Below are 115,343 nucleotides of genomic sequence, written 5' to 3'. Positions count from 1 at the left end.
ATGAATGCGATCCGGCGTAGCCACCTCCAACGCGGTCAATACGTGCGGCACGGTATCCAATGCCTTGAATCCCTTGTGAACGGCAACCTCAAGGATGGCGGTCGAGGGATCGATGGCGCAGTAAACGGCGCGACGTCCCTTGGAATTCCATCGGCCGCCAACGCGGAAAGCGCCCTCGCCTGACGCCCATGTCGAAGCAAAGATTTCCTGATCCAGTCGCCATGCCACAACTTTCTTGCCAGTTAAGGTATGAGGCAAAGGCGTCATGCGTACACTCCGAATTGCATGCGAGTCAGCAATTCTTCAACCAGTTCAACCCCTGCCGGCGTGCTCAGTAGTTCGATGGGGCAACGTTGCTCAAGTCCCATGGCCGGCGACGTCAGCCAGCGTTCGGCTTCATCCTGCGAGCCCAGCACTTCGGTTGCGGTGGCAAGAATCTCGGCAAACTTCCAGACTCGGCCACTTTGGGTCTCGTTCAGATCCTTTGAAGGTTCAACCTTGCGCTGCGTGGTGCGCAAGCTGATACCGATCGCCTTTTGCAGCATATTGGGGTCGCGCAACACCTTCACGTTGTTCTGGAGATTCTTGACGGTCACGCCAGGCAAACCCTGATTGATCAGGTGATGTGCATCAAGACCGGTATTGATCTCATGCTGAAGCACTGAATTTCCGCCCAGAAAATTGATAATTTTTGCGAACCCGCGTTCTTGCGGTGGGCTCGATGCTTGTAACGCAGAGTTTTTCATGGTGGCCTCTAATGACAACTGACGCTTATAATGGTGACAGCTGACGCCTACATTGTCAATCTGACTTTGTTTTTCGTCGCCACAATCCCAAATGCAGTGTGTGTTGGCCTACTACTGCGCCTGCCATGCGGCGGAATTGGCGATCTGCGGTTACCAGCGCTGCAATGACTTCTTGATGCCTCACCAGCCTGTGTAACGCTCTACATGGGTTCTGGGGCAATGGAAAGAGCTTTTCAGTTCGACGGGTCAACGGCCAAACAGCATGTACGCCCTGTCTATGCATTGTCTCCCTCCCATTTATTGGCGATCAAAGAAAAAGTGTTGTACACCACGACACCCGGCACTAAAGTTAACAACAAATCAACACGCGGGGTCGTATGCAGGATTGCAAGGTAATCTCCGCTCAAATGTCCAAAGAAGAGTTGCTTTCCGAGATTGAAAGCATGCAGCAACAACTTGCTGACTATGAAGAGCGCGCCGAAACATGGCAAGCCAAATGTGAAGAAGTTCGCCGTCGGCATGTCCATGCGGAAATGCAGGCCGAGAAGGCAAATAGTGCCTATCACCGTCTTGAGAAAGAAGTGGGTAGGCTTGAACAGCTTGTGCAAGCCGGCAAAAACAACCTTGAGGCGGAAAAGAGCAAGCACCAAGCGGAAATCAGGGAAATGTATAACAGACTCTGGATACAGACTGTGCATACCGTGGAATGGTACGCGAACTATACCTGCGCAATGGCCGGGATAAAACGCGCCCTGGAAACCGGGATACAGGAACGCGTCTCAGGACAGCCGGACCCAAATAAGGGTAAAGAAGTCAAAAGAATTTGCGATGAATTGAGAGAGAAAAAACAATGGGATTTCTTTGTCGAGCGCTTCACAAGTCCATGCGCCTTGATTACACAAATGCTCAATGCTACGCGAGTGAAGAGCGAAACAAATCAAAGCTCTCCCCAATCTCTTGTTAAGACATAAATTGGTTCCGGCATCAGCCAATTCAACACTATTTTGCTTGGAGCCATGCACTCCATTCCCTAAAACATGCAGTGCTTTTATTGAGGTTACTCATTATGATGGGCATAGATGACGGCGGTGCTGGACAGATGATGTTGGCCGGTTTGAATGCCGGTATTGATTTGGTCAATCATTGGCAGCTACAGGCGGAATTCAACCGGCTAAATGCTCTGATCCAACAGTACCACGATGAAGCGTGGCACTGGAAAGGGGAAGCAGACAAGACTCAAGAAGCATTGGACAGCGCAAATAACTATATTCGGCGATTAAAAAGTGATGAGCAGTATTGGAGGAATAACTCCGAGCAGTGGGAAAGCAACGCCAAATACTGGAAGAATTTTGCACAGGAATTGTCCGCAACAATCATGAGCTTGAACGGCCAAATAGATTATCGAGATGCGACGATCAATCATTTGGAAGCCATTGAAAAAACGAACAACACCTCACTGAAGGAAATCAGGGAACAAAGGGAAGAAGTCTTAAAGAAAATCGATGACTTGCAAGAAGTGCTGGAAGAGACTGAGAGTGAATTAGAAAGGGCCGATGAGAGGTTCCAGTTCCTCTACGAAAAACACATGATGCTGGAAAAACGCCTGAAGCGGCAGTGCCGGCGCACCATCAAGGTCAAAATCGCCTACGATGCATTGGTCCGTGATATAGCCCACCTTCATGAATCTACCGCTACAGAAGCAGCAACAGCGGAAGAGTTGCAGGAGGAATTCAAAGAGCATGTGAAACTGTTTGAAGCGTCCGGACTGCCAGAATACGGCGTAGGAACACTGCCCTACCCGGCAAAAGCGCTTGCCAGGATTCGAGACGGAATTCGCAAGCAGAGCCTTTGCACGGTAAACCTTGCGGCCCGCTACAGCATGCTTGTGGAAGAAATCAATGCGGCGGTCAATCCTCACGCCAGCGGCGAGGTGACACCTTCCATGCGCCGGCAATACGTGCGATCTGCGCTGGATAAGTTCATGGAAAGTGACGCGTTGCTGTATAAGCCTTCGGTGCCCTCCTATCCGGAAGATAATGCCTTGTTAAAAAGGCCAGCAAAGCGGATAAATCAACTGGAGATGGCATCCATGGCACTATTGCCGTCGCCAGATCCGATGCGCAAACAATTATTGTTGTCCTGAGTGATCTGGGAGGGGATTGTACCCCTCCTCTGCCCTTATTTCGTCGTATCAGTCGGTTTCGAGGCTGCGCCCTCATCATCCCCCTTGACGCCATCCTTGAAGCCTTTGATGGCCTTTCCGAGATCGCTACCGACAGTGGCAATTTTCTTTGTGCCGAAGATCATGATTACCACAAATAATACGATGACCCAGTGACCGATACTAACTGTCTATTTCGATAGGCGCTAGATAAAGGAAAAAATGGCGCCCAAACTGTCGAAGCAGAGGGTGTTTCGATCCAGGAGTGCAGCCATGAAGCAAGGCAAGCGAGATGATGGCATTCGCATGAGCGATGTCCTGTGGCAGCAAATCGAACCCTTGCTGCCAGCGCCAAAACCACATCCGTTAGGATGTCACCGGCCACGCGTGCCCAACCGTGCAGCGATGGATGCCATTCTGCTGGTGCTGCGCACCGGCATGCAATGGAATGCCCTCGACGACACTGGAGTCTGTACATGTTCATCGGCGTATCGAAGGTTTCGGGAATGGGCCGATGCAGGTGTGTTCGCAACGTTCTGGCGGCTGGGGCTGCTACAATACGATGAACTCAAGGGTATTGACTGGAGCTGGCTGGCGCTGGACGGTGCGATGACAAAAGCGCCTCTGGGAGGGGAAAAAAACAGGTCCGAACCCGTGCGACCGCGGCAAAGGCGGCGTCAGGCGCAGCCTGCTCACTGAGGCTCACGGTGTGCCGTTGGCCATTGAAGTGGCTGCGGCTAACCGGCATGACATGAAGCTGGTTACTGCCACGCTGGCGCATATGATGTGTGCGCAGCCAGATGGTCGACGCAAAAGCAAGTTATGCCTGGACTTGGGTTATGACTACGAGGAGGTAAGGCAAATCGTTCATATCGCTGGATTTGAGCCGGTCATAGTCGGCAGGCGTGAGGAAAAGAGAATAAGAAACAGCGCGGCGCACGTGCCAGACGCTGGGTCGTTGAGCGCACACATAGCTGGCTCAACCGCTTCCGTCGGCTACTGGTAAGGTGGGAAAAGCGTGAAGACACCTATCTCGCCATGCTGCAGCTTGCCTGCGGAATCATCGTGTGGCGTTCAGCCCTAACGAAATAGGCAGTTAGTGGCCTGGTCACGATCCCGTTCGTTGGCAAGCGTCACGTAAATGGAGCCCCCTTTGCACGGGCATTTTTTACTTGACACGATTGCGCCGAATTCTACGTCGAGCTGCTCACTATCTCTATACGTGCGCTGCGAGCCACGCCCGAATTAGAGTCGCCTCCGCCTCGACGGTCGGCATTTTCGGCTGAGGTAGATCGGACAACATCTGGGCCATGAATTCAATTTTTGCGAAGGTGATGTGCGGCTTTTGAAGGACCACCACGCCGGCGCCGGCAATACCCAACCTCCGAACAGTATCGGAGGCCTGTGCCAAGCGCATCTTCAAGTCCGCCGGCACCGTGAATTGCTCTGCCAGCTTTTCGCCAGCGTCCGCCCACCGACGCAGAATACTGCCAATTTCATCAGGAATCTCTGGCATTACATGCATGACGAACCTCGTAGTAGAAAAGGTGATGCTTTAAGTCTACCGCCGGAAATCCTCATTCGGTGCTCGATCACAAGCTTTTTACGCCGATTAATTTAGCCGAACCGTATCCAAAATGCCGCGAGCAAGCTTACTGAAGTCCTGACTATTGCTCTAATTAGCAATGCGATTTGATGCGAACAAGTCGGACGTTTCTCCCGTACCCCATCAAACGCCCGCCCTTTCCTCCTCGCCTCGGAAAGGCTCACCATTGATAATGCCCCAGCTATCCCGACGCTGGCCTTGGCATCCAATTCTTTCAACCGACCTCGGTACTGAAAGGTTTGATTGGGTCACTGTGTCTCAGCGTCAATACCCAATCAGCCTGCGCGGACCGCTGCACTACTGCGCTACATCAAGCGTTTTGGTTAGCCATGTTCGACACTGTTTGTAGATGGCGATACCTGACTGTCCGTTTACTGGGCCCTGTCGATAACGATTTGTACGGAGGCAATCATGGCGATGACCGAGACCGATTATCTGGTCGTGGGTGCCGGCGCTACTGCCATGGCCTTTGTTGACACGTTACTGTCCGAGTCGGATGCCAGCGTGGTGATGGTCGATCGGCGCGCGCAGCCAGGAGGCCACTGGAACGATGCGTATCCGTTCGTGCGGCTTCATCAGCCGTCCGCATTCTACGGCGTCAATTCGATCGCTCTGGGCGACGGAACGACCGATGCAGTCGGCCTGAACCGCGGCTTGCGCGAACTGGCGTCCGGCGCACAGGTGCTGCACCATTTCGACCAGGTGATGCGTCAACGCTTCCTGCCGTCTGGCCGGGTACGGTTCGTGCCCATGACCGACTGCCATCGTGACGCGTCTGGTCGCCCTATCCTCACCTGCCGCCTGAGCGCAGCGGTAACCGAGGTCAGGGTGCGGCGCAAGATGGTGAATGCAACGCATGCCCAGACCGCCATCCCGGCGACGCATCCGCCACGCTACGAAGTCCATGACGAGGTGCGTTGCATTGCGCCGAATGCCCTGCCCGGCGTCGACCATGCATACCGGCGTTATGTCGTGGTCGGCGGCGGTAAAACGGGCATGGATACCTGCACCTGGCTGCTGCAACATGGCGTGCTGCCAGCAAACATCACCTGGATCAGGCCGCGAGACGCCTGGCTGGTTGACCGCGCCACGGTGCAACCGGACCCGTCGTTTTTCAACGGCCTGAAATGCCAGCTCGACGCGATCGCACAGGCAAAGACGATCCCCGACTTATTCCAGCGCCTAGAAACGAGCGGCCAACTGCTGCGTCTGGACCGCAGTGTCACGCCGGCCATGTATCACTGCGCAACGGTATCGCAGGCGGAGCTGGCGTTACTACAGCAAATCGAGCATGTGGTGCGTCTCGGGCACGTCAAGGCGCTTCAACCGGGGCGCATCGAGCTAGACCACGGTGAGGTGGCAATCGAAACCGATGCGCTATTTATTAATTGCAGCGCCTACGGGATCCGCCCACTGCCGCCGGTGCCCGTATTCGATGGTGACACGATCAATCTTCTGCTGGTGCGCACCTGTGGCCCGAGTTTTAGTGCGGCGCTGATCGCGTACGTCGAGAGCCATATCGATGACGTGACGGAAAAAAACGCGCTCTGCGGACCCGTTCCCACGCCAATGGTGCCCGGCGACTGGCTGCGGATGTGGGCGGCTATGCTGGGTAACCGTCTGCGCTGGAGTCAGCATCCCGCATTGACCGACTGGGTTGCACGGTCGCGCTTGGATGGGGTTGGACTACTGGCTGCAAGTGTCAGCCCACACGAGACCGAGAAGGTCTTGCTGCTACAGCAGTACCGCGCAAGCGTGCGTCCTGCTGCGGCCAATCTGCCGGCGCTTCTGGCACAGCTTGATTAGCGATGGTTAGCGATCCGCCGTATCGGCTTCTGAGACGAATAGTCGGATCTGTGGCATAAGTTGCCTCCTATATCGGTAGGAGGCTTACCGGTTTTTTTTCCGAAACTGATCCCGAGCTTGACCAAATGGCCAGCGTAGCCGTCCCCTGTCCGGCAAGCAAACAAACCTGTGAGGCCGGTATTGACCGGCTGGCGTGTTAGCGCAGTATCCATCAGGCCCTGACATGCCGGATGTCGAAGGCGTTGCTTATTCCGGTCAGGATGGTTGAATCCGGTTCGCCGCTGGCGCTGCCGAACCATAACGATAGCAGGATGTACATGGAGTCCGTCATTGATACCGCGCGGCTGTAGTTGCAACGCGAGCCTCCAAACGAAGTAGTTGCTGTCTTCGCTTTCCCACTATCATAAGAAAGCCGACTCGTCTGTCGCATTAGGAAGGTAATCGCTTGAAAGTTAAGTCGCGGATCAACTCGGTTTCACCTATCGCTGAACAGATCTAGCTGTTCCGGTGCTGTCGGCGACGCGAACGACTTTTGTACCAACCCCGATACGCGCACGCCCAACAGTCGGATGCGCCGATCAAGCGGGACGCGTTTCAGGCACTCACCAGCAGCACGGCGGATAGCCGCCCCATCATCGGTATAGGCGTCCAATGTAAAATCACGTGTCAGCGTGACGAAGCCCGTATAGCGAACCTTGATGCCGACCGTCTTGCCGACGTAGCCCTTGCGTTGGAGATCAGCTGCCATTCGTTGGCACAATTCGGTAAAGGCTGGCGTCAACTCGTCTCGGTCTACGCGCGGATGCAAATCACGCTCGAACGTTGTTTCACGGCTCATCTGCTTGGGCTCCCAATGCGTTACCACCGGCCGATCATCAATGCCATTGGCGACATCCAATAACCAGGCTGCAGTCGTTGTGCCGAAGTGCTCCTGCAACGATGCCGGATCGGCTTTTACAAGATCGCCAACAGTAAAAATATCAAGCGCATTGAGTTTGCTTACTGCCTTCGGACCGATGCCATTGATTTCCTGAATGGCTAGCGGCCATATCTTTGCCGGAATGTCCTCCTTCGTAATGACGGTCAACCCGTTTGGTTTGAGTAAATTGGATCCTATCTTCGCGAATCTTTTACAATATGACAATCCAATAGAACAGGTAAGGCCGGTGGCCGCATGCACCGCATGCTTAATTTGCATTGCGATCTCGCGTGCATCGTTCGCTATGTGAGTCAGGTCGATATATATTTCATCAATACCGACATCCTCAATATGGGGCGCGATCTGAGCAACGGTCTGCTTGAACAGACGCGAGTAGTGACGATATAAGGCGAAATCGTTCGGTAGCAAAATTGCATCAGGCGCTAGTTTGGCCGCCTTCATCATGGGCATGGCACTATGCACTCCCAAGTCCCGTGCTGGGTAGGTCGCTGTCGTGACTACACTCCGCCCTGCGTAGTCGCGCATACGGGCATAGGTCCGCGTGCCATCTTCATTCTGTACCGGATGGTGCTCCTTCCCCCCGCCGATCACAACTGGCAAGTCGACAAGATCGGGATAACGCGCGATCTCGCAGGCTGCGAAAAAATAATGCATGTCCAGATGCGCAATCTGTCTGGGAGGCGAAGAAGTCATTGAGAAAACGATGTTTCTGGATGCCCTATTTTAAACGCGGATGCCAAAGCGGATGTTATGCGAGCCCAAGCTGAAAGAGTTGTGCAAGCTGGCACCTCAGTGTTGGACTGTGTATAAATCAAATTGCCTCACGATGGTATCCCGCAAGGTGAAGCGCCCCGGAAATTGAGGAGGCTCCACCATTTGAGATAATGGAGCCTATGAAGAAGCAAGCAATCAAGTATTCCCCGGAAGTCATCGAGCGCGCAGTGCGGATGGTTTTCGAGAGCAAAGAAGAACATTCATCACAATAGGCAGCCATCCAGTCCATTGCCGGCAAGATCGGCTGTACTGCCGAGACGCTGCGGCGCTGGGTTCGTCAGCATGAGCGTGATCACGACCAGCGTCCGGGCACCACGACGACCGAACAGGATCGGATCAAGGAGCTGGAGCGGGAAGTACGCGAGCTGCGCAAGGCCAATGAGATCCTGAAGTTGGCCAGCGCGTTTTTCGCCCAGGCGGAGCTCGACCGCCGCTTCAAGTCGTGAAGGCCTTTATTGACGAGAACCGGGAGGCATTCGGGGTCGAGTCGATCTGCCAGCTACTGCAGGTTGCCCCGTCGGCCTATTGGCGCCATGCAGCGCGGGCTCGCAATCCGGCGTTGCGCAGCGAGCGTGAGCGACGTGACGAGATGCTGATTCCCCATATTGAGCGAGTCTGGCATGCCAACCTGCAGGTCTATGGAGCCGACAAGGTCTGGCGACAGCTCAAGCGTGAAGGCATCACGATAGCCCGTTGTACAGTCGAGCGGCTCATGCGCCGGTTGGGCTTGCGCGGTGCCATACGCGGCAAGCCGGTTCGTACAATAGTCAGTGAGAGGACGGTGCCTTGTCCACTGGATCGAGTCCACCGGCAAGTTCCGGGCAGATCGGCCGCGACCCAGATGTCCTGCAGTGCGGCTTTGGCCTTGGGTTATTGACTCTGATAGTGATGACTCCACCCACGCATAAAGCGTACTAACCGCGATGGACGTTCATCTTGCTTGTTCTGCGTGCACGGGGATGGCAAACGTAACACCGTCCCGTTAGTTCGGTTTCTCTGGCTGACAAGCGCACTCTGCATCATGTTGGACATGACGAACGCGACAATCGGGCGCCGCAACATGGAATTGCATCAAAAATACTGGGTTGCCATCGGGTCAGTGTGCGGTAAGGTTGCGAACTCGGCTCGCAGGATCCGCAACCTCCTCGAGAGAAAAGTCACGCAGAACAAGCGTCTGATATGCTAGAGCACGAGTGCGGCGCGCAAGGCGTTAGCCGCGACATGAAGCGCCAGGAAGACACTAAGGCGTGCGTACGAGAATTTCTGGTAGCGCACTCTCCCGGCGAAAGGCGGGGCACCGATAATTAGCTCGTCTTTCCTACCCTGATACCACTTTAGTTGTCCAAAGACCCACTAGTCACCACGGTTCCGACTTATCTGAAGCCACAGTTCGTCCATTTCTTCGTCGCGCACGGAGTGGTGGCACAGACAATGTCGGGCCGGGCCGTATTCCTAAGACGTCGGGCGGTTCAGTCGTCCATCCAACCAGGTCTCCAGGAATCCAGCGGTGACAAGCACCCCGCCCGCGAGCCCCGTGAGCCAAGCAGTAGACGAGTTGAGCACACACACGCCGGCGGTTACTAGCAGCAGGACAATGCCAGGGATGACCACGTTCCTCTTTTGGTGAAGTCCTCGTCCAAGATGGCCGTGTCCATGCTGGTCCATAGTCTCAAAGGCATCTGCACCAGGCTGATACGCAAGAAAAACCAGGCGTCAGTGCGACAGAAGCTGTGGGCGGGTTCATTGTGGTCGCCGTGATATTTCGCCGGTAGCTGCGCGCGCGCCGTATCCGTGATCCGGGAGTACAGCCAGACTCAGCGCCATCCTGAATAGAGCCATGCATGGCTTCGCCATCCGCGCTACTTATCCCCCCCTGGAACGGGAAGGATTTTCCCGCACGTCGTTAAAAGAAAGCGCGATGATCTCCCATCAGTGTGCGCAGCGTACGAATGCTCATGCCAGACACCTCATGCATTCTGATCAGGATCTCGGCTGACACCCCTATCTTTTTATAGCGGATTCTTGAAATCACACTTGGCGCGATGCCTAATGCCTTCGCCAAGGTGGCATCCCGCTCGCTTGACATCGCCAAGCTTAACGCTTCAAGCAGCGGTTGGGGATCATAGGATGGTAAGGTCAACAACGGGCTGGGGTTGCGCATGGGGAAAAAATAGGGTTGGTGGAAAATGATAGTATTTCTCAAATGCAAGTGCCTTGCCTTAAACGCTGGGCATTCCTGTCTACTGCGGTCACGCTTTCTGCGGTGCTTGGAAGTTGCGTGCTCCTTTCGCTTTCTTCACCTGTCTGTCCAGCTCTAACCACCCTCGGAATCGCCTGTATTAATGCCGTGCGGAAACGTTTGATGGATGTTAATGACTGCCTTGCGGCATTCCTGCATCTTTTTCACCGGAAACCTCAGAATATCGCCCGCATGTCGTTACAGAACGTAACGCCGACTATATAATTATTTCGGAAATGCATCTTTCGTTGCACATGATCAACTTGCTCCCCAAAGAAACTGCTAGAGGGACTTTTCAACAAGCGTAGGCGCCGTCGATGACAGAACGAGATCTGGAAAATTATTATCGCAGTCAGCAGGTATCTTTCCAATGGCTGCCGTTCGTGCGCGCTCTTGCCGCAGAATTTTCGGAAGCTGCCACCCCGGAAGAGGCATTCGACTTCTTTTTCCGGGTGGGGGTCAAGTTTGCCCAGGCGTCCGAAGCCTGTTTCCGGGATGCGCAAAGCCTCGAACAATTGCAGCAAAACCTTAATACCTTCTGGTCGCGTATCAACTGGGGCTGGGTGGAATTTGCCGAACTCAAGGGCTACGTGGAAATCACGCATCATGCGTCCCCGTTGGCCGAAGCCTTTGGTGACGAGACGTTGAACTGGAGTAGCGGCTTGCTCGAGGGCTTTTACCAGACGGTGTTCTCGGTACTGGGCGCCGGTGAAAGGATGCGGGTGCTGCGTCACGATGCGTCCAACGGCATGAGCATCAAACTGCGCTTTTCACAGACCTAACCACCAGCTTTAGGGATTACGTGATGCAAAAATTTGAAGGTAGCATGTCCCGCCTGTTCAGCTCCTTGGGCGCCGATGATTCCTCCTTTCGGAAGGCAACCGCGGCGGCGCCGCATGATGCTGAGCAGCGCTGGCCCCTGCTGAAGGAACTCAACCCGACGCATCCGCAACCGGCGCCAGTGCTCAGCACGCTCGATAAGCAGATGCGTTCCAATGCCCAGGCACCGGCCGACATCGAACGCAAACCGCGCCTGACGGTACCAGGACTAGGCCACAAGCTCGCCGAAGGGCTGCGCGTGATGTCGCCCCCCGGCGCGTACCAAGCCGCCGGGTTGCTGCCGCCGCAGGAAGCCGGGCGCGACGCGCTGCGCGTGCCGCCGCAGGAAAGCGAACCTAAGTCGCGAACCCATGGCAAGCTATTTTCAAATACGCAACATGTCACGGTGGCCAACCCGGCCGCCGAGGCTTCCTCAGGGACGCCGCCTGCTGGCGTGCCGCGTCAGGAAACGGCCGCTTCAGCGGTGACCGAAGCCCGTCCGCTGGCGTCGCTGTTTGCGCGTCTGGAAGGGCGACCGCCTCAAGAGCCGGCCGCTGCCAGCGCGCGGCCATCGTTTCTGGGAAGACAAGGTAGAAGATGAGTATCGTCGGCGTTATTTCGATGAAGGGCGGGGTCGGAAAGACGTCAACCACCGCAAATCTGGCGTCCGCCCTGACTGCTCGACTGGGCCCGGACCGGGTGTCCGTCATTGACCTCGATCCTCAGAATGCCCTGCATTGGCATTTCGGGCTCAAGGATGCAGCCCGCCCCGGTTTGTGCCAACACGCTGGCCATGGTAATAGCCTGCGGGAGGTGGCAAGCCAGACGCCGTTTGACGTGACCTGCGTTCCCTACGGCGCAGGGACAGAGGCAGACCGTAAAGCGTTTGAAACCCTGCTGGCGAAAACACCTGGGTGGCTACAGGAGCAGATCGCGCGCAACGGCTTGGACGACAATGCCGTCGTGCTCATTGACACGCCGCCGGGACCGTCGGTCTACCTGGAACAGGTATTCGCCTGTGCGGATCTGCTGTTGATTGTCTTGCTTGCGGATGCTGCCTCGTACGCGACCATTCCCGCGATGGAGACGTGGCTGGCCGACATGCACCGCACGCGCCCTGAGGTCAAGACGGCCTACGTACTCAATCAGGTCAACGTGCTCGAGCCGCTCAACCGGGATATTGCCGCTTTGCTGCAGCAACGGCTTGGGCCACGGGTGGCGCCGTTGGGCATCCAGTATGACGAAGCCGTCTGCGAGGCCATGGCGTTCCAGCAACCTGTCCTTGTCTATGACCCGCACGGTCAAGCCAGTCACGATCTGTCGCGCCTGACCACTTGGCTGATCCATACCCTCAACCAATGATGCCGCAATTGCTGCTTTCGCTGTGGCGCAGCCGCTGGCACCTGCCAGACGACGCAGGCCGTGCGCTGCCTTATCTCGAAGGCAGCGCCGTGGGCTGGGCACAGAGCGCTGGCGACGCTGCTGTGTTCAGATCGTGGCCTTCTCGGCTACTCATCAGCGCTGGATGCCTGGGTCTGCTCGCGCTGTGCGCGACAATCCAGTATGCGTTGCACGATCAGCTGCTCGTGGCCGGGCTGCTGATCGTCGTGGCGCTGGTGCTGCGCCGCTATCAGGGACCCGCCGTCACCTGGGTGCTGGTGGCACTGTGGCTGCTGGCGTCCGTGCGGTATTTGACGTGGCGTCTGATGGACTCGCTTCCCTGGCCACATGACCCGGGTTACTGGCTGGCTTTTGCCCTCTGGGCAGCGGAAGCCTACTTCGTTTTATTGTGGGCGCTGGACGCCTTCGGAGCCAGCCTACCGCTGCGCCGCGCCGCCGTCCCGCTTCCCGCGGACAAAGCACACTGGCCGTCTGTCGATGTATTGATTCTCGCCCACGGGCATGAGGCTGATGAAGTCGGGCAGGCGCTGCACCGTGCCCGCACCCTGTCCTGGCCTCAAGAGCGGCTCCACCTGCACGTACTGGACACGCGCTGGCGGGCCGAGTTGGCGGCCCTGTGCACAGACGCGACCAGCTACCATGCGCCCGCCACCGGCGACAGCAGCCTGATGGCAAGCCTGACCGCCGTCCTCAAGCAGCCCGGCGCAGAGCTGGTCATTGTGGTCGACAGTGCTACCTCGATGGACAAGGATTGGCTGCCGTCGCTCGCCGGTTGGTTTGCCGCGGATCCGAGGCTGGGCCTCATCACCACGCCGCAACATCCGCTCGCGCCGGCGCTCTCACGGGCCGCCAGGCGTCTGTTTGCCGGATCCGCGATGCCGGTTCAGGTGGCCTGCCTGCGGCGCTTGGCGCTGGCAGGCAACGACTTGTCCGGCGCGCACCTACTGGCAGAGCCTGCCGGCTTGGCCGCCGAGCTACAGGCCCGCCAGTACAAGGTCGCCTATGTGGAGAGTGACGCCGTGCCCGAGGATGACCAGACCACCGGCGACACCGCCGATGCGGCCACGCCATCGAGCGCCACATTGTGGCTGGTGGAGCCCGCGCGCTCGGCAACGATGCGCTGGGGTAGGCACTTCCTCCAGTCGCTGGACGGGCTGTTGCGTCGATGTGCGGTGCTGCCGCGGTTGGTCTTCTTCGCTGCGCCGTCGGTTTATCTGGTGCTCAATATCGAGCTCTGCGCGACCACTGTGGATGTCCTGGCCGCGTTTGCCCTGCCCCATCTGCTCCATGCGTATATCGTGCGCGCACGCCTGGCCCAGCCGCTGCGCCAGCCGCTGGCAACAGAAGTCAGGGAACTGCTGTTGGCGTGCTATTTGCTCATCCCCACCGCGATCAACGTTGCCCGAACCTGCAGCGCCAACCTCTGGCGCCGTCTGCATCCGGCCATGCGATCCGGGCCAACGGTGAGTGAGGCGTTCAACCTGGGACCGTTCGCCGTCCTCGTCCTGGCCAACCTGGCTGGCCTGCTTGCTGGCGGTTTCGACTTGCTGAGCGCGCCTGCGCCCGTGCGCGATATCACCGGGTTAGGCGTGGTCTGGTGTGCGGTCAATCTGTTGCTGTTGGCGTCAACGCTGGCGATTGCGGCCGAAGCGGCGCACATCCGCGATTACTTGCGCCGGCGTGCCGTTCTGCCGGCCATGCTACGGCTGCCCTACGGACGTACGGTCAGCTGCGCCACTGAAAACTTTCCGGCCGTCGACCTTGGTCTGCGCCTGCCGGCCGCGACCAGCTTGGCACCCGGAACGCCCCTGACCGTGACACTGTTTTTCGAGCAACGGGCCTATCCGTTTGCGGCCCGTGTCCTGTCTGGCACAGGCAGTCAGCTATCCTTGCGGCTGGCCGACAAAGCCCTTGCCGATTATGCAACGCTGCGCAACGTGGTACTGTCCCGGGGCCAAGATTGGCCAGCCTGGTTGCCTGGACGCGATGCCCATCGGCTGCTGCCGGCGTCGCTCGCGCAGCCGATCGTCAAGACATCATCTGCAGTCCTGCACTTCTTCACTCACCTCAGTCGGCACGCCAGCCGTTTATCACCATATGGACGGCGCCGCTCGCGCACACGAACCAATGACTAGCAAGAGCCCTTATTCACGTTACGGTGGCCGACTGACGGCCATTAGCCTTGTTCTCGCGGCCCTGGGAGGACTCGTCGCGCCGCCTGCCGCAGTTGCCAAGACAGCCCCCCTCAAGGCCGTGCCGGATGACGTGCCGGCGCCGGAGTCGGCCGCCGCAGGGACCGATGCCTCGCTTCGCCCGCGTGTCGTCTCCCTGACGCTCAAACAGCTGGGCACCTGGTCCTCGCTGAAGCTGCGCGGTGTGGACGGCTCACAAGCCGTCGCGTTTTCGCTTCGTGCAGACGAAGTGGTGGTGGGCGCCAAGCTGCGCCTGAGCTACGATTATTCGCCAGCGCTTTTGCCAGAGCTCAGCCATCTGCGTGTGCTGCTCAACGAACGGGTGGTAGCCGTGGAAGGCCTCCCGCAAGGCAAGAATGTAGGCAATACACGCGAGATCGTCCTCGACCCACGCCTATTCAACGACCTCAACGAACTGCGGTTCAATCTGGTCGGCCACTATACCCGCCAGTGCGAAGATCCGTTCCATTCTTCGCTGTGGCTGACGGTAAGCGACTTGAGTCGCGTGGAATTAACGCTGGCTCCGCTGCCGGGCAGAAGTAATCTGCAGGCGCTGCCAGCCCCGTTCCTCGATCCCCGGGACAGCTCGGCACTGCAGTTGCCGTTCGTGTTTGCCAATGCGGCGTCGCACGCGACGTTTCAGGCTGCCGGGATCGTGGCGTCCTACTTTGGCATCCAGGCCGGCGCGCGGGGTGCGCAGTTCCCGGTTTCGCTGGCGACCCTCCCCCCGGGCAACGCCATCGTCTTCCTGAAGGGCAACGAGACCATCGGCGGCCTGCGCGCCACCGCGGATGCAACGGTCTCCGTCGTTACCCATCCGGGCAATCCGGACGCCCGGCTCTTGCTCGTGTCCGGCGGTGACGACACTGCCTTATTGCGCGCCTCGCGGGCTCTGGCATTGATTGCGCCGACACTGGTCGGACAGTCGGTGACGGTCACCAAGGAAGTACCGGCCCCCAAGCGGCGCCCCTACGATGCGCCGGCCTGGGTGCCCGTGGACCGTCCGGTCCGACTCGGGGAGCTGGCCCGCGCCAATGAACTGCGTACCCAGGGTTATTACCCAGGTGTGATCCGCGTCAATCTGCGCGTGCCACCGGATGTTTTTGCCTGGCGCACGTCCGGGGCACCGTTACAGCTGAAGTACCGGACCAGCCGTTTGCCAGAGCAGAAAAACGCCAGTCTCGCGGTCAGCGTCAATGCCAGCTTCATTGACAACTTGACCCTCTACGACTCGCCCGCAGTGTCCGCGCCGCGTCCCGCGCCCGAGCGCGCCAACCCGTCAGTGTTTCAGACCGCGTTGTATGTCCCGCCGTATGAAATTGGTGGACGTGACCAGTTGCAATTTGGCTATGCGTTCGATGTGTTGAAGGAAGGCGAGTGCAAGCACATCCCGCCAGATAACTTGCAAGGCGCAGTCGATGCCGACTCGACCATCGACTTCAGTGCCTTTCCGAAATATGCAGTGCTGCCTAACCTGGGGTACTTTGCCGATATTGGTTATCCGTTCACGCGGCTGGCCGATTTGTCCGAGACGGCGGTGGTACTGCCGCAACAACCCAATACCGACGAACTGGCGTTGTATCTGACTCTGATGGGGCGCATGGGCGAAGCCACTGGCTACCCCAGCATCGGCCATGCCGTCGTTGCCGCCGGCGACGTCGAGAAATGGCCCGATCATGACTACATTGTGATTGGTTCCGGTAGCAGTCAGGCACTGATGACCCGCTGGGCTGAACGACTTCCGCTGACCCAGGTCAATGGCGAGCGCCGGGTACAGACGCCCCAGAAAAGCTGGTGGCCCAGCTACCGCTGGGCCAAGGCAGAGGAAATTCGTCCGGTCGCAGGCGGTAGCCTGGCCCTGGTGGGCAATGGCAACCTGGCCGTGATGATGGGATTGGAATCGCCGCTGCAAGGCGAGCGCAGCGCCGTGTTCCTGTATGCAGACCGCGCTCAGGATCTGCGCAAGCTGGCTGACCTGATGACCGATACCGTACGCCTGGCGCAGGTGCAAGGCGACCTGGCCATCGTCGATGATAAGCAGGTCACCCATGCCCGCGTCGGCGCGACCTACACGCTTGGCAGCCTGCCGTGGCAGAGCAAGATACGCTGGTTCTTGTCGGACCACCCGCTGGTGTCGGTCTTCAGTATCCTGACGGCGGTCGGCTTGCTCGCCCTCGTGCTCTACCGGACACTGGGCCGGCGCACGACGCAACCCTCAAAGAAAGTACTGCTGCCCTAAGATGCAGAACATGAAGACACTGGCTTGGTTCATCGCAGCGACGCTGCCCTTGACGCCGGCGGCATGGTCAGCCGATGACCTGATCTCGCACCAGATGGCTGATGAGGCGCGGATGTGGCAGCAAAAGGACCGCGACGACCTGGCCGCGACAATCTGGCGCAAGCTGCTCAGCACGCAGCCGCTGCACCCGCAGGCACTCGTGCAGCTAGGCCTGATCGAAGCGCAGAGCGGTGACTTGAAGCAGGCTGAAGCGTTGCATGCAAGGGCAAGCCGCCTGTCGCCCCCGCCCCCGGGCTTGGCGGGGCTCGCCAAAGCAATTGAAGCCCGAAAGATGCCGGCGAGCGCGCGTGAACGCGCAATCGCCGCCGCGACCGCCCCGCGCGCTGCCGCGCTGCCATCCCCCGCACCGGTGGCACCGGCAGCAGCAACTCCCGTACCGGCACCGGCGCCTGCTGCCGCCCCTGCGGCATCCGCGGCGCCTGCAAGCCGGCCCAGTACCCCTGTCGATAAAGCCGCCGCGCCTGCCGCTACCAGCAGCGCCAAGCCCGGCCCCGCGCCTGTTGCGCCGCCTGCCCGTGCGGACGAAGCGAAGCCGCCCGCGACGCAGGTGCCGGCGCGGGCGGCGATCAAGCCGGCCGACGGTGCCTCAGCCGCAGCAATGGCGGCTGGGAATGCCGGTACCCATCTCCCTTTGCCGACACAACCCAGCAGCGCTGATGCAGCCAATGACAAATGGAGCCAGACCCGGCAGACGCTGGAAGAACTCGTGCGCCGCCAGGGCGAGCCACGGCACCTGTTCGCGCTCGCCCGTCACCTGACCTATCGCGACGCCACGCGCCGCGAAGGGATTCGCCAGCTCGCCGCCTTGCCTGACGACATGCACAAAAACACGGACACGCGCGCGGCTTGGCGCGATGCGTTGCTTGCCTTGACCCCGCGCCAGGGTGACGCCGCGTTGTACAGCGATTACCTCAAGCGCTATCCCGATGACGACATCGTGGATAACCGGGGACGCGGCTTGCCCATGCAGCCCGCCACGGGCGGCCCTGGGCAAGCATCGGGGCCGCGCGTGGCGGCGCCCGCCGTGCGCGACGACAGCCCGCAGCGCGCAGAAGCCGCACGGCTCATGCGCGAAGCCATGGTCGATGAACGCTCGGGCAGCGTCGGCGCGGCAGCGCGACGGCTGGAACAGGCGCTGCTGCTCGACCCGGCCAATCCATCCATTCGCATCCATCTGGCGCGTCACTACGACACCATGGGGGCGCTCGACACGGCGGCCGACCTGCTCGATGGCGTGCTGGCCGACAACCCGACGCAGTCCGACGCGCTGCAGGTGCGGGCCCAGCTGTTTGTCAAGAAGGAACATTGGTACGAGGGCCTGCAGCTGCTCGAACGCGTGCCGGTGGAGATGCGCACGCCAGAACTGGTTCGCCTCCAGCGCCAGCTGTGGGCCGGTGCACAAGTTGCACGCGCCAGCCAAGCCTGGGCGCGCGGCGAAACACGTCAGGCAACACAATGGCTTGAGCAAGTCGAAGCCCGCGTGCAGGGCGACCAGGCCATCCTGCCGATGGTTGCCCGCGCATGGACCGTTTGCGGCCAACCCGGCAGAGGGGTGCGCATCATGCGCGACATGGTGAGTCGCAGCACATCGTCGCCCGTTCATCTGCGCGTGCAGTATGCGGAATTGCTCTTGCTCGACCGCCAGGATGCCGAACTGTCGGCGGTACTGCGTGGGCTCGCTGGGGGAGGAACCCTCACCGGGACGCTACAGGAACGGGTCAACGAAGTCATCCTGGCCTACACGCTGCGTCTTGCCGAGACACTGCGCGAAACCGCACGCGTGAACGAGGCCGCGGCCATGCTGCTGCCGGTCTTGCAGCGCACCGACGACCAGCGCGTGCTGTTGGCAATGGCCCGTGTCCATAAGGCCGCCGGTGAGCCGGCCCGCGCGCTGGCGCTGGTGGAAAAGGCCATCAGCGTGGCCACCGAAGACCTCGGCCTGCGGCTGTTCGCTTCCGAACTGGCTGTGGCTGCCAAGCAGGTCGACGCTGCAGTGCGGCACGCTGATGCGGCGCAACGACTCGCTCCACAGCATCCGCGCGTGCTGTCGGCCCTGGGACGCGCAGAACGTGCCAGAGGCGATACCGCCAAGGCAGCCAACTATTTTGGTCAATCCTACGCGCTGGAATACGACCCGCCGCTGCTGCCCAACCAAACCTCACCCTTCCTGCTGCGCCTGCTGGCGCATGAAGCAAGACCAGGGTCGCTGCTGCCTCTGCCGGCTGGCGCTAGCGGGCTGCTGCCAATCCCCGATGCGCTACCATCGGTACCACCTGCTGCGCCGACCGGGGCCCGCCGCCCGGGGTCTGCACAAGGCGTACCGGTGTCGCCCTCCGTATCCGTACCCGCAGGAACCGGTAGCGACCCGGCGCGGTCGGCCTCCTACGCGCTGGCCGCGCACCCTGGTCCGCTAGCCGGGCCCCACCGCGTCGTACCGGGGTCACTGCCCGCCGCCGGCAAGACGTCCAGAGCGGTCGCAGCAGTAGCGGTCCGTCTGGCGACGACGTCGTCGATGCGCCGCCCGACGCAGAGCCTCCCGGTAGGCGGCGCTTCGCACACCAATGTCGACATGCGCCACGACAAGTGGCCGACGATGTCCTTTGCCTGGCTTGGCCGGGTGCAACCAGAGTGAAGAGAAGAACCACATGAAGCACACAGCCGTGCTAATTCTGGGCGTGGTGGCCACCCTCGCTGCGTACGCCGCGCCCCCGGATCCGATGCAGATGCCAAGGTCGTTTTTTGCCGAGGGCGATTACGCCAATGCGGTCAAGGGCTTCGAAGACGTGTTGCGCACGTTTCCGGCCGACGCGGTAGTAATGAATAACCTGGCGGTGGCCAAGGCCGCCAATGGCGATTACCAGGGCGCACTGGCCTTGCTCTCGCAAGCCGTACAATTGGCGCCGCATGTTCCTGGCATCGAAGCCAATCGGCGACAACTGCAAGACTATCTGCAGCCTGCGAGCGCCCGGCGTGCCGACTTGGGTGCCGACAGCAGCGCGCTGCCCGACCCTCCGGCGCTCTGGGCGTCATCGGCATCGTCCCCGGTGGCACGCCGCGTACCAACTGACCGACCTGATTGTGCGAGGAAAAAACCATGCAAGTAATTGCTCTCATTTCTGGCAAAGGCGGCGTCGGCAAAACCACGCTCACCGCCAACCTCGCCGTCGCGCTGGCGCAGCGCCAGGCGCGTGTCCTGGTGATTGACCTCGATCCGCAAAACGCCCAGCGCCTGCACCTGGGCATGGATCCGGACGACATCTCGGGCCTGGTGCGCGAAGGCATCCACCCCGACTCAATCTTCGATAGCCCGTTCGGCGTGCATTTCATTCCGTTCGGTCAGGTCTTGCCGCAAGACTTGGCCGAGTTCGAAGACGAGCTCGACCAGCAGCCGCATTGGCTTGCCGACCGTATTGCGTTGCTTGAAGCGGCGGCCTTCGACTTTGTCTTGCTCGACACCCCGCCCGGGTCCAGCGTGTTTCTACAGCAGGCGATGCAAGCGGCCCATCGTGCCTTGATCGTGCTAATGCCCGATGCCGCCTCGTACGCGACCCTTGCCAAATTCCTCGACTTGGTGCAGGAATACACCGCACAACGTGAAGACTTTTACGGCGCCGACCTGTTGATCAATCAGATGCCCGCGCAGAACCGGCTCGGGCACCAGGTGCGCGAAGCCCTGTACGAAAGCCACGGCAAGCAGCTGGTGCCGGTCGCCATCCACAAGGACGCGCGCGTTGCCGAGGCCCTCGCCTTCGAGCGCCCGGTGCTCGAGTACGAACCTGGATGCAAGACCAGCCTGGATGTCCAGTATCTGGCAGACTGGGTATTAGACAGTCACCAGCAATGATCGGTCGGCTCCTCCGCGCCTGCCTGATCCAGATCCTGCTGCTGGCTTCGTCGTTGGCCTGCGCCGACACGCCCCGGGCATGGGCATACCAGGCATGGTGGATGCCGGACAGCTGGCGCACTGCGCCCATTGACCGGCTCGAGCGATTACTCTTTTTTGAACTGAAGGTGTCGCCTTCCGGCGCCATCGGCCAACGCCATGGATGGCCCGAGCAGTGGCAGGAACTGCGGGCCACGCTGCGGCAAAAAAACGTGCCGCTCGACTTGACGCTGACCCTGTTCGGGGTCAAGGCCTTCGAAGCGCTGTTTTCCTCACCGCGCGCGACCCAGCGCCTGCTGGAAGAGGCCTATGACTTGGCGACCCATGTTGACGTTGCTGGTTTGCAACTCGATGTCGAAGTCTACGACCCGGTGCGTCCGGCGACACTGGCCGCCTACCGACGCTTCTTGCAGGCGCTTGCGCACAAGTTGCACCACCTGCAGCCACAACGGCAGCTGTCGGTTTTTTTCCCGCTCGGTGGGGCGTCAACGCTCTATGACGCACCCAGTCTGGCAGTTACCGACCGCGTAGTCATGCAAGCGTATGATGCGCACTGGACCGGCAGCGGCCAGGCCGGACCCGTTGCCCCGCTCACGGGCCAAGAGGCGGTCACCTGGGAAAAGGGCCTCGCTGCCGCGCGGGCACTGGGAGTACCGCCGCACCGCGTGGCAATGAGTTTTCCGCTGTATGGCTACGAGTGGCGTGTCGAGGGGCCGACGCTGCGTGCGGCGACGAAACGGCAAGGGACCACGACCACCTTTGCCCCGGTCCCGGCTGCGCACCTGCCTGATATCCGCGTCAATATCCAGGATCGGGTACTGCAGCATGGTGCTCAGCATGACAAAGACAGCGGCAGCTCCTACTATCAGTTCCGCAACGCAGAAGGCCATTACGTCGAAGGCTGGTTTGAAGACTGGTGGTCACTCAAGCGCAAGGCCGAGTTCATCCGGCGCGAAGGCCTGGCAGGCATGGCCTTCTTTATTCTAGGCTATGACAGCAATGCATTGGTCGACTACTACCTCAACGGCACGCCGTAACGCGGCCGCATCCCGAGGAGCAGCGTCGAACGGGCTGCAATTGCAGCAGGAACACGACATCAGATCCCCGGTCACGCAACATTAATGCTCCACGGCCGGGGGTACATACCCTGCCGTTGCGGCAAGGCGATGGCTTGCCTGGCACCGGGGTATAGGAAAGCCGCGATGACCACTTTCTTTGTCGCAATTGCGGTACACTCTAACTTGATTAAATGCAATTATAGATGTAATGCCTAGTGCGTTAATGTAAGATAATATGACTAGCGGTAACAATTGATTACTGTAAACGTATAAACATATCGGCGTGCGGCATCGGCGCCGGGCCGCAAGGATAGTCGCTATGGATGATATTCTCGACCCCGCCTCATCGGCTCCCGTAGCGCGACTCGGCATTGACGGCTTGCCCAATCTGACCAGCGCGATGTTGCCCGGTGGGGCCTATGCTCTGGTGGCCGGCACGCCGCCGGCTCGCTTTCCGGTCCTCGTTGCCAGCCTGGCAGACGCTGTGGACGCGGGCTTGCATTGCACGCTGATCGTGCCGTCCCATCCCGAACTGCTGGTCGAACGTATCGCATCCTATGGCTTGCTCGATCTGCATGCGTTGCTGCAGTCTGGCCAGGTTGCCGTGTTCGAGATGCAGGAAGAATTTGCAAAGAACATGTTTCGCTTTGGCGCTGACGGCTTTGTGCAGGAACTTGAATTTCTGGGGGTGCCGCAGCACAGTTACGTCATCGTTGACCAAGCCGATGATTTGCTGGCGCTGCATGATGTGTCGCTCGCGCTGGCGCAAGTGGACGTGCTGCGGCGCTGGCTCGAGCAGAGGAAGACTACCGCCCTGTTCGCATTTTCGCGTGCCGGTGCGGCGCAGGCGCCGACGATCAATGCCTTGATGGACAGCCTGCAGGGTCTGGCCCGCTTGCAAGTCGATAAGCAGGGACTCGATCTGACCTTCGACTACTGGCATTCGCCTGATGGCACGGTGGCTGCACGCACCTTCCATCTGCTGCCCAACAGCGTTGGTCTGTACTCGGCCTCGACCCGACCCGCGCTGGCGGCCATTGCCGCCGGTGGTCGCGTGGAAGACGCGGCGCCTCTGCCTGACGATGACCGCACTTTTTTCTATATGGACCCGGACTTGGGGAGCCTAGCACACCAATGTCCGGGCATCTGGCAGCGCGTCGACACCTTGGTCGGAATGATGCACGCGACGCGCGGCAGGACGGGAGCCACGATCATTTTGGCGTTTTACCGCGATACCCGCTTGCGATACCTGGCCGAAGCAGTCCATACGCTGCGGCTGAGCCTGGGTCGCTATGTGCGCATTGTGGTCCAAGAGAAGGATGCCTCGCTGCGTTACCAAAACGAGGCGCTCTTGCTCAGACTGGGGGTCAATCTGGTGGTGCACCGCGATGTCGCTCCGTCACGCCTGCCGCTCTTGCTGGAATCGCTGCGCGGCCAGGTGTTCAGTCGCGACGTCAATATTGATTTCGAAGCGGCATTGGCGTCGGTGCTGCCGACGCACTTGCGCGGTTACCTGGCGCCGGAACGCTTTATCAGCGAAGTCGGCGTGGTGCTCGATCGTGCCGAAAACCTAAACATCCCGTGCGCATTGATTGTAGGATCGCCCACCTCCAGCCGCAAGGTGGTGGACATTATCAAAACCAGTGCCGTGTCCCGCTCGGGCGACTTGATTACAGCTGACACCACCCAGTGCTTTCTGTTCCTGAACGCCTGTCCTCAGCCGGCACTGCTGAGCACCTTGCAACGCATCCTCGGGGCTCCTCTGGAAGTCATTCTCGAGGACGTGCGTTTTCTGGTCACCCGTGACGACATGATGCAGGAATTGGCGGCGCTGGCACGCGCGTCCAAACGCGGGCAGCTACCCGACTACTCGGCGCTGGTGCCTGCCACGCCCGCTCCCGAGAAAGCAGCAGACACGTCGGAAGAGCGATCGCCTGACGCCACCGATAGGCTGCCGCGCCCCGTCGATACCTGGACGGCGCGCGCGAAGATGCAGGAGCCTGTCCGTGCGGCACAGCTGGGCAGCGCGGCCGGGAATGCGCCCCTCGGCGCGCCGCCCCCGACGCGGGTTATCCATGTGCCTGCTTCTGTCCAGGTGGTCGACGTTGCGACCTCCACGCTCTATACCTACAACGACGTGGCCAGTGAAAAACGAGCTGGCCGGCGCGACGTGCCACGCGCCGTACGCAGCGCTGCCGGGACGGCTTTGCTTTCCCCGGCCAAGCCCTCTGCCGCCAACTGACAGTAGACAGACCCTAGGCCCTCGACCGCCAGATGCGTATCGCCTGCTCCTCCCTACGACCATGACTCCTCTGATTCTCCGTCCCCGCACTCGTTTGGTCGTTTCGGCCCGCTTGGCCCATGTTCTGCGCTTCCTCCCGGTGGCCATGGCCGTCAGTGCGGCGATGACGTCAACCGCGCGTGCACAGTCTGGCGCAGCTAGCCCCGCACTCGAATTGCACACACGCGGCCAGTATGAAAGCGCGGCTCAACGCGGCATGAGCGACCTGCTGGCACAGCCATGGAATCATCAATTGCGTTTCATCGTTGCCGATAGCCTGCAGCGAATCGGCAAGCGGGAGGAAGCCATTGCGCAGCTTGAAGCACTAGAGGGAACCACGTTTGCAGAGACCGCACGTGTGCAGCTGCAAGCGCTGCGCACCGCAGCTATTGCCGCACCCGCATCGCCGCGACCGGTCGCGCCGCCGGCGCCGTCCATGCCAGCAGCGCTCCCCGCGGTCGTGCCGGTCGTGCTCAGGTCGACCTACCAACCCATCGATGACGCCGGGCGCGGACAACTAGCCTCTCCGGCGGCAGCGGCGAGGCCAGCATGGATACAGTCACAGTACCTGCCTTCCTCCACAGGCGCAGGCAGCACCACCGCACAGCCACAGTACATCGCCCCATCGGGCCAGCCGGTTCCGGTCGAGCCGCGTCCGGTTCCGCCTGGCACGCTACCCGCTGGTGCGGCGTCACAGCCGGCCACCACGCGAAGTGCCGCCGCCCAGAATGTGGCGGATTTGTACGCCGCCGAGAAGTACCAGGATGCCGGTACCAGCGGCTACGCATTGCTGCAATGGGAGAAACCGGATGACGATCTCACCTTGGCCATTGCCAATGCCCTAGCCTGGACAGGGCGCCTGAGCGAGGCGATCACGGTCTACCAGCGCCTTGCGCAGGGGCGACTGGCCAATGAGGCGCGCGTCGGCATGGCCAATGTGCAGCGCTGGCGGGGACGCGATGAGCTGGCGGTGCCCCTCTACCGGGAAGTGCTCGCCACAGACCCGATGAACGCCTCGGCCAAGGAGGGCATGCGTCTGGCCCAGCGTGAGCTTCGCCCGCGCACGTCGGTTACCGTTGGCGGATCGGAAGATTCATCGGACGTTCGCCGCGACATCGTCACGCTCAATCATCGCTTTCGGGACCAAGGCGGCATGAACATGGTCGAGGTGGAGATGTCACGCGTTGCCGAAACATTAGGGACGGTCAACGCACGACAAAAGGATTTGACGCTGCGCTACCATGCCAACAGCCTGCCGGCAAAGCCGCGCTTTGAAGTGAGCCTGGCCAGCAACGGAGAACAGAATCTGTACGGTTCCGTGCAGTGGAAGGTCGGCGACCGCGACGATTTGCTGGAAGTGGGGCGCGTCAATTGGGGCAAGTATGCAAACAATCCCAATGCCCTGCAGTCCAGTTTGTCGGCCCTGCACTTAGGCGCACAAATGTCAGCGGCGCTGGAGGCGGGGGCGTTGACCGGTCGCGTCGATTATTACGACATCTCCGATGACAATACGATTTTCACAGGGAACGTGCGGCTCGTTTCCCACTGGCGTCCGCTCGGTTCCAGCGTCAAGCCCTTTGTCGGGGCTGAGTTCCGCGATGCCAAGTTCAACTCACCGAACTACTGGTCACCCGATGGCGGCTTTGGCTCCCTCTATGGCGGCTTGCTGGCCGAATGGAGTGGCCCTGACTGGAGCTTCTATACATCCGGCCAGGTAGGAGCCCGCCTGTATGGCGATGCCGGCACCAGCTGGAGTGCCGCAGCCGGAGGCAAGCGCTGGCTGTCGAATGACGTCGGCGTCGGTTTCAACCTGTGGAGCATGGCCAGCCAGCGCAACAACGCCGACTATCGTGCCAGCTCAGTGAATGTCAGCGTGGAGAAGCTTTGGTAATGCAACGGCTCTATCGCTACACATGGGTGGCGTTGGCGCTGTTCGCGGTCGCCGTTGGCATGGCGTTGAGCTATGAGGCGGTGCGCAAGGCGCAAGGATCGTTCAGTGTTTTGCTGGAAAGCTTTGTGCTGACGATGCTGACGCTCTACCTGCTGTTTTTCCTGGTGGTACTGGTGGCGCGTTACGCTATCCTGATTCTCTATTCGTTCATGGAACATCTTGAGGGCCTGTATTTCAAGCGGGATGGCCCCACCCCTATCTACCGGGATGACGCATCTTTACCGATGATTTCGCTGGTGGTTCCGGCGTATAACGAAGGCCTGGTGATCCAGGCCGCGATTCGTTCGCTGTTGCAGCTCGATTACCCGAATTTTGAAGTGATTGTGATCGACGACGGCTCGACCGACGACACCTACGATAAAGCAATGGCAGTGGCGTCTGAGCAGACGCGGATCCCGGTGCGGGTGATCACCAAACGCAACAATGGCAAGGCAGAAGCGCTCAATACCGGCATGGTGGCGGCGCGCGGGGAATTCATCCTCAATATGGATGGGGATACCAAACTGTCGCGCAACACGCTGCGCGCCTGCATTGTCCACTTCGACAACCCGAAAATCGGCGCCGTCGCCGGGAATGTCAAAGTCGTCAACCGTGAAAACATCTGGACAAAAATTCAGGCCTTGGAATATGTCGAAGGCTTGGCGATGGCCCGCAAGGCGCAGAGTTTCATGCGCTCCGTCAATATCATCCCGGGCCCGTTGGGCATGTTTCGCAAGTCAGTGTTGCAGCAGGTGGGCGGCTATGACAACGATACCTTCGCTGAAGATTGTGACCTGACGCTCAAGCTGCTCATGCGCGGCTGGCACATTGCGTATGAGCCAAGCGCCATTGCCTGGGTAGAGACGCCAAGTGGCCTGCTCGACCTGCTCAAGCAGCGCTACCGGTGGACGCGCGGCATCCTGCAGGCGACCGCCAAGCACAGGGCAGCACTCTGGCAGCCGCGCAAGGCGGGCATCAACTGCTTCATCTTGTGGTACATGCTCTTCGAAGGTATCATGTGGCCCTTTTCGACCATCCTGGGCAACCTGTTCTTCGGTTATGTCGGGTTCCAGTATGGTCTTGCCACCCTCCTGTTCTTTTGGTGGTTGCAGCTGACCATCCTGGATGTCATCTCCGCTGCCTATTGCATTGTCATTGAAGAAGAAGACCCCTCGCTCATCTTTTATGCAGTCATGTTCCGACTGTTTTACATCAACATCATCGACGTCTCCAAGGTGCTCGCAACGATTGAAGAATGGCGCGGGAATGCCATGACGTGGGGAAAACTGGATAGGGAAGGAAAACTCTGACATGGACCTGATTTCAATTCTGGCCACCGTGATTTTGGTGACGACCATTGGCACCACAGTCGCCGGTGTCGGCGCCTATGCCGCCTTCAAGCTGCGCGACAAGCGGCGCCCCAAGGCCAAGCGGGCCGGCGACGCTACCACGGCACGCGAGATTACCGAACCGGTGTTCCTGAAGCCGTACGTGCCGAAATTGCCGGGACAGACGCCGCAGCTGCCGACTGAACAATGACGGTCGCAACGGCCACCGTACCGACGATGGATACCAAGATCACGGAACGACGTACGACCCGACCGGCGGTACGACGGATGGGCACCTATCTTCCTCTGCTGGCGTTGCTGGGGGTCGCGCTGCCCATCTTGATTTACCTGACCGTGATGCAGACGCTGGGATGGCAGGTACCGCGGCTAGGCATGAACGGACTCTTGCCAACCTATGAGTACGGCGCCACGAATACCGTCCTGTATGCGTCCCGCACCACCCGCGACTACTTTGCCCGTGCCGGCGGCAACTACGAGACCCTGCTGGTCCCCTGGCGCAGCTATTTCAGCGCGCGTCGCGCTGGTTTCAAAGAATTAAGTACCGCAGACCAGCTCAACGCGCAGAAGGACGGGGTCGTTATCCTGCCTTCGGCAGTCGCGCTAGATCTTGACGAACGCACCGCACTGGCCGCATTTCGTGCGCGCGGCGGCGCCATCCTGGCCACGTGGGCCAGCGGCGCAAGAAATGGCAAAGGCGATTGGGAGGGCTGGCAGTTTCTGGAATCGCTTGGAGCCCAGATGATCGGGGAAATGCCGGCAACCGCCGAGGCCGGCCATTTGATCATGAATGGCGAATCGCCCGTGTCGCACCAACTGCCTGCCGGCTTTCGGTATGCGATGGCGAAGACGGCCGAGCCGCTGTTGCGCATCAAGGGCGAGCGCATTGCCGCGCGCTTCATGAATTGGACAAGAATCTCGGAGCCGGAACGTCGTGATGAAGGCGCCATTGTCATCGCCGAGCCCGGACCCGGCGTGGGTCGGGCAGCGGTGTTCGCTTTCTCCGAATCGGTGTGGGAAGCCCGTCCGGCCCTGCTCTATGCGCTCATCGATGATACCCTGCAGTGGCTCCAGCGCGACCCGGCCTTCCTCCGCGCTGCGTGGCCGCATGGAAAGCGGGCCGCGCAGGTCATCGAGATGGATACCGAAGAAGGGTTCCCGAACGCATTGGTCTTTGCGCAGATGATGAAGGACATTAATTATCGTGCCACCTTCTATGTATTGACCTCCGTTGCCCGACGCTACCCGGACGTGCTGAGCGCGCTGCATCGCGACTTCGAGATTGGGTACCACGCCGACGTGCACGACAGCTTCAAGGGGCAATCGCCCACCCTGCAACAGCAGCGCATGCAGAATATGCGCGCTGACATGGCGACGATCTTACCCGACGTCGCCACCATCACCGGGTTCCGCGCCCCCACCGAAGGCTATGACGGCACGACCGAGCTGCTGTTGCAAAAGAACGGCATCCGCCACCATGCCGCCGACCCGGCCCGCAGCGAGAGCCGACTGCCGCTGATTGAAAAGTCAAAGGACATTGCGCTTCAGGATGCGCTGGTGGTGCTGCCGCGCACGCAGCGCGACGATATCAACCTCGCTCAATACAATGTCGAACAGATGGCGCAGGAAATGGTGGCTGACTTTGACTTGACCGTCGACAATGGCGCGCTCGGGCTGCTCAGTGTCCATACCCAGAATTATCAGGCGGAGGGCGTGCTCGCGCGCGCGATGGTGAAGCTCCTCGACCGCATAAAGCAACGACGCGACCATGTCTGGCTGGCACCGGCGGGCGACGTCGCGACGTGGTGGAAAGAGCGCGAGCGCTTTCGGCTGTCCGTGACAAAAAGCGGCAAGCGCCTGGACATGAACGTCTCGATCGCAGGCACCACGCCCCTGCAGGGGGCAACCGTGCTCGTCATGCTGCCCCAAAAGGGCGTGCTGCCCCAGGTCCATTCCGCCAAGATCGGTTTGCCCAAACCCGAGGTGCTCTTGCTCGACGACTACCGGGCTGCCATTGTCTTTGAGAAGCTGGCACCGGGAGATTACGCGTACCAAGCCAGCTTTGCGTCAGGCAAGTAATTCAGGCACGATGTTGAAAGCGTGTCCCCCCGCCTGACGCAACCCTTATGCGCCTCGCAAGTCCAAGGCATTCAACTTGGCAATCAGAGGCGCGGGGGGCGAGACCCTCGATGCCTACCGCGTCGGGCAGCTTGCAGCGTAGCCAAGCCGTCCCATCGCGACGCCCTCGCTGCATGCACGTTGCATAACAAAACGCACTTGTGTTGGGGACCGACGGGCTGCTGCAGCGGCAACGCGTGCCTGGAACACCGGTGCCATCGAAGGTGCGGGGCTTCGGACTTGTGCCGGCAAACGATTCACGCTTTACGTCAGCTTAATGTGTTTTTTGCGCGGCTCCTGTTGCTGTTGGACGCAAGCCAGCCGTGAGCATGCGTGCCTACCAGAGTTTTTCCAGCGTGACGTTGGCCGACCGCGCTTTATAATCGGCATTATCCCGTCGGCTGGCCATGCTCCATAAGGCAAAACCAATACCGATGTCCGGGCCGAGCCAACGCTTGCCGCCCGTTGACCAGCTCCAGCTCCTTCCAGCTTCGCCGTACAAACGGGTCCCGGCCTGCGCCGAAGCAAACAGCGTCCAATCGGCCTGCCCCCACTCCCCCAACAGTCCGGCATACGCGGTGCCGAAACCGTTCGCTGGCGACCAGTATTGCGGCGTATTGAACCGCGCGTCGCGCGTCTCGATGCCCACAAAAGGCTTGACCCGTGCCCCCAGCGGACGCCAGGTCGGCACGAAACGCAGGCCGCTGGTCAAGATCGCGTTGTCATCGGAGATATCGTAGTACGCAAGGCGCGCCGTGACCAACCCAGCTGATGTGCCGTGGTTCCATTCCATGCCGGCATGATTGGCGTCGAGTGCGGCGGACAGCGCTTGGGGATTGACTGCCATCTTGCCCCAATCCACCTTCGCCAGTTCGACGGTCGCCTCGCCGATGGAGACACGCATGCCGGCATGCACAGCGCGCCGATCCCGGTTGGCCACGCTCAGTTCCAAGTTGGGCTTGAGCGGAAGCGTCGGCGCTGCATAGCGCAACATGATATCTTGTTGCTGGGCCCCCGCGCCCGGGGAACGGTCGCGTACGGCCGACGCTTCCACCTCATAGCGTTCCGTTCCTTCAGGATTGCTCCAGCGGTGGGTCAGCACGCCGTTGGCACGGCGCACATCGAATGAATCGGTGCTGGCCCCTGCACTGACGGTCGTGCGTGGGCGCAGTTCGCGGGTCGCGACCTTAAGGCCTTCGCGCGCGACTTCGTTGTTCGGCTCGCTGGCCAGCACCTTACGATACCGCCGGACGGCACTTTCATCGCGCCCGCGCCAGTGCTCAATGTTGGCCAGGCCCAATTCGGCCTGCAGGGCCGCCGGCCCGGTCGTGATCGCCGCATAGACGGACGCCGCCGCGTCGAGCCGACCAGTCCAGGCAAGACTGTTGGCAATGGCCAACCGCACTTCGTCAATCGGCGATTCGCGCGCCAGCAACGCAACGCCTTGGGTACCGGCCTCCTGATAATGGCCAGCCGCCACTAGGGACAGGATGTCCCGTTCACCAGGGGTACGGGCCGACACTGTCGCGCGCGCCGCTTCTTCGCCGGCGGGCAGAGTTTTAGTCGGCTCAGGTGTCGTACCCGGCGCCAGGTACTGAAACTGCGGTAACTGACGGATTTCGATCGCTGAATTGTTCTGGCCGATCGCACGTGCCGGCACCGTCGCCACCTGAGCTTGGGCCAACGTTGCCGTCGAGACCCGAGGGTAGGCAGCGTCAGTCTGAACCGGTGTGCTTGCCGGAGCGGGTTGGGCATCGCTCCGGATTTGCTGCAGGCGTACGGCGGCAATGTACGACAGACTTGTTCCTTCGAGCGCCTCCAGTTGGATCATGGCCTCGTTGATCCGCCCTGCCTTGATCAGGCGTTCCGCCATCGCGAAGCGCAATTCATGGTCCCACGGACGCTTCAACAATGTGTTCAGGCCACTCTGGATCGAATCGATTGCCGTTGCCTGTGCCAGGGTGGGCTGGAATACAAGAAAAGTCAGTGCAACCACCGAGCAGCGCACCCCCGGCCAGAGAGAAGAGACGTCGGGCACATCGCCGGTGGTTGTCGCACGCATCTGCAGTTTTTTCAGGCACTTCTTGATAAATATTAACCCGCACTATACAGTACTTACTGCAAAACAAGTATTGCTTACCTATAAGTTGAACCCCGTTGGCGGCGGGCGTGGTCTGTTCCGGCCTGTGATCGTGCCGCGCGTCGCATGCGTACCCCCTATGACTTTGATTTCGTCCTTGCCACCGCTGAGCCGCCGTCTTGTATCGACTTGCCTTGTGCTCGGATGCGGTGTCATGGTGCTGGCCAGCTGCACTACAACCGTTCCCGCGGAAAAAGTCGATGCCGCCGCCGCACGCGGTCAGCAACCGTCCCTGCCGGCCCATGCGCTGGTCATGGTGTACGCCAGTCCGACGACTGAGGCCGCGGCGTCGCGCACCGGCAGCTCGATACTTCCCTATGCCCAGCAATGGGAGCACTTCCTGCGCCGCTACCAGATCAGCGCAGGCATCACCAGCGACGTGGCGGCCATTGAGCAGATGGCGGCCCCGGTCCTGATCCTGCCTGGCGCGTCGCATCTGACGGCACGGGAAATGGCGGCCATCACGGCCTTTCGGGCCGGCGGCGGCTCGGTGCTGTCGACGGGCGAGACGGGTGTGCGCGATGAAAAAGGCCAGGCACTGGGCGACGGCTTTATGGCTAGCGCGTTGGGCGTACGGGTGGCCGGCACGACGGAAAACGAGGCGAACGATACATTCCTGATCCCCTATGGGACAAGCCCGGTGACCCATTCTCTGCCGGCCGGTCAGCGTGTCTGGCTGGAGCGGGTCAAGGATGCCTATCCGCTGCGGCTGACTGGGGGGCAGCCGGCGGCACGCATCATGGATTGGTCACGCAGCGCCGCCGCAGGAAAACCCTCGGTGGTCATTGCCTTCGACGAACGTGTCGTGGGCAAGCACTCCTCGCGGGCCGTCGTGTTTGGTTTTTCTGAACGATTATGGACTTCGGCGGACCCGCAAGCCATCGACGCGCTGGCCCATAATGCCCTCTTCTGGCTGCTGCGCATACCGACGGCGTCCGTGGCCGCCTGGCCGCATCCGTATCAAAGCGCCACCGTCATCACCATTGATGTGCCCGACCCGCTGGTGGAGACCGATCTCGCGTTGCCACAAGCTGTTGCCGGCCCCCAGGCCCGCGCCAGTTACTTTGTTTTGTCCGACACCGCTGCGGAATCGGCGCTCCTGATCAAGCGTCTGCGTCAGTCGGACCACGAAGTCGGGATGATGGGTGACCGGTTCGAGGGCTTCAAGGATCAAGCCACGCCCATCGTGCACAAGCGATTACACGGCGCCATCACCGCCCTGCGAGGCGCCGGGGTGGCACTCGATTCCGGGTACGGGATGCATCCCGTGATGGAATCCATGGATGCGACCACGATCTCGGCATTGCGTGACCAGCGCGCCGGCTATGCGATCGGCGGCCCGGAGTTTTCCGATGCACGCCTGCCCTACTTCGCTTCGGCGCAAGACGTGCGTTCGCCCAATGCAATGATCGTGCTGCCGCGCACCTTGACCGGCCCTGAGGACGCGATTGGCGAAGGCGATCCCAACGCCGGCATGGCGGTGTTCCTGCGCGAACTTGATGTCTCGCATGCCAGCGGCTCTCTGTCGATTATCCGCCTGCTGGCGCAAAGCATGCTCGACGACGGTCAACTGCGCACGATCAACGCCGCCCTCGCGGCGCAGCGCGACCACACCTGGATCGCGACCGCGCGCAATGTTGCGGACTGGTGGCGGATTCGCTCGCAGATTGCAGCCTCGCTGGACACCACGGTAACGCCACCACGGCTCGTGGTGACGCTCCACCGCGCAATGCCGTCGAACACTGCGCCGGCAATCTGGGTGACGCTGCCCCAGACCGGCGCCAGGCTCACGCTCAACGGCGGCCAGGGACAGCCTTTGCCGAAAGTGGCCATGGTCGACGACTGGCGAGCCGCCATTCCTCTCGATGGACTCACACCCGGCACCTATTACTGGCAGCTGTGGTTTTCCCGCCCCCTGCCTTGACTATCTGATTGGAGAGCATGTCATGCCTGGACATTCCTCGCGCCGCCGCCGTGTGACAGCGGCACTGATGATGATCGCCACAGCCGGCTTGCCGCTCGCGAGCGCCGCTCAAAGCACCGGGTTGCTATACGACCCGCAGCCGCCGGCCGATTCGGCCTATGTGCGCATCATTGCCCTGGGCACGGCCCCGATGGAGGTCGCCGTCGATGGCGCGCGGCGCATCAAGGCGCTGGCAGCCTCCGAACCGAGCGAGTATCTGGTGCTTCCCGCAGGACCCCACCAGTTCGAGTTGCGTGGCGGGGGCCGCACCCGCCATGCGACGGTCAATGTCCAGTCTGGACGCGCACTGACACTCGCCTTCATCACAGCCCAAGCCGATGCCGCGCCGGTCGTGTTTGAAGACCGCCCCAACGCCAACAAGCTCAAGGCGGTCGTTGCGGTCTATCACCTGCATGCCAAGAGCGGCGCGTTGGATGTATCGACCGCCGACGGTAGCACACGGGTATTTGCCAACGTGGGGTTTGCGACCAGCAGCGCGATCCCGGTCAATCCGATTACGGTGGACCTCATCGCGTCGGCCGCCGGCGACAAAGCGCGCCTGACGGGCGCGCGCCTCGCGATGGCGCCGGGTGGCACCTATAGCGTCTTTCTGGTGCCCGACGCCAAGGGCAACCTTGAATTGCGCACTCGCACCAACCAGATCGAGCGCTTTACCGGCGCTCACCACTCTTCTTCGCAACCCTGATCTCGACGATTCCCCAATGAAGAACTTTTCTCGCACCCTCCTGCTTGTCTGCGCCACGGCTGGCGCGATCGCCCCCGCGGTCGCCGCCGATGCCCCTCCCGGCATCCTGGGCAAGAACGACTGGCTTTTCTACAGCTACGAGCTATCGGACACCTCCGATAACAGCAATGTGGCAACGTCAGTGGGTTTGATGCAGCGCTTTGCCAAGGTGTTGGCCGACAACGGCACCACCCTCGCCGTGGCCATGGTGCCGATAAAAATGCGGGTGTATGCCGAACATCTGCCGGACAATGTCAAGCTGACCGAACACCTGAGCGGCAATTATGATCGCATTGCTGCCAGCATGAAAGCCGCCGGCATTCCAGTGCTGGATCTGAATACGGCGTTCATGACCAGCCCCAAGCGCACCGCTGACATGCCGCTCTTCTTCCGTTTGGATACGCATTGGGCGCCGTCGGGGGCGTTGTTGGCGGCCGACACCATCCGCGCGCAGATCGATGCCAATCCAGCACTGAAATCAGTCTTTGATTCCACCCCGGAAGAGGCGTTCAAGCTCACCATGGGCAAGCGCCGCCAGAACGCCCGTGCACGGGACCTGATCGAGCAACTTCCCAAGCCGGCCCCGGCTTTTACTCCGGAAGCCATCTTCCCGTTCGAAGTCACCCGCGTCAATCCCCCGAAGCAGGAGTTGCTGGGCAAGGCCGCTGTGCCGGCGATTACCCTGATGGGCAGCAGCTATTCCAATGTCTGGACCGGTTTTCCCGATGCGCTGCGCGCGGCGCTTCAGCGTGACGTCCTGGCCATCTCGGTCGGCGCCGACCAGGGTTCCTGGGTCGGCATGGAAAGCTACCTGCGCGATGACGCTTTCCAGAGTGAACGTCCCAAGCTCATCATCTGGGAGATGCCCGAGCGTGATCTGCGCGCCACGCCGGGTTACCGCTTCCGGGATACACGCTACGTCATGGACAATACCGAATGGCTGTTGCGCGCCGCGAGCTGGGCACAGAAAAGCTGTGCCGCCAGTGCTGCGGCGGCCAAGCTCAGCACGGCCGGCCTCGGCAGCCATGCCGGAAATGTACGCGGCGGCGACATCGTGGCCGGACCAACCACGGACAACGATTTCGTCGAGCTGACCGTGGACCGTCCGGTGGAGCGGCTCGATTACCTGTGGGCCAGCCTCGTCGCCAGCGGGTCCAAACAGATCGCGATCGAAGCCAGCGGGCCTGCCCTCCCTGCCAAGCGCATGACCGTCACCATGGCCGGCGATGACGCGCCGCATGCAGTAAAAGTGCCGGTTGCCCCAGGCGCCGCGGGTTACACCAAACTGCGCATCTATCCAGGCAAGACTGACAAGTTTTCACTGTCCCAGGCAAAGCTGTGCCGCCTGCCCGAGGACCTGCTGAAATAACCGCGCGGATTTCGACATCCGCCTCCCGCCCTCCGTCGAGGGCGGGCTTTTGATTGGCAGCGCATGGTCTTTAGCTCCCCTTTTTTCCTGTTCGCCTTCCTCCCCTTGTTCCTGGTTTGCTATTACCTGGCGCCGGCGAAATGGCGGTCAACGACCATCCTGGCGTTCAGCTATCTTTTTTATGGCTGGTGGCGCCCTGAATTTCTTGCCGTGTTGATTGCGGTGTCCTGCACCACCTATGGCATCGCCCTGGCCATTGAAACGGCCCCCCAGCCGCACATCAAACGCAGATGGCTGGCCGCGGGGATCGGCGGCAATCTGGCGGCGCTGGGCTATTTTAAGTATGCGAATTTCGGTATCGAAAGCTTCAACGCCGCACTCGCGGCGTTCGGTATCGCGCCGCTGTCCATGGCGCACGTCATCCTGCCGATCGGCGTGTCATTCTATATTTTTCATGCGATCTCCTATCTGATCGATATTTTCCGCGGCGAAGCGCCGCCGGCACGCAATCTCATCGATTTCTCCGCATTCATTGCCCTGTTTCCACACCTGGTCGCCGGTCCCGTGCTGCGGTATCACCTCCTTGCCGAACAATTCAGGGCACGCCTGCATTCCATGGAGCGTTTCGCCCGCGGCAGCCTCATCTTCATGATTGGCTTCTGTAAGAAGGTGCTGATCGCCGATAGCGTTGCCCCCCTAGCGGACGCCGCGTTTTCAAGCACTGCGCCGGGGCTCGCCGACGCTTGGCTGGGAGCGGCCGCCTATACCGTGCAACTGTTCTTCGATTTTTCCGGTTACAGCGACATGGCGATCGGTCTGGCACTGATGATCGGGTTCGTTTTCCCCGCCAATTTCAACGATCCCTACCTGGCGCGCTCGATCACTGATTTCTGGAAGCGCTGGCATATGTCGCTGTCAAACTGGTTGCGCGAGTATCTGTACATCTCGCTTGGCGGCAACCGATTGGGCACGACGCGCACCTACCTCAACCTGTTCCTGACCATGCTGCTGGGCGGCCTGTGGCACGGCGCCGCCTGGACCTTCGTGCTTTGGGGAGCCTGGCATGGAGGATGGCTGGTCGCTGAAAGGCTCTATGGCCGCTATATAAGCGTTGTCCTGCCAGCGCCGCTTGCCGTGTCCAAGACCCTGTTGCTGGTGATGATCGGCTGGGTGTTGTTCCGGGCCTCGACGGTGAGTCATGCCGTCGACATGCTGGGCGGCATGGCAGGTCTGGGCGGGGTCGCGATCGATCCTGCAGTGCGCCTGGCCGCGACACCTTATCGGCTGGTTATGCTGGGCATTGGCGCCGCCTTGGCGCTGACGCTGCCGCAATGGCGGCAGGCGTCCCGTCAGTGGACATGGGCACTGATCCTGCCACTCTTCCTGCTGGCACTGGCGACGCTGTTTGCACAAAGCCATACGCCGTTCCTGTATTTCCAGTTCTAGGAGCTGACATGCCCGAAGACGTCTTTTTGCCGCCGCGCGCGGTGTGGCCGGCACGATGTGCCGGGATCATGCTTGTCGCCCTGCTGGCGCTCGGCGCGTGGCACATGTCCGACGCCGTGCAGGGACTGCCGCTGCGTACCCTGCCGGCGTTGACGGCCGATTTTTTGGAAGGCCGCACGACCGCTGCGCTGGAAAAGAGACTGGTGGAAGGGATGCCCGTGCGCGGGACTGCTGTTGCGTTTGCCAATGGCGTTCGTTACCGCCTGTTCGACGGAGGACCTGACGAGGTCCGGGTCGGACGAGATGGAACGTTGTTCCTCACGGAAGAGATGGTCTGGCATCGCGATGGCCGGGACAATCAGTCGGTACGCACCGAACTTCTGGCACAGGCGGCACAGCATCTTGAGCGACAAGGCGTGATCTTGGTGGTGGCCTTGGTGCCGGACAAGTCCCGCATGCTGCATAGGCAGCTCCGCAGCGGCTATCCAGCTGAACTAGAGCCCCGCTACGGGCAGGCGGTGGCAAGTTTGCGCAAGGCGGGCGTGGCCGTGGTGGCGTTGGACACTGCGTTGACACCAGGGACTGATGGCTCGATCCCTTATTATCGAAGCGACACCCACTGGAACCAGACCGGAGCGCGAGCCGCTGCGCAAGAGATTGCCAGGCAAGTTCAGACCAGACTGCCATTGCAAAAGCCATCCTCATTTCGTACCGAAGCCACGGGCGCGCCGGAAGTCCGGATCGGAGATCTCGTGAAAATGATGGGATTGGCCACTGCGCCGAGCTGGCTGCGCCCGCCGGTCGATATGGAGGCACCGCTGCGTACGATAGACACTGCGCCGCCGCCCCCTAGCACAGGTTTGTTTGGAAGCACAGCCATCCCTGTGGTGCTGGTTGGTACCTCTTATTCGCTGCGCGCGAATTTTCATGGTTATTTGCAAGAGGCACTCGGTGTCGCCGTCCTTAATGCCGCACGAGACGGGAGCGGCTTCTTGCAAGCGGCAGAAGACTACCTGCGCAATGAGGCGTTTACGTCCGACAAACCCCAAATGATCATCTGGGAACTGCCCGAGCGATTCCTGCAGGCGCCGCTCGGGAATGAATCTGGCTTTCTTGTGCGCACAGGCCTTATCCGCTGTCCACAAGATCGGCGCCAGCGACCCGGCGAGGAAGGCCTGTCTGGATCGTTTCAGCCTGCGTCCTCTGCCAGACCATCTGGTTTAAAAGACGAATGTCGTTCGCAGACAGACCCGCAATGAGCACCAGATTGCTCCGTTGCCGGGTTATCCACGGGCTGTGCTGCTTGCCATAGGCGCGGCGGTGATCGCCTATCACGCGCTAGAGCATTTTCGGGCTGACCTGCGCTATTAAAGGAGCTGAACTTGCGAGAGAAGCCAGGAGTCAGATTAGCACTCAAGATGACGCGGAGGCTGTTATGGCATGGCAACCTGGTCAAGCCTACGGGCAAGATTTACGCGATCGCGTTCTGCATTCCAAAGGCAGCATTCGAGAAGTGGCGGCGCGCTTTGGCGTGAGCAAGTCCTACGTGGCCCGAGCGCGTTCGCGGCGAAGGCGCCTTGGAGAAGATACACCTGGAGTGCAGTGCAGCCACACGCCGCCCAAACTGACTGGGCTCGAACAAGCCCTGATTGACAAGGTTGAAGCCGTCAACGACCTGACCCTCAAGCAGCTCTGCGAGTGGCTCCAGAACGAGCATGGCATGCGGGTTGGTGTTTCCACACTCTGGAAGACACTGGCCCGGCTGGGTGTGAGTCTTAAAAAAAGTCACTCCATGCATGCGAGCAAGCGCGCCCGGACGTAGCACAGGCCCGACAGGCATGGCAGGCACAACAAGCTGATCTGGAAGTCGACCATCTGGTGTTCCTGGATGAAACCTGGGCCAGCACCAATATGACTCCGGCCCGCGGCCGTTCGCCGGTAGGCACGCGCTGTCTTGGGCACGCTCCTTATGGTCACTGGAAAACAACGACGGTGGTGTGCGCCTTGCGCTGCGACGGTTTGGTGGCGCCATGGGTCATTGATGGTCCTATCAATGGTCAGACCTTCCGTACTTGGGTCGAAGAGATCCTGGTGCCGGTGCTACACCCTGGTGACATTGTAGTGCTGGACAATTTGGGTTCGCATAAGGTCGCCGGTATTGAAGAGGCCATGACGGCGGCTGGGGTGCAATTGCGCTTCCTGCCGCCGTATAGTCCAGACTTCAATCCGATTGAACAGGTCTTCTCCAAGATGAAAACCTATCTGAGGAAAGTGGCCAAACGTACTGTCGAAGAGCTATGGTCGGCCATTGGGGAATTAATGGACGACTTCGCGCCAGACGAGTGTGAACGATATATCCGTCATGCCGGCTATGGCCAGTCAGCGTGAAAATGCTCTAGCGGTGCGGCAATCGGCGGTGCGGGTCGCGGTCAGCTGCAGGATGATGACATGGAACTGTCGGCTTACTGCTTTGCTGACGAAATCCGAATGCACTATGCTGGCATGGTGACGACCGTCACGCCGGCTGCATGGGAACGTTACGACAGCATGGCAGCCACTGAACTGGCAGAGATGCTGCTAAAGAGAGCGCTGCATGCCAATCCCGGAGCACTGCCAAAGCATCCGTGCGGCCCGACAGCATCGGCAAAGACCGGCGATGTCGCACGATGACCCGTCGTCACCGCACGCCTCTTCAAAAATGGACTCGTCAAGTAAGACCTTGAAAGGCTTGAATTGTAAACTGACTCGGTGAAGCTGTGGCTGATGATAATAGTTGCCATCAGGAAACCTCTATGCGACCATTTGTTCTTTGGTCCGACTGGCCCACCTTCCGACAGAGTTTGGAGATCCCGCCAGTGAGAAGACAGTGATTTGAAGGAAGTGTGCTGTGTCTGGAATTGATCCGCTTGCTTTTATTATCCTTTCCACAGCCCTTGGCACGCTGTGTGCCTTTGTCTTGTTTGTACTTGGTTCGGGGCTCGTTCGTGATATCAACGGTCTTGGCCACTGGGGCGCCGCTTGCATCACAATGGCTGCGGCGGCATTCTTGTTTGCGTTGCGTGGGACAATTCCCGTGTTTTTATCGAGCTTTCTGCCAAATCTGCTGGTCGCAGCTGGTGTCATCGCCATGCATGCCAGTCTAACGGAATTTGGCGGGTGGGAAGTCAAGCGAGCGCCACTGTTTCTGTTAGCAGGGGTTGCCGGTCTTGCCCTGACGTGGTCGACTTTCGTGCAGGATGACTATCGCGTTCGTGTCATCATCATGAGCAGTACGCTTACTGCTCTCTTTATTGCGTGCGCTCGGCTCATTATCCGACTCAAAGAAAAAGGGTTTGCGGAGCGATTGACCGCATTCGTATTTTTGGCGACCTCAGTCGTGATGCTGGCCCGCTGCCTTGCCGCCTTCTTCCAGGACAGCGGCTTGACGCTAAACACTGATACCTCACTGGTTCACAGCATCTACATGGGAACATTTCCCTTCTCGCTCGTCGCGCTTAGCGTCGGCTTCATGCTCATGGTCAACCGCGCGATGCAAATGAAACTCGAATTCCTGGCAACACGGGACCAGATGACGGGCGTATATCGACGGGATGCCATTCTTTCTCTTCTGGAGCAGACACTTGTGGAATCGCAACTGGCGCGCCGCCCGATGTCGGTACTGATCATGGATCTCGACGATTTTAAGGACATCAACGATCGACATGGGCACTTGGCCGGGGATCGCGTGATCATCGATTTTTCATCGAAAGTGCTCAATATCCTGCGCCGCGGCGACACCATAGGACGCTACGGCGGCGAAGAATTCCTCGTGCTATTACCCGGAGCAACAAAAGAGGATGCCTATGCAGTCGCTGATCGCATTCGGACCATGGCTAGGGAAGTCTCGTCCAAGGAAATTCCTGCTTATACCGTCAGTATTGGGGTAGCGTCACTGCTGCCCGGCCATACCGATTCTGTCACCCTGATCGATGTAGCGGACAAAGCATTGTATGCCGCAAAAAAGGCTGGCAAGAACCACGTCAAACTCGCCTATCATCCGTTGTAAAAGACGATGCCAAGTTGAGCTACGCGGTCTACATCAGAGGGAGCGGTCAATTAACGTAAAAGTCCGTTCAGGCATAGAATGAGCCCCTATCAGCCAGCCATCGCTGTACATGTATGCGGAAATGCATAGAACGCGCACAAGGCATTGTTCCAAGCTCTCGCACACGCATTTGTTGAATCAATCCGGCAGGGACAGCACACCGGATTGGTTGATCAAGAAAGCCCATCGAGTTGAAATGTCGGCAGGCTTTTAACCGAGAGCGGGTTTATGCCGGCATGATGTTGGAAGCTTGCTTGCCCTTGGGGCCCTGCGTTACGTCAAAGGAGACCTGTTGGCCTTCCTTGAGGGTTTTGAAGCCCGAGGTTTGAATCTGAGAAAAGTGGGCAAAGAGATCTTCCCCACCCTGATCCGGTGTGATGAAACCAAACCCCTTGGAATCGTTAAACCACTTGACGGTACCTGTTGCCATAACAATCTTTCACATGTGTGCTGAATATGCCTGGCCAGTATGCATATTGTTAGCCGGTCCAGGAACGATCTATCGAGTGAACAATACGTTGTCGCCTTCTCGATTAAGCAGAGTATAGCTTAGCAAAGAAAAGAGGCAAGTACTGGTTAACTCAACGAATCATGCTTATTCGGTCAGAAGATCGCGTTACAGAGGTCGTCGACCGATCCTGGGCGCGCCGCCTGATCGAATAGCTAATCGCATCGCCGCCGCACACCATGCCTGGTACTGTCGTATTTCAGGGTGCGTATTGTGACAATTTCATCTGCTAAAGCCAATGCGCTTCTGACGACGTGGAAGGGATTGTGGTCCGCCTCTTTCGGGCCCGGACGATACCGGCGGTTGATTCCATCCTTGCGTGTAGCGGCATGACGCGATGACCTGCGCCACGGCCCGCGTCCGCGTCCGCGTAATGACTACGATCGAACCCTCGCATGTCGCTGGTGCCGGACTGTACATACGTGACCTCTCGATACGGGGACAGCACAGACAACGAGGCGATCCAGGTCAGAGGTGCCCCGTCCTCAAGCGGCATAGCGAGTACGCTATGTCGCCCCGCGCCCAAGCCCACGCGCGTCAACATTGCCATGGGTAAGACTAGGAGGTGCCGCTCTTGGTTACAACGACGGCGGCAGGCTCGTTTTGTCGGCGTACCGGCGCACTGCCCGCGGTGCATTGCCGCGAGGAGGACTCACGGCGACTCTTTCGCCATCCGCGGTGCTCGGCGCAAGCTTGCTCGTATCCTAAAGGATCGTTCTCAGCCTGGACCACCTGCCCCTCTTGTGCCAGACGCGCAAGGCCATATTCCGTGAGCGCATCAAGCACAATCGTGAATTTCCTTGTCAGCAGTGCCTTGTGGATAGAAGTTTCATCCGCTGCGTAGGATGCGAACAGCAAGCGGTGCTTTTCCCGAAACGGCTTCAAATTCTCGGGCAGACAGAGGCGCTGAACATCGGTTTTGTTTTCCTTTCCCATCCAGCAGGTTCATGGTTCAAGACATGGCAACGGCGCACGCTGGTCTTCCGTTTATCCAGCTTGGCCTACCTGCGTAAGCAGTGCCCTGTCACCGCTGGCAGTCCCTTCCCCAAACAGTGTGACCATAGACCTGGACGAAGACGCGTCGCCGGCCAGCATCCGGCATCACTACAGGAAACCATACGATATGCCCATCGAAATCACAGCTCGTTGAGACTCGGCTGGGATAAGTCAACGTTATCCTTCCTCAATAAATGACATCAAATAAACTTAATCTCCCTACTTGTTATATGTAATTACGTATTATGTAACGTCATACTATATATTGTCCGGGTCGCTATATTGGGCATAGCAGATCGGTGAAAAACCGCTACACTGACTAAGAGTTGTACGCGTGTGACACAGCGACCTAACCAGACCCGTCTTGCTCTATCGGAGCTTGGTCGTGGCTCAAGTATGTACTGACCCGGTCTACGCTAGACGCTCCACACGTGGGCCAAAGACCTAATGGCGCCGCTGCTGCAAGCAGACAAGATCGTCATTCCGAAGAATCCAGGCTCAAACACATTGATCGATAGTAAAGAGGCACAGGCAGGGAGTAATGGTAGTTATTTAAAATCCAATAGAGACCCCGCTTTGGGGAGTCGAACGATTTATCTGCTATTCCGGCTTTGGCTTTCACCGTGAAAATCCCGCAGTCATTCATTCAGACCTGCTAGAGGATCCCGAGCTTCCGATTTCGCTCGAAGTCGCCCCCTTGATGCGGGGGAAAGGCGGCGATTGCTCATGCCCTGTATCAGAACTGCCCAACCTTGCGCGGCGAATGTCTGGGACGCATTGTCGCGCGTCGACATGCCCTTTCGGTGCTGGGCAGTGCCTGCATGTTGATCACAGTAAAAGCACGCAGGTTAATCTCAGCAGTCGGTCAGACTCTGGCGCAATGGACCGACTTTGGTTACCGGTTTTCCACTGTATGACTTGCTGAAGCGCTATGGAAAACCAAACAGGCATGCTCAGCAAAAGCCACTCATTTCATCTTCCGGGCGGTACGATTTCAAATAGGTGCCGCCAAGACGCCAGGTATATCCTCAACGGGGTAAAGCTGGCGTATCCCGGCATCGCTTCGCCAACGCATAGTCCTTGCCAAGCGGTCCACTTACTTGCTGACAAGAAAGCACAAAACCGTCTATCATGTCGCGAAGCCGCGCAATGCAGCGCCGCCTCGCTTCACGCAACGGTGTCCAGGATGTTCAAGGAAAAATACGGGATCGACGATGTCGGCCCTTACGAAATCACGTCAGCACGGCAGATTACGCGCATGCTTGCCAGTTTGTGCGAAGCACGCAACGACTTGAAGCTGCAGCGTCTGGGCATGGATGCGACGCTGACGACCCGCATCCTCGACATCGATGAAGCACGCGGAGTGATCGAACTGCTGCCGCCCTTGCCTGCGATGAGCGACAGGCACATTCCCAATGCCAGCGGGCTATGGGCAGAATCCTCGGTCGACGGCGTGCATACCTTTTTCCAGGTGGCGAGTCTTGCCCTGAACATCCTCGCCGATGGGCCGGTGTGGGAAATGCCCATTCCCGAGACGATAATCCGCCTGCAGCGCCGCGAATACTACCGGGTGCCAGCCAAGGCGGGTCGTCCCATTCACTGCATCGTTCCTGCCGGGGGCAACGACGCCACTCCCGGCCAAGCGGTGTTGGTGCTGAACGACATCAGCCTGGGAGGCGCCAGTCTGGTTGACCGCCTTGGTGTCATGGACCCGGCGGTCGGCACGCTGTATCCGAACTGCCGGTTCGACCTGCCGATTGGCTCGTCAGTCGTCGCCGATCTGGTGGTCGCCAATGCCCGCGAAAAGACCCTGCCCGATGGTCAGACCGTGCGCACTGTCGGCTGCCGCTTCGACGCCCTGCCGCGTCCGATGGCCGCCGCAGTTCAACGCTTTATCGTGCAACTCGAACGCGACAACCTGGCCCGCGATAAGCGCTCCGCCTGACGCACGCCGGCGTCTTCGATGTAGCCCGCCGCCGGCAACAGTTGTCAGCCAGCCGTATTGACGGGGTGCTGCTGCCTTACCGCCATTGGTACGGCAGGTATAAACCTTATTTGCAATAACAGGGAATAAGGCGGCATATCGTGGCTGCGGGATTACTCATCAGAAAACACTTGAGGATCGTTGCCACGACAGTGATCACCCTCACCTCGACATGAACGACTCCAACTAAGCCGCTTGCGTGCCGATAGCTGGAGTTTCTTGTGGTGACCAGTCTTCCGGCAGACGGCAATCGACGAAGACATCTGCAAGATGCCGATGGGGTACAGCACGCTGATTGGCGACATGCTAGCCAACTCCCGCAGCAAATGGGTTTACATCAATTTGTAACAGCCATCCGGCCTGTGCCTTGCGAGCGACATGCGATGGCGGTGCCGGCTCAGCTGGCGTGCCGGTAGGATCGCGCCGGGTGCCTGCGCATGGCCTCGACATCGATGCCGTCAAGCAGCCAGTGCAGCTGTTCGATGGAGAGCTCGATGACTGCCTGCGGCTGCCGAGGCCAGGCAAAGCGGTCGGCTTCGAGCCGCTTCATCAATAGCCAGAAGCCCCAGCGGTCATACAGCAGCAATTTAATGCGATCGCGGCCACGGTTATGGAAGGCGAAGACGGCACGGGAGAACGGATCGAGCTGCATGGTTTGCTCGACCAGCGTCACCAGGCTGTCCATGCTGGACCTGAAATCGATGGGTTCGCGGTGCAGATAGACCTGCAGATGAGCGTCAAAGCGGAACATCAGTGCGCACCCAGGGCGGTGATCATCGCCGTCACCAGAGCCGCGTCGTGCCCGGCACATGCCAATTCCACCGTCACGCCATTGGGAAGCCGCGCCGACAGTCGTGACGGCGGCACTGATGCATGCATTGGAGTGTGCTGCTGGTGATGTGGCAACGGGCTGTCAACCTGACGTACCGGCACGAACGCCGGCGCCGGCGTCACGCAGGCAAGAGAGACCTTTTTGCGAGACTGAAGAAGCCACTTGCGTAACTGGTTGGCGTTAACTCCGGCCTTGAGCGCCATGCCGGAAATCGACACGCCGGCTGCTGGCAGGCCTCGAACAGCCGCCGCTTACCATCCGGATCGAAGGTGCGCTTGCCGCTTGGTGTGGCACGAATTACCTTAAGGGGAAGAAATATCAAATCATCAGAGTTCATGGTTGCGTCCGCAATAATGTCGTTGCGGACGCAATCGTGCTCCCATTTAACCAGCCAGCATAGGTGTGTCCAATTTAGCGCTTACGAGAATGTAATGATCTCTAACCGGCCTACAGAAGTGTAGGATCGCGCTGTGCCGGGGCATTGCGAGGGTGACCTGATCATCGGTCTGAACCGGTCCGCGATTGGAACGCTGGTTGAGCGGTCAAGCCGATTCACCATGCTTGTTCACCTACCTCGCGAGGAAGGCGATGGGCTGATTCCCAGAACAAAGAATGGTCGCGCGCTGGCTACGGAGCGATCACGATGGCCAACACGCTCAAGCAGACCGTGACTGAGATGCCTATTCAGTTGTAGCAGTCATTGACCTTGGATCGTGGCAAAGAACTCTCGGACCACGCCCGTTTCACGGTCGAATCCGGGGTGCAGATGTTCTTCGCCGATTCGCACAGTCCATGGCAGCGCGGCATGAACGAGAATACAAAGGGCCTCCTACGGCAATACTTCCCTAAGGGTACAGACATCTCAAGAGATCCATCCAGTGGCTAACACGCTTAATTTCAGACCACGGAAAACGCTTGGTTGGAAGACACCAGCCGAAGCACTGGACGTGTACCTAAAATCTGTTCAACAATCTAGTGTTGCGACGACCGGTTGAATCCGCCCCGTATGCCAGTCGAGCTTACCAGGAAGCTGGCTGCCTCCTGGGGCATGACGGTCTCCATGAGCCGGCGCGCCAATGCCTGGGATAAGGCGCCGATGGAGAGCTTCTTCAAAACGCTCAAGGTTGAACGCATCTACCAGACCCGTTACGAAACCCGAGCACAGGCGCGGCTGGATATCGTAGACTGGATTGGAAGGTATTACAATCGGCAGTGAATTCATTTCTCGACCGGATATCGCACTCCGGTTCAAGCTGAGGAAACACTCATGGCTGCATGACTTGCTGTACGTGGAAGCGAGGCAGGGTCAACGAATCGCACTGATCGTATTGAGACTTTACAGACTTGTAGCTCATGCCACGAGTTACGGCATGCACCGTCAAATCCAACACTGTTGCCGGAATGCCGTTACTCGGGCGCGGCTGGCATATCTTAGTAATAGCCGCAAAGGAGTAATTATTAAGGACGAAACGCGCAGTAGCCCGCCGCCATGGTCCTGTGGACGAACTCGGCACCCCTACTGCAGCGCACAACAGACGCTACTACTTTCGTCTAATTGTTCAAGACATGGGATCAAGGTGTAATCAACCAAAAGTCAATTACAAGAAAAGGCGGTCGACCATTGACACTTTTGTAGACGAACGGTGTAAATCACGTAGGGCGCCGTGTTCGCCGCTCGGTAGGTCAAGGTAGTCGGCCGTTTCGAGAGAAGCGATGTGGTGCTCGATCTTTCCTCCTATTGAAAGGTGCTGCATCATGAAAATCTCTCAGTTCGTAGCCGGTTGCGCATTGGGCTCACTGTCGTTGTCCTGCATGGCTCAGGTCGATCAGACGCCGCTGACCTCGGAAAATACCACCGTCAATATCGCGCGCGGGGTTCAGGATGTGAGTCGCCTGCCACGCTATCTCAACTGGGTGGTCGATGGACGCAGCGTCTTCGTGACACCGTCCAGCGTAGCAGCAAACCTGAATGTCACAGGGCACTGGCACCCCAATGCCCACGTTGGGGGGAACCAGCTCCATGGTCAAGGCAATCTGGTCGGCTATAGTTTGGGGACGAGCCCGCGCGATACGACTGGCAGTATTGTTGGCGCCGTCGTCTATACCGTCGTCGGCAGCTCGGCGGGCAGTAATACCTCACGTCTTAATGAGAAAGTTGTCCTCTTCAACCGCGGTGCCCAGCCGTTGGTTCTGGATGTCAACGGCCTATTCTCACGACCCACGACAACCTCGCCCCCTGACCTGACGGGATTGGAAGTATGGGGAAGCACCATGGCATTCATACTCGGTAACGGATTCCGCGATCCCCAAGGAGTCGCGCATGCCGGTGCGCTTTCCGACCTGCCGCCGTTTGGCGTGGGGTATAGCGCCATCCCTGGCCCCGGGGAGCCAATGTTCGCGTCGGTCACCCATTTTCCCACTGTCGCGTTCACTGGGTTCAATACGTTCGCACAAAAGGTTGAATTGCAGCCCGGCGCCAGCCTCACTATGATCACCGAGTTGAATATGAGGCCCGGCCCGGTCAACCCTGATGGATGGACCGAAGGCGAGAGCTACACTTCCGGCCAAGGCGCTGCGGTCGAAAACGCCCATCTGGCAAGTCTGGATAACGGCGACTGGGCTGGCTATAATGCGGTCAATGTCACGACCAATGCGAACGCCTTCGAAGCCATGGTGGCTGTCGATCCGCAGTATGCCAACCAGCGACTGGAAATCCGTCTCGGTTCGGCTACGGGCGCCAAGGTTGGGGAGTTGAGACTACTATCCACAGGGGGCTTCGGCAACTTCCAGCTGCAGACCACGACATTGACGCAACCGGTCACCGGCGTGCAGAACGTCTTCCTGGTGCCGATCGGATCAGTCGGCGCTGGCAACGTAGATAAATTCAGGTTCATCCAGCGATGACGACGCGTCGCCGTCGATTGGCAGCGAAAAACAAGTGCGGAATCCCCCTGTAGCGGCGGTTCCGTGCCTCAATCCCGCTGAGCAATTACGGCGGCAGCCGCGTGACCGCAGCTTGCGCAACCGCTGTTACGACAGCTAGGAGCAGACCGTCGATGTTTGCTGTGATGCGTGGAATGCCTTTACTCAGATAACTCGGTGCTGGCCGTTCATTACGCACGCGTACCTAGGCTAACCTGGCTGCTAACAACGGTATGTTAGGACTTGGGATTGGTATAAGGCCCAGTTTTTCCAGCATCTGTATCAGGCCGAATTGCATCGGCAGGCAGCGACGTAGTAGTGTCTGCAATGGCATGGCAACTTAGCAGCGGTGCCATCGCCGTGCGGAGTGTTGCTGAGCTTTACCGACTTGGCCCAGAGGATAGCGCGGGTCGATATGATGAGCAGCAGCACCGAGACGTTATAAAAGTAGAGAAGATTGGGCCCACCTAAGCCCCGCGGCTGGAAACGGTCTACGGGCTTTCTTATTTGTCGATTAATGAGCCATACAGCATTGGCTGGCGTTCTGCTGGCGGGCTGTAGGGCTGACGTGCACGGGGCCGCGGATAGACTGGCTTGATGATCCGAGTCAATTCAAGTGCGGATAGAAGGGTGGCATAGCCATAAATGATAGACAAGCAGATAGCTCCGAAGACACAGCAGAGCCCAAATTCCACAGCCTCTGTTAGCTTTTGCATATCTACCTTCCTTAGTAATTGTTAGTAACAATGTAATGCCATGCCGCCACGTGAAGTTGAGGTAGCGCAAGAAATGGAATTGCAATCACTTAGGCCTAAGCTATCTGCCATCAAGAGGCGGGTAGCAGCGGCATAGTCTGGATCGTTGCGGATGGGCAAGCATACTAGTTCACAGCGATAACATGGATATAAATAGTTGAAGGCTTGAGAGTACTACCTTCGAGAGCATCCACCCGTGCTTACTGTGAGCGTGACGGCAAGGTTGCCGGTACATCTATTGTTGAACCCCGCGTTCCACAAGGCGGCTTCAAAGAGAGCAAAAATTTCGCATAAGAAATAATTCAACATTATGTGTAAATTGGTTAACCGAAATGCGGCACTTGACGCGTAAAGTTTTATTGACTCGGTCTGACAGCGGTGTCTGTTGCAATCGCAAGGAGCATACCGTTCTTGCCACCGCCGGTGAGCTCTGAATACTGAACGTGCATTCCGACTATTGCGGCGGCGCCAAGCTGAAGAGCTTTGACGCGAAGGTCATCAGCTGCCGCCGTACGTGCCTCTTTGAATACCCGTTCGGCGGTCCGACTGCGACCTCGAACGACATCACCGATCGCTGCAAAAATGTCCTTGAACAGATTCACACCGTAAACGCATTCCGTATCGCCTGCCTGCAGTGCAGGCAAGCTGCATCGCCCCCGGATGACGGCGGCGCTGGTCGCCGGCACTCGCCGGTGCCTATACGATGCCACCGGTGCTTGCAGATGCGCCCGGGACCGAATCCTCAGCGTCCGGCTCGCGGCTGGAAGCTTGGCCAACCGATTGCTCGTCCGGCACCGGCCCGTATTCCTGCTCAATCCATTGCGCCAGAGAAGCCCTGCCCGGGAAGCCATGCGTCCCAGACCGCATCGCGACATCAATCTGCGCCCAGGATTCACGCATGCCCGGATAGGTAGGCGAGTCGGCGTCCGGGTAAACGCTCAAGGTATTGAGCCGATGCCGGCGATGAAAGGCGACCAAATATCGAAGCCGTCCGGCGGTCAGGAGTGGCAGTCGCTCGAGCCCATATTCCCGGTCCAACCAATCCTCGAAATCGATGCGTTCACCGAAGCCACGACTGCCGAGCGCCATCATGATGGCGACCTGCGCCCAGACCATTGGGCCCCCGGGCACTAATGACAGGTCGGCCGTCGGAAATCGCCGCGCGGGATTTGCGGGATCGCAGCGATAGCGGTCAATCCATGCGCGTACAGTGCCGGGCGACACACGTCGTATGGCTTGTCCGTGTGCAGGGGAATGGATCGGCGCGCTACCGGCAAATTCGCGCTTGAGCCAGCGCGGCAATGTAATCTTTTCTGGAAATCCGTGCGTTCCGGCTGCCATCATTTTGGATAACCTGGCCCAGGTCATCGGCACACCCCATACCTCGGTTAGCACGTCGATCTCCCCAGATGTCCCGGTCGGCAATGCGCGCGTGTCATTGGCCGGATCAGCGACATACTCTTCGACCAGTTCCCGCACCAGCAACGAAGACAGGACACCACGCTCAACCGGATATTCTCGGTCGAGCCAGGCGGTGAGTGTCAATCCCTCCGCGAACCCGCGCTGGCGAAGCATCATCGCCGCATTGACCGAGGTCCACGCAAAGCCGGGTGCGCCCGCCAGATCCCAGTCGTCGGGCTGATGGGAACGCACCGAGGGGAACTCATGCCGCACGTTGGACGGATGATCGCGGTACGCCGCCACCATCCTGCGCAACATCGACCGCGTCAGCATGCCCCGTTCCTCCGGGTACTCGCGGTCGAGCCAGTCGGCGAGTGTGATCCGCTCAGGAAAGCCGTTCAATCCGCGCACCATCGCAGCATGGATCGTTCGCCAACTTCGCATGCCATCGCCATTGGGATACAGCTCAGCGGGGCGCTGCGAATGATACGTCGGGAATTCCCGTCCGGGATTATCCGGATGGCGGCGATAAGCCTCGACCAAGTCGGCAAGTTTGGCAGGCGTGAGCGGCGCGCGCTCGTCTGGATAAGCGTCGTTGAGCCATTGGCTCAGACGCTGGGCGCGGTGCTCGCCGAACACGCCTTTCAACAACGACCGATCGATCGACGCCCATGTCCACCCCTTGGCATTGGCAATACCGGAACTTCGCATCGGGAATGTGCGGGTTGGATTGTCAGGATGGTTGCGGTAGGCATCGACCCAGTCACGCAGGTTTGCCACGTCGAACTGGACGAGTGGAGTACGCGGCATTTATCCAGCCTCAACTCGATCAAACGTCGGGATCACGTCAAGACGGTTGCCTAACGCGGCGCGAACGGGGTCCAAATCATGCCGCTGCTGCAGGTTCAGGAAAAAGCTTGCCTCCAGCGTATGGAATTCGTCAGGACGCCAATCAGTGTCAGCGGTGATCGCGCGCTTGTTGTTGGCGATCTGACTAATGCGCGCCTGCGCAACCCCAATGGCGGGCGACAGGCGGTAGGCGGTGATCGCCATTCCATTCATATACGTAGTTTTGAGGATCTCGCCGGCGCTGGCAAGCCGACTGCGCTGTGCAGTTGCAGCCGGCTGATCACTGGTGGTGAAGGGGGCATCTCGCCTGATGGCCATCTTGCCTCCGGAAAAACGGCCAATACTACTGGCTGCCGTTAGCATCGTCAAACGTTAGCAGCCTGAGCATGGGACGGATACCGGCAGCAGCCGGATCGAACCATCGGTGCGCGCCAGACTGGACCCCGCCCGGTGCTGATCGCTAGCAAAGAGCGTGCGTTACCTGTGAACTGGCCACCTGAGGGAAGCCAGTCCAAGGCTTTTCTGGCATGGACGTGAATTGTTTCAACTACCGGCATAAAGACCGCTTGCGGCAAGAAAATTAAATGATTAACAATATCCGAATAGGCAGCGCATGTCGTTCAACACGGTCGACCGCGCGTTGCTCACCGCCCTCAACGACGGCAGGACGCCTGCAACCCAGTTAGTGAGGCCGACTCTTCAGGACGATAGATGCCGCGCATCAGTTAATTAGCCGCAAGCAGCAACGTCAGCCCCAGCAACGCGCTGACCACTGCGCTCACTCACAATATACAACGTGGATTCATAATCGCCTCTCTGCCTGATCGGATCGGTCCCGCGCCCTCATATCATATCCGCATGGTAGGCTGAACGGTCCTGACACGAAGCAGCGTTCGTGCCTGCGGTAAACGCAGGCGGTAAGCCAGATCACTTCTTGGCGTTGTGATAGGGCTCGGCACGATTGCAACAGCATGCCGAACCGCCGCCAGTACTCTCGTATGCCGACGTTGGCCTGTTCATGGCGCCCACGGCGGACGACCATGAACGTATGGAAGAAACAGGTCGATTCACCATCAGTAAAGGCGCGCGTTGATAACGCAGCGTCGCCACCCGCCGCCACGTTAAAGGGCCTGCACGGCCGGGAGAGTTTGGCTATGCCTGATACGTTACACTCCGCTCCAAATGCACAGCATGCAGTGGCGGGGAGATGAACCGAAGCAGTGGAAACTGGCTACCGTTGGCTATTGAATAAAGACTGCCAGATCGTACGCCTATTGCGGGCAGAACTGGCCGGTTGCAAGCGTTCTATTGCATCTGCACTCTGATTCAACAGGACGATTAATCCAGAGGTATGCCTCCGCCAGACCGAGGGAAAGCCGGTAGGTGCCGCATCGGCAGCACGGCCCATGGATTGCACCGTTTTTGGCTGTTAATCAAGATGTAGCAGACAGTAACAAGCGTTTCTCCCCTGAACGACGGAAGGCATAATGCGGCAGTTCCGCGGGGCCGTCATGGCCGCGGCTGTCGACCGCCGCAATTGCTGCTGTCTTGTCCTTGGAGATATCCCTAAATCGGGGACGGTCGATGTACTGCCTTCGGTAGCTTTCGTGACACGTGACTTGGCATTCACATCATCGTCGTTTAGTTATTGTTTCATTGAAGCTCGATGTTTCATGGCACTGCTCGATCATGCCGGAGGATCAGCGACCTTTCTTGGCAGCTTTGCCGGCATGCAGTCGGTAGATTGCAGAGAGCATCATGCATTGATGATCTGCGCATTTTCCGCATCCCCCGTTACGTCGGAATACCAAGCCAGGCTGCCAGTCGATCCCGCGTCATCTCTACATTGAACAGCACTCAATTCTTTTGTGATTGGACTGCAATACGCAGATTTAATTTATTTCGGTTTGAATTGAACCGGACTGATCCGAAATTTCTGGCGGCGGTCCCCCATGCGGTCCCGCAGTTCGCGAATGCTCCATCCGGTTTCCTCATGCATCGCGATCAGAAGCGATGCCCCAATGGGAAGTCTAGCGTGGCGAATTTTGCTGATTACCGGTGCGGGAACCCCAAGTACTCGTGCAAGTGCCGCATCATTCTTCAAATGCAATTTTTCGATGACGCTATCTAGCAGTCGATTGGGATCATAAGTGGTCGTCGGCGCCTTTGTTTCGTGTTCAGCGGTATCCATGGATTTTTTATGATTTTGATTTCAGGCCCTGCCTGCAGCCCAAGTAGCAAGAAGCAGGAATGCATTGCAAGATTATAATCTGCTTGACACTCTACGCGGCGACAGTCGGCCCTGTGCCTGCGTTGTTTTATTTGGGTCGGTACGTTATACCAATCCCACGGTTAAGCGAACCGCCTCTGGTGCTGAAGGTCTGAAGGAGACGAAGTTCTGTCTTGGAGGCGACCATGTTGACGCCAGAGGCACTACAGCGCTTGCAACGGTACAACTTTGACTTGCTGGCGAGGGAAGAACCAAATGGGCGACGACGACTACGCTATATCGCGCTGGCCCACTTGAAGGATGGTAAAAGCTATACCGAAGTGGCCGCCGCCCTGCGAACCACACGTCATACCGTTGCGCGTTGGGAGAGATGGTTCGAACGCGATGGCCTCAAGGGCTTGGGCAGCAAGCCCCGCTACTGGTGTAATCAGCGATTGCCCAGGGAACAGGAAGAAGCGTTTCGGGTGGCCATCGAGCAGTTGCAGCAAGTCCGCCCCGGTGGTCGTATCCGTGGCGAGGACATTCGCCAGTTGCTGGCGCAGCAGTTTGAGGTGACGTATTCCCTCAATGGCGTGTATGAATTGTTAAAACGCCTGGGCATTGTGTGGATCTCGGCGCGATCAAGAAGCCCGTATGCTGATCCAGTCAGACAAGCGGATTTCGAAAAAAAACCTGCTGCGGGAAGTGCGGGCAGTTCTGCCCGCTGAGGTCAAGCTGGCCCAAGTCGATATCTGGTTCCAAGACGAGATGCGCATTGGACAGCGCGGTACACAAACACGGCTGTGGGCGCGTAAAGGAACACGGCCGAGAGTCGTCCGGCAGCAGCTATCGGAGTCGGCGTATATCTTTGGGGCCGTCTGTGCCGAAAGAGACACTGCCGTCGGTCTGGTACTGCCCCATGCCGATACACAGACGATGTCGCATCATTTGCAAGCCATCAGTGCCGCCGTCCCAGATGGTCGTCATGCTGTGGTGTTGCTCGATCGCGCCGGCTGGCATACGACGACAAAGCTGCCGCGCTTGCCCAACTTAACTCTGTTGCCGCTTCCAACCGGCTCGCCTGAGCTTAATCCGACTGAGCAAGTATGGCAGCAGTTGCGTGACCGCAGCTTGGCTAATCGGTGTTACGACAGCTATGAGCAGATCGTTGATGTCTGCTGCGATGCCTGGAACGCCTTCACTCAGATACCCGGTGCGATTCGTTCACTATGCACCCGTGCCTGGACCAATCTTGACGCCAACGGCGGTATGTTATGACTTGGGATTGGTATTAGGCAAAGGTTAACGTACCAGCCCGCCAGCGCAACGCACGGAGCTTTCCACGCTGATCGGTCAACAATGGCGACATTGACTTCCTCCCCGCCCTCGGTCTTTGGCTGCTGCTGGAGCGGGAAGGACGGGGATTCCGGCAGTAAGCAGCGATATTCGGCTGAAGACCCCGGCGGGTTCCGGCTTCGCGGAGGGCCCTGCCAGCACCACCTCTCCACAGGCTGGTACGGCATGTCATGCCGCTTCAAGAGTGATTGACGCGTTGTCATCGGCACCACTTTTCAAATCCACACGCGAGACAGCAAAAGCGCTCGCCGTGCCGGTTATCCGAATGGGTATAACCGCACTCACTGCAGGTCCGGCTGGTGTACGGCGCAGGCCCTTCCAGCACCATCCGGTCTATGCGCGACATCTAACCGGCAGAGCGTTCGGGAGACACGGGCGTGCTCATGGGCGGAGATCGCTAGCGAAGCCAACGTTCCCGTTTTCAGGCTGACTCCATTATGCATGGGGTGGCAGCGCCTCCGAGAAATCGCGGCTTAACGCAGTAAACCTGGGCGCCTTATGCTGGTTGCACTGTTAAGCAATTCAAGCGCTTCCTCTTCGGACAGATCTCCAGAATTCGCGCGGCGCACCAAGGTTTCAATCAGCGCTCGCGAAATAGGGGCGCAACGTACCGTCAGCACGACCGCGGGTAGCTGCAGCATCAGGGGACGCGACGATTTTTCACCTTCACCGACGGACAGCTCCATCACCGGATCGGATTTGTGCACCGCTATACCGCACAGCCGCGCGCATCGTCGGTCGAATTCGGCCGGAAGATCCCCATAGTCAGGATGCGGTATGTCAAACCAGCCTTCCGGAAGGCCGATGCATTGTTCAATCTGACGTGCTTTGCGTGCCCCGAAGCTGACACTCAACAGCTTCGAGTAAATCGGAGCCACCCAGCCCATCCGCTCGCACAGTGCCCTGACCGCACCGCGTGCAATGCCGACAAGCAGGCGCAGGTTGGTCCGCCGCAGCTCTTGCATCGCAGGGCTGTTGTCCTCCCCCTTTAGATCACACAGTGTGGGTATTCCCATCAGGAGCGTTTGCATATCGCCGTCGCGCACGACATTGAGCCACTGATCCGGTAATCCTAACGCATGTTCAATCGAGACCCGATACTTCTCGCTCAGCGGCTTGCATTTTCTACGCAAGTCGACAAATGATTGGTAAGGCAGCCCGACGATTTGGGTAAATTTTTTAATGTTGCCCGCCATAGCGATCATGGCTTCAATATTTTTCCACTGAGCGGTGCTAAGGACGTCCATATTGCGGGGGAGTGGGGCGGCCGCGCGGCCGTGGTTCGGGAAGTGCACATTATAAACGGGGCGCGGGCAATTGCCGTAGCTGGACGACCGCCTCATCGTTGCCGCGTCAGTGGTGTCGTAAGTGAACGACGAAGAGGACGTCAAGCACTCTGTGCATCGCCGACATCCGCTGGGGTAAACCGCGATGGCGTCTCAAATTCACTCGACGCCACCCGCAGTGCCCGTCGCATCGTCACGACAGGAGCCGGCTGACGTGCATGCCGTTACCACGATCTGCCTTTCACGACTTGCTGTGCCGTGCCGAGGCCCTATTTACCTCCGCGCATAGGTGCCGTCGGGTTGCATTGAACGCGACGCAAAAGCCGGTCTGCGTGCTCAGCTCGAGCGTTTGCCGAAGGGTCGCGCCTTGGCGGGTGCCATGCGTTAACGTGAGGATCATCGGGTACCCCTGCGCTCCTGCGAGATTTCCTGCGCCGGACATGGTAAGGCTGGTGTTCTGATTGATCTGCACGCCAACATCATAGGCAGTAAGGCTAGGAGCGGGTGTGCCGTCCACGGTACAGATCCCGCCAATCGTCTGAAGGTGTGATCGTCATCGGGACCATCATTGAATGCGCTGCGCGTGACGCCCAAACCCGATCCCTTCGCCGACAGGGTACCTTCTGCCGCAAACGGCAGCAGCATGGTTTCTTCCATCATACCTTCGGCAATGACCAGCATCAGCTTCGGTACCAGCGGATCGACGTTGCGACTGACCACCACCGTAAAGACCGACATCCTGCCGGCAACGCCGATGTCGAGGATGACGATCGTCAGCCCGTTCGTCTTCCGATACAGATCTACGCCAGCATCTGTGCCCATAGCTCTGTTGGTGTGTAGCCAATCGTTCAAGGGTAAGCTGGAATGCTGGGCGAGTGGCCGTTCTCATTCGCAGGTTATGGCTTGGGATTGGTATAACTCTCGATGCAGAAAAATTGCTGGAAATTATGATGGAGAACACTCAGGCTGCTTTATTGACATCCTCGGGTCTGAAGACCTTGTCATTTCCCCTATTGCATCTTGTTCTGCATGACGGGCGTGGAGACTGGAAGGCGCCTGGCGACGAATCTTGAGCTATCTGGCGTCGGTGGAGCACATGCTATCCACGCTGTTAGGGCTATGCCATTGGCAAAGCTGGTGGCGAATGACAGGCCCTGAACGGCAGGGTTTGCCGCACGTTGGTCACTCCCATAGATATGGCATGTGCAAGTAGCGCATTTGCGGTTTAATTGAAATTTAGAAATAATGATAACTGTCCACGTGCAAAACCGACAATATTTAATTATAAAACTGCTAGGCCTCATGCTCATGGTTGCAGGATTCCTGGTCCTTAACCATGGAGTAGAAGCCGCGGGTATGGTGGCGGTTGGCTTAGGACTGCTCTGCTTAACAGCCGGCATAATTGGCGCATGGTTCAACGATTGATGTGCGGCCGCCCTCAGCAATCGTGGCGTGCATATAGCCACTGAAGAATGGAAAATGCAGGCTGCTACACCGGCACCGATGCCGTCGCCCAAGGAGGATACAATGCCCGGACAAGGCAACGTTCCTGTGCACACGCACAAGTAACAGCCATGTGTTTGGCTGGGCAGTGAGAAAGCTGGATAATAAAGCTACATCCGACGTCCAGGATGAAATTGTCAACGCACGAGGGATCAGGTACTTTGGTTGACGTTGACCTCGCCAAAGGGAACATTCCAAAATATTAAGGCATCTTGATGCAAGCGATATCCAGGGAAAAATTGGATGCGTTTTCAACTTAATGCATGGACTTGGAAGAACAGAAGACGTGTCTTCGCCAACCTGCCGGCATAGACAAATGCGCGGGCACAAGAGTTTGCAAGGCCGCCGATGCCATCGTATCACTGCAAGCAAAGGCGGCGGAGTTGGACGCGATACTGAGCCGCAAGCCGTGCCAGAACAACAGGCGTGTTCAGTTTGCGAAGATAGAAGCCGCGAAGAGCTCGCTGCTAGGGTACCCGCACAGGAGCAACGCTTTGTATCTGAATATGCTCGATCTGCAATAGGGGGACAGTCTGAAAAAGGCCGCCCTGCAGAATAGGTGGCATGCTCAACCCTAAGCTTCCCACTCCGCGATGCACGCGCTTTCGATCGTGAAAAATGTCGCCCTGCCCCCTGGACCACGTCAGCGACAGAGCGCGCAACGTCGAGTCCAATAACACGCATGTGAGTCTCCCAGTCAATGGTGGAAATGGGAGCGGATGGGGCAGCACGACAACTACGGATTCGCGCTCGCAGCGCAACCGGGCGGGTCGCAGGGGCAGCCAACTACTAACACGAGCTCGCAGCTCATCGTATAAGAACGGCTTGCCCACCCAGAGTGCTCCCCGATGCCCCTGTCCCGGATGGTCTCACCATACGCCATATCTCCGGCGGGGACACGAAAGCATCACTTCATATCATGCCAGTTACCAATGCCCTAGAAAGCCTGCATATGCGACTGCGCAAGATCGTCAAGAATCGGGGCCACTTCCCCAGCGACGAGGCCGCGACCAAGCTACTGTTCCTGGCCTTGCGCAATATTGAAAAAGATTGGAAGATGCCGCAGCGTACGTGGAGGCAGGCAGCAAATCAGTTTGCCATCATGTTCGGCGAGCGCTTTACCAACGCCATCGACTAAACCGACCTCGCACACAGAATTCCTGACAGTGCGACTCGAAAGTCGCTGTTGTAGTTGTTCAAGATCGATCTATTGTTTAGGAGGAATCTAGTGAACCTTCTGTTCCGTCAGAAGAGCCTACCTTGACAGGCGTGACAGGTAACTGTCGGGTCTGAAGCTCAAGGGACAATGTACCGAATATCGAGAGGTGGTTGCAACGGTGCTGCGAGGCACTAAGCAAACCTGGAAGCTTCATCCGGGATAGGGCTAGGCTAGTCGGTACGGTCAACATAGGTGAACCATTGATAAACGTCTTGAATTTTGATGAGCCGAAGAAGCTGCCAGGCTCAAGCCAAAATGGCATGCGCGGGACAATCTATTTGTCGGTTGGATTGCACGGACATTCAACGCGCGAGGCGGAGAGATGGGACCTAACCCGATTGTGCTGCAACAGAGAAACGAGGTAAGCCCAACTGCTCGCCCATGGGGCAGGCCAACCGCAAGGGAAGTTGTAGAGCAAGTGGGTAGAGGATGATCGAGAAAGCGAAAGCCATGCTGTAATAACATGGATAGGAATTGAGCCAACAGGCGATATCATTCCACGCGAAAGCGGGCAGACTTCGATCTGGTCTTTCTTGACGAGAAAGTTTGACGAACCTTTGCAGGAGGAAGGCAAATGACGGCGAAAGTAGTACTCGCTGGTGCGCCCTCCGACGCCGATAGACATTGGCATGGAATCGATTGGGCCAAGTGTCATCTGGAAGTCAAAAGGCTGCAGGCCCGTATCGTCAAGGCGACGAAGGAAGGCCGCTACGGTAAGGCGAAAGCCTTGCAATGGCTGCTAACCCATTCGTTTAGCGGCAAAGCACTGGCTGTTAGACGGGTGACTGAAAACCAAGGTAAGAAAACTGCAGGAGTAGATAAAGTCGTATGGTCTACTCCAGAAGCCAAGTATCAGGCCATCAAAGCATTGGTTCGGCGTGGTTATGCACCACAACCATTACGCCGAATCTACATACCGAAGAAGAATGGAAAGCTGAGACCGCTTGGAATTCCATGCATGGTCGACAGAGCGCAACAAGCGTTATATCTATCAGCTCTGGTGCCCATCTCGGAAACCATGGCAGACCCACATTCCTACGGATTCCGTCAGGAGAGATCCACAGCTGATGCAATTGCACAATGCTTCAATGTGCTGGCGCATGAATACGCGCCGGAGTGGATTTTGGAAGGTGATATCCAAAAATGCTTTGATGAAATCTCGCACGACTGGTTGATTACGAATGTTCCTACAGATAAAGTGATTCTCAAGAAGTGGCTGAAAGCCGGATATATCAAGGACCGGAAACTCTTCCCTACAGAAGCAGGTACGCCACAAGGTGGCATAATTTCACCTGCACTTTCAAACTGGGCCTTGGATGGTCTCCAAAAGAAACTGGAAGAAGTCTTTGGGAAGCAATACAAAGTCGATGGCAAACGCATGCGCGATAAGGTGAACCTTATTAGGTTCGCGGACGACTTTATCATTACCGGCTGCTCACATGATATGTTGCAGGATATGGTCTTGCCATTAGTGGAAAGCTTCATGTATGAGAGAGGGCTGCGACTCTCACCGGAAAAAACAAAAATCACCCACATTGCTAAAGGCTTTGACTTCTTAGGACAGAACATTCGCAAATACAAAGGCAAGTTACTGATCAAGCCATCGAAAAAGAATGTTCAGGCATTTCTGGAAAAAGTTCGAACAGTCATCAAAAACAATGCAGCAGCCACTCAAGCAAATCTAATCGGGCTGCTCAATCCAATGATAAGAGGCTGGGCGAACTACCACCGACATGTCGTAGCGAAAAAGGTCTTTAACTTAGTTGATTACCAGATATGGCAGGCTTTGTGGCGATGGTGTTGCCGCAGACATCAGAATAAAGGAAAGCCGTGGATCAAGCGACGTTACTTCCATGATATTGGGAGCCGAAGCTGGACCTTTGCAACACCAATTAGTAAACAGAATTCGGAAGGTAAATCGGTCATGATGATGCTGTGTCGGACGTCCGATATTCCGATCCAGCGACACACGAAAATCAAATCAGAAGCAAACCCCTTCGATCCGGCTTGGGAAACATACTTTGAAGATCATATAGGTCAAAAGATGTTCAGTACTCTTGCTGGACGCAAAAAACTCATCCGCCTGTGGTGGGACCAACAAGGCGAGTGTACCGTGTGCGGTCAACGGATCACAAAGGAAACAGGGTGGCACGTTCATCATATCGTCCACCGAATTGATGGAGGAACGAATGCAATGAAGAATCTAATAATGGTTCATCCGACATGCCACAATCAGATTCACAACCTTGGAATGACAGTATCCAAACCGGCTCCTATGAAGGGGCTTTGAAAGGCTTGAGCGGAGTGCCGTGAAAGTGGCACGCTCCGTTCTTAGGGGGCGGTGGCGTAGTAATACGCCGCTGCTACCCGACCGTCCCTCGTACGCCGATGTCCTGGCATGAAAGCAGTCCAATCTCTTCTCGTTCGGCAAATGATAAGTATCTCCCGGATATCGGGCTCAACATGGAAAGTGGCATGCCACCATTATGACGAAACCAGCGAGTTCCCACCGCCGGCGACACGCCAATCGCTTCAGCAGCCTTCTCACTTGTAATGCCTGTGGCGATCTGCTCCCAAAATCGCCGTTCGGTCTCACGCCGATGCGACGGTGCACCTGGTGAGCGCATCGGTCCTCGCCCGGTCAACTTCTGCATCCATCCCGCTGGTCTTCCCATAAACACCTCCTTTATTTAAGGTGTTGCGACGACCGGTTGAATCCGCCCTACATCCGTGGTACAGGTATGTTCATCATTGGCTTGGTCGACGCTTGGTTCAACGATAAGTGAGACCAGAAACAAGATGTGTTAAACAGATACGAAGGCAGGCCGCCCTGTAGACGAGGCGGCAGTCCCAAAGCCGCCATGTCGCGGCCAGCTTGGTAAAGCAGCTGCGGACGTCGCCCACGACAAAGTCCCTTCCCGCCCCTTTTCTTTGTGAAGTGCTTGATCATGAGTGTCCTATCAATGAAGAAGTTCACGGACTGGTTTCATCTGCGAGCAACGACCCAACCTAACGGAGGTTGAGCGGGTAAAGTTTAAGAAGGCAATCCAGGTAGCACATTGTTAGTACGCGTGACTGCAAAAAAATGCCCGCGGTCGGTTAAGGACGCGGGCTAAGATTTTTCCAATCGTGCATACCAGGGAATGACATACACACGGACATATTGCCGAAAGCAAACTTTTAAACGTTGTCTTATATCAAAAATTTGCCAAATCGCATGTAATCCCCGAACAGCAAAAGGCTCCCACCCATACTGAAGAGAGGGTTCTTGTTGCCGCCTATTGTCAATCGGTGGATTTCTTTATAGTGAGCAATGCCATTAGGTCGATGGCCCGCCGTTCTCTACATCGTGGTCTTGTGAAGGACCAAGGCCAACGGTAAGCAGGCCTTCCGAGTGCCGCATACGCAATATTTTCGATTGCATCCCCGCTAAGTCGCCGGTTACCTTCCATCCGCATGGTCGACGAGTGGGGGGTGATCGTATCCGAGTGCCAAGTCCACTCCCATAAATATGGCATGTGTTGCATTAAAGAATCAGGTCTAATAGCGGCTTGAATTGATGGTTGAATATGGATTATCAAGAATACAAGCTCATGCAATTGGCGGGAGCCATCCTTCTCGGTATTGCGATGATAGCAGCCAACTTGGAGGCCATAGTTGGGGCGACCGTTGCTCTCATAACCGGGTTCGGCATCCTCTTCACTGGTGTAGTCGGTGTCTGGTTCAACGATGATTGACATGCAAATCACTTTCAACCGCTTCGTCTGGGTCATCCACGTTCTTGTCCTGCTTGGAGTATGGACAAATACCTTGTTCATCAACACTGATTACTCAATCCAGTTAGAAAAAGTCCTGACTGGCCTGATGCGGTTTTCCCTCTGTTATGTGCTTTTTTTCCTGGTTGCAGGTTGGATCCTCAAGGGAATTTGGTTACTGCTGAATTCAGGAAAAGACCGCAATTGAAAAAGCTGTCGCATCATGGTCGTGCTAGACGTACTTATCCTAGGACTTCTAGGATAACGTGATGATTGATGAGCACGACAATTGGTTGATAAAAGAAGTTAGGCGACAAGATGGGCTGGGATGAAAAGCTATCGAGACTCCAAAAGGTACACGCGAAGCTACTAAGGCAAACCATTTTAATGGAAAACAATGCCTTGGCATGCCTCGGTCCAAACGAACTGTGCGTTGTCGTCATGAAAAAGACAGGCCGGCGGCGGCACGCGATCTGGGTGCAAGACGGAAGCTATTTCTGTTTTCACGATGAGCCGCCCGGAATCGTTGAGATGCAGGATATCGACGAATGGTGGCCGGTGGCGTTTAAGCTAGAATAGGTGTTCTGGCTGCCGTGTCATGCCCGCCCATCATGGAAACAGCTCTCTGAAAACTCTGTTTGAGCACTGCGTCCGGCTCGATCCTGACAGGGTAGCGTCAACGTTGACATCCTCCCCGTTCTGAAGGACGAGGACTCCTACTGCGCTTATGCCGGGCATTAGACTGCCCCTCCTGAGTCACTTCGATGGGTTCCTGCTGCTGATGGCAGGACAGCACCGTTCACTTCACAGGCTTGCCAGGCGTGCCCCGCCCTTAAAATATTGATGGTGCCAACAACGTCGGCATTCGCTTCATGACTGCATCCGATGCACGCACGGCGCGCCTGGCTCGCGCGGTTACCGGCTGAGACATGGCCACACTCGGACAGGTCCTGCTCGTGTTCTGCGGCGGCACCGCAACAACATAGCCACCCCGCCAGAGCGGCTTGTAGTCGATCTGCTGGCGAAACTCGCCCCACCTTGATCCAGAATCGACCAGTTCAGACCAGCCTTTGCGCGCACTTGCCTACCGGGGCTCTCGATGCTGCCCTTTGCTGGCGCGGACATGTTCCGCACCTGCAGATCCTCGATACACACCACCGCGTGGTTTTTGCTGATCGCTGTCGAGCACTTATGCAGGTAGTCGCGTAGGGCATTGCCGCTGCGGGCGCGAATCTTCTAAATCCGGGCTTTCGCTTTCTTCCAGTTGCTGCTGAACTTAGTCTTGCGAGACAGTGCGTGCCGGGCCTTTCGCAGGACCGCTTGCAGGCGTTTGACGCTGTTTAATGGAGCGAAGCACGAGTCATCGCTCAGCGTGGCAAAGCGCGCGACACCGACGGCCGAAGCAGATGGATGCACCAGATGCTCGAATGCGCGCTGGGTTTGAATCGATGCATACCAGCGGCCGCAAGACTGGCTCACCGTGATGTTCCGGACCTCGTCAAGCACCTCCTGGCTGCGACGGTAGCGCATCCAGCCAACGGCATGCGCGGTCGCTCACGCGCCTGACCCACATGTATCCCAGGTGTTCGTTGGCGCACCGTCAGCAGTGCACCCATGATTTCCTGCATCGAGCTCTGCAGCAGGTTTGTCAGGCGCTGTACGAGCGCGCGCGGCAACCCTGGGCTGTCGTCGCGCCGCTCGCGTCGATGCCTGGAAACGAGCATGGTCAACCCCTCACCTGCCAGTTTTTCATGGAAACGCCACTGCCGGTCATCAACAACCCGATATGGAATGGCTGAGCGTGACCGGTAAGACGACTGACCAGCGTACGGATACGATCGCTGCCGTCACCACTTTCGAAGGCGCTGGTGCCGGTGCCTGGATTGATGATGGGCACGATCCACCTGGCCTGCCCGTGGATTTGCACATCGCACAGGCGCGACTGGAACCGCAATGCATGCCAGTGTGGGAATGGTTATTCGCTCACGATGGCTCTCCTTGATCCACCGCAAGGAATGCGGAGTGCAGATTGACTGCAGAAAATCACGATCAACGTGCAGGCTCATATAATGAGAAAGCGACGTCTGGCGCATTCGCCTCTTGAGGAGTCACGCCTTCCATGGATTCGAACTGCAGCCCGCCTGTCAGCCCAGTGGCCCGTTCCGTCGGCACGGCAGCCGCCTTTCAGGCGCCGCTTTTCGCGGTGACGATTCTGCTCAGTGCTTATCTGCTGTTCCAGGTCCAGCCTCTGATCAGCAAATTTCTGCTGCCCTGGTTTGGCGGCAGCCCGGCGGTCTGGACGACCGCCATGCTGTTCTTCCAGTCTGCGCTGTTTGGTGGTTACCTGTATGCGCATCTGGTCGCGCGGTTGCTGTCGTCACGCGCCCAGACCGTCATGCATCTCGCCTTGCTGGTGTCGGCGGCGGCGATGGCGACGATGATCCTTCCCGACCCGGCGCTCAAACCCACGGGAAACGAGCCGCCCGGGGCCAAGATGCTACTGCTGCTCAGCATGACCGTGGGGCTTCCCTACTTCTGCCTTGCTACCACCGGGCCGTTGATCCAGCATTGGTTTGCGCAAGCGTTTCCTGGCCGCCCGGCTTACCGTCTCTACGCACTGTCGAATGCCGGGTCCTTCATTGCGCTCCTGTCATTTCCTTATGTGTTTGAACCGAGGTTTGCGCTCCCCGACCTGGCCCGTTTCTGGACCTACGGTTTCTGGGGATTTGCGTTGCTTTGTACCATCATTACACTGCGCACCAACTTGGGGCGGCGGGCAGCGGCGTCTCGTGCCATCGTGTCCGGGTTGGCCACGCCGGACGCGCTGGACCGGCCAACGCGCTTCGCACGCGTCCTCTGGGTCCTCCTGCCGGCGCTTGCCTCGCTGACCTTTATTGCAACCACCGACCATGTCAGCCATGATATTGCGCCGGAACCGCGGCTATGGATTGCCACCCTCAGCCTCTATCTGTTGACGTTCATCCTGTGTTTCGATCATCCTCGCTGGTATCAGCGTCGATGGATTGCCTGGGCCTGCCTGAGTGCGATCGCAGGACTGAGCGGGCGCGACCACATTCCTGCCTGGTTCGGCCTCGAGTGGGACTATGGCATCACCGAGATCCGCTGGATCCACCTGACGGCCATGTTCCTGATCTGCTTTGCGTGTCACGGGGAGTTGTACCAAAGGCGGCCAGCCAACCCGACCTACCTGACCGAGTACTATCTCTGGATGGCGTTTGGCGGCGCATGCGGCGGCTTGTTCGTCGCACTTCTAGCCACCAACGTCTTTGCCGACTATTACGAGTGGCCGTTGTGCCTGGTCGCTGGCCTCCTGTTGGCGTGCTCGGTGCTGACGTCGGAACGACGCCGGAACACACACGTGACCATCGGCATCACCCTCCTGTCTGGAGTGGGACTTGCCGGGTTGGTTCTCTATTGGCAGGCGCCACTGCAGTGGCGAACCGACTCGGACGCCGACTACGCCGATATCCGGTTGCACCAGTCTCGCAACTTCTATGGCACGATTTCGGTCAAGGAACGTCGCTACCGGGACGCCGCCGCAGACAATTATCGCGTGTTTTACAGCGGCGGGATCACGCACGGCCTGCAATACCTGACGCCCGAGAAGCGGCGATGGGCAGTCAGCTACTATGCGCCTGACAGCGGCATCGGGGAAACGTTGCAGTATGCGATGACGCAAAAAACCAGTCTTCGCATCGCCATCATCGGCCTGGGAGCAGGTACCCTGGCCACCTATGCACGCCAAGCCGACCACTACGATTTTTTTGAAATCAATCCGGACGCGGTCGCGGTCGCGGAGCAATGGTTCAGCAATCTGTCGGACTGCCGGGCGCAGCGTAGACGGGTGATCATCGGCGATGCGCGCCTGAAACTGGAACAGTTGCCCGACGATGTCCAGTACGACGTAATCGTCCTCGATGCGTTCACCGGCGGAGCGGTTCCGGTGCATTTACTGACCCGCGAAGCATTCCAGACCTACCAGCGCCACTTGCGCCCCGACGGCTTCATTGCCATCAATATCACCAATGGCTATCTGAACCTGTATCCGGTAGTCCGGCGCCAGGCGGAAGTGTTGGCCATGGGGTTCAGAAACAAGTTCCAGAATGCCGATCCGGACCGGCACATACGCCACAACCACGCGTTCATCATCAGCAATGATCAGCATTATCTGCGGCGCTATCCGTCAGTCAACCGGCAATTCCATGATGCCCAAGGCAGGCTACTGCGTGAGCAGGATCCCAATCTTCCCGGCATCCCGCTCTGGACCGACCATTTCAGCAGCTTGAGCCCCATAGAACTAAAGGAATAGATCACATCAACTCTGCTAACGCCGCTGGTCTTAACCTCTGCGGAGCTTTCTTGATAGGGAGGGCCGGTCGCCAGAGATTGACCAGGATGTTGCGTGTCACAACAACGCCGCTTCACCTCCCTAAGCCGGACGGCTTCGCGACAGACCGGCTATCGATGGAGCACTGCGGCAGTTGTCGGAATCGCGCACTGACTCCTCCCAGCCTTCCGATTTTTCAGGTTGGCTGCACGACGGCGCCTGTTTTGCGGGACCGTTTGCGCATTTGCGCTTCCAGCGCGGGACTGCATCTTTCGGCGGCTTGCTTGTAATCGGGCCGATACGCTGCCGGATCCGTCTTCCGACTTGCTTTTGTTAACGACTGAACCAGCTGAAACACGATTTCCTGATTTTTCGCATCCAGCCGATGAAATGCGTCGAGCAATGCGCTATCGCTGCTGTCAGCATGAACGAGCGCTCCGGTCGCATCGTGGCGGCTGTCGCTTGCCTGTTCCTGACCAAACCGCAGCCACTCAGCCGATACGCCAAGCCAGTCTGCCAGCACACGCAACTTGTCCTGTGTCGGAATCGCCAATCCCAGCAGCCATTTGCGCACCGCGTGGACCGACGGTGACTGACCGACTTCACATCTTTGATTGAACTGCCGCAACAGTACCGTCGGGCTATCTGCCGTATACCCTGCGTCCCTCATGCATGTTCTTAAGCGCCTGGCGAAATCGAGACGTTCCTGTACTGCAGCCGGTCTAATCATCTTGATTCCTTTACTTAGGATTCACCATCTCCCCGTTGGCACTGGATAGAGTACGATCGTATTTCTCAATACGGCAACTTTACCGCCGCTTTTGCTTTAGATGACAAGCGCCCAGACCTTTTGCCATTCAATTCACTGGCGGAGTGCGCGCCCTCGTTCTTGTTGCGCGCATGCCCAGCCAGATGACCACCTCGTCCCGCCGACGCGATGGGCACCCAGTACCGACCATCGCATTGAGGTGGTCAGCGCAGACCGCGATCGGAACGCGATACTTACTGATGTTTTCAGCGGCGCTCACCAACCGTGTCAGACTTCGTGCTCGTCGATGCCACCGCCACTTGACGTCCCTGCTACCAAATGCATGGAGCGCAAACTGGCTCTGGCATTCCTAATCGACCCGGAAATGTCCGCTGTCTTTCACCCCGGTGGTGCAGACTGGTCGGAACCACGACAGCCAAATGGGAGAGACAATACGCTGCGCACATCCATGGCTTACTCACCGCCTGCGCGCTCGTACCACCTGGCATTCCCCCGGCACCCGGCTCGTGAAGACCATCAGGAACAGCATGGCCTTACAGCACCAATCGCTAGCCGTGCAGCCGGTCAGAGCTTCAAGACCCCCAGCATCATCCATATCCCTTGCAGCAACGCCAGGCTAACGCCCCCAAGCATCGCGATACGCTTGAAACGACGGGTCGACACGCCGCAGTAATGACAGCGAGCCCGTAGCCAATGAATTTTGCCACCACATTCGACACACCGTACGTTCATGCCGCCCCCGCCTGACCTTATTGTTGGTATTTATTATCGGAAATATATCCTGTCACATATTGTTAATAATCAATAAAAAGTGGGGATTTGCATTATTTAAGTGCCGCAATAGAAGCGGGCAAAGCCATGCAATAGGTTATGATTGCCTTATAGCAACAGTTGCGCTCAATGCAGGTGCGCTTGCGTGAATGCCGTTTCACTCTCTTGACCATGAATTCTTTATTAAATGACAAGGACTTTGACGAACGCTTTTTACTGAGCGGGCGGATGGAAATCCTCAGTGTATTGAGCGAGTTGATCCGGAGCCGCACTACGGTCACCGTATTCTTGAATCATGGACGTGATTTCTTGCTGACCAATTTACTGGAAGCACGCGCACAGCATCTGGTATTTGATATTGGCGCCGACGAGGCCGTCAACCGCAAATTGGAAAGCGCCGATGACTGCCTGTGTATCGCATCCCACCATGGGATTCGGGTGCGCTTTCGGGTCGCCGCCCCGCAACGCAAGCCATGGGGTGATATGGATGCCTACCAGGCGCGCCTGCCAACGCAGTTGTTGCGCCTTCAGCGACGGGAAACGCATCGGGTGCTGCTTCCGGTGATGAAACCCATCCTGCTCAGCGTGACCCTGACGGACCGTAACCAGGCGCCATCACCGCGCAAACCCGTCGCCTATCCGCTGCACGACTTGAGTGTGGAAGGTGCGGGCATCAATGTCGGTGCCCAGGGCCCCTTGTTTCACACCGGCGAGACGATCGCGATAGGTTTTGCGCTGTCGAAGGCGCTCGACATCCATGTGTCGGCCACGGTCCGGCATGTGACCCAGATCGCGGAGAAAAATGGCAAAAAACAGTTCCGGGTCGGCATGTCATTCCACCCTCTCCCCAGCCGCCTTCAAGTTGCGATTCAACGCTTCCTGATCGACATCGAACTGCAACAACGCGCATTACTGAAAACGTAAAACGGACACGATCGTCAGCCTTACGTTAGCTGCAGGTTCCGGCGGTGGTCTTCTTGACCGAGACGCGGCCGGTCGCGCTGGTGTTGATGACGCGTTCCTGATCGCCGACGGTCGGTGTCTGTCGGCAAACCGTCAGGCTCGCCACCGTCGCGCCCAGTCCCGTGGGCTGGTAATCGATGCGGCTGGCCGTACCGGTGATGCGCATGCCATGGCGTGCCGCGCCCTGCGCCTGCAGCAGCGTGTCGTTGACCAGCACGATCCAGCCCTGCTCCCAGGATCCATCGGTGCAACTGGTGCCATTGGCAGAAGGACACACCGTGACGACGGCATTGCGCTTGATCGCTTCACTGCGGGCCAGTTGCAGGCTAGCCACCAGCGTATTGGCGTGTGCAGTCAGGCGACTGCCGAGCAAGACATCGAGTAAGCTGGGCACGGCAATGCCCAGCAATATCGCGGTGACCGCCACCGCGACCATCAATTCGATCAGCGTAAAGCCGCCGCGCCGCACTATCACTGTCGGGAACGTCATGCGCATTACTGCTTGATCTGCCAGTAGACACGGCGCTTGGGCGGTTTCGCCACCGCAGCGCTGCCTGGATCGCCTTCGCGTGCTTCCAGCGGCGAGCTGGCGCTTGACCCGATCACAAACGGCACCGTGCGTCCGTTATCGAGGGTGACCCGACCGGCCACCGGTGACGGTGGCAGACCGTCCCCGCTGATGCGTTGATAGCGTGTCGTGCCGTTGGCCGGTGCGGCATCGGCATAGCGAATGTTGAACACGTTGGCAATGCCGAGATTGGAATTGCAGCTGCCTGGCTGCGGCACGGCGGGCTGGTGCGTGGAAAAGGTGACCGTCCCAAACAGCGTCACCGAGGTCGTGACAACCTGTTCATGCGCAGTCAATGCCAGATACCAGCCCTTCTTGTTGCTCAACGCCGTGGGCGAGACCGCCGCGCCATTGGTGGCAATCCCCAGCAGGGAGGCCTTGCAAATGACGCCGGTCCCCGCGCACTGCCCGGCTTCCGCGCTTAGCCAGTTGCTGGTCGCCGGCTTATCCTTGATCATGAAAAAATGGTTGGCGACCTGATACGCGTGGCTATAGCTGACCAGCGGCTTTTCCCGATCGCCGGACCCGGTCATGATGTAATGGGTATCGCCTTCGACCACCACATCCGGCGCAAACATGAATTTGCGATTATTCGTGCAGGTGTCGGGCGTGTCGCAGCCCAGGCTGGCGACCTTGGTGATGGTCCAGGCCGCCGGCGGCGCTTGCAGGATCGTGATGCGGTACAGATTGCCACCCAGGTCGGTCGCATACGCATAATGGACGACGCCGGTGGCCGGGTCGCGCACCAGCGTGACATCGCCAACCACGCCGCGGTCAGTCACCAGCGTCTGCAACAGCCGTCCATCATCGCCGTCGAGCACATAAATGCGGTTGCCCTTGCTGGCCGCGCCACAGGTATTCGGATCGCGGTCTTCGCAAGGATCGTAACCGCCACCGACAATGAGCACCGGCGTCTGGCCCCCGGCATGGCCAGCCGCCTTGAACGGCTTGGCGGCCGACCAGCTCTGGCCGAGGCGCTCAAAGCCGGCACTGCAGCCGTCGTCGCTGACCGAGCCATCGGCCAGGAAATTGTTCGGACACCCTTTTTTCCATTTCAGCGTGACATTCGCGGGATTGTTCACATCCACATTGAACGCATAGAGCGCCCGGCCACCGCGACGCATCGTCGCATACAGCCACGCGCGCGCATTATCCTTGTAGGCGGTCACCGCGCCATCAAAGCCATACGGTTTGGTATTGGCACTGCCGGCGACGGCCGGCACCGGTACCGGTGTATCGTTGTTGCGCAGCCGCTTGATATTGCCGTAAAACTCGGGCGCCATGAACGCCCATAGTTCGGCGCCGGCGTCATAGGCGGTGCTGCCATTGATGGCCGCGGACCGGTTGCCGTTGACGGCACGCAGCATGCCATCATTGCCGCCATAAAAGACGACCACCCGCGGCGCGGCATCCGTGCCGAAATTGATCGCCACTGGCCGCGAATGCACCACGTCCGCATGCACGGACGCGCGCATTTCCGTGGTAAATATGCCGTTTTGATTGTCATCCTTCAAGTCGATGCCGCGTGCCCAGTCGATCAACGCGGTGCGCTCGGCGGTGTCGGTGGCGCCCAGCGCGCTTTGGGTAATGTCGGCATTGCCGCTGTTAAACGTCGTCAGCGACGTACATGCCGCAAACACTGGCGAGCAGGTCTTGACCTGACGGGACGTCGCCGAGCGGGTTTTGTATGCTTGCCCGCCCTTTTCCACAATATTGCCATCCGGAGTATTCGATACCCGGTAGGTGTCGGCCCCGCTGACTCCCGGGGCGATACAGGTGCCTTGCGGTGCGAAGTTCCAGTAGGTATCCGGCTGGCTCGGCGTCCAGTAACTGCGTGCGCATTCCGCGATGAACCCGGTCTGGCCATTGATCGCCGCCTGGTCGCTGGCATCCAGCAACTTGAGCACGCCATCGTTGCCATACCCCATCTTGTATTGCTTCAAATTGCCCGCCCAGCGCGGAAAGCTGTCCGCATCGGGCCGGAACATGCCGACAAACACTTGATTGAGGTACGTGCCTTGCGTATTGACGCTAATGGGTAGGCTGACCGCGGCAAACACGCTGTTGACGGCCTGGATTTCAGAAAATGTCTTGCTCAGTGCGTCCAGGATTTGTGAGCCGTTATTGCCTGAGCTGACCGCAAAATACTTGCCGCCACTCACACTCGCGGTACTCTTCATCAACGCGGTCCAGCCTGGCGCCTGGCCCTTCGTATCGGGATCGACTTCGATCGTGTAGGTGCTGACCGACAGGCTGCTTTGCTTCATCCAGCGCGCCCATTCATCGGCCATATTGTCTTGCGAGCCCGCGGGCGAGATCGGGATCGCCGTGGTGCTGCCGCCGGCACTGCGCAACATGTCGGCCGCTGCCTTGCTGTCGTTGGTATTGTCCTGCACCGGACCGTTGCTGATATAAATGATGTAGTTGCGCTGGCAGCCGGCGGCAATCGGCGATACATACGTGGTCGCCGACTTCGAAGCGAGCGCATTGCCCGTCAACGCATAGATGGCCTTGGAGGCGGCGCTGCCGTAGCTGTTGCCGGCATAATCGGTTTTGCCCTTCTGGTTGCCGGCATGCGGAGTGCCGCCGGTGAAATACCGGTAGGCTTCCACCATCGCCAGGCCGGCCTTGCCACCATTGCTCTTGTCGTCGGTGACGTCCAGGCTCTGGATCAGGTCCTGATACCGGGCCTTGTTGGCGCTATCCATATACCGTACCGCCGCGCGCACATAACCGCCGTCATTGCCGGCATCGACCTTGCCGGTTTCCGTAAACAGCATCAGGCCAACACGGAATTTGTCAGCAGGCAGCCCGGCAAATGTCGAGGCCAGCGCTTTCATTTCATTGGTAAACGCACTAGTCCAGTTGGCGGTATTGTCGACAATGATCAACACATTCGGCACTTCGGTGTTGGCCGATACACCGGGACCGGAAAACAGGTCGATGTCTTCGGCTTGCGCAACACTCATTGCCCCTGACAGCAAACACGTAGCCAACGTGGTCGTGACTTTGGTATGGATGGTCATGCTTGCCCCTTATGCACAGACTGCCTGATACTGGATTTGATTTAACTGCACTTGCACGCCATGGCGCACGCTGACGCTAGTGCCGGTCTTGGCATCGGTCACGGTGGCGGCGATATCCCAGGTCGTCGTGTAATTGGGCGGCACCACCGGCATTTCCAGTTCACTGCTGCTACCAGACCCGGCCGCCCCAGTCCCGGCAATTTCCAGGGCGCGGATGCAGGTGGGACGATCGATCTTCACCACGTAATCGGGCTGATTGTCGTGATTGATGTCGACATTGATCTCCTCGGCCGCCGGCGACGTCGTAAACGGGGAACTGATCACTTGCTCGAGCGCCTTGTTGGCTGCGGCAATGGCTTCGTTGCGATACTGCATGTTGCTAACGGTCTTTTGATTAAGATGACTGAGCTTGAACGCGGCCGTCACCGTCAGGGTAATGAGCGTCAATAAAATGAGGCCGACGATTAAGGTCGCACCACGCTGGGACCGGCTAACAGAGACAAAACGGTGCGTCATGGCGTCTCCCGCCGTCCGGCGATATTGGTCAGGCGCGCCGACGTCGACAGCACATGTCGCTGGAAGCCATCATTGAATGGTCCAAGCCGGGTGCTGCCCAGCTGGTACGTTTTGGTGTCGCGATAGCCGGGCGTGGTGGTACTGCTGCGCGCCAGCACATGCAGTTTGACGGCCACCACATTCATCAGTTGATCGACGGTACACGGCACCGCACTGGTACAACGCACCGGCGCGCCATCGGCCACGCCATCGCCCCGGTTCGTCGGTGAAATCTGCGTGGTCGCGTCGGCCCATGCAATCGGTTGCGTATAGTCGACTACCGTGCCCGCATCACTGAGACGATCAATGCCCAGTTCGAACAGCATGGTGTCGACGCCTTCAACCAAGACCACTGCTGGCAAGACCACCACGTCGCCAGAGGGCGACCTCTGCAGCTCGGAACGGACCAGCGTCGGAATGCCATCGCCGCTGGTCTGCGCATAGTTGCGCACATAGTACAAGTGTGACAGGAAGCGGCGTTTGGCCGCCGGTGTGGTGCAATCCTTGCGATGCAGCGTGACCGTGGCCGTTCCCAGCGCATACGGCGTCGGCGGGACCGCTCGCACTTCGGTGGCACAGTCTGCCACCTGGAAGAACAGATTCCCCGGCGTGTCTGGGTCACATCCGGGATCGCCCGCCACACAACTGGCAACCCTGCGCACCACCAGCACATCCGATTGCGGGACCTTGTCCTTGACCACGTCGGCACAGCCATCGGGCACGTCCGCAAACACCTGGACCGGGATCGCCAACAACCGCTTCTGATAGGCCGCAGTCCAGGTGGTTGCCAAATACGATGCACACACGTCAGGCAACGCATCAGGCACGTCAGTCGGTGCCGCAGTCAGCGTCAGATCTTCAAATTGCGGCACAAACCCACCCCAATACCCGGCTTCGGCCAACTCGCCCTGCAATACCTGAATCACGAAGCGGCCGTTTTCGATCTGGCTGTGATGCCGGTCGAGTTCACGGTTGGTCCGGTTGATATTGATGAGCAGCGCAATCATCGCCAGCAAGACCAGCAAGCTGAGCGTCATCGCAATCATCAATTCGACCAGGGAAAACCCAGCCTGCGCCAGGCGGCGCCGAGGGCCACGGCGAGGATGGCGGAACCTGTTCGTCATGACAGCGTTCCAATGCGCACGATGGTGCTGACGGCACGCCGGCAACGGTCGTTGGTACAGGTGGAGTTGGCACCGCCATCGTACAGGTTCTGACCACAGGAAAGACTGGCTAACGATGCCGACGACGGCGTCATCGCCTGCCAGGCCACGGTAATCAGGTATTCCTGATTGCCAAGCGATTCCACGCAGCCACGACCGCCGAGCATCGCCCCTACTTTATTGGCACCCGACAATTCTGCGGCGCCTTGCAACAACGTTGACCATTCACACTGGTCGCGCTCGTGCAGCGGGCCACTGGCATCGATGCGGCACTGGTGCCCGACGCCCAGGGGTTCGTCGGTCGCGGTCACGTACTGGGTTGCCTGCGCGCGGTTGACGGTGATGCGCGACACCATGTCATCGAGCAGCATCAGCGCCTGGGCGCGCTGATAGGATTCCATTTCAGCCACTTGCAAGCGCGATTGCAGCGCAGACAAGCCCAATAGCCCAACGGCCAGGATGACGACCGTCACCAGCACTTCCAGCATCGACGTGCCCTGTTGGCGTTGGCAGCCGGCAGCGCACATCACCATTTGGCGGCCGGGGTTTTGACCCCTTCGCTATTGAGGGACAGCGCCCCATCGCGTTGTTGACTGCCCTTGGGCGTCATTACGATCGTATACCCGGGGATCGGGTCGGTGACGACAGTGATGGTGGGGGTATATTTGGCGGCCACCGCGTCCGACAGCGCCATGCCCAGCGCCGCCACATCGGCATAGGTGCGGTGGGCGACAAAATGCGCCTGCTCCCGGTTCGCCATCTCCATCATCTCGGCTTGCGCGGCGGCCCGGTTCGCCCGTACGACATATTGCTGGTAACTGGGTAACGCAACGGCTGCCAGAATTGCGACCACCGCGATGGCAATCACCAATTCGATCAGCGTAAATCCAACTTGTTCGGTGTTGTGTCTCGTTGTCATCCGCTTATCCACAATAAAATACGTCGTCCTCCAAGGATAACGCCTAACATTGCCTTGTGGCAACTATTGGATGACATACAACACCGGGCATCCGTCAATGTTCTGCCCCGCCATAGCCCGCTCCCTAAGTCGGGAGCATGGCGAAACCCAGCGCAACCGGCCAGCCTTGAGTCGACGACGCGGCCAGCGTGCCGTGGTCGGCTGATGCCGTTCGTGACGACGCAGCGCACGATGCCACCGGAGCCGGAGGCCGCCCATCCGTTTAGATCTCACAGTACCGCTCGCCTGTGCGGGTACGGCTCTATCGCACCATCGGCATGCAGCCCAAACTGACCGCCGCCATGGCAGCGTACGTCAGGCCGGGACAGGTATCCGTGCGCGATGCGTTACGTGACGCTCTGCCGATAAACGACAACGCCGGCCGCTACTTAGTAGCGGCCGGCGCTCAATCCATCAAACGGTATCAGGCAACCGCGCGATGCTAATTAGCGTGCTGTGCCTGTGGCACCGGTGGGCGCAACGTACGGCTGCTTTTGTCCCTCGGTTTTCACATTCGACACCACGGTGGTCGCCGGAACGCCATTGCTCGACACGATGCCGCGGGCCAGCAACAGATCCAGATCCTTGTCCGATGCGCTCTGCGTGGCGCCAGGCGTCGGCGGCGTAATCGAGACAGTCAGGAAGTTGGCCGAGGATAGCGTGACGCCATAGGTCGTTTGCAGGAAGGCCGCCACTTTGGTCTGACCGTCGTTCAATGCATTCGCATCCGACAGCAATGCCTTGCCATTGGCGTTCGACAGCAGGTTGGCCGGTGTCGTGCCGGCGCGTGTTGCCAGGAATTCGACCAGCAGGTCCGTCAGCGGCGTGACGTTGGCGACGCCTGCACCAGGAGCGACCGAGCGCAACACGGTATTGCCTTTGGTTGCCGTCAACAAGCACGGGCCCTGGCCATTCTGGATCGACACGGTGTAACCGCCGGTCGCATTCGCGGTCGCCGAACCGGTACCGGAGGCGCAGCTGACCGTCACGACTGCACCGTCGAGTGCCTTACCGGTTGCCGCGGTACCGGTGATGCTCATCGTCGTCGTCGACGGACCGCTATCTCCGCCGCCTCCACCGCACGCCACCACACCGGCGACAGCCGCTGCGATGCTCATCCATTTGAAAGTCGTGGTCAGTGCAGACATGTTCTTCGTTTTCATTTACTCATCCCTAAGAAAGCTACTACGTTGTGACATCAATTAACTGGTGCATATAACAGTGCGGCCTCACGCATCCGTGGCAACTGCGACATCAAATAATCTTCTCCGACCCGACCACGATTTAACAAGAAGTTACGCGCACTATACGTAATTTGTAAATTCTCGGCAACGCCTTGCGTGATGCGGTTGTCGCTGCCGCGCTGCGCCAGCTTGGTCTCGATCCCGTACGCAAATGCATTGGTGCCTTCGAGGTGGCTCAGGCCCGGCCGCATGCCCTGCCGCGGGGTCAGCGGGAAGGCCAGCTGCAAGCCGGCAAATGTAATCCCCGCACTGCTGCGCCGTAAATACGCCTGCGCTTCGATGTCACCGAACCAGCGACTCACGCTCACCGATGGGCCACGGTCGTTACCGGCATACCGGCTGTAACCGAATTCAACCCATGTTTGTAACGGCGAGAGGGTCCAGCGATAGAAGGCACTGTAACTGGCCCGGGTCTCGTCGAGGAAGGCCGTAGAGCGTTTGAGACGGGACGCTTCCAGCCGGATCTGGTCATCGCGCCCGGGGACAAACAGGATCGCCTCGTTCTGGAAGCCGGTATAGTCATACTGCAGCTTGCCGACACTAAAGACGTTCAGCACGTGATCGTTCAACCACAGCGATTGCGTCAGCAACGCCGATTTCACGCCATTGCGCTGGCGGCCAAACCCAAACGGCCCGGTTTCGACATTTTCCGAATCGGCGACATTGCGCACATACTCGGTCGAGATTTCTGCGCCACGCCATAACGGCACGATGGCCTGCGCGCTGGCTGCCAGCGAATAGTCAAAGACACCGACTTCGGTGCCGATGAAGGAATTGATCAAGGGCCGCAGCACCACGCGCGACCAGCCGCGCCTGCCTTCGGCGCGATCGAGCCAGTCGACCGTCGGATCGTCATGCGGCCGGAAGTCGTTCTGCAACCCGGCGATCACCTGGTAAGGATTGGCATCGATGAGGAAAGTCTGGAACCCCGCGCGGTCAACGCTGGTTTCATACAGCGCCAGGCCGGCTTTCTTGGTAATGACACCAATTCGCTTGACGTAGGCTGGCGCCAGCCGCGCGCCCAGCGCGAATGCAATGCCGATCGCATCGACTTCATTCTGGTTGTAGCGATGGTTTTCATATTCGATGACGAGCTTCTTGCCGGACAAGCCGACACGGATGCGTTCCAGTCCGGCCTGCTCCAGCGCAGCCTGCAATGCCGCCAGCGCAGCACGATCGGCGCCCTTATCCGGCGCGGTATCGCGTGGTGCGGTTGTCATGGCCCCGGTCATCGCCGAGGGCGGGATGGGCGTCGCGGTCACCGCCGGCGGCAACGCCGCGGGCGCGGGCATCTCCACGCCGGCTGAGCGCTCACGCGTGGCCAGATGACCGGGTGTCGCAGCGGACGGCGCAGGCCAGGCCAGCGGATGGGTTTCGGCACGGCGCGCATTCTCGCCAAACGGGATGACCAGCGCGATGCCGAGCGTCGAACGGTCAAAGTCGGCGCCCCGGTTGGTCTGCGCGCCAAACGAACGCTGTACGGTGGCCACCAGCCGGGCATTGGCAAGAGCCGGCAGCGGCAGGCTCGCATAGCGGATGCCGGCACTATTGATGCCGCTATTGCGCTCGGCCAGCAAGGAAACCCCACTGTCGCCGAGTGCCCATTCGGCGCCACCGAAGACCCCATCCAATGACGCCACGCCGCGTGCGACGCCAAGGGTCGCATACACGGGTCCGATACGATCACTTACTGCAACATAGCGGGACCGGAAGTTCTGCGCCCCACCGCCGAGGTCGTTGTAGCCGAACGCGATATCCGGCTGCGCGTCGAATAACTTGGGCAGCGAGATCTTGACGTTGGCAGACAGGTCGCGAATCAACGCATCAAAGACCGGCCGGTCGATCGGATAGTTGGCCAGCCGTCCGGAAAGTTCGACATACGGCAGCACCGACATGCCAAACAAATAATTGCGGCCACTATTGGCAGCGGCAAAGCGCGGTTCCTGATGATTATTGACGCCGAAGGCAGCGTTGCCATCGGCCAGCACGCGGCCATCGGGAATGGTCAGGCCGCCCGACGGGCCGAACACCGTCAATCCTTCGCTACCACGCGGCACACGCTCGACCAGGTCCCATGGCAGTTCATCGGCCTTCACCTGGGCTGGCAGAGCAAACTGCAGTGCGATGAGAAGGGAAAGAAGTCGTAAGCGGGGAACGTGTGTCACTGCAGTGGGATGCACACCAGGTGCCGTTGATGCGTAAAACCATACTTGTAACACATGGTATTGATCATTATCAACTTTTAAATGGCTGTCCGTGAAAGTCAGCAACAATCGAGGACTCCCCCGCCACGACCAGGGGAAGTTGCGACGCCAGTAGTTGCATTTTTAATAAGACCATGGACAGTACCGCTATTGCGTCCCGCGTGGCACCGGTGATGGCTGCGCGTTCCTATCGCCATATCACGCGAGCCGGTATAGCGACCCGACGCTCAACTGCCTAAGCCAATGACGATAACGTATGCAATACCGGCCGAAGTCACGATGCCGAGTGCACAAGCAAGGAGGTTCATCCAGGTGACATGTCGCCGACCGTTCGCTTGTGGCCGCGGCTGTTGGTGCGTCTGCAAGGCGTTTATCTCCAAGTCCCGGCCGCTTCAACGGGATGCTGCGCCTTCTGTGGCGGACAAAGTGGAACAGATGCCCCACAGTGCGACTGCCGTCAGGGCCGACGCCAGCCCATCAATGGCCCAGTCCGTCAACGTGCCTGACCGATAGGGCCAAAAATGCTGCACCCACTCGTCCCCGGCGCCCATGGCGACCACCCACAGGAACGCCTTGGCTCCACGCCACGCGGGAGTGCCGCGCACGCCGACAAAGAGCAACATTGTCAGCACACTATAGGCTGCCATATGCAACACCAGTCCAGAGGCCACCTGAGCGACCTCTGCGCGCGCGCCAGGCACGGAGCCAATGAGGAGGATGGTGCCATACAAGACCCATGCACTGAAAAAAGACCGTCGCTGGAATTGTGCAGAGACGTTCAGTAACGCATACAGTTTTTTCATCGGAGGCAGAACCCGGAATCAGTTGGCGCCGTATTGTACTGGGTTGCGACAAGAGCCAGCGTGGGCAAGGTAATCGCGACCGCCCCGACGCGTGCGGACATCAGCCAGCCAGGGCACCGGCAGCTACGCAGCGCTGAGCTCGGAGCCGGCGGCTGATGCAAGTAGCGCATGCTTTTCACTACGCAAGGCGTCATTCTCGCGTTCGAGCTGCTCGATGAGCCCGGCCGCCCGCAAAAATGCGCTGCGGTTTTCCGGACATTGAGAATAACGGGCGAGCGACCGCAGCTGCTGTGCATATTCACTGGCTTGACTCATGATCAGTCTTTCAATAACAACGACGCGAAAGCATAACCAATGCAGGCCCTCCGTACCACCCCATAAATATGGGGGTGCACCAACGAGCGAAAGTGAACGGCATTGTCAGGCGGGGTCATGCAGTGCCGCCTGAACTTCTATCTTATTAGCGCATTGGAGGACGCCAAACAGCAGACAGGATTCGCACTGTGCTTTGCACCTCGCTAAAGCCCATGCCTGCTCGCTTCCGGTGCGGTAGGCAGCCAAGTCTTGCCAGAGCGGGATGCGGCACACGGCACCACAGCGGTTTTGGTTCACCCGTGCCGCCGCAGGAGAATGCCGGTCTCCACATGGAGATCATCAAAACACTGGCAACCAGTGTACAGGCAGTGCTGCTCATCACGTCATACCCTGCCGTCAGACCGGCCTACTGTGGCAGATGATCATTGGAGATGGCGCTGCCCGCATCTGTCGAGCGCCGCATGGACGCTCAGAGTTTGATGCGCCGAAGACGCGCTTCGATCATGCCGTGGTCGATCGCTGTCGGATCGAATTTCTGGCCGATCCAGTCGCATCTCTGCTGGTGTTCCGGATGGGCGGCATCACGAATTGCTTCAAGAAAGTCCGCATAGCCGTATGGGCCACCGACATCTTCCGGTGGGCACGCGTTGGCCCCCCAGATAGATCGGTGTTGGACAGGGTTCCGGTGCAGCCACCAGCTCCACCTTGACTTTGTGAACCCAATCATCGCCGAAGTCATACACATAACGGAACGACGCCATCCCGCCGAGGCTTTTGCCCAGACGGGCACGAACTTCAGAGACGACCGGCGGACCAAAGACATCGTCCGCGTCAGCAATACCGTAATGCACGCCTGCGATTTCAAACTCGTGTAGGTGGGAATCGGTCCAGCCCATTGCGGCTTGGATGACCGTATGCAGCTTGCCCAGCGTAATCGTCTCCGGCACCACCACGCGGCGCCAGATTAATGGCTTGATGCCGACCAGCTCGACCTTCAGTTGTAACAAGGCGCCGGGTGTCTTGGGACGAGTTGCCATCTCAGGTTGCTCCCGCCGCAGCCCTTGGCTGCATCATGATGTTCTAGGGAAGACGGTCATGGATCCGGTGGGCGGTATAGTCGGCGATGCACTCGAGCACTTGCCGCAAATAGGCTACAGGATCAAAACCGTTAAGTTTGACTATTTTCATCAGGCAGCACACAGCCGCTCGCCGCTCATTACGCGGATCAGCGCAGGTGAACGGATAGTTTTTGCGTCCAAGTTCCACACCGCCCAGTGTATGCCCGGCCGCCGGGTTACCATGGACAATGGCGCCACTGTCGCAATCGCCCATCAGCGCCCCCAACGGTCGAGCGCATACTGGAATACCACCATCCTATCGCGGATGTCCTTGCTGGCGCTGACGTCGTCTCGCGCGGCCATGTCTGCATTGTGTAAAGATGGAGAAAATTGAAACTCGCCGCTACCATACAAGGCAAGACAGCAACGACGAACATACAGGCAGTAAAATTGCAACGCATCTGGCCCTCAATCGCCGAGGAAACGAATTGCCAGAGGTATCCATCGCGATAAAGACTTCTGCTGGATTCCTTGGGTTATTTGCACAACGTAATCTGAGCCAGTGGCGACGACTTATTTGTTTGTGATGAAACTATTCCGCATTGCTTCCATCTGCACCTGCGAAATAGCATGTCCATGGGCCGCGGCTTTGGCCAACCACATCAACCCCAGATTGTCATCCTTCAATGTGCCATTGCCTTCAAGATAACAACGGCCCAGCCAATGCATTGCATCCGGATAGTCTTGTTTTGCAGCCAACTCCAGCCAATAAAGAGCACTTCGTGGTTTGTCATGTGACAAAAATAGCAATGCAAGATCATTTTGGGCTTCCGCCCGACCTGCGTCAGCCTCTGCAATTAGCGCCAAGTCTTCCTCAACCACGGGGATTACGATTTGCTCTTTGATGGCGGCAAAAGGAATCATCGTCCGATTTGAGCCGCTCTCGTCTTCTAAACGAGTCAAGCTCCCATCAACGATCCTGCGTCGCAGAGTACGCTCACTTTGGTCAATCAGGCTTGCCGCAGTTGCAATACTAACAATATTCATTGTGTTGACTGATGGTTTGGTGATGAAAATAGGTGGACACCGCAAAATGTCAGGGCATTTTGACCGGCACATTGTAGCTTGTCAGGGTATTTTGACCGGCAATTTGATAAAAATCCGGCCGTACAGGGGTATTAGTTGATGGCACGCAATATGCTACATAGGAATTACCGTGGCACTAGTCACCGGGCAAAACCAACTTAGGGAGCATAACCATGAAACTGCAACAATTCAAACCGGCACAAATGAAAGCAAAAGCACAGCAGGGTTTCACGTTGATTGAATTGATGATCGTCGTGGCGATCATCGGTATCCTGGCGGCAGTCGCACTGCCTGCCTATCAGGATTACACCGCGCGTGCCAAGGCTTCTGAACTGATGCTCGCAGCAAGCAGTGCACGTACCTGCGTGACTGAAGCAGTCCAAACAAAAGGTATCGGTACGCTCAATACCTGCGCAGATGGTTTTATCAAAACTCAATATGCAACTGCAATGGCAGTTGACAAAGATGCAGGCACCGTCACTGTGGATGGAAAAATCGGCACCACCGACGTTCAAGTCGTAATGAAACCGACAATTGCAGACGGCGCAATTTCTACATGGGAGTGCAAAGGTACACCGGCGAACTGGATGCCTGGTTCTTGCAAATAATTTGCAAAGACGATAACTTAAACCCCACCTCGGTGGGGTTTTTTACGTGTAAAGTACCGCTTCTTATGTGGTTTCAGATTGTGTGGGCGGTTTGCTGGGCTTGGAAATAGACCTTACGCGCGACTCTCTCCCTGACGCCCCTCTGATTTGTCACCTTCACGTAGCGCCTTATTATGCCGTAGCATCCTGCCGAGACTATCAATGGTGATTTAGTTTTTTGGAAATTGGGTGGGCGATACGAAACCTAGTGATGAGTGGTGACGACGGCGATAAAACACCTTAACGTATCCAAACAAGTTAGCAGGCACCCATTCATTGTTAGGCTGTTGTAAAGCTTTCTTGGGAAAGACGTGGATGCATCTATGTCAGGCATCCTATATTCGTCCAGCCTTCGTTGGAAATTTTCAGTAGCAGATCGGTGTCCCGACTCGACGGATCCAGAGCGCGTAACGCTGACTTACGTTAGAACGGCACCATGCCCAGCGCATCATGTCACTGACATATTAAAAAGCGCGGAAAATTGGAGGTGCGGACAAAAACTTGGACTACTTGGAGGTAGTTCATGTACTCATACGAAGACCGGATTCGGGCGGTAAAACTGTATATAAAGCTCGGGAAACGCACTGGCGCGACCATTCGGCAGTTGGGTTATCCAACAAAAAAATCCCTCAAGAGCTGGTATCGGGAATACGAACAAGAGGGTGATTTGCAGATTGGTTATGTACGCTCAAAGCAGAAATATTCAGAGGAACAGAGACGCGTGGCAGTCCAGCACTTCCTTGATCACGATCGCTGTATTGCTTCCACCTTGAAGGCACTGGGATACCCAAGTCGTGAAACGCTTACAGCGTGGATTGACGAGCGGCACCCCGAAATACGCACTCGCGTTATCGGCAGAATCGCAAGCATAAAGCCCTCTCCGGAGCTCAAGAAGGCGGCAGTCATTGAACTTTGCACCAGGCAGACAAGTGCGCAAGCCATTGCGCAAGAGCTGGCAGTGAGCAGGCCGACGTTGTATAACTGGAAAAATCAACTACTCGGCCGTGAAGCTCCGCCATCCATGAAGCACCAGAAGGATTCAAAACCAACTCCTGAAACGACGGAACTGCAACAGCAAGTCGAATCATTGCAACGGGACATTCGGAAATTACAGCTTGAACATGACATATTGAAGAAGGCCAATGAACTGTTAAAAAAAGATCTGGGCGTCGATCTGCAGCTCCTGACCAACCGGGAGAAGACACTGCTGGTTGACGCCCTGAAGCCAACTTATGCGCTGTCCGAACTCTTCGTTGAGCTTGATCTCGCACGCAGTACGTACTTTTATCATCGTGCCGATCTGCAAAAACCTGACAAATACGCTGAGGTACGTCTGGCCATCACCGAAGTCTTCGAGTGTAATCACCGTTGCTATGGCTACAGGCGGATGCGTGCCGCCCTTGGCAGGCAGCAGGTGTTCGTCTCGGAGAAAGTCGTACAACGCCTGATGAAGCAGGAACGCTTGGTAGTTTCCGCTAACAAGAGGCGCCGGTATGGGTCCTACCTCGGCGAAATTAGCCCTGCGCCAGAGAACATCATCAATCGCGACTTCCAAGCTGAGACCCCGAATGAGAAATGGCTTACCGACATCACGGAGTTTCAAATCCCTGCTGGAAAGGTGTATCTCTCGCCCATAATCGATTGCTTCGATGGTCTGGTTGTCAGCTGGACCATCGGCACGCGTCCAGACTCTGACCTGGTGAATACTATGCTGGATGCTGCCATTGAGACCGTGACCGGCTGCGATGACCGGCCCATCATTCACTCTGATCGTGGGGCCCACTATCGCTGGCCTGGCTGGCTCTCGCGGGTGCACAATGCGAAGTTGACTCGATCGATGTCACGCAAAGGATGCTCACCTGACAATGCTGCCTGCGAGGGTTTCTTTGGGCGACTGAAGACCGAGCTGTTTTACCCGCGAAACTGGCACGCAACAACCATAGAACAGTTCATTGAAGTAGTAGACTCCTACATCCGGTGGTATAACGAAAAGCGCATCAAGATATCCCTTGGCTCTCTCAGTCCCCTCGAATACCGGAAGAGCCTCGGATTTACGGCATAAACCAGTCCAAGATTTACGCCGCACCCCCATTCAACTGGGAAGTGCAACTGATGAACTAAGGCGGGAGGGAAGATGCGGTAGCATCCGGACCCCAAGACCGCCAAGTCAAAGTTGCCCGGAATGCGCTACACACACCTATCCCAAGACGAACGATACCAGATCTACATACTGAAGAAGGCAGGACATGACTGCAGCAGCATTGCCATGCTCATGAAGCGGCACAAGTCGACGATCAGCCGGGAGCTGCAGCGCAACCGCGGCGAGCGGGGCTACCGGCCAGCACAGGCTCACCAGCAGGCTGTGGTACGGCGGCGAACCAACAACGGCAAGCGCATCAGCGAGCACACCTGGGCCTTTGTCGACATCAAGCTGGGGCAGCTATGGAGCCCGGAGCAGATCTGCGGCTATCTGAAGGTCAATGGCATGCCCAGCGTCAGTCATGAACGCATCTATCAGCACATCTATAGCGACAAGCGTGCCGGCGGCACTTTGCACAAGAGCTTGCGATGCCAGAAGCAGCGTAGCAAACGGCATGGCCAGCGCGAACGGCGCGGCGCCATGGTGGATCAGGTTTCGATTGAGCAGCGTCCGGACATTGTTGATCAGCTCGGACGCTTTGGCGACTGGGAAGTCGACCTGGTCATCGGTGCCGGACAACAGCAAGCGCTGGTCACGCTCAACGAGCGCAAGTCCCGCTATAGCTTGATTGGCAAGGTCGAACGCAAGACCGCACAGCAGGTGTCAGACACCATGATTTCCCTGCTGACGCCGTTTGCTGAATGCGTCCATACCATGACTTCAGATAATGGCAAGGAATTCGCCCAGCATGGCCGTATTGCGAAAGACTTGGACGCGCAGTTCTTCTTTGCACACCCGTATTGCTCATGGCAGCGAGGCGCCAATGAAAACATGAACGGGTTGATTCGCCAGTTCTTCCCGAAGAAAATGAGCTTTGACGGCATCACAGCCAGCGACATTGCCCTGGCAACGTATAGCCTGAACCATCGACCAAGGAAGTGCCTCGGATTCAAAACACCACATCAGGTCTTGATGAGCCAGTTACAATCCCATTAATAAGCCGTTGCACTTCAGACTTTAATCCGCCCCTGCAAATTGGACAGGTGCACTGATGAATCGATGACTTTTCCATGGCAGCCTCCTCATCAACAACTGACGCCATGATTTCATTCTGCTCTTCTTCTTAGTGCGTGATCAGTATCTTTTTAGCAGAAGAGCGAGGAACGCGAGGACAATGAACTGTTCGCTGGTATGCAGTTTCCGCTCACAGTTTTTCCATAGACGGCGGCACTTTTCAAGCCACGCGAAGGACCTTTCGACCACCCAGCGCTGCGGGATGACAGCAAACGTGTGCAGCTCATTGCGCTTGGCCACTTGTACCTTCGCACCAAGCGTCTGGTAAGTCAGATTTTCGAATCGCTCGCCGGTATAGCCTCCATCGACGAGCACCTGTTTAACCTGGGCCAGCCTATCGTCATGGGCGGCAAACATGAGCAGCGCACCATTGCGATCATTGACTTCGGCAGTCGTGACCATGATGGCATGTGGCAGGCCTTGCGTATCCACGGCGATATGCCGCTTGATGCCGGAGACCTTCTTGCCAGCGTCATAGCCTTTGTGCCGGGCGGTATCGGTATTCTTGACGCTTTGTGCGTCCACGATGCAAAAGCTCGTCAAGGGCAGCCGCCCATTTCTCTTGCGCTCTTGCTCCACCGATTTTTTTTAAGCACTGGTCAAGCAGGCTCATATGGCTGTTATCGGGAATACGCGTCCAGGCATCGAAGTAGTAACGCACCGTGCTCACCGGGGGAAAGTCGGATGGCAAAGCCCGCCAAGTTGCCGCGTTCTTGAGCAGGTAAAGGATCGCGCAAAAGATGTCGTACAAGTCAACATTCCTTGGATTGGTACGCTTGCGGCTGCCTTCCAACAAGGGACGAACTTGGTCAAACTGTTCACGACTGATATCGCTTGGATAATACTTTCTGCTCATTTCGGTCCAACGTCACCACAAACCCGCTTTGGACAGAAAAATATCGATCACGTTCTTAGCGCTTTACCATGTTGTTTTTGGGCAAGCTCTAGGTCCTTTGACAAAGGGCTTCCACATCACACATGCCGTCACGATGGACGGCGCTGTCGCGTACGCCGTCGGTGGACTATGGTGACAGCATGTGCCTGAGCTTGTGCGCCTAACGATGACCTTAAACTGCGCGTGCGTTAGCCTGGTCGAAGAAGTCAATGACCTTCAGATAGTTACGAAGCCGATTTTCCTCAAGCTTGGCAAGCAGTGAATTTTGATGATAGGGCAGCAGAAACCTTGTCAATGCATCGGCCCAAGGTGCATCGGACGTAAATAAAACACCTATGCCAAATACACCCGGTACCAATGCCAACGAATATTTTTCGCCATGCGGTGCTACGAAATCTTCGATGGCGGTCAGCACGCCGTTTCGTGGCCCCCCCTCGTCAATAGCCCACGCAAACGCCCCCAGCCCTCGAAAACCGCCGGCAACGATCGCGCCTCGGTCGAGTGTTACGCCAATATCATAGCTGTGCGGTTGCCGGTATTCTGCAGGAATACGTTCTGGTGCATAATAAGAATCGCGTCGTCCACACGGCCACGCCACATCATGCAGAAACGCAAGCACTGGCTTCTGATAGGTTAGGCCATGCTGGTGGATGTTCTGCAATTCGTGGTACACCGTGTACCAGTTGTGGTCGCCATCAACAAACCAGCAATCGATGTCCTGCAACTCTGGAAATGCTTCCAGGCTTGGCTTTGCAATGTGGGTAAAGCACTGCGCGTTCTGCGCCCAATGCTTAAATTTTTCTGACGGTGCCGGATCCACACTCAACAAATGGGCGTCGTTGGAAAGCGTCCAGGAATTCAGGATGGTCGTCAATCCACCATGCTCTGAGCCGACTTCGACAAGTTTTCGTGGCTTCACCAGATCCAGCACCGGCGTGATGAGCGACTCAAATTCGCCCATTGAATGAATCAGTAATTCCATTGTATACACATACCTTAATTGAACTCGATCAGCATGGTGTTTTCTTCGCTCCCACCGATGTCAACATCAAGTCACGCTGCCGGTGTACTGATAGCCAATATATGACCAGCGGAATGTAAGCATCATCACCATAGCGGAGCCTCGTAGCATTACCTGTTGCCGTGCCAGATAAGTTTTTCTCCAATGCATAACGTCGGCGTTGTTACTTCAGTGTGCGGTTTACGCCGTCATCCGGTCGATGCTCAATCGCATTCCATGCATCCCGTAAGTCACGCAGATGCAGACTGACTTCATCGAGAATCTCTACATCGTTCGTCAAATTGGCCTGTAACAGACGTTGGCATAAATAGTGATACATGGTATCCAGTGTCAACGCCAATGCACCACCCACCTCTTTATTCAGGCTTGCCCGAAGCCCACTTTCAATAATTGTTGCAGCCTTATCAATGGCGGTGCTTTTCTCAACAATATGTCGAGCAACGATGTGATGCCGCGCGTTGGCAATCGCAGCCAATGCGCCATCAAAGAGCATGACGATTAACTTATGCGGTGACGCACCAAGCACACCAGACTCCAGCCCGACCATGGAATATGCTTTCGCACCGTACCGATTGCTACTAAACATAACTATCTCTCGTATGAAATGCTTGATGACGCTCGTAGCTACTTTCGCGGCAGCGAGCGCTCCTCGTTCATAATATTACGTTGGAAAGGCAGGCCTTGAACTAAAAGGATTGCTACCTCGAAACCGTAACTCTTCGCCTGTGATCGCTGCTTTGAGCTTTTTCGCATCATCCTTACGCCCCACATGTCGCAACGCGCTGGCGATGCGTCCAGCGATCGTCGTACGCACATTGCTGCGTAACGGCTCAATCAGGGTATCGACGTTGTCCACCAAAGATAATGCCTTGGTATAGGCACTTTTATTCTGTCGTATCCGCGACGGCGAAACCCGGATGATGGACTCCGCCAGGGTCATCGCCGGAATTCCATTACGCGTAATCACCGATACACCACTGGCTGTGAATGCTGGCGTAGGCCAGGTACATAATTCGTAATTGAAAAGAAGCTGACGCCGTTTTGTGGTTGGCTTCGCTACATGAATCACAATTTGTTGCGGCATGCCCATCTCGCCAATATGACGCAGCAAGGAGTATTCTTGCGATAAATGCCATTCATCGCCAAAGAATGTCCCGCAATAAAAGCTGATAAACGGCTCGTACATACGATGCCAATCCGCTTCCGTGAACGCTCGGTAATGGTCCAGGTGATTGATGTACCAGCCTTTTAGCGCCTCAACAAGATAATTATCTTGCAACAGCCGTGTGCGCGCATATTTTTTGATCTGACCGGTATAGATGCAATGCTGCCCCTGTACGGCCAACGCCTTGATCAGGCCAATGTCCTTTTCAATTGCCAGAGGCCGGGCACGTTTCGGGGCGTCATAACTCCGGGGGTCCATGGCTCTCATGCTTTACTCAGCGGACGGCTTCCCATAAATTTCACTGATGCGCATCTCTTGATTGAGACTGTTAACAACGGTAGCCAGCACCGCCATGCGCGGTTGCACTAACTGTTTGGTTTGCACCTCATTCACCACGAATCGTTCGATCAACGCACGCGCGCGGTACTGTTCCTCAACCGTTAGCTTTTTCAGATGGCCATCTCCGCACGCCCTTATTTGCGCATCCATTCGCTCAATATCAGCGAAAAGGGCTGGCATCACGTCCCATTGATGGACTTGGCACGCGTTTAGCAAGACGTCACTACGTTCAACAAGTGTCTTGTATAAGGTGAGAATGTGCGCGTCTTCCATAGGTTCCTTTATTGATGCAGACTGATTCAAAGCAGAATCCATCAGGACTTTGCCATAGCAGAGCACGGACTCATCAAAGGAACAGAAATGGTTTTCTTTGGTTATTGATTCGAGCTTTGAAGACTTGACAATTGGCCAGCCAGATAGGTATTGGTATTTTGCATGTTTGCCAATGTTACATCCAGCATCGAGAACTGAGCACGCAGCCGGATTTCGGTCTGCGCAATGCGCGCCTCTAAACGTTGTGTCTGCTTGTCGACGTCAACGATGTTCTTGCGTAATCCTTCTGTGCGGCTTTGGATGACGCCATCCGTTGCCAGCATGTCGGTAATCTTCTTGTTCAGACGCGTCGCATAACCATCGGTGGCTGTAAATAACCTAGCCACATCTTTATAGTCGGCGGCGAGCGCTTTCTCAAGCTTGGACTCATTCAGCGCAATGGTGCCGTCGCGTTGGAAACTTACCCCAATTTCCGAGAGTGTTTTCACACCGGAATTGCTGCTGACCTGAGTCGATAGTTCGGTACGCAGTGCCGTGGTAATCTGCCGTGCAGCGACGTCTCCATTGAGCACGGCACCGGTTTTTGTATCACTGTTATAGGCGGTAAGCTTACCAAGCGTCGTATGCAAACTGTTGTAGGCGTCTACAAATGCCTTGACCGCATTCTTGGCTGAGCCGGTATCCTCGGCGACGACCAGATTGACCTGGGTACCCGGCGCAGCATTGAGCAGATTCAGTGTGACACCATCGATGGCGTCAGAGATCGTGTTGGAGGCACGCGTAACCGGCATACCTTCAATCGACAATTTGGCGTCTTTGGGTGCCTGTAGCTGCTCGGTGTCTTGACTGCTGGGATCGGCGGTCGGAGAATAGGTCAGCGAAGCCAGTGCACCGGTACCCGTGATGGAGATTTTATTCGCCGCCCCCGTGTTCAACGTGCTGATCGCCAACCGATAGCCGCTACCATTATTAATGATGCGCCCGGACAAATTTGTACCGGTGGCATTGATGGCGTTGGCAATATCCTGCAGCGAATGCTCGCCCGCCCCCAAGTTGACCGATTCCACGCCGTTAATTGTGATCGACAATGTCCCAGTCTTGATCGGCGTGCTTGGATCTTCTGCGTTGGGTACGCTGAACTTATCGGTGGCACTGGCAACGGCCTTCGTGCCTAGCTTATGTGGCAGTGCTCGCTCGATCACTTCAATCGCATAGGTACCCGATTTTGCGGCGCCACTGGTTGTCGCAGAAAGCAACGTGGTATTGCTTGAGGTCGCCGTTATTTTATTCAACCCGGTCGGAGTCAGGTTGCGCACCGCACTCTGCAAGCTCGACAGGCCACTCTGGAGTTGACCTAATGCGGTAATTTTTGCATTGAAGCTTTTCGACTTGGCCGCGAGATTGTCGATTGGCACACGCTCGGCGGCCACCAATTGCGTCACAATCGAATTGATGTCGAGTCCCGATCCGATACCTGCAGATGTGATTGCCATGTTAATTTTTCCTGAACGGCAGTATTAGACCGTGACAACTATTATGCTTTGTCCCGGATGAAGTTTCCGAGATTTTTACTGATTGAGCGCGTGATCGCAAGCGCTTCTTCACTTGGAATTTGCCGCACGACCTCTTGGGTTTGTTTATCGATCACTTTGACCACCGTTCGGCCGCTCTCGTCATCGAGCGCGAAGGTCAAGTCTTGAGCGAAGGCCTTCGTCAAGTCCTGCAATTTTTCAATCGCCTGTTCCAGCACTTCGCGCGGCGGGGGTTCACCAGCCGATACCGCTTGTGACACCTCGTTAACCGCGCGTGCGGTCAGCGTGGCATTAGAATTGACTTGCGTCGAAGGGACAGGCCTGGCGCCGGTCTGGTGCGTATCCACCGTCGTGCTCGTATTGCCCATCGTCGGAGTAAGCATGGAACCTCCATTCACAAATGCCACCGGGGGAACTGCTTCCCCCGGGTTGTTTTGCCTGCTATCTGATGGCTATTTTAGCCACGCAGCAGAGTCATTACGTTTTGCGGCAATGAATTTGCCTGCGCCAGCATCGCGGTGCCGGCCTGTTGCAAGATCTGGTTACGCGCCAGTTTTGCAGTTTCTGCGGCAAAATCGGTATCCATGATACGACTGCGGGCCGCACTTTGATTTTCCACGCTGCTCTGCAGGTTACTGATGGCATAACCAAGTCGGTTTTGTGCCGCGCCAAATTCGGAACGCATCGTATTGATGGATTTGAGGGCATTATCAATGTCTGTCATTGCACTCTGGGCCTTCGCCGCAGTCTTAATATCACCGCCGGTGACGTCGGAGAAACCATCAGCATCCTGCACATCAGTGAAATTGATCTCGATCCGGTTATTTTCGGCATCCATCGATCCTACCTGCATGGATACGGCGCCAGCAACCGAGCCAGCGCCACTAGCTGCGGAAAGCAGATTGAGACCGTTAAATGTAGTTGATTCGGCAATACGGACAATTTCATCTTTAAGCTGGGTGAACTCGGTGTCCAAGTTCTCTCTCTCATCTGTACTGTTCGAGCCGTTCGCCGATTGGGTAGCCAGCTCGCGCATCCGTTGCAGTGCATCGGAGATATTGGTCAACGCACCTTCGGCGGTCTGCACCATCGAAATACCATCATTGGCATTCCGGATTGCGACCGTGTTGCCACGAATTGACGAATCCATCTTGGTCGCAATGGCCAGACCCGCTGCATCGTCTTTGGCGGAATTGACACGCAGGCCGGACGACAGCCGCTGGATCGACGTGTTGAGATCATTCTGTGAAGATTTCAACAAGCGTTGCGCGTTCAGCGATGAAATGTTGGTATTGATGACGGACATGTGAGCTCTCCTTCTGCGGCTGCTAGTAACTGTTTAGGTATCGAAATGTTCCTGCCTTCGAGGAGCCATTCAGCGTTCCTGTCGAAGTTACTTACCTTATCGAGCGCTTACCGAAAAACTTTAGGGATATTTTTTATTTTCTTGCGTTTATTTTTATGGGGCCGCTTTGCGCACTGCGACCTGTCTCCTCTGGCCATTGCACGGGTGTTGCCTGGACAGGTCTAGACAGGCACTCCGGCGGGAAGCACCATGTCACGGTACTTGTCAGCTTCTCGCTGATTGCCAAGCCCCTCGTAGAGAATCAGCAAATTCAGTGCAGCAGCATGGCTTCCGCGGCCGATGACAGTGCCCGCCAACTCCGGCCGCTCCCCTATTTCAAGACACTTCTTCCATGAAGCCTCCACGAGGGGCAAGATCTCGCTCTCAGCCTTGTCTGGATGTTGAATCGCCCAATCCAGGAATACATCTCCCAACGCAAAGAAGAAATCCGGTGAATCTTGCCAATTATGCATTTCAGAGTCAGCAAGCTGAATTGCGTTTTCTAGATAATGTGCCTTTTTTAACGTAAATAGGGTGCGTACCACCAGATCATGGCGGTAACTGGCTGTCGGCGCGGTATGCAACAGCGCCTGGGTGTAATACTCAGCGGCATCATGGTAGTTTTGATAGACTTCGGCGTTCTTGCCACTTTGGTATAGTAAATACGGGTCTTGTGGAGACTTGGTTAATGCTTGACGAAGCAATACTTCGTTACGCTCCCTTTTCTTCTCCATATGGAGCGGCAGATAGCCATCATGCGCAATCTTGAGTGCAAGACGCCGCCGCGGCAATGCACTATCAGGCTGTTCATGAATAGCGCCATGGAAGCGCGTCCCTCTAGGCACGAGACGCGGTGCCCATGACATACTGACCTCAGGGTTTTTTGACGAGTTGATCGAGTTGGCGATGTGTACACTACCAATAAACGGTGTACTAGACCGAAGCTCAGCGCGGAGAAATTCAGCCCCTTCCATGATCCATTCGTCTGCATCCAGCATCAAATTCCAGTCTGCATGCGATAAGGCCAACGCCGCGTTGCGCGCGGCCGAGAAATCGTGGCACCAAGTGAAGTGACTGACCTTGGCCCCCATGTCCGTGGCAATCGCCACGGTCTGGTCGGTAGAACCCGTATCCAATATAATCAGTTCGTCAACAAATGGCGTCACGCTCTGAAGACAGCGCCGGAGACTACGCTCTTCATTGCGAACGATCATGACTAATGCGAGCGCGCTCATGTGCAATTCCTTTATTAATTGATGTCATTGTCCGCTGCCGAGGTTCGAGCAATTGTGACTCTAACAATGTCTCTTAGCTAACCAACTCAGGGGCCGGCGCATGCGCAAAGCGGTGCGCGATTGGACGAAATGTCAGCCGACACACATATTTGCGTACGTCAGCCGTTGCCACGGGCAGGTATATCATTGCTCCCGCCTCAAGCGCGTACAACCCGTTACCTTGGTGAGCCATTTGATCAAAAAGGACATCCTTGCCCAATATCAGGTCAGAGGCATTGTGCATTGCTTCTTTTTCCACCAATTGCAACGTATCGATCTGCATCCACGCGTACCGTTGGCCGACCAACGCCGCGACGTTATAGTGGTTGCTGAGAGGAAGAACTAATGAATAAAAGCCATCATGGGTTCCGTAGGCCGTGAGCTGGCTGCTGGAATGGCTGTGGCTACTGGCGATCAGTACCGGTACCTGCTCGGTTCGGTATGAACTTTTAGCAGTGACTAACTTAAAGTTATACCTATTCTGTGCAAACAACAGCGTAGACAGTGAAATATCGAGATGGCGCAATTCCATCGGATAGTTGGTCCGCATATTGTCCGCGTATTCATTCATGTAACCAAAGCCCTGGCGCCGCATTCCCGTAATGCCTTCCTCAAGATCAAACAACGCCATCTTCATGTCAGTGCCCAGGTTGACGTCAAACTGAAACGCTTGCAGGCAAGTGATTTCTGACGACGTCGGAAAATACAGCATCCTGGCCAAGTCAATTGCAGCGCCGTGAGCCATTTGCATCTCCTCCCGACGCGGACGATGACAAGGCGCTAACGTAGCATAGTCTTTAATGAAGTCAAGGCAAGCCTGCTGGATGGTACTGACGACAGCATGCTGTGTTGGAGGAAGCGCCGTATCGGCAAACACTGGCATACCGCCATCATCATAACCAATCGTACTCGGCGCATTCTGCGTACAGACCATTTCGAGCGCGGCGATATAGCTTGTCAACGCCGAGATGATCCGATTGTCAGCCCATGATGGGTCAATCAGGCCCTTGCGAAATTTTTGCCCTTCCGGCACTTCAGCGGCCAACAAGTATCGCCCGATCAGATCAATATTCAGGTCGTCCTTGAGTATTTGTTGCAATTGCGTCTGCGCGGTGCCACTGTAGCCGAGATCAATGAACATTAGTGTGTCACCGCTCTGGACGCCAGTGACACGTTGGATATGCTTGATCAAACGTTGCCGAAACTGTCTGGAGTTAGACAAGATAACGTTCAAGGTTTCTTTTTGCCTAATCAAGTTTGCAAACTCGCGCATTGGCCGTTCTGCGCGACGCGCCTTTGCAATAATCCGATCAGTCAGATCTGACGGAAGGAGAAATTGACGTGCCAAGAAGCCCATATTGTCTGGGCTGATCTTTTCAGCGACCTGCTTGAGGATTTTGTCTTCCGAATCCAGGGCGGCTGCAACTGCAGTGAAGCGGCTGATATTGAGGAATCCGCCCACCTCTTCACCGAACAGGGCTTCGCATGCCTTCGCCGGGAGATAGCCGTCTCGCAACAAAAATCCGACCTTGACAATCCGCCCCTGCTGTCGAATTCGGCCGAGTTCTTGCAAAATGAAATCGGCAAATGCATAAAGCACCGGCCCCACGCTAGCGTATCCAATTATTTCTTCCGTACTGGTATAGTTGCGCTGCGCTAGCATCCCATGAAAATAACTCGGAATGGCATGAATTTGCCTTAGTTCTGGCAATAGCTGGACGGCAGCCTGATGACGACCCTCTAGCATGTTGCTCACGTTCGAACATTGCTGTACCAGGCAGGTCCCATGCAAGCCATATTGCCTGGCCCCGTCCAGGTCAGCGGCTGGATTATCCCCGAGGTGCGTAATCTGTGACGGTTTCACTTTTAGCCTTTCCATCACTTTAACGAACAAGCCATTTGCCTTCGAATATCCGTAAGTCGCCGAACAAAATACATCGTCGATCAGCGCGTCCAGCTCGGGCATGGTTGAGAACAAGATGCTCTTGAGTTGTTTTTCCGAGAAGTAGATATCGCTGACAACAATGGTCCGCAAACCCGACTGTTTGGCGTAGCGGAGCAATTCGACGATGGGCTGAAAGATAAAACCATGCGCTATTTCGGAAAGTATTTCTTGTTCACATAGTTCAGCAATTTGTTTCGGAGATGCATTTGGCAGCGCAGCCTGGTAAATCTCTTCGAGGGTCACCTCAGTCGTTCCTGCACGGATCAATTTATTGGCGCGCGCGGAACTTTCGGCCCGTGTCCGTAGATATGCGGTTAACCCCGCTTCCCGATATTCTGAAGACTTTGCCAAGGTATAAAAAACATCAGCCGGTGACGCCACCTTGCGCCAAAACAGCGTGTCGAAACAGTCGAGAGACAGAACCGCGACATTGGGAAACGAGGACAGCCATGCCGGCGTCAATGCCGATGCTTGAATTGTGTGTTCCATCTGACTTTCTTGATTTCTACCCTAAGTTATGATCCATGTTCGCTCCACTCGTGCCACTAGCCCATCAGAGAGAGTAAGATCTTGTCGCCTACAACGATACCCACCAACAGTGAGGTCTATGGTTATCATCATTTGCCTAACGAAGACACGCGAATAAGCGTCACCGCGTCGTGTTTCAGTTTCACGATACGTAAAAATCTTAGAATTTACGTAACAGCAATCTGAATATGGCCGTGTACTTCGATTATCCTTAGCTTGCGGATTTTTAAAAGCGAGAAAAAACGGGGAAACGCCCCTTACCACTGCATTGGCAGAGCACAGGGGTTGCTCATACCGGTCGGCTTCCATCCCAACCTCAAGGGCACCAGTTTATCCCGCCCTGACGGAATGTCAGCGAGAACCTGAGAGAATACCGGTCAGAGTTAAACGATGCCTGAACCGATTACCCTTACTGAAGACCATCTTATTGATGCATTCCAGTGGTTGCTATTTATAGTAGCATTGTATAAATTGTCGATATCTATACTCATCTGGGCCGCATTATGCCGCGAGACTCTTCCAACTTGTAGAGAGTAGGACTTGATAAGGGCTCTTATCGAACGTGTTTTCATTGCGCAGAGGCGCGTTGCCGACCACAAGCTTGATCACCGATTGCACATACTCTTGCCCCGCGTACGACTTCCCGAATCCACAGCGTCGCGGTATTGCGCACGCCAGCCTTCGCACGTCGTCAATTAGCGTCAACAGGTCGCCCATCCGCATGCCGGATTTGTGCGGCCACACTTCCTCCCGCCCGATGACCAAGCCTTCCGGCCGCGTCACGACGACGATTGCAAGAAATGCAACGCTGATCCATGAGGCTGTCAGGTTCCGTCAGGTTGGAACAACCCTGTTGCGTTCACCCGCTGCAAGCCACCCACTGCGGCCCACTGCGATGGTGCGCACGCTACGTCGTCATGACAATGTGCCATCGTCCCGACCCCGATCTCATTCACGCACACCTGACGTCCTTATCAGAAAGCCGTGCTGCTGTCTATAGACTGGCAACCCGTTAAGCCAGTTGGTTTTCAGGGGGTCTTCAGGCCTCGTTTCACCATCCACCCCACGCGCTTGATGACGCAATATGGAGGGACGGGTTCAACAATCGACCAGACGCAAAACAACGTTCAACAAGTCGGTGCGCCGGGAACTTGAACGTGCCAGGCAACACCAGCAGCCAGATCGCGACCGGCTAATCTTTCGCCCGACAGGACGCAGGTCGGTCGGGCCGCCGTGGTGCAACAAGGTCGACACTGCGTCAGATTGATATCACGAGAGATGACGCTTCATCTCTCTTCACCGCACAGGAGGTAACACGAATGCATTGTCAACCGCAGCGAAACGTGCAGATTCATTTTGATCCAACTTCGAAGGACACCGAGAACATGTCAACGCAACGCTATACTTCCACGGCGACGCCGGCCAGTACGATTCTGGAGCAGGTCAAATCTGGTGCACTCATTTTTGGGGATTTTCAGCGACCTTACTGCTGGGACGCGAGCCAAGCATACGGCCTTCTCCGCTCCCTTGTACCAGGGAGTGCCGCTTGGGCAAGTGATTGCGTGGGCGCCTGAAGCGGGTCGCGGCTCGGACCAGGCCGGATCGCCGCAACCGCGCATCATCGTCGATGGCAAGCACCGGCTGTTAATCTTGCTTGCATGCCTGTACGGACAAACGCTGCTCCTCGAACACTGCGGTAACTCTGTACCGATGCGTGCGGCTTTCAACCCCCAACAAGAACGCTTTCTGCTGAGCGGGACAAAAACATCGACGACCCGTGCCTGGTTGCCGGACATCGCGGTGCTGTTCGACGGCGCCACCGACGTCAACCTGCTCATCGACCAGTATTGCGATGCAAACCCGCATTGTGCCCGCGCTCAAATCGGCGCGGCGATCGCGCGCCTGCGGTGCTGTGTCCACAACCCAATTGCGCTCACCGACCTAAACTCGACCTACGAAAAGACCGAGGTACTCGAGGTGTTCCGTGACGCCAACAAGACGTTTAGCCGACGCTCACGTGCGACCTGCAAAGCGGTGATCGAAGAACGGCTGAAGTCGCGCACGATGTTGGACTTCGATCGGCCCATGATACAAACGATCAATGCAAGCCAACGCCTGGTGGCTGAACGGGCTGCCGTCGCTCAGGAGATCGGACGCCCTGCTTTGCAGGTGGAGTTGCTGACCCAGTTCGGCAAGTCGTACCCCATTGTCGCGGCTAACCCACCCGAAACCATGGAAGCCGGCATGTGCTTCAAGAATGCCGCGATGCTTGCGCTGCAGTCACAAGGCACTGACAACCCCCTGTATTACTGTGAAGGCTATGCAGTCGCCGACAAGTTTCCGATGCCGTGGGCCCATGCCTGGTGCGTTGACGACGCCGGGGAAATCCATGACCCGACCTGGCCTAACGGCAGTGACTACTTCGGCATTCCCTTCACCCACAACGGGCTGGCAAACCTGTTGTTGGAGATCGGGTACTACGGCATCCTCGATCATTTGTACGTGCTTCAACACAAGCGCTGGACGCTCGAGCAGATCAGGACGCTCATCACCGGTGCGATTGCAGGCTCCATGTCACAGATGTTGTCGGGCCAAAGCAGCAGTCATGAATAGCGCCATCACTCGTCAGGCCATGCTGCCGCAGCAAGACGCCGCGGCACTGGATCACCGATCTTCTGCGCTAGCGTGCTCGGCACTGCGGGAGCCAGTACGACAATGATCGGGACGGCTGCAATTTCCATCAAAAATTTCACACCGCCGCTCTTATGCAGCAGCATTTTTTTCGTAGGTTTTTCACCCCCGAATTGCTCGTCCGGATTTACTGCAGTCCCGCACACGACCTTTGATACGCTATGCCGAAATGCATTGAGCGCGCCTTGCGCATGGACGAAAAGATCAACAGGACAACGCATACGTATGCCGACGAAACTGAAAACATTAATCCCGTCACCGAATGGTCGTGACGGTGCGCTGCAACAGGTGCCGGCTATGGATGGTGCCGAGTCCGACCATGACACCATGGGTAAAAAGGGACCCGCGTTCAAGCTGACCAGAGACGAGCTGTTCGCACTCCAGGGCAGCCCGCATCACGATATCGTGTTCTATCTCCATCTGCGCACGAAAATGGACTTCGGAACCGGGCAAGTCGGAGTCAAGAAATACGGCGTGTCTTGGGGGCGCATGGCGGCGCTGTCGCGGGTCCAGCCGCACCCCGGTCTCAAACAAATCAGCATGACCATCGACGTCGTACGCGGATGTGCCGAGCGACTGAAGCAGCGCGGACTGGTCAATGACGCAACGCAGGGACGGCGCCTCGGATTTTTGCTGCCCATGGCACTCACCGACCATGACACAGTCGACGGTAACACGCAGGATTGCTTTCGCATCAGCCGCATCGAAATCGACCGTCTGACAGGCGTGCCGCACGGCGTGATCGTGCTGTACCTGCAGTTGCGCGCCATGATGGATCTTCAGACCGGCACTGTCGGCATTCAGGAAAAGGTGTCATGGGACTATCTGGGCGATCTGCTTCGGATCGATGCAGACAAAGGTCGCCGTGCCAAGACGATCAATATCGACCAGGTCAGGAGAATGGCGAATTGGCTAACGAAACTTCAGTTGATCGACCTGTGCACCGAAGGCCGGCAACTGATTTTCAGGCTGCCATTCGCGCATGCGGATTTTCACGCCTCGCAGCAAGCCGCCAGTACGCCGACAGCCAAACCCGCCAGATCCCCGCGAGCTCAACCACCAGGTACGGTCTCGGAAACCGATCGCTATATCGAAGAACAGCGCCAGGCAGAATCCACAAAGCGGACCAGCTTTCCGGAGTCTGGTTCTATTGTTAAAACTTCCCTCTCTCCGTCACCTACCGTCGTTAACGGGAATCCGTGTCCGGATAGCGAGCTACAGACCCATCTGCTCAAGTTTGCCGATTGGATCAACGTGGCGGACCGTGCAACGATGGTTGGCATGATGTCTGACCTGTCGACCGTGCAGCAACAGCAGGCGATCGATAAATTTCAACACCAGATGGGCCGCAACATCAACTCTGTCACTGATTTTTTCAAATGGGTGCTGGATTCGGTTCGCAAAGGTCGCCTGGATACACTGTCAAGCCGCCCTCCGGCGCGGCATCAGCAGGAACCGCAGGCGGCATCGGACGCGCAGGACAGGGCCCGGCGTGCAGAGATCACCCAAGTTTGTGTGCGGCAGAACCATGATCGCGCCGAAGCTGAGCTCGAGGCAAAACTTTCCCTGATGGGCAAGCCCGTTAGTTTGCGGGATGCGTTAGGAATGAAATGGTCAGATGTCAACCCTGAATTTCATCGGAACCGCGACAATGCACGTGCGGCGCACGCGAAACGCGTGCGCAAAGCAGGTGACACCGCAGGGTAGGTCATTCCCTTTCGCGACGTTCCGGCTGTCTTTGGATGTTCACGGCTGGCCGCCTGAGAGAGATCTGCCATGCCCGCAGCAACGAGCTCGTACAGCAACGCCAATGTTCCCGGCAATCGAAGAGAGGGCACGATGGTGCTGTCAAGTGCGCTGCACGCCGGGGCGTATGCCGTCGTTTCGTGCCACAGCAACCCGCTCATCCTTTTGGATCCAAGGCACTGGCCCCCGGCACATCTGCACTTACCGATGAATGACTTCGCCGTATCCCTTTGGCCATTGGATCGATGATGGCCGTTGCAGGTCATTGACTATCTTCAGCACCGAGGGTGATCTGCACATGGCCTCCCGCTCAGTCTGTGCTGCCTGGATTTGCGGTGTTGTGATAAGCCAGCTGCTAGCTGTCTCGCCTTGGCTACGTCAACCATAACCTATGCCGCTGTGTCAGCACGCCAGAGTATGACCGGACAGCAGCGGCCAGTCTGCGGTGCCGTGCAGGCGGCTGCGGCAGGCCAACCTGCTTCGGCCAACCACCGGGTGCCGAGGTCCGTGTTTCTGGTCCAGATAAGCCGTCCGCTACCCGTACAAGCCCCGTTCATCCACGCAGCCTTGCTTTTTCGCCAGCAAGACGGCAGTCCCGTAGTGCGCCGCCCGCCGTCTTTTCCCAGCAGGCCAAATGGCGAGGCCGTGTTTGCGACGCCTATTCGAGCCGACCTCAGTCACGAGTCGCCATCGCATATGCATTGACGATTATGTTCTGGCTGCGGGGTGACGCTAGTTTGACCATCCCCGACCCCAAATTGGCCAGGCTGGCCTTTGCCACCGCGAAGCAAATGGCGTGAAAAAATATTTGCAGAAGTGTCTCCAACGCGCGTTCAAAAACTTTGTTTTCTGGTTATGATAATTGTGTGAGTCGGACAGGATCAGCTGACTCTGCAGACCAGACGAACCGAGGTGCTCGTGTACGTCCTGCCTACCCTGTTTTCGAGCGGGGATAACCCATTCGTGTCTTCACCGGCACGTCCGCGCAGCAGCTTTTGCAGCGTGGCCACATACCCTGACGTGTCACCAGCGTTGGGTCAGGATGCCGTCGACCGGATTCGGTCAGCGGCATGGATGGACTTATCACCACTTACCAGGAAGGGATGCAAATTGATCAAGAAACACTTCGATTGGTCCAGATTCGTTACCAGGCTTCGCCGCACGCGATTGCCTTTCTTCGCCGGCGACGAGGATGACTGCGGCTGCATTCAATTCGATACGCTGACGGCTCACGTCAGACTGAGCGTTGATCCTGCCTCGAACAGGATGACGCCCATCGAAGAATTCAATGGAAGCAAGTTTGTCGTCCGTGTGCCGTGCACCGTGTTCGGTCACGCGCTTGCGGCGATTTTCGCGTCGACGGAGCTCAAGCGGAATTACCGGCGTTTGCGTGCCAGCGCACAGGTCGACTACCGAAATGGCGATGAGGTGATCGTCTATGACTACGATGCCGCCGAGGCACTCGCCGACCTGTTCGGCCACCTGGACGGTGATTTGGAGAGCTGTGCACAACCCTACGTGGTAGACGACTTCTTGTTTGGCGCTGGCAATTCGCTCACCGACTACTGGAATGATCAGAACTTGGATGACGCCGTTGAAGAAACAAGCGCCTTGATTGACGACTGTGCCAAGCGCAATGGTTTTCTTCCGGTTGGCGATGTGCGCAGTTCATTGCTTCAGGCGGCTCGTTCAGCGATGGAATATGGCACGTTGAATCCGATCCATATCCACGAACTGCAGGCAGCCGGCGTCATTAACGAGCAACAGGCCGCCGAATGGTTCGAAGAAAACGCCTAAGGTAAGGCGCCATCCGGTTCATGAAGGACGCTGGTGTGGCACTGGCGTCCTTCGATTTGCGGTAACGGCGACGCCCGGCGCCGTCGGCGACCCATTCTTTCCGTGGGGACGTTGTGCAGCGCCTCGAGCGGGAGGTCAATTGGGAGCACGCTCACCATTGCTCAGTTGTCCAGACGAGCTGACGATACTGTCATTCGCTACGACCAACCCGTTTGACGTCGGCACATTGGATAGTGGAGCGCATGAGCGTCATCACCTTACACATACCTCGGCAAACCACGCACTGCCCCTATCTTGAGCGCATCACCGATGTCGAATGCCACGCTGGCGCTCGACATCACGCCAACGAGGTCATCGATCCGCAAGAGCGCTCGACCATCCGACGGCAGGACGGCCCGAGTGAAGGCGAGCCGCATGTCAAGGAAGGGAAACCGCGCCCTGCAAGCGTCACCGCTAGTGCCCCATCGCTCGCGCCATGCATTTGGACAGCTTGTCGAAATGGTGAAACGCTGCCTGGGTCAGCTCGATTTGTTTGCGTCGCGTGTCTTCCGTGTCGGCTAACATAATCCAACCCTTTTCGCGCAACGACTTGATCCTGCCATGGATGGTGGCCGGCGAACCAAATTCTTCCCTGGCCATCATATCCCGGACAGACAGTCTTTCGTCTTGCTGACTGATCCGGGCAATCCATGTCAGAATGCGTTCTTCCAAGGGATCAAGAGGCGGCAATGATGGCAGGCCGCGAATGGCGTCGGCCAACTCGAGAAAGCGTAAATAGAGATCAGCGGGGCGGTTCAAGTGTTTCATTGTAAAAATAGTCTCGTGCTGGCCTTTTGCGCCAGGCTGCATAGGGCGTGATAGGCCAGCGCGCATTTTACGCCAATAAATTTGTCCGATGATATCGAATATACGAATGCAACTCGCAATGGTGGTGACGACCGTCCTGCTGTTTTTGTCGTTGAATACCATCAACGAATGGTTTTTTGGCCAGCTTGAATATAGCTACGGCATCAACTGGGTGTTTCTCCCCGCCGGGATGCGGCTGTTGGCGACGCTGCTGTTCGGCACCGCTGGATTTACCGGTCTGTTCATCTCTGGCTTGTTGTTGAATTTTTTTCACTTTACCTTTGATGATCCGGTACGTGCAGTGCTGGGCGCATTGGCTGGCTCGCTTGGCGCCTATCTGGTGTATCTGCTGGCGCAACGCCGCTACGGTCTGCGGACATCGCTGGCCAATCTGACACCGAGAAGGCTGATGCTGTTGATCGTCGTGTGTTCGATGGCCAGTCCGCTGCTTCATCATCTGGTGTTTGCCTATCAGGGTCATACCGAGAATATCGTTCGCAGTTATCTGACCATGTTCATCGGTGACTTCATGGGAACGCTGCTCGTCATCTACACGATCAAAGGGACGTTGGCATTTCTCCCCTCAGCTGATCGTGTCAGGCATCGGCCAATGCTGATGAACATCTACAAATGTCTCGGGCTGACGTAATACCGGGATTCCTGAAGCAAGCCATTCTCCCTGCCAAGCCGTACCTGCAATCTGGAAGCCTACGAGGCCTCCTTGCCAACTTGATCGTGCCATGACAGAATATTTTGCTCTGGCGACAACCATGGCTTGATCCGCATATCCCCTGTCGGCAAGCGGGCGACTATGCAGTCGCTCATGGCGTTCCTCTTCCGGCGCGAGGGCTTAGTCTCCACGTGCCAACCGATGTCTCTTTCATCGTGGAGGTTTCCTGCGTTGGAAACTCTCCCCAAAATTGCTCGCCCTACGCACAGGGATACCCTTGCATTTGCCGAGTTCTCCACGGTTGTCGCACGGATGCGCCACCACGCGAGTCGTCCACTCTGTTCGTGCTATCCCGCAATTGATACTCCGGCCTGACATCCTTCAGCTTCACCAGCTTGGTGGTTTTGACAACCGTTGTCCGTCTGTACGAATGGGCCTTCCCCATCACGATGCCGACAGCGCCGCCCTGCGGGACTGATAATTCGACGTCGCGCTCCGTCTGGATCGACACGAACCACTTGCCGCACGCATAGCAAACGGTGACATTGTTGGCATCGCCGAGTACCTCGCGGCTCTTGCGGTATCCAATCCAGCCGAGTTTTGGTAGAAACAGACGACTGTGCCCCTGGTCAAACTTGAAGCCCTGTGGATAGCGAAAGCTGTCGAAACGGCCCTTCTTTTTGAAGCACGGAAGTCCAATCGGTTCTCAAAGAAGTTCTTGTACGCCCGCTCCAGATTCTTCAGTGCCTGCTGCAATGCCTGGCTAGGCGTCTCGGCCAGCCATCACGTTTCGGGTTGCCTCTTCCACTCGGTAAGCGCCTTGCACATCGAGAAATAGCCGAAATCCCTGTTCCAGGCTCTCCTGCGCTCCTGTTGTAACGCCATTGCCTAGTTGAACACGAACCGGCAGGATCCGGCAAAGCGACGCATGGTGCGCTGCTGTTCGCCATTGGGCTTGAGTTCGAATTTGAAGGCTGGGTGCCGTTTCATCGCGCACAGTATAGTGTGGTCTCTGGAGCGGAACAACGGCCTTCCGGATGAACAGCAATATGTTGATAACATGCCCGTTCAATTGGGCGTTGTGACGAAGGATTGGCTAACTCTGCCATTTAGCTTCGCCAAATCCCCCATTGGATAAGGGAATCGCAGGCCCGGCATGCAGTGCGTTGGCGAATGCGGCTCCACCATCGTGCCGCTGGTAATTTCATCGTTTGATGCCGTTAGCTCGTGTGCATGCAGTCCACCGGTTAGCGTTGCGCCGCACGTGCATGAATCATTATTAAAGAGAAATGGAAGTCGAGGCTGCCTGGCGACGCACTGAAAGCGCTTGATGAATACGTTCAGACCGCAAGCTTGTATCGCGCTTTGCGATCTGAACCTGTGTTAGCCTACCGGATGCTTGTTTTTCTCATCACCGATGCTTAATCGTTATCGACGATAGTAGCAAGCACACGACTTGTTCCGATGGCCGCATTGGTTGGATTCAGTAAAACGAAATGGAAGCTTTCCGACGGCTCTGCAGAAGCGTCATTGCGAATCCCGATACGCACAGTCTGCGACTGCACACCTGGTGCAAAAATCAATTCCCCCTGTGCATGATCGTAATCGAATCCCCCGACCGCATTTGCATATTCAGTGCGATACAGCACCCGTACCTCGGAAGTACTCGGCCCGTTCAAACGTACGGTGAACTCGGCGAAAGGATCCCCTTCACTGATGACAATGTCTGTTGTGCTAAGAATAGATGTGCTGGGTGTTGTCGGCGTTGTCGGCGTTGTTGGTGTTGTTGGTGTTGTTGGTGTTGTTGGTGTTGTTGGTGTTGTTGGTGTTGTCGGTGTTGTCGGCGTTGTCGGCGTTGTCGGCGTTGTCGGCGTTGTCGTCTGACCTGAGCATCGAGGGTCAAGGCTACAGCTATTGACGATTCTTCCATCGGCTGTGTACACCGTGGGAGCAAAGGTGGACGGTCCGGTGTTTGCGTAACCGGCATCGCCGCTTCCGCCGCCACAGCCTGCCAATGTGAAACACAGCATTGGTACCATCGTGGAACGATTTATCTTAACTTTAGACATTCTTTTTCTCCATTAGAATACAAAATGCCCCCTTGCTCCCTTGCCCTGCCGTCCAATTATGAAGAGCTTAGTAAAGAATGGTTAAGAGCAGTTCACCGGCTCAATTGACAAATATCATGCGAACGCTTTACCGATATTGGGCATATTTCCTGTAGCCGTTCACCTCGCTACGCTGCTGTCTGGGATTAAGGATGGAGCGATGCCGTCGCCCCAATGCGCCTGAATGACCTGAGTGAGGAAGGTGAGCGGATTGCGCCCTTGCAGTTTGCAACTGCCAACGACGGTCATGATGCGCTCGATATAGCGGGAACCACGTGGTGACTGAGACCCACCGCTCACCTTGCGCCATAGAACAAAGCTGCGCAGTGCTCGTTCGGCTGTGTTGTTGGTTGGCTCCACGCCCGGCGTATCCACGAAGGTCCATAGCGCCTGGCGCCAACGCAGGATGTGTCGGCAGGTTCGCGCTGTCTCGGCATGTCGGCCCTGTGCGCCTTGTTGCAGCAAGGTCTCGATGCGATAGCGTAAGAACCGCATGTGGCAGGCGAACATGCTGTGACTCAAGGTGCCGTCCCTTACCCAGTGCCAGAAGTGGAACAGGCGCTGCGTACAGGCGACCAGGTCGTCGCCAATGCGTCCGGGCTCGCCACTGCGCTCAGCCATCTTCGTGAAGTCGCGCAGCAGGTGCGCCCAGCACAGTTGTCGGCGCGGTGCTTCGACCCAGGCATAGGCGCCATAACGGTCCGATACCAGAATGCCGGCAAAGCGCTCGCCCAGTGCTGCCTTGGCCGCTTGTGTACTGCGCGTAGCCGCAGCCCGGAACACTGCCACGGTATCGGCCACGACCAACCATAGCCAGTGCCTGCAACCACCTTCCTTGTGACCAGTCTCGTCGGCATGCACGACGCCGGCTTGCTGCACGTAGGCGTGCGCCTGCTGCACAACGTCCTCCAATGCGGCACCGATTTCGGCTTCACCTTCGCTGATGGCGCCTACCGACAGATCAATACCAAACAGATCGGTCAGTAGCCCTTGCACTTGCCGCTTGCTCAAGTGATAGCTTCCGGTGAGCGTGCCAATGGCCGCCAGCAGACGCGGGCCGGTGACGCGACGAGAAACGCCGGCTGGCAAGCTGGCTTCACAGACTTTGCCGCACCTGCAGCAGGTACCGGCCAGGAGCCGGTATTCGGTGACGGTGGGCGCAATCGGCGGCAGGTCAAGCACTTGATGCCGCGCACACAGGCCGGTAATGCGCACGGCGCCGCCACAAGCGGGACACGGATCCGGCACGCAGTCCTGCACGTGTGTGATCTGTTCGGCCGGCAGCAAGGTACGCGCCTTGCCGGAATGACCGGGCTGGGCACCACGCTTCTTGCCCGACGGCGATTTGCCGGCAGAAGGCCGATGTGGATCGGCCGAAGGCGGTGTGGAGGAATTGTGGGAGTTGGTGCGCAGCCGCTCTTCCAGGGCCTGCACACGTTCGGTCAGGGTGGCGATCTGCTGGTCGCGCTCCTGGAGCTGTTGCGCTTGCGCACGCAACACCAGCCACAACGCATCAATGAGCGCTTGGGCTTCTTCTAGGGTGCGCACCCGTGGTGCTGGTTGCGACAAGTCGATACTCATGAACGTAAGAATCGCCAAACCGAACGAGGTTGCGGGTGGAGCGCGCCTCTTTACTGTTCATTGCCGCAACTCAGTGCTGGGCTGCATTCGGCTTGACTTCCGGACGCTTCCGGCAAGGTGAACAGTTACTATTTCCTTGGTCGGAAATCGCGCCACATCTTGGTTCTTAATAGAAAATTTGAGTTGTTAATACGCTTCATAAATCAACCGTTCGAAATTTTAAAATTGACTACCATGCCCCTACTCGATTAGAAATCCGCACACTCTACAGCGTGTTGCATGAATTCATCTAGAATTCACGAAAGGCTTTCTTGTCAAAGAAATGTTGCCATTCATATCTTTGACCGATCATGGCCTCTCCTTATTCTCTGGATTTACGGCAGAAGATTCTGCAGGCCCACGAACGCGGTATGGGTTCTCAACGTGAAATTGCCGAGTTCCTTGGTGTCAGTCTCTCGTTCGTGGAAAAGTTGCTGCAGCGGGTGCGTTGCACCGGCAATGCCGCTGCTAAAAAGCAAGGACGTGGCCCGAGCACGCGCTTGAATGACAGCGCACAGGCCCATGTTCGTCTTCTGGTTGAACGGCAGCCCGATATTACGCTGGCTGAATTAGCCGATCAGGTTGACCATTTGACTGGTGTGCGTGTGAGCCGGGCAACCCTTTGCCGGTTATTGCAGCGGCTGCGCATGCCGCTTAAAAAAAGACCGTCCATGCATGTGAGAGAGATACCCCGCGAGTCCGTCGAGCTCGTCGCCAATACCGCAGAAAGATAGCCCGCCATTCGTCGCGCCGGTTGAAGTTTATCGACGAGACCGGATGCAATATTGCCATGACGCGTCGCCGCGGGCGCGCAACACCTGGTGTTCGCGTCGAGGATGCCGTACCAAAGAACTTCGGTCGCAATGTGACTGTGCTGGGAGCGTTGTCCTGCCAGGGTCTGGAAGCAGTCATGACCGTCGATAGCGCCACCGATGCCACGGTGTTCCGTACTTATGTAAATCATGTTCTGATACCGACCTTGCGGCCAGGCGATGTCGTGGTGATGGATAACTTGAGTGCACACAAAGTCGCCGGTATTGAACAAGCCATTGAAGGTGCCGGAGCCACCTTAATCTATCTGCCACCTTACTCGCCAGAGTTCTCGCCCATTGAAAACTGCTGGTCCAAGCTGAAGACCAAACTAAGAATTGCGGAGGCAAGGACTCGTCAGGCACTTGAAGAAGCCTTGAGTGCGGCGATCGACTCAATCAGCGCCGCTGATGCTAAAGGCTGGTTTAAGCATTGCGGCTATCCTCTACATTAATGTGAAATCCGCTGTAGGTGGGCAGTGTTGGTGGTGCATCGCTGGACGTGGTCAAGCGCTACGTGGCGAGCTAGAGTATGGTGGAACGTCCGCGGTCCCGCTAACCCCTCCTGGCTTCTCCTAGGAAGGGGAATGCGCGGGACATGAATGTTCAAGCACCTGCATGCGAATGCATTTGGTCCGGCCACATGCAACATGGCGACCGATTTCCGTCGCCTCGCGATGGTGGCTCTCGCGGCCGGAAAACATTTTTCAGCCCTCACATCTTGCTGCTGACGACGAGAGGCCCACGCCCTACTTTTTCTTGAAGATCTTATCCACGATATGTTCCGCCTTTCTCTTTTCTAGTTGCTCGGTCTTGGCTCGTTCGGCCGGACTAATAGCGGCTTGCGTACACCGTGAAGACATGCGACGGAAATTCTTACCGCAATCTCCCGCCATGCGCTTGGCTTCATTCCAACCGTCGGTCAAGCCGACAAAACGGACTGCATCCGGCCAGGCCTCTTCTGCATGTCGAAAGTAGGCCAACCCTGCTTCCATGACTTTTTTCGCATCTGCGGTTTTGTGCCTTTCTTTGAGCGCACTGCTACGTTCGAGGTAGGTTTTCCAAGACCGGTCAGGCTCCGAATTGAAATTTGCTTCAAGCACCTGCCCTGGGTCAACTCGTCTATTTCCTGTCGCCACAGCATGCTCATTTAAGACGGTATAAAGCGCAAATAAAGGAACGGCGTGGTTTGCCGTTGGTGCCGTCACCGCGCGTTTGGCGGCCTCAGCAGACGCCGGGTCCCAGGGTGCATTGATTGCCTGGAACGCCAGGGCATAGTTCTTGAGGATGGCAGTGGTGCGGCGTTCTTGCAGCGCGCTCTTGAGCGGCGCCATGATCGGCTCGCGACTCGTCTGCACTTGTGGAAAAGGCTCGACAGCCAGAGCTAACGCATCAATTCGCTGTTGGGTTTCAGGATGGTCACTGCGCATTTTGGCAAAGGCCTTGTTGAGGTCAAATGCCATGTTTTGTAGTGTCGTGTTGATTTCGGCACTCACTCCGTTTTTGGAACTTTCCCGTAACGCCTTAACCAGCTGTTGTTGCCTGGCCTTCTCGCGTTCCTCGTTACGTTCCTCCCAAGTCGCCATGCGCTCCAAGAATGCTTTCATGCCGTGCTCATAGGAATAGCCGAGCTTCAGAGACAGGTTGAGTCCGAAGTTATCAGCGGCACTTTCCTGAGATCGGCTGTAAATCGTGGTCACAAGGCCACGGCTCAACGTATAGGCAGTCGTGAAGCTATCGAGCTGGGTCCAGCCTGTTGCTTGCGCGGTATTTTTGGCAATGGCGATGCCAAGACTTACGGCATCAGCCGCCGTGTTCGCATCAGCGACCGCACCTTCTAGCTGATGGTAATGCAAATAAATATGGCCGAATTCATGACTTAATAAGGCCACGAGTTCATCTTCGCTTTCAACGGAACTCAACCAAGGCAACGATACGTAAATATTGCCTGCTGCAGTGGCATAGGCATTGAGTGCATCGGTTGCCAGGATATGTACGGTTCCCGGCCAGCCGGCAACCCCGGCTTGTGTTTTGAGACGGGCATATAGTCCGTTGAGGTAACGCTGCATTTCGGGTGCATTGACTAGCCCAAAGTTACGCGCACGCTGATTTAGCACGTCCTGTGTTGCATTCGGCCATGCACGTTCCGTCGGTGGGGACAAAGCGCCGACCGGGCTGGTTTCTTCAGTACTACTGACCGTGCCCTTAGCAGGAAGGTCGGCGAGGCGCTTTACCGTCGTCACGCAGCCCGATAACATACCCAGGCTGACCGCGAGCATCGTGGCGAGTAACACGCGTGCCTGAGGCGAGACGAGCTTATTTGCAAGCATCTTTTCCGGCTCCAGGCGTTGCAGCGGTGAGCCCGGTGGTGGCAGCGACCGCGACCGCACCACAGTTGGCGGTGGTATCTCGGCTGATGCGTACCTTCGAACCACGTACCCAGTAATCCTTGCCGTCAATGATCACTTGATAAAAGCCGGTTTGTTTGGACTGAATGATCCATGGCAGACCCGCCTGCCCCACGTTGATCTGACGCGCCGGATGCGCTGCGTCGGGCTGCTCGTAGAGATCAATCGTGGCACTGGTTGCCGGGCTGGGAGCCACCACTTTATCCTGCGCGAAGGTGGCAGGAATGACCGCGGCAAGCAGGGCAAAAATCACTGGCGATGTCACCTTCATGAATTCCCTTTCTACGATTATGGCGTCAATGGTTCGGTTTGCGGCTGTGTTTGCTTGTCAGGCTGTTCCTTGCCCAGAAAATACCATCGCAGCTTGCTGAGATAATTAAGCCCTTCCGCGAGCAGTGTCATGCTGACCAGCTCCACGACGGGGAGCATGCCAATGCGGAAATAATCCTGCAGTTTCGCGATCAACCACATCGCCACTATCGTCTGGACCAGGATTCGCGCTAACCAGACCACCGCTGTCACTAAGCATTTCAATGTGCGTTGTTTTGTGTTTTTCTCCAGCACGTTGTCATACCACGCTGGAGAACTCAGCTGCGGAGCAAGCCAGCGTATCACGGCTGACCATACCAAGTGCACGACGAGCACCACCAACACTACCAGCCCGCAAGGGACGAGAAGTGCAGCCAATGGTCCATCGGTCCACTCTGCGCTGAGCTTGTAGTCTGAGCCGTAGGTAAGGAAATTATCCAGTGCCATCGCATGCAAGTAGACGCCGGGGAGCAGCCGGTGGACTGGTGAATCAACGAAATCATTGTAACCAGGTATATTGGCCCCTACCATCACATATCGGTGTGCCAAATACGGCGCCAGTTCCTTTTCCGAGAGCTCGCCCAGCTGTGCCATCGACAGCGTACGGTGGTACGGGCACAAGGGTGGCTTGGCCGGATCTTCAAAGAATTGACGCACGACGCCGGGAATGAAGTTTTGCCAGCCAAACTCGCCTGGGCGACATGCCGCCAAGCGGTTAGGTCGATCCGGCTGGGGAGCCGAATTGTGGCCCCAGATCAGTGACATCGGCACGCTTTCCCGGCCCAGGTCAAGGTTAGCCGCGTCCTGTGCAATCGCCATGGCCGCACTACGGTATGACGGTTGCACCTCGGGATCGCTGGCCGGGCCCGATTGCCAGCCAGCGGCGGAGCGGTGCCGGCTCAGCTGATAGCTCCAGGCCAACCCATCGAGTGGGTCAGGCAGATAATCGACCCCAACGAGCGTAAAACAGTTTGGTGCTCCTGCAGGTTGGTCATCAGCAAGACCAGCGCGTACCGTCAAGCGTCCATCACTGGCCGCAGGCAGGGCAGCCAAAAATATCGGTACCTTGAACTCGTTCTGGACTGTGCACAACGCCTTCTTAAGAGCTGGCAAGGTCGGGTCATTACGGCCCTGCCCAAATGTAATGTCAAGCAAGATTGCTTTGGGGCGCGCAGCAGGATCGCCGGCCAACCGCAACAGCCAGTCCGCATGATCCTGATAGCTAATTGGCCAGGCGCTGTGAGTGTCCTCAAGAAACTGTTGGTCGTACATGACCACGGTGATCTGGTCCCGTGCCTTGTCCGAATACGCATATTGGGCTGTTAACGGTGCTTGCGTGCTGGCCATGAACCGTGTCATTACCATGCCACTTGCATTGAGCTTATCGCCGACACAAAGCATTAATAACGACACACTCAGCAGGATCACGAACGACCAGATAAAAACGCCTACGCGCATGGGTGGGCGCGGTGTCACGGTATCGCTGATACGCAGCGCCGCCTCGAAGGATGCCCAGCAACCGCTGTCCTCTCCTTTTGTTGTTTCAATCTTCATGCGCGTGTCGTCTGGTTTTGTAACGCACAATTATAAATACGTTGACTGTTAGTTGGTATAAAAATGTCAATAGAACGACAGATGGCGTACTTGGCGCCTGAGTGAATCATGGGTTCGGACTTGAAAATACAGTGCCCAAGCACGTCACCAGTCTGAATCACCTGATACGGCTGTATGTTGCTTCAACCAGGCAATCCAATCCGGCGATCGTCGCCAGTAACACGGCGGCGTGGCGGTAAGTTGAGGCCGACCGGTGGCAGGTCGGTTGGGCCGCCATTCAAATTCTTCTCAGCAACATCTTCCAAGCGGCGCCGCTGTGCTCCAGCATAGCCGGCGCGTCGCCTAGCGACATGCCAGCGACGCCGTCCGGCCTGCCTGAAGGTGAAGCGGCGCCACTGGGAACCCGCCGTACGCAATCGGGACGGCCTGTTTTTCGGGATATTGCTTGACGACTGACAGCTGCACAGCAAGATCGCCCGGCAGCGAAAAGATTTCTATCACAAGCTGGCCACTTGGATGGTAGAGACCTCGGGTTGATGGGACCGAAGAATTGAACGTGGCCGGGCTGATCTGCAGGCCGGAAAAGAAGACCGATGACGCCACCGGCGAGGCACTGTCCAACGGTGCAGCAGCCAAGGCCGGGCTGAATCGCAGTATCCTTGATGCTGCACCTTCCATGTTGTTGCGGATGTTCGGGAGCAAAGCGGGGGACGCTGGGTCCTGGTTGGAGCAGGCCGACAACCACAAACTGAAGCCAACGCAACGCTGCCACCGGCGTGGCGCGCTGGCACCGAAGGATTTGGGCGAGCGCGTGCCTATCTGTCAGTGCGGTTGCGGTTGCGGTTGCGGTTGCGGTTGCGGTTGCGGTTGCGGTTGCGGGCGGAAAACGCCGCGAAAACGATCTTGCCCTGGATAATTGAAGGCGAAGCCTGGGTTGGAACGATCCAGGTGGGACAACCACATGAAACTCCACTTATCGCCGCGCTAGTAGCTTAGTGCGTGATCAGTATCTTTTTAGCAGAAGAGCGAGGAACGCGAGGACAATGAACTGTTCGCTGGTATGCAGTTTCCGCTCACAGTTTTTCCATAGACGGCGGCACTTTTCAAGCCACGCGAAGGACCTTTCGACCACCCAGCGCTGCGGGATGACAGCAAACGTGTGCAGCTCATTGCGCTTGGCCACTTGTACCTTCGCACCAAGCGTCTGGTAAGTCAGATTTTCGAATCGCTCGCCGGTATAGCCTCCATCGACGAGCACCTGTTTAACCTGGGCCAGCCTATCGTCATGGGCGGCAAACATGAGCAGCGCACCATTGCGATCATTGACTTCGGCAGTCGTGACCATGATGGCATGTGGCAGGCCTTGCGTATCCACGGCGATATGCCGCTTGATGCCGGAGACCTTCTTGCCAGCGTCATAGCCTTTGTGCCGGGCGGTATCGGTATTCTTGACGCTTTGTGCGTCCACGATGCAAAAGCTCGTCAAGGGCAGCCGCCCATTTCTCTTGCGCTCTTGCTCCACCGATTTTTTTTAAGCACTGGTCAAGCAGGCTCATATGGCTGTTATCGGGAATACGCGTCCAGGCATCGAAGTAGTAACGCACCGTGCTCACCGGGGGAAAGTCGGATGGCAAAGCCCGCCAAGTTGCCGCGTTCTTGAGCAGGTAAAGGATCGCGCAAAAGATGTCGTACAAGTCAACATTCCTTGGATTGGTACGCTTGCGGCTGCCTTCCAACAAGGGACGAACTTGGTCAAACTGTTCACGACTGATATCGCTTGGATAATACTTTCTGCTCATTTCGGTCCAACGTCACCACAAACCCGCTTTGGACAGAAAAATATCGATCACGTTCT

The 115,343-nt window shown here is 57.4% G+C and carries 98 protein-coding genes, 10 pseudogenes and 1 other annotated feature (1 of these 109 running past the window's edge); of the genes and pseudogenes, 53 read left to right on the top strand and 55 right to left on the bottom strand.

Translation table 11 applies throughout. The features are described 5' to 3' along the window. Positions 1-267: the 5' portion of an RES family NAD+ phosphorylase gene (locus tag IGW03_RS17965; protein ID WP_194723938.1), read on the bottom strand. Its footprint begins 243 nt before the window's first position; only the first 267 of its 510 coding nucleotides appear in the window; the start codon lies at positions 265-267; its stop codon lies beyond the left edge, outside the window. Then, entirely contained in the window at positions 264-746 is a 483-nt protein-coding gene (locus IGW03_RS17960; RefSeq protein WP_194723937.1) for an Xre family toxin-antitoxin system antitoxin, read from the bottom strand. Before IGW03_RS17960 ends, IGW03_RS17965 begins: the two co-directional genes overlap by 4 nt. Before the next feature lie 407 nt (positions 747-1,153). On the opposite strand from IGW03_RS17960, the gene IGW03_RS17955 reads away from it, so the two are divergent. Together IGW03_RS17955 and IGW03_RS17950 are read left to right on the top strand one after the other, a co-directional pair. Further along, positions 1,154-1,717: a coiled-coil domain-containing protein gene (locus IGW03_RS17955; protein ID WP_194723936.1), complete on the top strand. Its 564-nt coding sequence runs from the start codon at positions 1,154-1,156 to the stop codon at positions 1,715-1,717. A 95-nt stretch (positions 1,718-1,812) separates the two neighbouring features. Then, the gene (locus tag IGW03_RS17950) at positions 1,813-2,889 is read left to right on the top strand and encodes a hypothetical protein (RefSeq protein WP_194723935.1); all 1,077 of its coding nucleotides are present in this window, start codon (positions 1,813-1,815) and stop codon (positions 2,887-2,889) included. A 35-nt stretch (positions 2,890-2,924) separates the two neighbouring features. On the opposite strand, the gene tatA is transcribed toward IGW03_RS17950, so the two are convergent. Further along, positions 2,925-3,089: a twin-arginine translocase TatA/TatE family subunit gene (gene tatA, locus IGW03_RS17945; RefSeq protein WP_194723954.1), complete on the bottom strand. Its 165-nt coding sequence runs from the start codon at positions 3,087-3,089 to the stop codon at positions 2,925-2,927. A gap of 91 nt (positions 3,090-3,180) precedes the next feature. Between tatA and IGW03_RS17940 the strand changes: the two are divergent. Then, positions 3,181-3,999, top strand: a pseudogene (locus tag IGW03_RS17940) (IS5 family transposase). A gap of 124 nt (positions 4,000-4,123) precedes the next feature. On the opposite strand, the gene IGW03_RS17935 reads toward IGW03_RS17940, so the two are convergent. Then, positions 4,124-4,432, bottom strand: coding sequence for a hypothetical protein (locus IGW03_RS17935; protein ID WP_194723934.1), 309 nt, complete (start codon positions 4,430-4,432; stop codon positions 4,124-4,126). Positions 4,433-4,924: 492 nt separating this feature from the next. Here IGW03_RS17935 and IGW03_RS17930 point away from each other — a divergent pair, with 492 nt between their 5' ends. Further along, the gene (locus tag IGW03_RS17930) at positions 4,925-6,319 is read left to right on the top strand and encodes an NAD(P)/FAD-dependent oxidoreductase (protein WP_194723933.1); all 1,395 of its coding nucleotides are present in this window, start codon (positions 4,925-4,927) and stop codon (positions 6,317-6,319) included. Between the two features lie 475 nt (positions 6,320-6,794). On the opposite strand, the gene dinB is transcribed toward IGW03_RS17930, so the two are convergent. Next, positions 6,795-7,952, bottom strand: a complete 1,158-nt coding sequence (gene dinB / locus IGW03_RS17925) for a DNA polymerase IV (protein WP_194723932.1) — start codon at positions 7,950-7,952, stop codon at positions 6,795-6,797. 200 nt (positions 7,953-8,152) lie between these two features. On the opposite strand from dinB, the pseudogene IGW03_RS17920 reads away from it, so the two are divergent. Next, positions 8,153-8,866, top strand: a pseudogene (locus IGW03_RS17920) (IS3 family transposase); the annotation flags it as partial. Further along, positions 8,434-8,550: a sequence feature (AL1L pseudoknot), on the top strand. It overlaps the preceding pseudogene by 117 nt. 775 nt (positions 8,867-9,641) lie before the next feature. Further along, a pseudogene (locus IGW03_RS39040) lies at positions 9,642-9,791 on the top strand (transposase); the annotation flags it as partial. A gap of 145 nt (positions 9,792-9,936) precedes the next feature. Here the strand turns inward: IGW03_RS39040 and IGW03_RS17910 are convergent. After that, positions 9,937-10,236, bottom strand: a complete 300-nt coding sequence (locus IGW03_RS17910; protein ID WP_228535714.1) for a helix-turn-helix domain-containing protein — start codon at positions 10,234-10,236, stop codon at positions 9,937-9,939. A gap of 353 nt (positions 10,237-10,589) precedes the next feature. Between IGW03_RS17910 and bcsD the strand changes: the two genes are divergently transcribed. The 14 genes from bcsD to IGW03_RS17840 all read left to right on the top strand — a co-directional run bounded on the left by bcsD (position 10,590) and on the right by IGW03_RS17840 (position 29,560). Next, the gene (gene bcsD / locus IGW03_RS17905) at positions 10,590-11,054 is read left to right on the top strand and encodes a cellulose biosynthesis protein BcsD (RefSeq protein WP_194723930.1); all 465 of its coding nucleotides are present in this window, start codon (positions 10,590-10,592) and stop codon (positions 11,052-11,054) included. A gap of 23 nt (positions 11,055-11,077) precedes the next feature. Further along, entirely contained in the window at positions 11,078-11,692 is a 615-nt protein-coding gene (locus IGW03_RS17900) for a hypothetical protein (RefSeq protein WP_194723929.1), read from the top strand. Continuing rightward, positions 11,689-12,453: a cellulose biosynthesis protein BcsQ gene (bcsQ, locus tag IGW03_RS17895; RefSeq protein WP_194723928.1), complete on the top strand. Its 765-nt coding sequence runs from the start codon at positions 11,689-11,691 to the stop codon at positions 12,451-12,453. The genes IGW03_RS17900 and bcsQ (IGW03_RS17895) overlap by 4 nt, the downstream gene beginning before the upstream one ends. Next, positions 12,450-14,627 (top strand): glycosyltransferase family protein, encoded by a 2,178-nt coding sequence (locus IGW03_RS17890; protein WP_194723927.1) that lies wholly within the window; start codon positions 12,450-12,452, stop codon positions 14,625-14,627. Before bcsQ (IGW03_RS17895) ends, IGW03_RS17890 begins: the two co-directional genes overlap by 4 nt. Beyond that, positions 14,620-16,923 carry a cellulose biosynthesis cyclic di-GMP-binding regulatory protein BcsB gene (bcsB, locus tag IGW03_RS17885; RefSeq protein ID WP_194723926.1) on the top strand — a complete coding sequence of 768 codons (2,304 nt, stop codon included), beginning with the start codon at positions 14,620-14,622 and terminating at the stop codon, positions 16,921-16,923. The genes IGW03_RS17890 and bcsB overlap by 8 nt, the downstream gene beginning before the upstream one ends. 10 nt (positions 16,924-16,933) lie before the next feature. Next, positions 16,934-19,615 carry a tetratricopeptide repeat protein gene (locus tag IGW03_RS38695; protein ID WP_194723925.1) on the top strand — a complete coding sequence of 894 codons (2,682 nt, stop codon included), beginning with the start codon at positions 16,934-16,936 and terminating at the stop codon, positions 19,613-19,615. Between the two features lie 13 nt (positions 19,616-19,628). Then, entirely contained in the window at positions 19,629-20,087 is a 459-nt protein-coding gene (locus IGW03_RS17875) for a tetratricopeptide repeat protein (RefSeq protein ID WP_194723924.1), read from the top strand. Further along, positions 20,078-20,827, top strand: coding sequence for a cellulose biosynthesis protein BcsQ (gene bcsQ, locus IGW03_RS17870; RefSeq protein WP_194723923.1), 750 nt, complete (start codon positions 20,078-20,080; stop codon positions 20,825-20,827). Before IGW03_RS17875 ends, bcsQ (IGW03_RS17870) begins: the two co-directional genes overlap by 10 nt. Further along, positions 20,824-21,903: a glycosyl hydrolase family 18 protein gene (locus tag IGW03_RS17865; RefSeq protein ID WP_194723922.1), complete on the top strand. Its 1,080-nt coding sequence runs from the start codon at positions 20,824-20,826 to the stop codon at positions 21,901-21,903. Before bcsQ (IGW03_RS17870) ends, IGW03_RS17865 begins: the two co-directional genes overlap by 4 nt. 340 nt (positions 21,904-22,243) lie before the next feature. Then, on the top strand, positions 22,244-24,166 hold the full coding sequence (locus IGW03_RS17860; protein WP_194723921.1) for a BcsE family c-di-GMP-binding protein: 1,923 nt from the start codon (positions 22,244-22,246) through the stop codon (positions 24,164-24,166). 256 nt (positions 24,167-24,422) lie between these two features. Beyond that, positions 24,423-26,096 carry a tetratricopeptide repeat protein gene (locus tag IGW03_RS17855; protein ID WP_194723920.1) on the top strand — a complete coding sequence of 558 codons (1,674 nt, stop codon included), beginning with the start codon at positions 24,423-24,425 and terminating at the stop codon, positions 26,094-26,096. Beyond that, positions 26,096-27,445, top strand: coding sequence for a glycosyltransferase family 2 protein (locus IGW03_RS17850; protein WP_194723919.1), 1,350 nt, complete (start codon positions 26,096-26,098; stop codon positions 27,443-27,445). Before IGW03_RS17855 ends, IGW03_RS17850 begins: the two co-directional genes overlap by 1 nt. Position 27,446: 1 nt before the next feature. Then, complete coding sequence (locus IGW03_RS17845; protein WP_194723918.1) at positions 27,447-27,674, top strand: hypothetical protein; 228 nt, start codon at positions 27,447-27,449, stop codon at positions 27,672-27,674. Then, the gene (locus tag IGW03_RS17840; RefSeq protein ID WP_194723917.1) at positions 27,671-29,560 is read left to right on the top strand and encodes a polysaccharide deacetylase family protein; all 1,890 of its coding nucleotides are present in this window, start codon (positions 27,671-27,673) and stop codon (positions 29,558-29,560) included. The genes IGW03_RS17845 and IGW03_RS17840 overlap by 4 nt, the downstream gene beginning before the upstream one ends. Positions 29,561-29,936: 376 nt before the next feature. On the opposite strand, the gene IGW03_RS17835 is transcribed toward IGW03_RS17840, so the two are convergent. Then, complete coding sequence (locus IGW03_RS17835) at positions 29,937-31,661, bottom strand: tetratricopeptide repeat protein (RefSeq protein WP_194723916.1); 1,725 nt, start codon at positions 31,659-31,661, stop codon at positions 29,937-29,939. Between the two features lie 157 nt (positions 31,662-31,818). Here IGW03_RS17835 and IGW03_RS17830 point away from each other — a divergent pair, with 157 nt between their 5' ends. From IGW03_RS17830 to IGW03_RS38915, 9 genes and pseudogenes are all read left to right on the top strand, one after another. Continuing rightward, on the top strand, positions 31,819-33,663 hold the full coding sequence (locus IGW03_RS17830; protein WP_194723915.1) for a type 1 glutamine amidotransferase family protein: 1,845 nt from the start codon (positions 31,819-31,821) through the stop codon (positions 33,661-33,663). A gap of 22 nt (positions 33,664-33,685) precedes the next feature. Beyond that, positions 33,686-34,408 (top strand): alginate O-acetyltransferase AlgF, encoded by a 723-nt coding sequence (locus IGW03_RS17825; RefSeq protein WP_194723914.1) that lies wholly within the window; start codon positions 33,686-33,688, stop codon positions 34,406-34,408. Positions 34,409-34,424: 16 nt separating this feature from the next. Next, a complete protein-coding gene (locus tag IGW03_RS17820) occupies positions 34,425-35,816 on the top strand; it encodes an alginate O-acetyltransferase AlgX-related protein (protein ID WP_194723913.1) in 1,392 nt (463 codons plus the stop codon). Between the two features lie 63 nt (positions 35,817-35,879). Continuing rightward, a complete protein-coding gene (locus IGW03_RS17815; RefSeq protein WP_194723912.1) occupies positions 35,880-37,262 on the top strand; it encodes an MBOAT family O-acyltransferase in 1,383 nt (460 codons plus the stop codon). 8 nt (positions 37,263-37,270) lie between these two features. Further along, a complete protein-coding gene (locus IGW03_RS17810; protein ID WP_194723911.1) occupies positions 37,271-38,521 on the top strand; it encodes an alginate O-acetyltransferase AlgX-related protein in 1,251 nt (416 codons plus the stop codon). A 176-nt stretch (positions 38,522-38,697) separates the two neighbouring features. After that, positions 38,698-39,084 carry a helix-turn-helix domain-containing protein gene (locus IGW03_RS38155; protein ID WP_228535712.1) on the top strand — a complete coding sequence of 129 codons (387 nt, stop codon included), beginning with the start codon at positions 38,698-38,700 and terminating at the stop codon, positions 39,082-39,084. Between the two features lie 32 nt (positions 39,085-39,116). Next, positions 39,117-39,650: pseudogene (locus IGW03_RS38150) on the top strand (IS630 family transposase); the annotation flags it as partial. Positions 39,651-39,710: 60 nt separating this feature from the next. Next, positions 39,711-39,932 carry a hypothetical protein gene (locus IGW03_RS17800; RefSeq protein WP_194723909.1) on the top strand — a complete coding sequence of 74 codons (222 nt, stop codon included), beginning with the start codon at positions 39,711-39,713 and terminating at the stop codon, positions 39,930-39,932. A gap of 217 nt (positions 39,933-40,149) precedes the next feature. Further along, positions 40,150-41,307: a GGDEF domain-containing protein gene (locus IGW03_RS38915; RefSeq protein ID WP_194723908.1), complete on the top strand. Its 1,158-nt coding sequence runs from the start codon at positions 40,150-40,152 to the stop codon at positions 41,305-41,307. Positions 41,308-41,572: 265 nt separating this feature from the next. On the opposite strand, the gene IGW03_RS17790 is transcribed toward IGW03_RS38915, so the two are convergent. Together IGW03_RS17790 and IGW03_RS17785 are read right to left on the bottom strand one after the other, a co-directional pair. Next, complete coding sequence (locus IGW03_RS17790; RefSeq protein WP_194723907.1) at positions 41,573-41,776, bottom strand: cold-shock protein; 204 nt, start codon at positions 41,774-41,776, stop codon at positions 41,573-41,575. 636 nt (positions 41,777-42,412) lie between these two features. After that, the gene (locus tag IGW03_RS17785) at positions 42,413-42,790 is read right to left on the bottom strand and encodes a hypothetical protein (RefSeq protein WP_194723906.1); all 378 of its coding nucleotides are present in this window, start codon (positions 42,788-42,790) and stop codon (positions 42,413-42,415) included. Positions 42,791-43,566: 776 nt separating this feature from the next. On the opposite strand from IGW03_RS17785, the pseudogene IGW03_RS39395 reads away from it, so the two are divergent. Both IGW03_RS39395 and IGW03_RS17780 read left to right on the top strand, forming a co-directional pair. Then, positions 43,567-43,767, top strand: a pseudogene (locus IGW03_RS39395) (PIN domain-containing protein); the annotation flags it as partial. A gap of 269 nt (positions 43,768-44,036) precedes the next feature. Next, positions 44,037-44,795: a flagellar brake protein gene (locus IGW03_RS17780; RefSeq protein WP_194723905.1), complete on the top strand. Its 759-nt coding sequence runs from the start codon at positions 44,037-44,039 to the stop codon at positions 44,793-44,795. A gap of 436 nt (positions 44,796-45,231) precedes the next feature. Here IGW03_RS17780 and tnpB read toward each other — a convergent pair whose 3' ends face one another. Next, positions 45,232-45,585 carry an IS66 family insertion sequence element accessory protein TnpB gene (gene tnpB / locus IGW03_RS17775; protein WP_194723904.1) on the bottom strand — a complete coding sequence of 118 codons (354 nt, stop codon included), beginning with the start codon at positions 45,583-45,585 and terminating at the stop codon, positions 45,232-45,234. Continuing rightward, positions 45,585-45,884, bottom strand: coding sequence for a hypothetical protein (locus IGW03_RS17770; protein ID WP_323744990.1), 300 nt, complete (start codon positions 45,882-45,884; stop codon positions 45,585-45,587). Before IGW03_RS17770 ends, tnpB begins: the two co-directional genes overlap by 1 nt. A gap of 210 nt (positions 45,885-46,094) precedes the next feature. Here IGW03_RS17770 and IGW03_RS17765 point away from each other — a divergent pair. The 3 genes and pseudogenes from IGW03_RS17765 to IGW03_RS17755 all read left to right on the top strand — a co-directional run. Then, positions 46,095-46,661 (top strand): annotated as a pseudogene (locus tag IGW03_RS17765) (IS30 family transposase); the annotation flags it as partial. A 4-nt stretch (positions 46,662-46,665) separates the two neighbouring features. Then, positions 46,666-46,945, top strand: a pseudogene (locus IGW03_RS17760) (integrase core domain-containing protein); the annotation flags it as partial. Between the two features lie 476 nt (positions 46,946-47,421). After that, positions 47,422-48,570, top strand: a complete 1,149-nt coding sequence (locus IGW03_RS17755; RefSeq protein ID WP_194723903.1) for a carbohydrate-binding protein — start codon at positions 47,422-47,424, stop codon at positions 48,568-48,570. A 1,129-nt stretch (positions 48,571-49,699) separates the two neighbouring features. Here IGW03_RS17755 and IGW03_RS38140 read toward each other — a convergent pair. The 4 genes from IGW03_RS38140 to IGW03_RS17740 all read right to left on the bottom strand — a co-directional run bounded on the left by IGW03_RS38140 (position 49,700) and on the right by IGW03_RS17740 (position 53,784). Then, positions 49,700-49,987: a heavy metal-binding domain-containing protein gene (locus IGW03_RS38140; RefSeq protein ID WP_228535710.1), complete on the bottom strand. Its 288-nt coding sequence runs from the start codon at positions 49,985-49,987 to the stop codon at positions 49,700-49,702. 52 nt (positions 49,988-50,039) lie between these two features. Then, positions 50,040-51,554, bottom strand: a complete 1,515-nt coding sequence (locus IGW03_RS38135; RefSeq protein WP_228535708.1) for a hypothetical protein — start codon at positions 51,552-51,554, stop codon at positions 50,040-50,042. Further along, on the bottom strand, positions 51,555-51,911 hold the full coding sequence (locus IGW03_RS17745; RefSeq protein WP_194723901.1) for a HigA family addiction module antitoxin: 357 nt from the start codon (positions 51,909-51,911) through the stop codon (positions 51,555-51,557). 1,579 nt (positions 51,912-53,490) lie between these two features. Beyond that, positions 53,491-53,784, bottom strand: a complete 294-nt coding sequence (locus IGW03_RS17740; protein ID WP_194723900.1) for a helix-turn-helix domain-containing protein — start codon at positions 53,782-53,784, stop codon at positions 53,491-53,493. A gap of 224 nt (positions 53,785-54,008) precedes the next feature. Between IGW03_RS17740 and IGW03_RS17735 the strand changes: the two genes are divergently transcribed. Together IGW03_RS17735 and IGW03_RS17730 are read left to right on the top strand one after the other, a co-directional pair. Beyond that, positions 54,009-54,530 (top strand): winged helix-turn-helix domain-containing protein, encoded by a 522-nt coding sequence (locus IGW03_RS17735; protein WP_194723899.1) that lies wholly within the window; start codon positions 54,009-54,011, stop codon positions 54,528-54,530. Further along, on the top strand, positions 54,457-55,080 hold the full coding sequence (locus tag IGW03_RS17730; RefSeq protein WP_194723898.1) for an IS630 family transposase: 624 nt from the start codon (positions 54,457-54,459) through the stop codon (positions 55,078-55,080). Before IGW03_RS17735 ends, IGW03_RS17730 begins: the two co-directional genes overlap by 74 nt. Before the next feature lie 277 nt (positions 55,081-55,357). On the opposite strand, the gene IGW03_RS39035 is transcribed toward IGW03_RS17730, so the two are convergent. The 3 genes from IGW03_RS39035 to IGW03_RS17715 form a co-directional block, all read right to left on the bottom strand. After that, complete coding sequence (locus IGW03_RS39035; RefSeq protein ID WP_369122952.1) at positions 55,358-55,486, bottom strand: zinc ribbon domain-containing protein; 129 nt, start codon at positions 55,484-55,486, stop codon at positions 55,358-55,360. Between the two features lie 145 nt (positions 55,487-55,631). After that, positions 55,632-56,363 (bottom strand): hypothetical protein, encoded by a 732-nt coding sequence (locus IGW03_RS17720; protein WP_194723896.1) that lies wholly within the window; start codon positions 56,361-56,363, stop codon positions 55,632-55,634. 477 nt (positions 56,364-56,840) lie between these two features. Continuing rightward, entirely contained in the window at positions 56,841-57,296 is a 456-nt protein-coding gene (locus IGW03_RS17715; RefSeq protein ID WP_194723895.1) for a hypothetical protein, read from the bottom strand. Between the two features lie 1,567 nt (positions 57,297-58,863). Between IGW03_RS17715 and IGW03_RS17710 the strand changes: the two are divergent. Both IGW03_RS17710 and ltrA read left to right on the top strand, forming a co-directional pair. Continuing rightward, positions 58,864-59,085: pseudogene (locus tag IGW03_RS17710) on the top strand (transposase); the annotation flags it as partial. Positions 59,086-59,740: 655 nt separating this feature from the next. After that, positions 59,741-61,456: a group II intron reverse transcriptase/maturase gene (ltrA, locus tag IGW03_RS17705; protein WP_194723894.1), complete on the top strand. Its 1,716-nt coding sequence runs from the start codon at positions 59,741-59,743 to the stop codon at positions 61,454-61,456. 88 nt (positions 61,457-61,544) lie between these two features. Here the strand turns inward: ltrA and IGW03_RS17700 are convergent. After that, positions 61,545-61,820 (bottom strand): annotated as a pseudogene (locus tag IGW03_RS17700) (IS30 family transposase); the annotation flags it as partial. Between the two features lie 915 nt (positions 61,821-62,735). On the opposite strand from IGW03_RS17700, the gene IGW03_RS17695 reads away from it, so the two are divergent. The 3 genes from IGW03_RS17695 to IGW03_RS17685 all read left to right on the top strand — a co-directional run bounded on the left by IGW03_RS17695 (position 62,736) and on the right by IGW03_RS17685 (position 63,500). Next, the gene (locus tag IGW03_RS17695; RefSeq protein ID WP_194723893.1) at positions 62,736-62,903 is read left to right on the top strand and encodes a hypothetical protein; all 168 of its coding nucleotides are present in this window, start codon (positions 62,736-62,738) and stop codon (positions 62,901-62,903) included. 1 nt (position 62,904) lies between these two features. After that, on the top strand, positions 62,905-63,129 hold the full coding sequence (locus IGW03_RS17690; RefSeq protein WP_194723892.1) for a hypothetical protein: 225 nt from the start codon (positions 62,905-62,907) through the stop codon (positions 63,127-63,129). Positions 63,130-63,239: 110 nt separating this feature from the next. Beyond that, the gene (locus IGW03_RS17685) at positions 63,240-63,500 is read left to right on the top strand and encodes a hypothetical protein (RefSeq protein WP_194723891.1); all 261 of its coding nucleotides are present in this window, start codon (positions 63,240-63,242) and stop codon (positions 63,498-63,500) included. 253 nt (positions 63,501-63,753) lie between these two features. On the opposite strand, the gene IGW03_RS38130 is transcribed toward IGW03_RS17685, so the two are convergent. From IGW03_RS38130 to IGW03_RS17670, 3 genes are all read right to left on the bottom strand, one after another. Further along, positions 63,754-63,936, bottom strand: coding sequence for a hypothetical protein (locus IGW03_RS38130; protein ID WP_438943657.1), 183 nt, complete (start codon positions 63,934-63,936; stop codon positions 63,754-63,756). A 221-nt stretch (positions 63,937-64,157) separates the two neighbouring features. Continuing rightward, on the bottom strand, positions 64,158-64,451 hold the full coding sequence (locus IGW03_RS17675) for a transposase (protein WP_194723890.1): 294 nt from the start codon (positions 64,449-64,451) through the stop codon (positions 64,158-64,160). A gap of 196 nt (positions 64,452-64,647) precedes the next feature. Continuing rightward, positions 64,648-64,818 carry a hypothetical protein gene (locus IGW03_RS17670; protein ID WP_194723889.1) on the bottom strand — a complete coding sequence of 57 codons (171 nt, stop codon included), beginning with the start codon at positions 64,816-64,818 and terminating at the stop codon, positions 64,648-64,650. Between the two features lie 222 nt (positions 64,819-65,040). Here IGW03_RS17670 and IGW03_RS17665 point away from each other — a divergent pair, with 222 nt between their 5' ends. Beyond that, positions 65,041-67,251, top strand: coding sequence for a fused MFS/spermidine synthase (locus IGW03_RS17665; protein ID WP_194723888.1), 2,211 nt, complete (start codon positions 65,041-65,043; stop codon positions 67,249-67,251). A 214-nt stretch (positions 67,252-67,465) separates the two neighbouring features. On the opposite strand, the gene IGW03_RS17660 is transcribed toward IGW03_RS17665, so the two are convergent. Continuing rightward, on the bottom strand, positions 67,466-67,939 hold the full coding sequence (locus IGW03_RS17660; RefSeq protein ID WP_194723887.1) for a hypothetical protein: 474 nt from the start codon (positions 67,937-67,939) through the stop codon (positions 67,466-67,468). A gap of 999 nt (positions 67,940-68,938) precedes the next feature. On the opposite strand from IGW03_RS17660, the gene IGW03_RS17655 reads away from it, so the two are divergent. Beyond that, the gene (locus tag IGW03_RS17655) at positions 68,939-69,733 is read left to right on the top strand and encodes a flagellar brake protein (protein ID WP_194723886.1); all 795 of its coding nucleotides are present in this window, start codon (positions 68,939-68,941) and stop codon (positions 69,731-69,733) included. 25 nt (positions 69,734-69,758) lie between these two features. On the opposite strand, the gene IGW03_RS17650 is transcribed toward IGW03_RS17655, so the two are convergent. The 11 genes and pseudogenes from IGW03_RS17650 to IGW03_RS17600 all read right to left on the bottom strand — a co-directional run bounded on the left by IGW03_RS17650 (position 69,759) and on the right by IGW03_RS17600 (position 81,645). Continuing rightward, a complete protein-coding gene (locus tag IGW03_RS17650; protein ID WP_194723885.1) occupies positions 69,759-70,262 on the bottom strand; it encodes a GspH/FimT family pseudopilin in 504 nt (167 codons plus the stop codon). Between the two features lie 5 nt (positions 70,263-70,267). Then, positions 70,268-73,366 carry a pilus assembly protein gene (locus IGW03_RS17645; protein WP_194723884.1) on the bottom strand — a complete coding sequence of 1,033 codons (3,099 nt, stop codon included), beginning with the start codon at positions 73,364-73,366 and terminating at the stop codon, positions 70,268-70,270. 9 nt (positions 73,367-73,375) lie between these two features. After that, entirely contained in the window at positions 73,376-73,882 is a 507-nt protein-coding gene (locus tag IGW03_RS17640; RefSeq protein WP_194723883.1) for a PilX N-terminal domain-containing pilus assembly protein, read from the bottom strand. Continuing rightward, the gene (locus tag IGW03_RS17635) at positions 73,879-75,045 is read right to left on the bottom strand and encodes a PilW family protein (RefSeq protein WP_194723882.1); all 1,167 of its coding nucleotides are present in this window, start codon (positions 75,043-75,045) and stop codon (positions 73,879-73,881) included. Before IGW03_RS17635 ends, IGW03_RS17640 begins: the two co-directional genes overlap by 4 nt. Continuing rightward, entirely contained in the window at positions 75,042-75,611 is a 570-nt protein-coding gene (gene pilV, locus IGW03_RS17630) for a type IV pilus modification protein PilV (protein WP_323744992.1), read from the bottom strand. The genes IGW03_RS17635 and pilV overlap by 4 nt, the downstream gene beginning before the upstream one ends. Further along, positions 75,611-76,003, bottom strand: a complete 393-nt coding sequence (locus tag IGW03_RS17625; RefSeq protein ID WP_194723880.1) for a type IV pilin protein — start codon at positions 76,001-76,003, stop codon at positions 75,611-75,613. The genes pilV and IGW03_RS17625 overlap by 1 nt, the downstream gene beginning before the upstream one ends. A 485-nt stretch (positions 76,004-76,488) precedes the next feature. After that, a complete protein-coding gene (locus IGW03_RS17620; protein ID WP_194723879.1) occupies positions 76,489-77,205 on the bottom strand; it encodes a carboxypeptidase regulatory-like domain-containing protein in 717 nt (238 codons plus the stop codon). Positions 77,206-77,240: 35 nt separating this feature from the next. Next, a complete protein-coding gene (locus tag IGW03_RS17615; RefSeq protein WP_194723878.1) occupies positions 77,241-79,559 on the bottom strand; it encodes a YjbH domain-containing protein in 2,319 nt (772 codons plus the stop codon). Between the two features lie 323 nt (positions 79,560-79,882). Next, a complete protein-coding gene (locus IGW03_RS17610; protein ID WP_194723877.1) occupies positions 79,883-80,293 on the bottom strand; it encodes a VanZ family protein in 411 nt (136 codons plus the stop codon). Positions 80,294-80,416: 123 nt separating this feature from the next. Then, positions 80,417-80,608, bottom strand: coding sequence for a hypothetical protein (locus IGW03_RS17605; protein WP_194723876.1), 192 nt, complete (start codon positions 80,606-80,608; stop codon positions 80,417-80,419). Positions 80,609-81,077: 469 nt separating this feature from the next. After that, positions 81,078-81,645 (bottom strand): annotated as a pseudogene (locus IGW03_RS17600) (plasmid pRiA4b ORF-3 family protein). A 58-nt stretch (positions 81,646-81,703) separates the two neighbouring features. Here IGW03_RS17600 and IGW03_RS39390 point away from each other — a divergent pair. Beyond that, positions 81,704-82,060, top strand: coding sequence for a hypothetical protein (locus tag IGW03_RS39390; protein ID WP_228535706.1), 357 nt, complete (start codon positions 81,704-81,706; stop codon positions 82,058-82,060). A gap of 179 nt (positions 82,061-82,239) precedes the next feature. On the opposite strand, the gene IGW03_RS17590 is transcribed toward IGW03_RS39390, so the two are convergent. Next, a complete protein-coding gene (locus IGW03_RS17590; protein ID WP_194723874.1) occupies positions 82,240-82,713 on the bottom strand; it encodes a tetratricopeptide repeat protein in 474 nt (157 codons plus the stop codon). A 242-nt stretch (positions 82,714-82,955) separates the two neighbouring features. Here IGW03_RS17590 and IGW03_RS38690 point away from each other — a divergent pair, with 242 nt between their 5' ends. From IGW03_RS38690 to IGW03_RS17575, 3 genes are all read left to right on the top strand, one after another. Further along, the gene (locus tag IGW03_RS38690) at positions 82,956-83,360 is read left to right on the top strand and encodes a pilin (protein ID WP_194723952.1); all 405 of its coding nucleotides are present in this window, start codon (positions 82,956-82,958) and stop codon (positions 83,358-83,360) included. A gap of 562 nt (positions 83,361-83,922) precedes the next feature. Continuing rightward, a complete protein-coding gene (locus IGW03_RS17580) occupies positions 83,923-85,461 on the top strand; it encodes an IS3 family transposase (protein WP_194723873.1) in 1,539 nt (512 codons plus the stop codon). A 120-nt stretch (positions 85,462-85,581) separates the two neighbouring features. Beyond that, on the top strand, positions 85,582-86,535 hold the full coding sequence (locus tag IGW03_RS17575; protein WP_194723872.1) for an IS30 family transposase: 954 nt from the start codon (positions 85,582-85,584) through the stop codon (positions 86,533-86,535). A 138-nt stretch (positions 86,536-86,673) separates the two neighbouring features. Here IGW03_RS17575 and IGW03_RS17570 read toward each other — a convergent pair. From IGW03_RS17570 to IGW03_RS17525, 10 genes are all read right to left on the bottom strand, one after another. Further along, positions 86,674-87,469 (bottom strand): IS5 family transposase gene (locus IGW03_RS17570; protein ID WP_438943655.1). Its coding sequence is split into 2 segments (ribosomal slippage): positions 86,674-87,169 and positions 87,168-87,469, totalling 798 coding nucleotides; the frame shifts between segments, so codons are not numbered across the junction. 211 nt (positions 87,470-87,680) lie between these two features. Then, positions 87,681-88,490, bottom strand: coding sequence for a class I SAM-dependent methyltransferase (locus tag IGW03_RS17565; protein ID WP_194723871.1), 810 nt, complete (start codon positions 88,488-88,490; stop codon positions 87,681-87,683). 202 nt (positions 88,491-88,692) lie between these two features. Continuing rightward, a complete protein-coding gene (gene fliS, locus IGW03_RS17560; RefSeq protein WP_194723870.1) occupies positions 88,693-89,115 on the bottom strand; it encodes a flagellar export chaperone FliS in 423 nt (140 codons plus the stop codon). 75 nt (positions 89,116-89,190) lie between these two features. Further along, positions 89,191-89,961: a hypothetical protein gene (locus tag IGW03_RS17555; protein WP_194723869.1), complete on the bottom strand. Its 771-nt coding sequence runs from the start codon at positions 89,959-89,961 to the stop codon at positions 89,191-89,193. Between the two features lie 3 nt (positions 89,962-89,964). Beyond that, positions 89,965-90,348 (bottom strand): flagellar protein FliT, encoded by a 384-nt coding sequence (locus tag IGW03_RS17550; RefSeq protein WP_194723868.1) that lies wholly within the window; start codon positions 90,346-90,348, stop codon positions 89,965-89,967. A 59-nt stretch (positions 90,349-90,407) separates the two neighbouring features. Next, positions 90,408-91,799: a flagellar filament capping protein FliD gene (gene fliD / locus IGW03_RS17545; RefSeq protein ID WP_194723867.1), complete on the bottom strand. Its 1,392-nt coding sequence runs from the start codon at positions 91,797-91,799 to the stop codon at positions 90,408-90,410. A gap of 41 nt (positions 91,800-91,840) precedes the next feature. Then, positions 91,841-92,221, bottom strand: coding sequence for a flagellar protein FlaG (locus IGW03_RS17540; protein WP_228535700.1), 381 nt, complete (start codon positions 92,219-92,221; stop codon positions 91,841-91,843). Between the two features lie 74 nt (positions 92,222-92,295). Continuing rightward, on the bottom strand, positions 92,296-93,144 hold the full coding sequence (locus tag IGW03_RS17535; protein WP_194723866.1) for a flagellin domain-containing protein: 849 nt from the start codon (positions 93,142-93,144) through the stop codon (positions 92,296-92,298). 221 nt (positions 93,145-93,365) lie between these two features. Further along, positions 93,366-94,418: a glycosyltransferase family 2 protein gene (locus tag IGW03_RS17530; RefSeq protein ID WP_194723865.1), complete on the bottom strand. Its 1,053-nt coding sequence runs from the start codon at positions 94,416-94,418 to the stop codon at positions 93,366-93,368. 73 nt (positions 94,419-94,491) lie between these two features. Next, positions 94,492-96,891, bottom strand: a complete 2,400-nt coding sequence (locus tag IGW03_RS17525; RefSeq protein WP_194723864.1) for an HAD family hydrolase — start codon at positions 96,889-96,891, stop codon at positions 94,492-94,494. Positions 96,892-98,382: 1,491 nt separating this feature from the next. On the opposite strand from IGW03_RS17525, the gene IGW03_RS17520 reads away from it, so the two are divergent. Further along, positions 98,383-99,543, top strand: a complete 1,161-nt coding sequence (locus tag IGW03_RS17520; protein WP_228535698.1) for a hypothetical protein — start codon at positions 98,383-98,385, stop codon at positions 99,541-99,543. A 5-nt stretch (positions 99,544-99,548) separates the two neighbouring features. Here IGW03_RS17520 and IGW03_RS17515 read toward each other — a convergent pair whose 3' ends face one another. Beyond that, a complete protein-coding gene (locus IGW03_RS17515) occupies positions 99,549-99,842 on the bottom strand; it encodes a hypothetical protein (protein WP_194723862.1) in 294 nt (97 codons plus the stop codon). 4 nt (positions 99,843-99,846) lie between these two features. Between IGW03_RS17515 and IGW03_RS17510 the strand changes: the two genes are divergently transcribed. Both IGW03_RS17510 and IGW03_RS17505 read left to right on the top strand, forming a co-directional pair. Next, positions 99,847-101,328, top strand: a complete 1,482-nt coding sequence (locus IGW03_RS17510) for a hypothetical protein (protein WP_194723861.1) — start codon at positions 99,847-99,849, stop codon at positions 101,326-101,328. A 1,149-nt stretch (positions 101,329-102,477) separates the two neighbouring features. After that, complete coding sequence (locus IGW03_RS17505) at positions 102,478-103,164, top strand: hypothetical protein (RefSeq protein ID WP_194723860.1); 687 nt, start codon at positions 102,478-102,480, stop codon at positions 103,162-103,164. Between the two features lie 453 nt (positions 103,165-103,617). On the opposite strand, the gene IGW03_RS17500 is transcribed toward IGW03_RS17505, so the two are convergent. Continuing rightward, positions 103,618-103,971: a LexA family protein gene (locus IGW03_RS17500; protein WP_194723859.1), complete on the bottom strand. Its 354-nt coding sequence runs from the start codon at positions 103,969-103,971 to the stop codon at positions 103,618-103,620. 106 nt (positions 103,972-104,077) lie between these two features. Between IGW03_RS17500 and IGW03_RS17495 the strand changes: the two genes are divergently transcribed. Beyond that, positions 104,078-104,659, top strand: a complete 582-nt coding sequence (locus tag IGW03_RS17495; protein ID WP_228535697.1) for an MASE1 domain-containing protein — start codon at positions 104,078-104,080, stop codon at positions 104,657-104,659. A 909-nt stretch (positions 104,660-105,568) separates the two neighbouring features. Here the strand turns inward: IGW03_RS17495 and IGW03_RS17490 are convergent. The 4 genes from IGW03_RS17490 to tnpC form a co-directional block, all read right to left on the bottom strand. Beyond that, positions 105,569-105,670 carry a helix-turn-helix domain-containing protein gene (locus tag IGW03_RS17490; protein ID WP_228535695.1) on the bottom strand — a complete coding sequence of 34 codons (102 nt, stop codon included), beginning with the start codon at positions 105,668-105,670 and terminating at the stop codon, positions 105,569-105,571. Between the two features lie 431 nt (positions 105,671-106,101). Further along, positions 106,102-106,398, bottom strand: a complete 297-nt coding sequence (locus IGW03_RS38110; RefSeq protein WP_438943656.1) for a Calx-beta domain-containing protein — start codon at positions 106,396-106,398, stop codon at positions 106,102-106,104. A gap of 16 nt (positions 106,399-106,414) precedes the next feature. Beyond that, on the bottom strand, positions 106,415-106,573 hold the full coding sequence (locus tag IGW03_RS38105; protein ID WP_228535728.1) for a hypothetical protein: 159 nt from the start codon (positions 106,571-106,573) through the stop codon (positions 106,415-106,417). A 335-nt stretch (positions 106,574-106,908) separates the two neighbouring features. Then, positions 106,909-108,369, bottom strand: coding sequence for an IS66 family transposase (gene tnpC, locus IGW03_RS17480; RefSeq protein WP_194723857.1), 1,461 nt, complete (start codon positions 108,367-108,369; stop codon positions 106,909-106,911). Between the two features lie 350 nt (positions 108,370-108,719). Here tnpC and IGW03_RS17475 point away from each other — a divergent pair, with 350 nt between their 5' ends. Both IGW03_RS17475 and IGW03_RS17470 read left to right on the top strand, forming a co-directional pair. After that, the gene (locus tag IGW03_RS17475) at positions 108,720-109,142 is read left to right on the top strand and encodes an IS630 transposase-related protein (protein ID WP_194723856.1); all 423 of its coding nucleotides are present in this window, start codon (positions 108,720-108,722) and stop codon (positions 109,140-109,142) included. Next, positions 109,139-109,672 (top strand): IS630 family transposase, encoded by a 534-nt coding sequence (locus IGW03_RS17470; RefSeq protein WP_323744991.1) that lies wholly within the window; start codon positions 109,139-109,141, stop codon positions 109,670-109,672. The genes IGW03_RS17475 and IGW03_RS17470 overlap by 4 nt, the downstream gene beginning before the upstream one ends. A gap of 294 nt (positions 109,673-109,966) precedes the next feature. Here the strand turns inward: IGW03_RS17470 and IGW03_RS17465 are convergent, their stop codons facing one another. From IGW03_RS17465 to IGW03_RS17450, 4 genes are all read right to left on the bottom strand, one after another. After that, on the bottom strand, positions 109,967-111,547 hold the full coding sequence (locus IGW03_RS17465) for a M48 family metallopeptidase (protein WP_194723855.1): 1,581 nt from the start codon (positions 111,545-111,547) through the stop codon (positions 109,967-109,969). After that, positions 111,534-111,896, bottom strand: coding sequence for a hypothetical protein (locus IGW03_RS17460; protein ID WP_194723854.1), 363 nt, complete (start codon positions 111,894-111,896; stop codon positions 111,534-111,536). The genes IGW03_RS17465 and IGW03_RS17460 overlap by 14 nt, the downstream gene beginning before the upstream one ends. A 17-nt stretch (positions 111,897-111,913) precedes the next feature. Further along, positions 111,914-113,488 (bottom strand): CHASE2 domain-containing protein, encoded by a 1,575-nt coding sequence (locus IGW03_RS17455; protein WP_194723853.1) that lies wholly within the window; start codon positions 113,486-113,488, stop codon positions 111,914-111,916. 1,003 nt (positions 113,489-114,491) lie between these two features. Further along, positions 114,492-115,287 (bottom strand): IS5 family transposase gene (locus IGW03_RS17450; protein WP_438943655.1). Its coding sequence is split into 2 segments (ribosomal slippage): positions 114,492-114,987 and positions 114,986-115,287, totalling 798 coding nucleotides; the frame shifts between segments, so codons are not numbered across the junction. Positions 115,288-115,343 lie beyond the last annotated feature (56 nt).

This window comes from Noviherbaspirillum malthae (genome assembly GCF_015352985.1).
In the GTDB taxonomy this organism is placed as follows: domain Bacteria; phylum Pseudomonadota; class Gammaproteobacteria; order Burkholderiales; family Burkholderiaceae_D; genus Noviherbaspirillum; species Noviherbaspirillum malthae.
The sequence above is the reverse complement of the archived record's forward strand: the minus strand, read 5'-3'. Positions and strand labels throughout refer to the sequence as shown.

What these genes read in the sequence shown, in the direction of transcription:
- IGW03_RS17960 (WP_194723937.1), bottom strand. Translation starts at nt 746, where the DNA reads ATGAAAAACTCTGCGTTACAAGCATCGAGCCCACCGCAAGAACGCGGG.
- IGW03_RS17955 (WP_194723936.1), top strand. Translation starts at nt 1,154, where the DNA reads ATGTCCAAAGAAGAGTTGCTTTCCGAGATTGAAAGCATGCAGCAACAA.
- IGW03_RS17950 (WP_194723935.1), top strand. Translation starts at nt 1,813, where the DNA reads ATGATGGGCATAGATGACGGCGGTGCTGGACAGATGATGTTGGCCGGT.
- IGW03_RS17935 (WP_194723934.1), bottom strand. Translation starts at nt 4,432, where the DNA reads ATGCATGTAATGCCAGAGATTCCTGATGAAATTGGCAGTATTCTGCGT.
- IGW03_RS17930 (WP_194723933.1), top strand. Translation starts at nt 4,925, where the DNA reads ATGGCGATGACCGAGACCGATTATCTGGTCGTGGGTGCCGGCGCTACT.
- dinB (WP_194723932.1), bottom strand. Translation starts at nt 7,952, where the DNA reads ATGACTTCTTCGCCTCCCAGACAGATTGCGCATCTGGACATGCATTAT.
- bcsD (WP_194723930.1), top strand. Translation starts at nt 10,590, where the DNA reads ATGACAGAACGAGATCTGGAAAATTATTATCGCAGTCAGCAGGTATCT.
- IGW03_RS17900 (WP_194723929.1), top strand. Translation starts at nt 11,078, where the DNA reads ATGCAAAAATTTGAAGGTAGCATGTCCCGCCTGTTCAGCTCCTTGGGC.
- bcsQ (WP_194723928.1), top strand. Translation starts at nt 11,689, where the DNA reads ATGAGTATCGTCGGCGTTATTTCGATGAAGGGCGGGGTCGGAAAGACG.
- IGW03_RS17890 (WP_194723927.1), top strand. Translation starts at nt 12,450, where the DNA reads ATGATGCCGCAATTGCTGCTTTCGCTGTGGCGCAGCCGCTGGCACCTG.
- bcsB (WP_194723926.1), top strand. Translation starts at nt 14,620, where the DNA reads ATGACTAGCAAGAGCCCTTATTCACGTTACGGTGGCCGACTGACGGCC.
- IGW03_RS38695 (WP_194723925.1), top strand. Translation starts at nt 16,934, where the DNA reads ATGAAGACACTGGCTTGGTTCATCGCAGCGACGCTGCCCTTGACGCCG.
- IGW03_RS17875 (WP_194723924.1), top strand. Translation starts at nt 19,629, where the DNA reads ATGAAGCACACAGCCGTGCTAATTCTGGGCGTGGTGGCCACCCTCGCT.
- bcsQ (WP_194723923.1), top strand. Translation starts at nt 20,078, where the DNA reads ATGCAAGTAATTGCTCTCATTTCTGGCAAAGGCGGCGTCGGCAAAACC.
- IGW03_RS17865 (WP_194723922.1), top strand. Translation starts at nt 20,824, where the DNA reads ATGATCGGTCGGCTCCTCCGCGCCTGCCTGATCCAGATCCTGCTGCTG.
- IGW03_RS17860 (WP_194723921.1), top strand. Translation starts at nt 22,244, where the DNA reads ATGGATGATATTCTCGACCCCGCCTCATCGGCTCCCGTAGCGCGACTC.
- IGW03_RS17855 (WP_194723920.1), top strand. Translation starts at nt 24,423, where the DNA reads ATGAGCGACCTGCTGGCACAGCCATGGAATCATCAATTGCGTTTCATC.
- IGW03_RS17850 (WP_194723919.1), top strand. Translation starts at nt 26,096, where the DNA reads ATGCAACGGCTCTATCGCTACACATGGGTGGCGTTGGCGCTGTTCGCG.
- IGW03_RS17845 (WP_194723918.1), top strand. Translation starts at nt 27,447, where the DNA reads ATGGACCTGATTTCAATTCTGGCCACCGTGATTTTGGTGACGACCATT.
- IGW03_RS17840 (WP_194723917.1), top strand. Translation starts at nt 27,671, where the DNA reads ATGACGGTCGCAACGGCCACCGTACCGACGATGGATACCAAGATCACG.
- IGW03_RS17835 (WP_194723916.1), bottom strand. Translation starts at nt 31,661, where the DNA reads ATGCGTGCGACAACCACCGGCGATGTGCCCGACGTCTCTTCTCTCTGG.
- IGW03_RS17830 (WP_194723915.1), top strand. Translation starts at nt 31,819, where the DNA reads ATGACTTTGATTTCGTCCTTGCCACCGCTGAGCCGCCGTCTTGTATCG.
- IGW03_RS17825 (WP_194723914.1), top strand. Translation starts at nt 33,686, where the DNA reads ATGCCTGGACATTCCTCGCGCCGCCGCCGTGTGACAGCGGCACTGATG.
- IGW03_RS17820 (WP_194723913.1), top strand. Translation starts at nt 34,425, where the DNA reads ATGAAGAACTTTTCTCGCACCCTCCTGCTTGTCTGCGCCACGGCTGGC.
- IGW03_RS17815 (WP_194723912.1), top strand. Translation starts at nt 35,880, where the DNA reads ATGGTCTTTAGCTCCCCTTTTTTCCTGTTCGCCTTCCTCCCCTTGTTC.
- IGW03_RS17810 (WP_194723911.1), top strand. Translation starts at nt 37,271, where the DNA reads ATGCCCGAAGACGTCTTTTTGCCGCCGCGCGCGGTGTGGCCGGCACGA.
- IGW03_RS38155 (WP_228535712.1), top strand. Translation starts at nt 38,698, where the DNA reads ATGGCATGGCAACCTGGTCAAGCCTACGGGCAAGATTTACGCGATCGC.
- IGW03_RS17800 (WP_194723909.1), top strand. Translation starts at nt 39,711, where the DNA reads ATGGAACTGTCGGCTTACTGCTTTGCTGACGAAATCCGAATGCACTAT.
- IGW03_RS17790 (WP_194723907.1), bottom strand. Translation starts at nt 41,776, where the DNA reads ATGGCAACAGGTACCGTCAAGTGGTTTAACGATTCCAAGGGGTTTGGT.
- IGW03_RS17785 (WP_194723906.1), bottom strand. Translation starts at nt 42,790, where the DNA reads ATGGGAAAGGAAAACAAAACCGATGTTCAGCGCCTCTGTCTGCCCGAG.
- IGW03_RS17780 (WP_194723905.1), top strand. Translation starts at nt 44,037, where the DNA reads ATGTTCAAGGAAAAATACGGGATCGACGATGTCGGCCCTTACGAAATC.
- tnpB (WP_194723904.1), bottom strand. Translation starts at nt 45,585, where the DNA reads ATGTTCCGCTTTGACGCTCATCTGCAGGTCTATCTGCACCGCGAACCC.
- IGW03_RS17755 (WP_194723903.1), top strand. Translation starts at nt 47,422, where the DNA reads ATGAAAATCTCTCAGTTCGTAGCCGGTTGCGCATTGGGCTCACTGTCG.
- IGW03_RS38135 (WP_228535708.1), bottom strand. Translation starts at nt 51,554, where the DNA reads ATGCCGCGTACTCCACTCGTCCAGTTCGACGTGGCAAACCTGCGTGAC.
- IGW03_RS17745 (WP_194723901.1), bottom strand. Translation starts at nt 51,911, where the DNA reads ATGGCCATCAGGCGAGATGCCCCCTTCACCACCAGTGATCAGCCGGCT.
- IGW03_RS17740 (WP_194723900.1), bottom strand. Translation starts at nt 53,784, where the DNA reads ATGGATACCGCTGAACACGAAACAAAGGCGCCGACGACCACTTATGAT.
- IGW03_RS17735 (WP_194723899.1), top strand. Translation starts at nt 54,009, where the DNA reads ATGTTGACGCCAGAGGCACTACAGCGCTTGCAACGGTACAACTTTGAC.
- IGW03_RS17730 (WP_194723898.1), top strand. Translation starts at nt 54,457, where the DNA reads ATGCTGATCCAGTCAGACAAGCGGATTTCGAAAAAAAACCTGCTGCGG.
- IGW03_RS39035 (WP_369122952.1), bottom strand. Translation starts at nt 55,486, where the DNA reads ATGGTGCTGGAAGGGCCTGCGCCGTACACCAGCCGGACCTGCAGTGAG.
- IGW03_RS17720 (WP_194723896.1), bottom strand. Translation starts at nt 56,363, where the DNA reads ATGATCGCTATGGCGGGCAACATTAAAAAATTTACCCAAATCGTCGGG.
- ltrA (WP_194723894.1), top strand. Translation starts at nt 59,741, where the DNA reads ATGACGGCGAAAGTAGTACTCGCTGGTGCGCCCTCCGACGCCGATAGA.
- IGW03_RS17695 (WP_194723893.1), top strand. Translation starts at nt 62,736, where the DNA reads ATGGATTATCAAGAATACAAGCTCATGCAATTGGCGGGAGCCATCCTT.
- IGW03_RS17690 (WP_194723892.1), top strand. Translation starts at nt 62,905, where the DNA reads ATGCAAATCACTTTCAACCGCTTCGTCTGGGTCATCCACGTTCTTGTC.
- IGW03_RS17685 (WP_194723891.1), top strand. Translation starts at nt 63,240, where the DNA reads ATGGGCTGGGATGAAAAGCTATCGAGACTCCAAAAGGTACACGCGAAG.
- IGW03_RS17675 (WP_194723890.1), bottom strand. Translation starts at nt 64,451, where the DNA reads ATGCGCTACCGTCGCAGCCAGGAGGTGCTTGACGAGGTCCGGAACATC.
- IGW03_RS17665 (WP_194723888.1), top strand. Translation starts at nt 65,041, where the DNA reads ATGGATTCGAACTGCAGCCCGCCTGTCAGCCCAGTGGCCCGTTCCGTC.
- IGW03_RS17660 (WP_194723887.1), bottom strand. Translation starts at nt 67,939, where the DNA reads ATGAGGGACGCAGGGTATACGGCAGATAGCCCGACGGTACTGTTGCGG.
- IGW03_RS17655 (WP_194723886.1), top strand. Translation starts at nt 68,939, where the DNA reads ATGCAGGTGCGCTTGCGTGAATGCCGTTTCACTCTCTTGACCATGAAT.
- IGW03_RS17650 (WP_194723885.1), bottom strand. Translation starts at nt 70,262, where the DNA reads ATGACGTTCCCGACAGTGATAGTGCGGCGCGGCGGCTTTACGCTGATC.
- IGW03_RS17645 (WP_194723884.1), bottom strand. Translation starts at nt 73,366, where the DNA reads ATGACCATCCATACCAAAGTCACGACCACGTTGGCTACGTGTTTGCTG.
- IGW03_RS17640 (WP_194723883.1), bottom strand. Translation starts at nt 73,882, where the DNA reads ATGACGCACCGTTTTGTCTCTGTTAGCCGGTCCCAGCGTGGTGCGACC.
- IGW03_RS17635 (WP_194723882.1), bottom strand. Translation starts at nt 75,045, where the DNA reads ATGACGAACAGGTTCCGCCATCCTCGCCGTGGCCCTCGGCGCCGCCTG.
- pilV (WP_323744992.1), bottom strand. Translation starts at nt 75,611, where the DNA reads ATGTGCGCTGCCGGCTGCCAACGCCAACAGGGCACGTCGATGCTGGAA.
- IGW03_RS17625 (WP_194723880.1), bottom strand. Translation starts at nt 76,003, where the DNA reads ATGACAACGAGACACAACACCGAACAAGTTGGATTTACGCTGATCGAA.
- IGW03_RS17620 (WP_194723879.1), bottom strand. Translation starts at nt 77,205, where the DNA reads ATGAAAACGAAGAACATGTCTGCACTGACCACGACTTTCAAATGGATG.
- IGW03_RS17610 (WP_194723877.1), bottom strand. Translation starts at nt 80,293, where the DNA reads ATGAAAAAACTGTATGCGTTACTGAACGTCTCTGCACAATTCCAGCGA.
- IGW03_RS17605 (WP_194723876.1), bottom strand. Translation starts at nt 80,608, where the DNA reads ATGAGTCAAGCCAGTGAATATGCACAGCAGCTGCGGTCGCTCGCCCGT.
- IGW03_RS39390 (WP_228535706.1), top strand. Translation starts at nt 81,704, where the DNA reads ATGGATCCGGTGGGCGGTATAGTCGGCGATGCACTCGAGCACTTGCCG.
- IGW03_RS17590 (WP_194723874.1), bottom strand. Translation starts at nt 82,713, where the DNA reads ATGAATATTGTTAGTATTGCAACTGCGGCAAGCCTGATTGACCAAAGT.
- IGW03_RS38690 (WP_194723952.1), top strand. Translation starts at nt 82,956, where the DNA reads ATGAAAGCAAAAGCACAGCAGGGTTTCACGTTGATTGAATTGATGATC.
- IGW03_RS17580 (WP_194723873.1), top strand. Translation starts at nt 83,923, where the DNA reads ATGTACTCATACGAAGACCGGATTCGGGCGGTAAAACTGTATATAAAG.
- IGW03_RS17575 (WP_194723872.1), top strand. Translation starts at nt 85,582, where the DNA reads ATGCGCTACACACACCTATCCCAAGACGAACGATACCAGATCTACATA.
- IGW03_RS17565 (WP_194723871.1), bottom strand. Translation starts at nt 88,490, where the DNA reads ATGGAATTACTGATTCATTCAATGGGCGAATTTGAGTCGCTCATCACG.
- fliS (WP_194723870.1), bottom strand. Translation starts at nt 89,115, where the DNA reads ATGTTTAGTAGCAATCGGTACGGTGCGAAAGCATATTCCATGGTCGGG.
- IGW03_RS17555 (WP_194723869.1), bottom strand. Translation starts at nt 89,961, where the DNA reads ATGAGAGCCATGGACCCCCGGAGTTATGACGCCCCGAAACGTGCCCGG.
- IGW03_RS17550 (WP_194723868.1), bottom strand. Translation starts at nt 90,348, where the DNA reads ATGGATTCTGCTTTGAATCAGTCTGCATCAATAAAGGAACCTATGGAA.
- fliD (WP_194723867.1), bottom strand. Translation starts at nt 91,799, where the DNA reads ATGGCAATCACATCTGCAGGTATCGGATCGGGACTCGACATCAATTCG.
- IGW03_RS17540 (WP_228535700.1), bottom strand. Translation starts at nt 92,221, where the DNA reads ATGCTTACTCCGACGATGGGCAATACGAGCACGACGGTGGATACGCAC.
- IGW03_RS17535 (WP_194723866.1), bottom strand. Translation starts at nt 93,144, where the DNA reads ATGTCCGTCATCAATACCAACATTTCATCGCTGAACGCGCAACGCTTG.
- IGW03_RS17530 (WP_194723865.1), bottom strand. Translation starts at nt 94,418, where the DNA reads ATGAGCGCGCTCGCATTAGTCATGATCGTTCGCAATGAAGAGCGTAGT.
- IGW03_RS17525 (WP_194723864.1), bottom strand. Translation starts at nt 96,891, where the DNA reads ATGGAACACACAATTCAAGCATCGGCATTGACGCCGGCATGGCTGTCC.
- IGW03_RS17515 (WP_194723862.1), bottom strand. Translation starts at nt 99,842, where the DNA reads ATGCGTTGTCCTGTTGATCTTTTCGTCCATGCGCAAGGCGCGCTCAAT.
- IGW03_RS17510 (WP_194723861.1), top strand. Translation starts at nt 99,847, where the DNA reads ATGCCGACGAAACTGAAAACATTAATCCCGTCACCGAATGGTCGTGAC.
- IGW03_RS17500 (WP_194723859.1), bottom strand. Translation starts at nt 103,971, where the DNA reads ATGAAACACTTGAACCGCCCCGCTGATCTCTATTTACGCTTTCTCGAG.
- IGW03_RS17495 (WP_228535697.1), top strand. Translation starts at nt 104,078, where the DNA reads ATGCAACTCGCAATGGTGGTGACGACCGTCCTGCTGTTTTTGTCGTTG.
- IGW03_RS17490 (WP_228535695.1), bottom strand. Translation starts at nt 105,670, where the DNA reads ATGAAACGGCACCCAGCCTTCAAATTCGAACTCAAGCCCAATGGCGAA.
- IGW03_RS38105 (WP_228535728.1), bottom strand. Translation starts at nt 106,573, where the DNA reads ATGCTCAGGTCAGACGACAACGCCGACAACGCCGACAACGCCGACAAC.
- tnpC (WP_194723857.1), bottom strand. Translation starts at nt 108,369, where the DNA reads ATGAGTATCGACTTGTCGCAACCAGCACCACGGGTGCGCACCCTAGAA.
- IGW03_RS17475 (WP_194723856.1), top strand. Translation starts at nt 108,720, where the DNA reads ATGGCCTCTCCTTATTCTCTGGATTTACGGCAGAAGATTCTGCAGGCC.
- IGW03_RS17465 (WP_194723855.1), bottom strand. Translation starts at nt 111,547, where the DNA reads ATGCTTGCAAATAAGCTCGTCTCGCCTCAGGCACGCGTGTTACTCGCC.
- IGW03_RS17460 (WP_194723854.1), bottom strand. Translation starts at nt 111,896, where the DNA reads ATGAAGGTGACATCGCCAGTGATTTTTGCCCTGCTTGCCGCGGTCATT.
- IGW03_RS17455 (WP_194723853.1), bottom strand. Translation starts at nt 113,488, where the DNA reads ATGAAGATTGAAACAACAAAAGGAGAGGACAGCGGTTGCTGGGCATCC.